Origin of the sequence: Pseudomonas mohnii (assembly GCF_900105115.1) — a bacterium.
Lineage (GTDB): Bacteria > Pseudomonadota > Gammaproteobacteria > Pseudomonadales > Pseudomonadaceae > Aquipseudomonas > Aquipseudomonas mohnii.
The window spans coordinates 5,858,874-5,973,147 of record NZ_FNRV01000001.1 but is presented as its reverse complement, the minus strand read 5'-3'; the positions used below and the strand labels follow the sequence as shown (position 1 = coordinate 5,973,147).

The following is a 114,274-nucleotide window of genomic DNA, read 5'->3' as shown; positions in this document are numbered from 1 at the left end:
GTTTCATTCCGCCTTACGGCACCGGCGGCGCGCTGTACCTGCGTCCGTTCGTGATCGGCGTTGGCGACAACATCGGCGTGCGTACCGCACCCGAGTTCATCTTCTCGATCTTCTGCATTCCGGTAGGCGCCTACTTCAAGGGTGGCCTGACCCCGCATAACTTCCTGATCTCCAGCTACGACCGCGCCGCCCCGCAAGGTACCGGCGCAGCCAAGGTCGGTGGCAACTACGCGGCCAGCCTGATGCCAGGCTCCCAGGCCAAGAAAGCGCACTTTGCCGACGCGATCTACCTGGACCCAATGACCCACAAAAAGATCGAGGAAGTCGGTTCGGCCAACTTCTTCGGGATCACCCACGACAACAAGTTCGTGACCCCGAACTCGCCATCCGTGCTGCCGGGCATCACCCGTCTGTCGCTGATCGAACTGGCGAAAACCCGCCTGGGCCTGGAAGTGGTCGAAGGCGACGTGTTCATCGACAAGCTGTCGGACTTCAAGGAAGCCGGTGCTTGCGGCACTGCCGCCGTGATCACGCCGATCGGCGGCATCAGCTACAACGACCACCTGCACGTGTTCCACAGTGAAACCGAAGTCGGCCCGATCACCCAGAAGCTCTACAAAGAGCTGACCGGCGTGCAAACCGGCGACGTCGAAGCGCCAGCAGGCTGGATCGTCAAGGTTTGACCTGACGCCTGATGCACAAAAGCCCCCCATCGGTCTGCCGATGGGGGGCTTTGTTTTAAGTGCGTTTTGCGTCTTTCGTAGGGTGACTTCTGTGGGAGCCAGCCTGCTGGCGATGGCTGTCAACGATAACGCGTGAAACCTGGTTAAACGTTGCGCAGTTCGACCGTCAGGTGTGACAGTTCATGGACCGGCGCCAGGCGTTCGCGGATGGTATCGGCGCTGATGTTCGCCGCCGCCACGACACTGACGATGGCCGCCCGTGCCTGCGGGCCGACCTGCCACACATGCAGATCGCTGATCCGCACATCGTCGGACGATTCGAGCAGCTCGCGAATTTCCTCTGCCACGTGTTCGTCCGTGGTGTCCAGCAGCACAGCGGCGCTATCGCGCATCAATCCCACGGCCCATTTTGCGATCACGATGGCGCCGACGATCCCCATCGCCGGGTCCAGCCAGACCCATCCCAGATAGCGCCCGGACAGCAATGCGGCAATCGCCAGGATCGAGGTCAGGGCGTCGGCCAGTACATGCAGGTAAGCCGAGCGCAGGTTGTTGTCGTGATGGTGATGATGGTCATGGCCGTGATCGTGGTGACCGTGATGGCTGTGATCGCCCGCCAGCAGGAAGGCGCTGAGAATGTTCACCGCCAGCCCTATCACGGCAATCACTGTTGCCTCGGTGAAGGCCACGGTCGTCGGCTGGAACAGGCGCAGGATGGATTCGCCAGCGATGCCGATCGATACCAGCCCCAGCACCATGGCCGAGGCAAACCCGGCCAGATCCCCCACCTTGCCGGTGCCGAAGCTGTAACGCGCATTGTTGGCGTTGCGGCGGGCAAAACCGTAAGCCGCCGCGGCGATGCCCAAGGCTCCGGCATGGGTTGCCATGTGAAAGCCATCGGCCAGCAACGCCATCGAACCGGTCATGTACCCAGCGGCAATTTCGCCGATCATCATCACAAACGTCAGTGCCACCACCCATAAGGTGCGGCGGGCGTTTTCGTCGTGGGAGGCGCCCAAAAACACATGGTCATGGGAAAAACGTGAGGCCTGCGGTGTCAGTGTCATGGTTCCAGACCTCTATTTCGAGTAACGGCGGATGGCTTGCAACAAGTCTTCCAGGCCTTCGGCGCGAGCTTCGTCGCTGAGCCCCGGGTGCGCGACATGCTCACGGGCATGAGCATCGATGAACTGTTCCAGCAACCCATTGACCGCCCCGCGGATGGCCGCGACCAAATGTAAGGTCTTGGCGCAATCGGCATCCGATTCCAGCGCGCGCTCCACTGCCTGAACCTGACCGGCAATACGTCGGACCCGTTTGAGCAAGTCGTCTTTGTGTTCGTGAATGTGTGACATACCTATACCCCCTACCCCTATATGGCGCGCATAGTCACCGATAGGCCGAGGGTTGGCAAGGCGTTGACTGGATTTATTCAGAGGGGGGCATTGGTGCTGTGACGAGCCGGCGGGTGCCACCGGCTGCATCGGTCAATCATCACGGGTCAGCACTTCCAGCAATTCAATCTCGAAAATCAGGTTCGAGTTCGGCGGGATCTTACCCATGGTGCGTTCGCCATAGGCCAGGTGCGCCGGCACCGAAAGTTTGCGCTTGCCGCCGACCTGCATGCCCATCAGGCCCTGATCCCAGCCCTTGATCACGCGACCGGTGCCGATCACGCACTGGAAAGGCTTGCCACGGCTGTAGGAGGAATCGAATTCCGTACCGTCTTCCAGCCAGCCGCGGTACTGGGTGGTGATCAGTGCGCCTTTGACGGCTGCTTTGCCGTCGCCCGGTTGGAGGTCAATCACCTGAAGCTCGTCATTCATTGAATTCACTCGTATGCTTTCTCGCCCGAAAAGGGCCTGACCGGCGCCGTTTTCCCAGATCTGCACTCGATTGGCAACCCTTCCTGCCGTCAGGCGCGGCGTCGAAAGCTGTTTGCCGAAGTGTCCTGAACTAAGATAACCCAACCTCCCCGGACGGTTCACATCGCCATGGTGGCCACCCCAGAATGATTTTGCTCTCGACCCACACTGCCCTTGGCTTGGTAATACTCGCGCTGATCACCGTGCTGCTCTGGCGCGAGCGCACGTTCCGCAAGCAACTGACCGAATGCCGCACACTGATCGACAACCTCTGCAAAGGACAAAACATCCACCAGAATGGCGACGCGGAGCGTTTCAAACGCAGCCAGTACTTTGCCCGCATCGGCACCTGGGACTGGGAGGTCGATACCGACAGGCTCTACTGGTCGGACGCGATCTACGGCATGTTCGGGTTCAAAATCGGCGAAGTGATCCCTTCGTACGCCTTGTTTTGCGCCTGCGTGCACCCGGATGACCGGTCCAGGGTCCGGGCCGGCGAGTTGCGTTGCCTGGAAACCGGTGAGAATCACGACGAGGAATATCGAGTGGTCTGGCCCGACGGCACCATTCGCTGGTTGCGCGAGACCGGCAACGTGGTGAAGAACGAGCACGACGAAACGATCAAGATGATGGGCGTGGTGCGCGACATCACCGAAGAAAAGGCTTCCGCCAGTTACCTGCGCCACCTGGCGCACTTTGACCCACTGACGGGATTGCCCAACCGGCTGGTGCTCGAAGAACGCCTGGCCGAAGCGCTGGAGCAGGCGCGCGTCAACGATACGCGGGTGGCGCTGGTGTTCGTCGACCTCAATGGCTTCAAGGCCATCAACGACCACTATGGACACGCCGCCGGCGACCGCGTACTGATGACCACCGCGACCCGCCTCCAGAAGATCCTGCGTGCGACCGACACCGTTGCCCGCATCGGCGGCGATGAATTCGTGATCATTCTTCAGGGATTGCCTCAGGGCCGCAGCCTGCAAGACGAAGCCCGCAGCATCTGTCAGAAAATCTTCGTCGAACTCTCCCCGCCCGTCACCATCGGCAACGACCAGCGCCACATCGGCACCAGCCTGGGCGTGGCCGTGTTCCCCGACCATGCGCCGAGCATGGACCGGCTGATCCACATTGCCGACCTGGCGATGTATGCGGCCAAGCGCAGCGGCAATAATCAGTACCGATTGGGCGATCAGGCGTTGAGCCACAGCCGGGTGGAATGAGTGCCTGGAAGCATTGATCCGTCCCGCGCATCAATGCATGCCAAAAACGCACTTATCATATCAATCACCCTGTTCCACTATCCGCCCCAATAAGAACCGTGCACCGCCTTCAGGCAATGCACGTCATAAAAGCGGTGGAGTACTTATCGATGACAGCCTCAATCCCGCGCGGACGCTTCCGCGCCAGTGCCATTTTCCGGGTCACCTCGGGCAACTTCCTCGAACAGTTCGATTTTTTCCTTTTCGGTTTCTATGCCACGCAGATCGCTGCCGTGTTTTTCCCGGCCAGCAGCGAGTTTGCTTCCTTGATGATGACCTTTGCCGTGTTCGGCGCGGGCTTTTTGATGCGTCCGCTGGGTGCGGTGCTGCTGGGTGCGTACATTGATGATGTGGGTCGGCGCAAAGGGCTGATCGTCACCTTGTCGATCATGGCCAGCGGCACGATCTTGATTGTGCTGGTGCCCGGCTATGAAACCATCGGTTTGTTCGCGCCCGCCCTCGTCCTGATCGGGCGGTTGCTGCAAGGGTTTTCGGCCGGCGCGGAACTGGGCGGTGTCTCGGTGTATCTCTCGGAAATCGCCACGCCCGGCAACAAGGGTTTTTTCACCAGTTGGCAGTCAGCCAGTCAGCAAGTGGCAATCGTGGTCGCCGCTGCGTTGGGCTACGGCTTGAACCAATGGATGGCGCCCACGATGGTCGCCGACTGGGGCTGGCGGATTCCGTTTTTTGTCGGCTGCATGATCGTGCCGTTCATATTCATTCTGCGCCGTAACCTGGAAGAAACCGAAGAGTTCGCCGCCCGTAAACATCGCCCGGGCATGGGCGAAGTCTTCCGTACGCTGGCACAGAACTGGGTGATCGTATTCGCCGGCATGATGATGGTCGCCTTGACCACCACCGCGTTCTACCTGATCACCGTGTACGCGCCGACCTTTGGCAAAACCGTTCTGCACCTGAGTACATCCGATGCGCTGCTGGTGACGTTACTGGTCGGCGTGTCGAACTTCTTCTGGCTGCCGATTGGCGGCGCGCTGTCCGACCGTATTGGCCGACGCCCGGTGCTGATCGCCATGGCCCTGTTGGCACTGGCCACCACCTATCCGGCGCTGACGTACCTGGTACAGGCGCCAAGTTTCCTCAACATGTTGCTGGTACTGCTGTGGTTGTCGTTCATTTATGGCTTGTACAACGGCGCAATGATTGCGGCGCTGACGGAAATCATGCCGGTGCACGTGCGGGTCGCGGGGTTCTCCCTGGCGTATAGCCTGGCCACCGCCGTGTTTGGCGGGTTCACCCCGGCGATCTCGACCCTGCTGATTCAGTACACCGGCGACAAGGCGGCGCCCGGCTACTGGATGAGTTTCGCCGCGCTCTGTGCGTTGTGTGCGACGTTGTATCTGTATCGCCGCGCCAGCGGTCGCCTGCAACCCGCCCTTTCCTGAGCCTTTTCGAGAACACACCCGATGAAGAAGCTATTCAACGTTGCGGCCCTGAGCCTGCTGCTCAGCCTGGGGCTGAGTACCGTGGCCCAGGCTGAAGAGATCCGCGTGATGACCTCCGGCGGTTTCACCGCTGCCTACAAGATCCTCGGCCCGAAATTCGCCGCGGCCACCGGCAACACCCTCCATACCGAGCTTGGCCCATCGATGGGCAAAGCCCCGGAAGCGATCCCCAATCGCCTGGCTCGCGGTGAACAGGCCGATGTCGTGATCATGGTCGGCTACGCGCTCGACGATCTGATCAAGCAAGGCAAGGTCGACCCGGCTTCACGGGTCGAACTGGCCGACTCGCGAATCGGCCTGGTGGTGCGCGAAGGGGCACCAAAGCCGGACATCAGTTCCATCGACGGTCTGAAAGAAACCTTGCTCGACGCCAAATCGGTGGCCTATTCCGACAGCGCCAGCGGCGTCTACATTGAACAGCAGCTGTTCAAGCGCCTGGGCATTGAAGACCAGCTCAAGCCCAAGTCGACCATGGTCGCGAAAATACCCGTGGCCTCGGTGGTCGCCACCGGGGACTATCAACTGGGCTTTCAGCAGGTGAGCGAATTGTTGCCGGTGCCTGGGGTGAGCTTTGTCGCGAAGATTCCGGAGTCGGTGCAATCGGTGACCCGTTTCGCTGCCGGCATTGCGCAGGGGGCGCAACACCCGGCCGAAGCCAAGGCACTGCTGGCCTATCTGGCATCAGCCCAGGCACAGCCGGATGTGAAAGCCACCGGACTGGATTCGGTCAGCCACTGACAGACGGCAGCTGGACTTTCATTTCCACCACCAGGCGTTCCAGTTCCAGTGCGGCCGGGGTCAGGGTTCGACCCCGGCGCTTGATCAAACCGACGCTGCGCATCACCTGTGGATCGGTCAGCGGCACCTGCGTCAGAATCGGGTGATCCGCTGCCGGCATTGCCATCAGCGGCACCGCCGCCACGCCGAGCCCCGCCTCCACCAGGCCGATCATGGTCGTCACATGCCGGGTTTCGCAGATGCTCGGCCGCTGCGGCACCACCCGGGTCAATGCCTGATCCAGTAAAAAACGGTTACCCGAGGTTTTATCCAGCGAGATGTAATCCTGCTGATAGAACTCATTCCACGTCACGCTGCTGCGTCCGGCCAATGGATGGTCGCGGCGACAAGCCACCACATAACTTTCCTGCACCAGTGGCTCGAAATCCACTTCGGCCTCCAGCGTGCCCATGAAGCTCAGGCCGAAATCCGCTTCGCCGTTGACGACCGCACTCAGCACTTCATGGGCGCTGGAATCCAGCACTTTGACTTTGATCCGCGGAAACTGCCGATGGTAATGAGCGACGACCCGCGGCATGAAGTAGTACGCCGCCGACGGCACGCACGCGACGGTGACATGGCCCAGGCGCGTCGAGGCGACTTCGCTGATACCCAGCAACGCGACGTCCAGATCGTCCAGCAGGCGCTCCACGCTCGGCATGAACCCGCGTCCGGCCTGGGTCAGGCTGACCTTGCGAGTGGTGCGTTCGAACAGCCTTACGCCCAGCGCATCCTCAAGTTTTTCAATGCGCCGACTGAGCGCGGGCTGGGAAATGCGCACCGTGTCGGCCGCCTTGCGAAAGCTGCCCTGCTCAACCACGGCACGAAAGGCTTGCAGGTCGTTGAGGTCGAAATTGATGGCCATGGTCCGCACTCGCAGAAGAATCAGATTGATTCACTTATTCTATGAATGTAACCAATTAATGCAAAATGTAACAACTGAGTTCCAACCCGTGGCTGACTCAGCCAGGCCCAGCCTTTATCCTTACCCCCCCACCGTACCGAGAATGGAGTTTTCTCATGCCCCATGAAGGCAATCTGCTGCAAGCCGCTGTCGTGTTTCTGCTCGCGGCGGTGCTCACCGTGCCGCTGGCCAAGCGGCTGCAACTGGGGGCGGTGCTGGGTTATCTGTTTGCCGGGGTGATCATCGGGCCTTCGGTGCTGGGGCTGATCGGCAATCCGCAGAGTGTCAGTCATATCTCGGAACTCGGCGTCGTGTTGCTGCTGTTCATCATCGGCCTGGAATTGTCGCCACGACGCTTGTGGGTGATGCGCAAGTCGGTGTTTGGCGTCGGGCTGGCGCAGGTCCTGTTGACCGGCTCGGTGATCGGTGTGGTGGCGCTGCTGGTGTTCGGTCAGCCGCTGAACAGCGCGATCGTACTGGGCCTGGGCCTGGCGCTGTCCTCCACGGCGTTTGGCTTGCAGAGCCTGGCCGAACGCAAGGAACTGACCAGCCCCCACGGACGCCTGGCGTTTGCCATTCTGCTGTTCCAGGACATCGCCGCGATCCCGCTGATCGCCATGGTGCCGTTGCTGGCCGGTGTCGATCACAACACCAGTGCCGCCGACGATGTGAATCACGGCTTGCGGGTGCTGGGCAGCATAGCCGTCGTCGTGATCGGCGGACGCTACCTGTTGCGTCCGGTGTTCCGGGTGGTGGCCAAAACCCGCTTGCCCGAGGTGTCCACGGCCACGGCGCTGCTGGTGGTCATCGGTACGGCATGGTTGATGGATCTGGTCGGTGTGTCGATGGCCCTTGGCGCCTTCCTTGCCGGCCTGCTGCTGGCGGACTCCGAGTACCGCCATGAACTGGAAGCGCAGATAGAACCGTTCAAGGGCCTGCTGCTGGGGCTGTTTTTCATCAGTGTCGGCATGGGCGCGAACCTGAGCCTGCTGCTGAGTGCGCCCGCCCTGGTGCTGGGCCTGACCCTGTTGCTCATCGCCTGCAAGCTGCCCTTGCTGTTTGTCGTCGGTCGACTGGCCGGAGGCCTGGACAAGGTCAACGCCGTTCGCCTCGGCATCGTCCTGGCGGCGGGCGGTGAGTTTGCCTTTGTGGTGTTCAAGATCGGTCGCGATCAGGGGCTGTTCGAACCGCATCTGTACGACTTGCTGGTGTTGACCATCACCCTGTCCATGGCGCTGACGCCGTTGTTGCTGCTGGTGTGCGACCGTCTGTTCAGGCCCAAGGTGCAACCGGTGGAGGTGCCTGAGCAATTTCGCGAGATCGACACTGAAGCGCCCCGGGTGGTGATCGCCGGCATGGGCCGCATGGGGCAGATCGTCGCGCGTATCCTGCGGGCCCAGAACATTAAGTTCGTCGCCCTCGATACCTCGGTGGAAACCATCGAGCTGTCCCGCAGCTTCGGCGGCGTGCCGGTGTTCTACGGCGACCCGATGCGCCCGGAAATCCTCAAGGCCGCGAAAGTCGGCGAAGCGGAGTTTTTCGTGATTGCCACCGACGACCCGGACACCAACATCAAGACCGCCGAGCTGGTGCGCAAGCTCTACCCGGAGATGAAAATCATCGCCCGCGCACGCAACCGTCAGCATGTTCATCGCTTGATGGACGTGGACGCCGTGGCGGTGCGCGAGACCTTTTATTCCAGCCTGGAAATGAGCCGTCAGACCTTGATCGGCCTGGGATTGACCCATGCCCAGGCGGATGCGCGGATCAAGCGCTTCAAACATCACGATGAGCAGGTGCTTGAAGCCCAGCATGCGGTGTACGACGATGCGGTGAAAGTCATGCAGACGGCGCAGGAAGCACGGGCGGAACTGGCGCGTCTGTTTGAGTCGGATCAGCTGGAAGAGCAAGCGGCGAGGGAATGATGCGTTGGCACGGGCCTCATCGCGAGCAAGCCCGCGATGAACATTCACGCGTTGTATCGGATGCATAACGACTGCAAAGGAATCCACAATGGCTGCTGACTCATCCTCCCCCGCCCTCAAGGAAATCTTCAACACCGAACGCCTCCAGCACATTGCCACCGAGATGACCGCGGTCCATCCCGGGTTCGACGCCAAGGCGTTCCTGAAACTGGCCAGAACCGGTCTGGCGGAGCTGTCGGTGATGCAACGCATGGCCCGCGTCAGCGAATGCCTGCACGCGGTGCTGTCGCTGGACTTCGAGGCCTCCCTGCCGGTGTTGCGCGCCCTCGCACCGCGCCTGAACAGTGGCTTTGTCAGCATGTGCCTGCCGCACTACGTCGCGACTTATGGCGCCGAGCGATTCGAACTGTCGATGGACGCGCTCAAGTACTTCACCGCCTTCGGCTCTTCGGAATTCGCCATCCGTCACTTCCTGCGTCGTGATCTGGAGCGTTCCCTCAAGCGGATGCATGAATGGTCGCTGGACGACAACGAACACGTCCGGCGCCTGGCCAGTGAGGGCTGCCGGCCACGGTTGCCGTGGTCGTTTCGCCTGGAGGCGATCCAGGCCGAGCCACGCCTGGCCGCCGCCATACTCGACAACCTCAAGGCCGACCCCAGCCTGTATGTCCGCAAGTCCGTGGCCAATCACCTCAACGACATCACCAAGGACCATCCCGCGTGGGTACTGGACCTGATCGAAAGCTGGTCACTGGATAACAAACACACGGCCTGGATCGCCAGGCACGCGCTGCGCAGCCTGATCAAACAGGGCGATCAAAGGGCACTGGCCATCATCGGCGCCAGCGGCAAGCCTGAAGTCGAGATCATCGACCTGCAGGTCAATCCGCCGTTGATTGACCTGGGGGAAATAATCACCCTGTCCTTTGCCGTCAAATCCACGGCAGAGGTCAGCCAGCGCCTGGTGATCGACTACGCCGTCGACTATGTCAAGGCCAACGGCAGCACGTCGGCGAAGGTGTTCAAGCTCAAGGCCCTGACATTGCCTGGCAACGCCACCGAATCCATCGCCCGCCGCCAGCACATCAAGGAACTGACGACCCGTCGCCACTATGCGGGCCGGCATGCGGTGCATGTGTTGATCAATGGCGAACGGGTGGCGAGTTCAGCCTTCGAGATCAGGGTTGACGCTGGTTGAGCGAATCCCGTGAGCGGCCTGGCAGCATGCGCGTCAGGGTGTTGTCCTGGACCCAATAGTGATGGAACAAGCCTGCCGCCGCATGCAGGCCGATCAGCCAGTAGCCGGCATTTCCGAGCAGCTCGTGCCAGTGCTTGAACTGTTTGGCCAGGTCGGGATCGACAGACACCAGTGCCGGCAGGGCAAATTCAAAATAGGGCATCGGTTTGTCGCCTGCTGACAGCATCAGCCAGGCCAGTAAAGGCGTGGCAATCATCAGCACATACAGCGCCAGATGCATCAGGTGCGAAACACCGGTCTGCCAGGTGGGCGGCGCCGGCGTGATGGGTGGGCGCGGGGTCAGCCGTCCGAGCAGACGGATCCAGACCAGGGCAAAAATACTCAAGCCGAACACACCGTGCAGCCCGAGAAAAAAACTCCTCCCCGTACTGCCACGGGGCAGCAACCCCTTGATTTCGATGCAGGCGTATACGCCGACAAACAGCGCCAGCATCAGCCAGTGCAGGGTGATAGACAGTTTTCCGTAACGTTGTGCCGTTGAATCGCGGGTCATGGTGGGCCTCGTGAGTGTCAGTCCAGGCTGGCGACTCATTCGCACAACCTGATCGAGCGCCACCCTGCCAGCGCAATCTTAAGCGAACCTGAAGACGACGTGATTTAACTTTTTTCTCACCTTCAGACTCCGTTAAGAAATGCTTCCGATACTCCTCCCAATCTTCCCCGGGAGGCGTCTTTCAATGCCCCATTCCTACTGGAACATCCCTTTGCCTCTGCAGTTCGGCCAAGCGGAAACACCGCAGATGAGCCTGGCCAGAGCGTTGCCGGATGACCCCCAGCGCAAATCGTTCGAAACCTATATCCAGCAACGTTTCCGCAAGGCCCACGGCGCCGACATCCGCCATTTCATGCCGGAGCTGTTCGGCATGAGCAATGACGCGGGTGAGCTCTGCGCAGTGGCCGGTGTGCGCCTGGCCAATGAAGGAGAGCTGTTTCTGGAGCGTTACCTGGACGAACCGATCGACCCGCTGATCAGCGCCGCGGCTGATCGCCCGGTGGAACGGGCCGGTATCGTCGAAGTGGGCAATCTGGCGGCCAGTGACACCGGCAGCGCACGAATGAGCATCATCGCCATCACCTACCTGCTGGCCATGGGTGGCCTGGAATGGGTGGCGTTTACCGGCAACATCGGCCTGGTCAACAGCTTCCACCGGCTCGGGCTGAAGCCAGTGACCCTGTGCGCCGCCGACCCGGCGCGACTGGGCGAGGACCGGCACAGTTGGGGCAGCTATTACGAGAGCAAGCCTTGGGTGCACGTCGGCAATATCCGCGCCGGATTCATTCATTTGCGCAATATCGGACTGTTCGGCCGCCTGGGCTTGCCGACATCCATGGAGGGGTTCAACCATGTCGCCTGAAATGCAACGATTCGACGGGATCCTGCGCCGTCACGCCGAAGAAAAAACCCTTGGCATCGCCTTGTGGGGCGATCAGTCGAAGCTGGACTACGCCACCCTCTACACCGAGGTGACGAGCCACCGACAGCGCCTGCGCGATGAGAACGTCAAGGTGGTCGCCTTGGCGCTGGACAATGGCGTCGAAGCGATGCTCTGGGACCTGGCCGCACTGTTTGAAGGCCTGACGTGCCTGACGTTGCCACCGTTCTTCAGCCCCGCCCAACGCAACCATTGTCTGGAGCAGAGCCAGGCCGAACTTGTGATCGCCGGGCCAGAGCTGGACAGCGACCTGCGAGCGAGCGGATATGAGCGCACCGGCGAGTTCTGGCGCCGCACCTTCAAGGGGCCCGACCGGATGCCCGAAGGCACCGCCAAGCTGACCTTCACGTCCGGCACCACCGGCACACCGAAAGGCGTCTGCCTGAGTGCCGAGAGCATTCTGCAGGTGGCCCGCGAACTGGAACTGGCCAGCCGGCCCAGCCAGCCGCAGCACCACCTGGCCCTGCTGCCGCTGGCCATCCTACTGGAAAATATCGGTTGTTATGCGGCGCTGTACGCGGGGGCGACCTTGAGCCTGCCCAGCCAGAAAACCCTGGGCATTCAGGGCGCCAGCGGCGTGGATGTACCGCGCTTGCTGGGGTGCCTGGCCGCCCGTGCACCGCAGAGTCTGATTCTGGTGCCGCAATTGCTGTTGATGCTGGTCAGCGCCGCCGAGCAGAAAGGCTTCGACCCACAACACCTGCGTTTTGCCGCGGTGGGTGGTGCGCGGGTCGCCACAGAGTTACTGCAGCGGGCGCAACGCGTGGGCATACCGGTCTACGAAGGCTACGGTCTGTCGGAGTGCGCGTCAGTGGTCTGCCTCAATCGGCCACAGGCATGCCGTCCCGGAAGCGTCGGCCGGCCCCTGCCCCATGTGCAGATTCGCCTGGCCGACGACGGTGAAGTGCTGATCAAGGGGTCGACGCTGCTCGGCTACCTGGGGGACGCGCCGCACACCGATCAATGGTGGTCCAGTGGCGATCTCGGCGAATTCGACGCCGAGGGCTTCCTTTACCTCAAGGGGCGCAAGAAGCATCAGTTCGTCACCAGCTTCGGTCGTAACGTGAACCCCGAGTGGGTCGAGGCCGAATTGACCCAACGTCGTCATATCGCCCAAGCGTTCGTCTACGGCGAAGCCATGCCCCACAACCATGCGTTGCTCTGGCCCCATCGCCCCGACTGCCCGGACGAGCAACTGGCCGCCGCCGTGGCCGAGGCCAACGCGGACTTGCCCGACTACGCCCAGGTCCATCACTGGACCCGCCTGGATCAACCCTTCACCCCGGCCAATGGCCTGCTGACCGCCAATGGCCGCCCCCGCCGCGACGCCATTGTCGAGCGGTACCGGGCACAACTGACCGAATCTGCGTTTTCAGAGGACACCGCATCATGAGTTTTTTTGACGCACTGCAAGAAGCCACCCACCAGGAACGCCATGAACTGTTCAACCTACCGGTCATTCGCGATGCCCTGGAGGGCAAGGTCAGCCTGGAAAGCTACCGGGCGTTCCTGACGCAAGCCTACTACCACGTTCGCCACACGGTGCCACTGATGATGGCCTGTGGCGCGCGCCTGCCCTCACGCCTGGAATGGCTGCGGCAAGCGGTGTGCGAGTACATCGAGGACGAATACGGCCACGAACAGTGGATCCTCAACGACATCGAAGTCTGCGGTGGCGACAAATCCGCCGTCCGCGACGGGCGCCCTTCGCTCCCCATCGAATTGATGGTGAGCTTTCTCTACGACCTGATTGCCCGGGGCAACCCGGTGGGTCTGTTCGGCATGGTCAACGTGCTGGAAGGCACCAGCATCGCCCTGGCCACCCACGCCGCCGGCAGTATTCGCGAGCGCCTGGACTTGCCGGAAAACGCCTTCAGCTACCTCAGTTCCCACGGTTCACTGGATATCGAGCACATGCAGACCTACCGTCGCTTGATGAACACGCTGGACGACCCGGACGATCAGGCCGCTGTCATTCACGCCTCCAAAGTGGTGTACAAGCTCTACGCCGACATGTTCCGCGGTTTGCCACGTGACGAGGAGAACACCCATGCGCCTGTCTGAAGCTCGTGTGGTATTGACCGGTGCCAGCGGCGGCATAGGCCTGGCCATCGCCACGGCCTTGTGCGACAGCGGCGCCCGGGTATTGGCCGTGGCCCGGCATCGACAACCGTTGGAACCGTTGCTCGAGCGTTACCCCAATAACCTGTGCTGGATCGCGGCTGACCTGACGTCGCTCGCGGACCGCAACGAAGTTCTGGCCGAGGCCGAAAGCATCGGGGGCATCAACCTGTTGATCAATGCCGCCGGGGTCAATCATTTCGCCATGCTCGAACAACTGGATGACAGCGAGATCAACGCGATGCTCGCGCTGAATATCGGAGCACCGATCTGCCTGACGAAAACCCTCTTGCCACTGCTCAAGCAGGCAACCAGCGCCATGGTGGTCAACGTCGGGTCAACCTACGGTTCCATCGGCTATCCCGGCTATGCCAGCTATTGCGCCACCAAGTTTGCGTTGCGCGGGTTTTCCGAAGCCCTGCGCCGGGAGCTGGCGGACACCCGGGTCAGTGTGCTCTACGTCGCCCCCCGTGCCACCCGCACCAGCATGAACAGCCCGGCGGCGCAGGCGCTCAACGATGCCCTGAAGTCCAACGTCGACGACCCGCAAACCGTGGCCGCCGCCGTGATTCACGCCATTGCCGGTGACCGTCGCGATCTGTACCTGGGCTGGCCGGAACGTTTTTTCGTGCGCCTCAACAGCTTGCTGCCCAATCTGGTGGACCGAGGCCTGCGCAAGCAATTACCACTGATCCGTAGCTTGAGTCAGAAGTCCGACAAGGAGAATCTCAAACCATGAACAAAATCGCCGCTTACCTGCTGCTGGGCGCCTTGAGCCAAAGTGCCTGGGCACTGGATGCCGCCGACGAGCAACGCCTGCTGGGTATTCAGCAAAACTGGGCACACATTCAGTACGAACTGCCCGAGGGCCAGCGAACCGCGGCTTTCGAAAAGCTTGCCGCCCAGGCCTCGACCTTCACCCAGGAGCGCCAGAGCGTCGCGGAAGCCTGGATCTGGTCCGGGATTGTCACCAGCAGTTGGGCCGGCGCCCAGGGCGGGCTTGGCGCGCTGAGCAAGGTCAAGGAGGCCAAAGTCGACCTGGAAAAAGCCCTGGCCCTGGACCCCAAGGCGCTGCAAGGCTCGGCCTACACCAGCCTTGCCGCGCTGTATGATCGCGTACCCGGCTGGCCGATCGGCTTCGGCGACGCGGACAAAGCCGAGCAGTTGCTCAAAACAGCGTTGCAACTGAACCCCAATGGCATCGACAGCCTGTACTTCTGGGGCGATCACCTTTACCGTCAAAAGCGTTACACCGAAGCCAAGGCAGCCTTGCAAAAAGCCCTGCAAGCGGCGCCCAGACCGGGCCGCGAAACCGCTGATGCCGGTCGTCGCAAGGAAATCGAGGCATTGCTGGTGGACGTGAATAAAAAACTCGGCTGACAGGAGTCCGTGTGCGCTTACTACTGGTTGAAGATGACGTGGCTCTGGGCGAAGGCATCCATCAGGCCCTGAGCCGTGAGGGCTACACGGTCGATTGGTTGCAGGACGGCAACAGCGCCTTGCATGCGTTGCTCAGTGAATCCTTCGATCTGGCGGTCCTCGACCTTGGCCTGCCGCGCATGGACGGCCTCGACGTGCTGCGACGGCTGCGGGACAGCGGCTCCAACCTGCCGGTGCTGATCCTCACCGCCCGCGATGCCACCGAGGACCGCATCGCCGGGCTGGATGCCGGGGCCGACGATTACCTGATCAAACCCTTCGACCTGGCCGAGCTCAAGGCCCGCCTTCGGGCCTTGTTGCGGCGTAGCGCCGGCCGCGCGCAGATGCTGATCGAACACGCCGGCATCAGCCTGAACCCCGGCACCCAGCAAGTCAGCTATAACGGCGAGCCGGTAGCCCTGACGCCCAAGGAATATCAACTGCTGCACGAACTGCTCTCGCCACCCGGCCGGGTGATCACCCGCGATCATCTGATGCAATTGCTGTACGGCTGGAACGAAGAAGCCGAAAGCAACACCCTGGAAGTGCACATCCATCACCTGCGCAAGAAATTCTCCACCGATCTGATCCGCACCATTCGTGGGGTCGGTTATTTGGTGGAGGAGCGTCGATGACTTCGATCCGGCGTCGCACCCTGACGCTGATCATTGGCCTGATGCTCACCGGTCTCGCCGTGATCAGCGTGCTCAACCTGCATGACAGCAACCATGAAATCGCCGAGGTCTATGACGCTCAACTGGCCCAGAACGCCCGGATGCTGCAGGGCGTAATGCGCATGCCGCTGGCCAGCAAGCAACACGCCGAGCTGTATCAGGCGTTCAACCAGGCCCTGAGCGAAGCGGAGCCAAAGGTCGATGGCCATCCCTATGAAACCAAAATCGCCTTCCAGGTCTGGAACCGCAAGGGCGAGGTGTTGGTGCACACCGCCAGCGCCCCCTCATTCACCGCCCCGCCCGCCACGCCGGGCTTCAGCGACGTGGTGGACCTGAACAACCGCCACTGGCGCGCCTTCCTGCTCGAAGACAAACAGAATGAGCTGCGGATCTGGGTCGGTGAGCGCGACGACGTACGCGCGGATCTGGTGGATCGCATCGTGCGTCACACCCTGTGGCCGAACATATTGGGGAGCCTGGTGCTCGCTGCGATGGTCTGGATGGCCATTGGCTGGGGCCTCAAGCCCTTGGCCGACATGGCAGAGACCCTGCGGGCACGCCACAGTGGCTCGCTCGAGCCTTTGCACCTGACGCCCCTGCCGAGCGAACTCGAACCGATGCAGGCGGCACTCAACCGCATGCTGGCGCAGATTCAGGAAGTGCTCGGCCGAGAGCGGCGCTTCATTGCCGATGCCGCCCATGAAATGCGCACGCCCCTGGCGGTGTTGCGGGTGCACGCGCAGAACCTGATGGAGGCCGGCACCGAAGAACAGCGGCGCGAATCCCTGGCGTTCCTGATCGCCGGCGTCGATCGTACCAGCCGCCTGGTCAACCAGCTGTTGACCATGGCCCGCCTTGAGCCAAAAAACCAGAAGCCGGCACTGCACGCTATCGACCTGACCGAAACCGTCCGTGACAGCCTGGTCCAGCTCACCCCCTGGTTGCTGAGCAGACACCTGGAGCTGGCCTTCGACGCCAGTGACCGCCCCTGCCAGGTCTTCGCCGACGCTGCCGCCATCGACATCGCGCTGAACAACCTGATCACCAATGCCGCGAACTTCTCCCCCGAGCATGGCGTCATTACCGTGCAGTTGAGTCAGGCCGATGGTTTCTACGCGCTGAGTGTTCTGGATCAGGGACCGGGTATCGACGAAGCGGATCGCGCACGTGTGTTCGAACGCTTCTACAGTCGTGGTAACGCCCAAGGCGCGGGACTGGGGCTGACAATCGTCAACACCATTGCCCATCGACTGGGTGGACGCATCACCCTGGTCAACCGACCTGAAGGCGGGTTGCAGGCAACCCTGACGATTCCGGATGCCCGGCCGATCAGTACTGCCTAGCGCCCCCTTGGGAGCCGTCCCTAAAGGGGGTTGGGGCCGAGCAACAAGCCCTGTTCCCGTTCACACAATTGCACCACGTAGTCCCACAACACGCGCAGCCGCACGGATTTGTGCAGCTCGCGGCGGGTGCTGATCCAGTAGCTGCGCTGGATGCTCTCCTCCGGCAGCAACGGCACCAGTCCGGGATCGGCGCTGGCCATGTAACACGGCAGCACCGCGATCCCCAGGCCCGCGCGCGCGGCCTGTTGCTGGGCGATGACGCTGGTGCTGTGGAACACCACCCGCGGGTTGCGGCAGAAGCTGTTGAGGAACATCAGTTCCTGGCTGAACAGCAAATCGTCGACGTAACCAATCCACGCATGCCGGCCCAGGTCTTCGCGGCTACGCAGCGCCGGCGAACGGTTGAGGTACTCCTGGCTGGCGTAAAGCGCCAGGCGATAGTCGGTGAGTTTGCGGGTCACCAGCATGTCGGCGGCCGGTCGTTCCAGGTGAATGCTGATTTCCGCCTCGCGGTTGAGGATGCTGACGAAACGGGGCACCGCCACCAGTTCCACCTCCAGCCCCGGATAGCGATCGAACAGGCCATTCATGCGGCTGGCCAGGAACATGATGCCCAGTCCTTCCGTGACCCCGACCCGGATCTTACCCAAGGGCGCCGTGGATTGGGTGATTTCCTCCTGGGCCAGCAGCGCGACGTTCTCCATGGCTTCGGCGTGCTTGAGCAGCGCCTCGCCGGCCGGTGTCAGCTCGTAACCCTGGGCATGCTGAACGAACAGCGCGGTGCCGAGGCTTTTTTCGATGGCCTCGATGTGCCGTGCCACGGTGGCGTGGGTCGTGTTCAAGCGTCGGGCTGCGGTCAACAAACGTCCGCTGCGCTGTAATTCGAGAAAAAACCGCAGGTCATTCCAGTCGAACATGAATCGTCCTTGTTTACAGGTGTTTAAAAACGCACAGCAGCTGCGTAAAAACTAACATTCTTTTGACGAAAGCTAACAACTAGGATGGATCAACAAGAACAACAACATGAGGTCAGGGATGCAGACTTCCCTTGATGAGTACGACTACATCGTGGTCGGTGCCGGGCCCGCCGGTTGTTTGCTGGCCAATCGGCTGTCGGCCAACCCGCAACACCGCGTACTGCTGCTCGAAGCCGGCGGCCGCGATAACTATGCGTGGATTCACATCCCGGTGGGTTACCTGTTCTGTATCGGCAACCCGCGCACCGACTGGTGCTTCAAGACCGAAGCCCAACCCGGCTTGCAGGGCCGCGCCCTGAGTTATCCACGCGGCAAAGTGCTCGGTGGCTGCTCCTCGATCAACGGCATGATCTACATGCGCGGCCAGGCGGGCGACTACGACAGCTGGGCTGCCGAGGGCAATCCGGGCTGGCGCTGGCAAGACGTCCTGCCGCTGTTCAAGAAAAGCGAAAGCCACTTTGCCGGCGACTCGGCGTTTCACAGTGGCGCCGGCGAGTGGCGGGTCGAACGCCAGCGCCTGTCGTGGCCGATTCTCGATGCCTTCCGCAGCGCCGCCGAGCAAAGCGGCATCGCCAGCATCGATGACTTCAACCAGGGCGACAACGAAGGCTGCGGCTACTTTCAGGTCAATCAAAAGGCCGGGGTCCGCTGGAATGCGGCCAAGGCGTTTCTCAAGCCCATCCGCCATCGCCCCAACCTGACCGTGCTGACCGGCGTCGAAGTCGACCGCGTGCTGTTGGACAATGGCCGCGCTGCAGCGGTCGTCGCTCGCTGGCAAGGCCAGGCCAGGACCTTCAAGGCTCGCAAGGAAATCGTCCTGAGCGCCGGTTCGGTCGGCTCGCCGAGCATCCTGCAGCGTTCCGGGATCGGCCCTCGCCCACTCCTGCAACGGCTGGGCATCGGCGTCGCGCACGAACTGGCCGGCGTCGGCGGCAACCTGCAGGATCACCTGCAATTGCGCCTGATCTACAAACTGCAAAATGCCCGCACCCTGAACCAGATCGCCGGCAGCCTGTGGGGCAAGATGGGCATGGGCCTGCGCTATCTGTATGACCGCAGCGGCCCGCTGTCGATGGCGCCCAGTCAGCTCGGCGCGTTCGCTCGTTCGGGGCCGGAGCAGACCTCGGCGAACCTGGAATATCACGTGCAACCGCTGTCGCTTGAGCGCTTCGGTGAACCGCTGCACGCCTTCCCCGCCTTCACCGCATCGGTCTGCGACCTGCGCCCGCAGAGTCGCGGCCGGGTGGAAATCCGCTCCGCCAACCCGCAGGACGCGCCGCTGATTCAACCCAACTACCTGAGCCATCCGGAAGATCTGCGCGTTGCCGCCGACGCCATCCGCCTGACCCGGCGCATCGTTGCCGCACCGGCCTTGAGGGCGTTCAAACCGGTGGAATATCTGCCCGGCGACCGCTTGCAAAGCGAAGAAGAGCTGCACGAAGCCGCCGCCCGGATCGGCACCACGATTTTCCACCCGGTCGGTACTTGCCGCATGGGCAATGACACGCACGCGGTGGTCGATGCCGAGCTGCGCGTGCACGGGATTCCAGGCCTGCGCATCGCCGACGCCTCGATCATGCCGCGCATCACCTCGGGCAATACCTGTTCGCCCACGCTGATGATCGCCGAGAAAGCGGCACAACTGATCCTCAACCCCAACACAAGGAGCATCACCGAGACAAAGGAACGGGTCACACACCCGTGAACCCACACGAACACTGTAGGAGCGAGCCTGCTCGCGATGGTCGTCAACGATAACGCTGACAACCTGACACCCATGTGCGCTCTCAAGTTCATCGTCGGAACGCCGCCCGGAGCAGGCTCGCTCCTACGGAAACGCGTACATCCGATACATCGAAGTAGCGGCGCCCGCCCACAAAGCCGGCGTCGACAGTGGAACAACAAAAACAATCACTGTGAGGGATACCGATATGTCAGAACACGTTCAGCCCCTGGAAAGCTTACGCAGCGCGCGTACCAGCCAGGACACCCAGAAAGTCATCTTCGCCTCCTCGCTCGGGACAGTCTTCGAGTGGTATGACTTTTTCCTCTATGGCGCCCTCGCGGCGGTAATCAGCAAGCAGTTCTTCGCCGGGGTCAACGACACCACGGCGTTCATCTTCGCCCTGATGGCCTTCGCCGCCGGCTTCATCGTGAGGCCGTTCGGCGCCCTGGTGTTCGGTCGGTTGGGGGACATGATCGGACGCAAGTACACCTTCCTCGCCACCATCGTCCTCATGGGCCTGGCGACCTTCTGCGTCGGGCTGCTACCGAACTACGCGAGCATCGGCATCGCCGCGCCGATCATCCTCGTGGTGCTGCGCATGCTTCAGGGCCTGGCCCTGGGCGGCGAGTACGGCGGCGCCGCGACCTACGTCGCAGAGCACGCGCCCATCGGCAAACGCGGCTTCCACACCAGCTGGATTCAGTCCACCGCCACCCTTGGCCTGCTGTTGTCGCTGCTGGTGGTGCTCGGTTGCCGTTACTTCACGGGCGATCAGTTCGAAGTCTGGGGCTGGCGCATCCCGTTCCTGTTCTCGATCATCCTGCTCGGCATCTCGACCTGGATTCGCCTGAGCCTGCACGAGTCGCCGGCCTTCGTGAAAATGAAAGAGGAAGGCAAGCTCTGCAAGTCGCCGATCCGCGACTCCTTCGGCAAATGGGAAAACCTCAAGGTCGTGCTCGTCGCCCTGTTCAGCATCAACGCCGGGCAAGCCGTGACCTTCTACGCCGCGCAGTTCTATGTGCTGTTCTTCCTCACCCAGTTCTTGAAAATGGACCCTGCCGTCGCCAACGGCCTGCTGATTGTCAGCGTGACCCTGGGTGCGCCGTTCTTCATCTTCTTCGGCTGGCTGTCGGACAAGGTCGGGCGCAAACCGGTGCTGATGATCGGCCTGCTGCTGGCCACCGCGCTGTACTTCCCGATCTTCAAGACCCTGGCCCACTACGCCAACCCCGCCATCGACCTGGCCAGCCGTCAGGCACCGATCACCGTGCTGGCCGACCCGGCCACCTGCACCTTTCAGTTCGACCCGGTGGGCAAGGCGAAATTCGACAGCCCGTGCGACAAGGTCAAAACCTTCCTGGTCAAACAGGGCTTGCCCTATACCAGCGCCGTGGCGCCGGCCGGCAGCACTGTGCAGGTCAGCGTTGGCGACGTGAAGATCGACGGGTTTGACGAAGCGGCATTGCGCGGCGCCGTTACCCTCGCCGGGTATCCGCAGCAAGCCGACCTGCAGCAGATCAACAAACCGATGATCGTCGCGCTGATCGTGGCGCTAATCATCATTTCCGCAATGTGCTACGGGCCGCTGGCGGCGCTGATGGTCGAACTGTTCCCGACGCGCATCCGCTACACCTCGATGTCCCTGCCCTACCACATCGGCAACGGCTGGTTCGGCGGCTTCCTGCCGACGGTGTCGTTCGCGTTGGTGGTGTACACCGGGGACATTTTCTACGGGCTCTGGTACCCGGTGGTGATCACCGGCGTCAGCCTGGTGGTGGGGTTGATCTGTTTGCGCGAGACCCGCAACGTCGACCTGCACAAAAATTAAGGGAAGACCTTAACTAACGGTAGGAGCGAGCCTGCTCGCGATGGTGTATCAGTTGTCATCGTGTTGACTGACATATCATCGCGAGCAGGCTCGCTCCTACCGGTATTGCGAACATCACTCGTCGAGCTCGACCACCTCGAATGTCACCTGGTCCGGATAGAACGCCACATACCCGCGAATCTGCTCCACCGACACCTTGGGATTTTCGTAACTCCATACCGCATTAGCCCCTTCATGCCCCGGCACCTGCAAACTGAAATAGCTGGCATCGCCCTTGTAAGGGCAATAGCTGGTGTGATCGGTGCGGGCGTAATACTGCTCGTCGATGTCCTCCCGCGGCACGTAATACACCGGCGGATAATTGGCCTCCAGCAACACCAGCGCGCGCGAGGACGCGGCCACCTGGATACCGTGGAACTTCACCAGCAGACAGCCGGGTTGCTCGGCGATGGTGATGACAGGACTGGGACCGGTGCTTTTCATGGCGTTCGTTCCTCATGACGATGATTGACCCTGTGGAAGCGTGGCTTGCCCGCGACGGGCTGCCCGGCAGCCCCATAACCTGAGACCACGATTTATCAGGTATAACCCAAATTCCGCACTCACGGCCGCCTTGCAGCCGAACGGATCAGGCAAACCATTGCAACGCACAAACTGTACATCCATACAGATAAAGATTGCCCCCGCGTCCATCTCCCGCCATTCTGTGCACCTCTCCGGGCACTGATCGACGATGGTGGTTATGCGGCTGTACCTCTGTGAAAAACCTTCCCAGGCCAAAGACATTGCGGCTGTGCTCGGTGCCAGGCGCCGTGGCGATGGCTGCTGGCTGGGAACGGACGTCACGGTGACCTGGTGCATCGGCCATCTGCTGGAAACCGCGCCGCCGGACGCCTACGACGCGCGCTACAAGCGTTGGGTGCTGGCGGACCTGCCGATCATTCCGGACAAATGGAAAATGACCGTCAAACCGCGCACGGCCAGTCAGTACAAGGCCGTCAAACGCCTGCTCGGCGAAGCCGACGAACTGATCATCGCCACCGACGCCGACCGTGAAGGCGAGATGATCGCCCGGGAACTGGTGGAGCATTGCCGTTATCGCGGGCCGATCCGCCGCTTATGGCTGTCGGCGCTGGACGACGCCTCGATCCGCAAGGCCCTCGCCACGCTCAAGCCGGGGGCGGAAACCTTCAGCCTTTACCATTCGGCGCTGGGGCGTTCCCGGGCCGACTGGCTGATCGGCATGAACATGAGCCGGCTGTTCACCCTGCTCGGCCGCCAGTCCGGCTATCAGGGCGTGTTGCCGGTCGGTCGGGTACAAACGCCGACCTTGCGCCTGGTGGTGGATCGCGACCGCAGCATCGCCAACTTCGTACCGGTCGCCTACTGGGCCATCGATGTCCAGCTGCTGCACGACGGCACCGCGTTCACCGCGCAATGGCGGGCCGCCTCCGAGGTTTGCGACGATCAGGATCGCTGCCTGAATCAGGCGCTGGCCCAACAAGCGGCAGCTGCGATGACAGGTGCAGCGAGCGCCCGGGTGATCAAGCTGCGCACCGAACGCATGCGCGAGGTGGCGCCGCTGCCGTTCGACCTGGGCACCTTGCAGGAAGTCTGTTCGAAGAAGCTCGGGCTTGGCGCCCAGGAAACCCTCGACATCGCCCAGGCGCTCTATGAAACCCATAAAGTCATCACCTACCCGCGCAGTGACTGCGGCTATTTGCCCCTCAGTCAGCACAGCGAAGCGCCGGGTATCCTGGCGGCGCTGCGTCAGGCCGACCCCGCGCTGAACGCCTTGCACGACCACCTTGAGCCCCAGCGGCGCTCACGGGCCTGGAACGATGCCAAGGTCAGCGCGCACCACGGCATCATCCCCACCGCTGCCGCGAAGAACCTCGAAAAACTGGCGGGCAAACAACGCGCGGTCTACACCCTGATCCGCGCACGCTACCTTGCACAATTCCTGCCCAATCACGAATACGACCGGACCCAGGCCGACTTCGACTGCGCCGGTGAAGCCTTGCGTGCCGTTGGCAAGCAGATCGTCGAGCCCGGCTGGAAACGTGCGTTGCCCGAAGCCCTTGCCCCGGCCAAGGGCCGTGAAGCACCGGCGCCGCAAACACTGCCCAACCTCAAGGAAGGCATTGATTGCGCAGTGGCCAACGTGCAGCTCAAGGACCTGTGGACGCAACCACCCAAACCGTTCACCGAAGGCGATCTGATCAAGGCGATGAAGAACGTGGCCAAACTGGTGGAAGATCCGCTGCTCAAGCAAAAACTCAAGGACACCACCGGCATCGGCACCGAAGCGACCCGCGCCTCGATCATCCAGGGCCTGCTCGACCGTGGGTACCTGGTCAAGAACGGCAAGGCGCTGGCCGCCACCCCCGCCGCTTTCAGCCTGATCGACGCAGTCCCGCGGGCGATTGCCGATCCGGGCACCACGGCCATCTGGGAACAGGCGCTGGACATGGTGCAAAGCGGCGAAATGAGCCTTGAAGAATTCGTCACCAAACAAGCCGCCTGGATGAGCAAGCAGGTCAGCCGTTGTGCCGGCCTGAGCCTGACCATCAGCGGCCCGGCCAGCCCCGCCGGACGTGGCGCGACACCGTGGAAAAACAAGCGCAAGCCGGCCAAGCATAAAGCAACGGCGGGCAGCAAGCGGACAGCAAAACCGGCGTGACAGCGCCGTTTTTCATGGGGTTTGACGAACACCGGGGCCCCGCCGTTGTAAGGGTGTTCACTTGAGCAAGCGGCGCACGCTCAGAGTGTCATGATCGGCCGCAGCAGTGCCTGCCCTTCGTAGAGCGCCGACAGATAACGCTCGCGCATGTCCTCGATGGTCATGCGCGACGCGTGCGTGGTGAGTGTGAGCGTCGCCTGCAACCGCCCTTCCCGATCGATCAGCGGCACGCTCAAAACCCGCATGCCCACTTCATATTCCTGATCCACCAGTACGTAACCCCGCTCCGCGGCCAAGGCTATTTCGCTGCGGATCTGCGCTTCGTCGGTCAGGGTGTAAGGCGTGATGGCCCGTGGCCGATTGCGCGCGAAATAGGCGGCAAGTGCCTCTTCGGCAAGGCTCGCCAGCCACAGCCGACCGCTGCAGGTGCAATACATCGGTACCCTCGAACCCGGGCGAATCGACATCGAAGTGATGTGGCTGTAGCGGCTGCGCACCACATGCACAATGTCATCGCCGTCACGCACGCCTACCGACACGTGCTCCTGAGTGGTTCGCGCCACCTGCTCGACGATGGGCCGCAGCATGCGCGGCAATACCGCTGAATCGACATAGGCCTGGCCGATGCGCAAGGTCTTGGCGGTCAGCCAGTAATAGCGGCCGTCGGTTTGCGCAAAGTCATCATGCACCAGCGTCAGCAGAAAACGCCGGGCGGCGCTCTGGGTCATGTCGGCCATGCGCGCCACTTCCGGCACGCTCAAGCGCGGATGCTCCTGGGAAAACAGCTGCAACAGCGCCAGGCCTTTTTGCAGGCCGACGATCAAATCCCGCGAATGGATGGTGGGTTGTTTCATCGATTCGGCCTCTTTATCACGCAAAAACTGCGATTATCGCACTCTCATTGCGATTATCAACGTATTCGTCCCAGGCTGTGATTGTTCGTCTTGTGGCCCGCTTGCAGTATCGGCCCCACAACACAGCCAATAAGCGGGTACATCTCATGATTCAGGGTTCGACTGAATTGGTCGCCATCGTCGGCTCACCGATCGCCCAGGTGAAATCGCCGGAAAACTTCAATCGCTGGTTCGCCGACCACCAGCAAAACGTTGCGATGCTGGCCATCGACCTCGCACCGACCGCCTTGCAGAACTTCATCCAGACCCTGCGCGGCTGGCAAAACATGCGCGGTTGCGTGGTGACCGTCCCTTACAAACAACTGTTGGCCAGCCGCCTGGACAGCCTCAGCGAACGTTCGGCGGCCCTGCGCTCGGTCAATGTCATCCGCCGCGAGGCCGACGGGCGGCTGGTGGGCGATATCGTCGACGGCGAAGGCTTTCTCAATGCCGCGCGCAAACACGCGTTCAATCCCAAGGACAAGCAGGCGCTGGTGATCGGCACGGGCGGCGTCGGCAGCGCGATTGCCTATTCGTTGTGCCAGGCCGGCGTCAGCCACCTGGTCATCAGCGACCTGAGCCAGGAGCGCGTCGAAGTGCTGGGCGAGCTTTTGCGCAGCGCCTTCCCGGAGATTGTGGTCAGCGCCAATCCGCTCACCCTGAAGCACTTTGATCTGGTGGTGAACGCTTCACCGGTTGGCATGGGCGCGGCTACCGATGACGGCCCGATGCCGTTGCCGAATGCGCTGATGGAAACCTTGAGCGCCACCGCCCTGGTGGCCGATGTCGTGACTTCGCCGCAGGTCACGCCCTTTCTCGCCTGCGCCCGACGCATGGGCTGCGCGATTCAGACCGGGCCGGAAATGGCCCTGGCGCAACTGGGCAACCTCGGTCATTTCATGGGCGTGACGCCGCTGGACATCTGAACCTCCAGCCACGTCCTCAACAGGCACTAGACAATGAACACGACGACTTCCCTGCCCTCTGACAACGCCGACCTGACCTATGACGTGATTGTCCTGGGCAGCGGCGCGGCCGGCTTCGCCGCCGCCGTGACGGCCAGCTGCCGAGGCCTCAAGGTCTTGCTGGTGGAAAAGACCGAGGCCTTTGGCGGTACGTCGGCGATTTCCGGTGGCGCGGTCTGGCTGCACGATACCGATCAGGCCCGGGCCGCCGGGCATCACCTGCCCGCCGAGCAGATGCGCCGTTACCTCAAGGAGGTCATCGGCGCCGGCTACAACCCGGAGCTGATCGACGCCTTTATCGAACAGGGTCGCGAAGCCCTGCACTACCTGGAAACCCACAGCGAACTGAGTTACAGCCTGCGGCCGCTGTCGCCCGACTATTACCCCAACCTGCCCGGCGGCACACAAACCGGCCGAGCGCTGGAAATCGACGAATACGATGGGCGTCGGCTGGGCGAGCATTTCAAGCACCTGAAACGGCCACCGGACGGCATGCTGCTGTTCGGCGGCATGATGGTCAATCGTGTCGATATCCAACACTTCCTCAGTTTCAAGCGCTCGGCAAAATCCCTCTGGCATTGCCTCAAACTGATGGGGCGCTACGCCGTCGACCGGCTCAGCCATCCACGCGGCACCCGCCTGACCGTGGGCAATGCCTTGATCGCGCGCCTGGCCAGCACCGCCTTCGCCAATGGCGTCGACCTCTGGCTGCAAGCGTCGGCGGAGTCGTTGATCGTTGAACAGGGAACGGTCAAAGGCGTGCGAATTGCCTGGCGCGACGCGACCCGTGTGGTGTGGGCGCGCGGCGGCGTCGTGTTGGCCACGGGTGGTTTTGCCGCTGGCGACCAAGCCGCCGGGCAGCGGCCGGCCACCGACTCGGAGCACTGGACCATGTCACCGCCGGCCAACGTCGGTGACGGACATCGCCTGGCCGAGTCGGTCAACGCGGCCATCGGCGACCACCTCTCGGCGAACTTCTTCTGGGCGCCGGTCTCGGTGCTGCACAAGGCCGATGGCAGCGTCGAACGCTTTCCGCACCTGGTCACCGACCGCGCCAAGCCGGGTGTGATTGCGGTCAACCGCGCCGGGCGCCGTTTCGTCAATGAGTCCGACTCCTACCACTGTTTCGTCGAGGGCATGTTCGCCAACGGCGGCGCCAATGCACCCTGCTGGCTGATCTGCGACAGCGACGCCATGAACAACTACGGCATGGGACTGGCCCGTCCACGGCCGGTCGACAACAGCGCACTGATTGACGCCGGTTACCTGCTGCGCGCCGACAGCCTTGCCGAACTGGCCCGGATCGCCGGCATTGATGCGCCCGCCCTGGTGCAGACCCTGGCGCAATACAACGCCGATGCCGAACAAGGCGTCGACCGCCAGTTCGGCAAGGGCAGCACGGCCTACAACCGGTACATGGGGGACCCGCTGCACCAGCCCAATCCGTGCCTCAAGCCGTTGCACAAGGCGCCGTTCTACGCCGTCCGTTTGTTGACCGGCGACCTTGGCTCGGCCCGCGGGCTGGTCACCAACGGCAAGGCCAGGGTGCTGGATCGCAGCGGCGCACCGATTCCCGGCTTGTACGCCGCCGGCAACGAAATGAATTCGATCATGGACGGCACCTACCCCGGTCCCGGCATCACCCTGGGCCCCGGCATCACCTTCGGTTACCTCGCCGCCAGCGACATCGCCGGCCGGCTCGATCAACACCCCACACAACCATCCCGCACTGGAGAACAGCATGTATTACGAACTGCGCACCTACACGATTAAACCGACCAGGCTCGGCGACTGGCTGTCCCTGTACAAAAGCGCCGCACTGGCCGTCCAGCAAGAGCACCTGGGCAACCTGATCGGTTTCTTCACCACTGAAATCGGCGAAGCCAATCAAGTGGTGCACATCTGGGGCTACACCAGCCTTGACGATCGCATGGCCCGCCGCAACGCCATGGCGGCCGATCCGCGCTGGCAAGAGTTCGCACGACAGAACAAGGAACTGGACGCCGTGGTGACCCTGGAATCACGACTGCTGCGCCCGACAGACTTCTCCCCCCTCAAGTAAACCCGGTCGCGCCGCTTCGATGTTCGAAGCGGCCCTCATCCTTTCTCGCGGTAATCCCCATGCACATCAGCAATCCCCTGCTTTGTGACGTTCTGGTCATTGGCTCCGGCGCCTCCGGCCTGGCGACGGCGGTGACCGCCGCTGAACTCGGTCTGGATGTCATCGTGGTGGAAAAAGAGCCGCAACTGGGCGGCACCAGCGCCTGGTCCGGCGGCTGGCTGTGGATCCCGCGCAATCCGCTGGCCATCGCCGACGGCATCGTCGAAGACCCTGAACAAGCACGCATTTATCTGCGTCGGGAACTGCACAACGAAGCGCTCGACGCGCGTGTAGAGATGTTCCTCGAACAAGGGCCGAAGATGGTCGAATTTTTTCAGCGCCATACCGAGGTGCAGTTTTTCTCCGGCAGCAAGATGCCGGACTTTCACGCCAGCGAAGGCCACGCCAAAGGGGGGCGCTCGGTCTGCGCACAACCCTTCGACGGTCGTCGACTCGGGCCCTGGATCAACAAGCTGCGACGCCCGCTCGACCTCATCAGCCTGTATGGAATGGGCATCGCCGGCGGCACCGACCTCAATCATTTCCTCAATGCCCGGCGCTCGCCGTCTTCGCTGCTTTACAGCGCCAGGCGGGTGTTGCGTCATACCCGCGACCTGCTGCGGCATGGTCGAGGCATGCACCTGGTCAATGGCAATGCCCTGGTCGCCCGCCTGCTCAAAAGCGCAGTGGACCGCCAGGTGCGCCTGTTCACTGAAACCCCCGTGCGCACGCTGCTACGCGAGGGCGACCGGGTAGTGGGCGCGCGTGTTGAATCCGCAGGGCAACGGATCGATGTTCGCGCCCGGCGAGGTGTGGTGCTGGCTTGTGGTGGCTTCCCCCACGATCAGCGGCGCATCGCGCAGTTGTTCAAACACGCGCCCAATGGCACCGAACATTTGAGCGCGGCGCCCAAGGGTAATACCGGTGACGGGCTGCGCCTGGGCGAAAGCGTGGGTGGATGCGTTGCAACCGGATTGCCCCATGCCGCTGCGTGGGCACCGGTATCCCGGGTGCCACGGGAGGACGGTGGTTTCAGTGGTTTTCCCCACCTGATGGAACGGGCCAAACCCGGTTTCATCGCCGTGCGTCAGGATGGTCGGCGCTTCGTCAACGAGGCCGACTCCTACCACGACTATATGTGCGCGTTGTTCAAAGCCTCAGGTGCGCAAGAAGCTCCGGTGTCCTGGCTGATCTGCGATCACCGCGCCCAGCGCCGCTATGGGCTGGGCTGGTCGAAACCCTTTCCGTTTCCGACAGCGCCCCATGTACGCGGCGGCTACCTGTTCAAAGCCCGGACCTTGAGTGAACTGGCACGCCAATGCGGTATCGACGCGCAACAACTCGAAGCCACCGTCAATGCCTTCAACCAGGGTGCGGAGCAAGGTCGAGACCCGCTGTTTCAGCGTGGAGAGTCGCTGTACAACAAAGCGCAGGGGGAAGCGCTGCACGAGCCGAACCCGTCCTTGGGCAGCCTGCGCGAAGGGCCTTTCTATGCCGTGAAACTGGTCCCCGGCAGCCTCGGCACCTTCGCCGGCCTGAACACCGACGCCTGCGCCCGCGCCCTCGATGAACACGGCACGCCGATCCCAGGGCTGTTTGCCGTGGGCAATGACATGAACAGCATCATGAACGGGTACTACCCAAGCGGCGGCATCACCCTGGGACCAGGCATGACGTTTGGGTACATCGCAGGAAAAACACTGGCCGGTCTGCCAGCGCAGGCATAAGGCACCTCCGGCTTGTCGAGGCGGATATCCGACGCGTCTACAAGCCGGGCACACTCCGAAACAAAGACAACATCATGCCCTTTCTGTCGCCCATTGCCCCTGAGAGATCACCCAAGGCTGTACCGCTTCAGACTGGCCGGGCAAACGCCCGGCAAACAAACCCAAGGGATGCTTTTCAGGCAACCATCAGAAAAACGCCTGAATACCGGTCTGCGCACGACCGAGGATCAGCGCATGCACATCGTGGGTGCCTTCGTAGGTATTGACCACCTCCAGATTGACCAGATGACGGGCCACGCCAAATTCGTCACTGATGCCGTTACCGCCCAACATATCCCGCGCCAGGCGCGCGATCTCCAGCGACTTGCCGCAGCTGTTGCGCTTCATGATCGAAGTGATTTCAACCGCGGCCGTGCCTTCGTCCTTCATCCGCCCCAGGCGCAGGCAACCTTGCAAGGCCAGGGTTATTTCGGTCTGCATGTCCGCCAGCTTCTTCTGGATCAACTGGTTGGCAGCCAACGGGCGGCCAAACTGGATGCGATCCAGCACGTACTGGCGCGCAGTGTGCCAACAATCTTCAGCCGCACCGAGCGCGCCCCAGGCGATCCCGTAGCGTGCCGAGTTCAGGCAGGTGAACGGGCCGCGCAGACCGCGCACTTCAGGGAAAGCGTTCTCTTCAGGGCAGAACACGTTATCCATGACGATTTCGCCGGTAATCGATGCACGCAGCCCGACCTTGCCATGGATCACCGGCGCGCTCAGGCCCTGCCAGCCTTTCTCCAGGACGAAGCCGCGAATCTGCCCTTCATCGTCTTTGGCCCAGACCACGAAGACATCGGCGATCGGGCTGTTGGTGATCCACATCTTGTTCCCGGTGAGGCGGTAGCCGCCTTCGACTTTTCTTGCCCGGGTAATCATCGAGCCCGGATCGGAGCCGTGGTTCGGTTCGGTCAGGCCGAAGCAACCGATGTAATGACCGCTGGCCAGCTTCGGCAGGTACTTCTGTTTGGTGGCTTCGTTACCGAACTCATTGATCGGCACCATGACCAGCGAGGACTGCACGCTCATCATTGAACGGTAGCCAGAGTCCACGCGCTCGACTTCCCGAGCGATCAGGCCATAGCACACAGCGTTCAGGCCGCTGCCGCCGTAGGCTTGCGGAAGAGTGGCACCGAGCAGGCCTGTTTCGCCCATCTCGCGAAAGATGGCCGGGTCGGTCTGCTCATGACGAAAAGCCTCCAGCACCCGTGGTGCCAGCTTATCGGCGGCGAACTGCCGGGCACTGTCGCGCACCATGCGCTCTTCTTCGGTGAGTTGCTGGTCCAGCAGCAGCGGGTCGATCCAGTTGAAACTTGCCTTGTTCGCCATGGGTGATTTCTCCGGGTTCTTGAGGGTGGTGTTTTGTCAGTCGAGGCGTTCGATCACGCACGCAATGCCCTGGCCCAGGCCAATGCACAGACTGACCAGGGCGTAGCGCCCGCTGCTGCGCTCCAGTTGTCGCACCGCGCTATAGGCCAGGCGTGCGCCGGAAGCACCGAGCGGATGACCAATGGCAATGGCACCGCCGTTGGGATTGAGGCGCGAATCATCGAAGGCGATGTCAAGTTGCCGGGCACAGCCGAGCACTTGCGCGGCAAACGCTTCATTGATTTCGATCAGGTCCATGTCGGCCAGGCTCAAACCTGCACGCTGCAAGGCCTTGGTGCAGGCCGGCACCGGGCCAAGGCCCATCAATCGTGGTTCGACCCCCGCCACGGCTCCGGCCAAAATGCGCGCACGAGGCCTCAGACCCGCCTTCTCACCCATGGCCCGCGAGCCAATCAGTAGCGCGGCCGCGCCATCATTGATGCCCGAGGCGTTGCCTGCGGTGACAACGCCGTCGTCAAACAGTGGTTGCAGGCCCGACAGCGCCTCGAAGTTGCTTTGTGGACGCGGATGCTCGTCACGGTCGACGATCTTCGGCGGCTGCTTGCGCCCTGACGGCACTTCGATCGGCAGGATTTCACCGGCCTGGAAACCCTCCCGCACCGCCGCGTCGAACAGCGCCTGGCTGCGTGCGGCATAGCGGTCGACTTGTTCGCGAGTAATGCCCAGTTCATGAGCGACGTTGTCCGCTGTCTGCGGCATCGAATCGGCACCGAACCCGGACTCTACCTTCGGGTTGGGAAAACGCGGGCCGAGGGTGCTGTCGTACACTTGAAAGTCACGGGACCAGGCGCTTGGCGCCTTGGCCACCACGAACGGCGCCCGGCTCATGCTCTCCACGCCGCCCGCAATAAACAGCTCGCCTTCGCCGCAGCGCACGGCGCGGGCAGCATCCAGTACAGCCGCCAGGCCAGAGCCGCAGAGACGATTGACGGTCAAACCGCCAACGGCCGTCGGCAAGCCGGACAGCAGCGCAACATGGCGCGCCAGGTTGCGCCCGTCCTCACCGGCCTGGCTGCTGCAGCCGGCGATCAAGTCTTCATAGTCGCGCACCTCAAACGGGTTACGCGCCACCAGCGCGCGCACGACAGAGGCCAGCAGGTCATCGGGACGCACACCGGCCAACGCGCCACCGTGGCGACCGAAGGGTGAACGCAGGCCATCGTAGATATAAGCCGTCATGCTGGGTCCTCGGGGGTGGTCAGGGGCAGGCCGAGCTGGACCCGGCGGCGCAGCCAGGGGCTGGCCCGATAGCGCGGCTCCTGATACAGCTCATGCAGTTGGTGCAGGATCTGCCAGATCTGCAACGCCCCGTATCGGTCACCAAAAGCCAACGGACCATGGGGGTAACCGAGGGCCAACTGCACCGCACGGTCCAGGGTGGCCGGCTCGGCGATGCGACGCTGGGCAATCTCGCAACCCAGGTTGACGATCCCGGCGAGCACACGCTGGGCGATAAAGCCTGGCGAGTCATTGATGACTTCCACCGGCACGCCATCGGCGCCCAGGGCCTGGCACGCCTGAGCCAGAACCAGCGCGTCGAGCGCCGGTTGACGCATCAGTACGCGACGCGCGTCGAAACCGACGAAGGTTTCCAGTGCCAGGCTGCGTCGCGACGGCAGTCGCTTGCGGGCGATCACGCTGCTGGCATCCTCCCCCAGCGGCGTCACCAGGCAGATGGCGCTCGCACTGGGTTGATCGCCCTGCTCCAGCACAACGCCGGCAACGGACAGCACCGCGGCTATCCGCTCGCGCATGACCGAGTCGTCGCAGTCCAGCCAGAATGGCTGGGTGATGGCCACCTGCGGCGGCGCCTGCGGCGCTTCCTCGACCACGCTACCGTCCTGATAGCGATAGAAGCCCTGGCCTGTCTTGCGCCCCAGCAGGCCGCTGGCCAGGCGAGGTGGCACCAGTGCCGACGGGGTGTAGCGCGGGTCCTGATAAAACTGCGCGTGTATCGACTCCATCACCGCATGGGAAATGTCGAGGCCAACCAGGTCAAACAGCTCGAACGGCCCCATGCGAAAGCCGAGGCTGTCCTTGAGGATGCGATCGATCTGCGCCGGGGTGGCGATCCCCTCGCCCAGGATACGCAAGGCCTCCGGACCGAAGGCCCGCCCGGCATGATTGACCAGGAAGCCCGGAGAGTCGGGGGTCGTCGCGGCAAAGTGACCGGCGTGCCCGGCCAACGCCGCCAGGCGCTGAACCACCTGCGGGTCGGTCAGTTCACCACGCACCACTTCGACGATTTTCATCAGTGGCACCGGGTTGAAAAAGTGAAACCCGGCCACTCGCTCGGGATGCCGGCAGGCACTGGCAATCAGGCTCACCGACAAGGATGAGGTGTTGGTCGCCAGCACCGCGTCGGCCCTGACCACTTGTTCCAGCGCACGGAACAACCCCTGCTTGGCCTCAAGGTTTTCAACGATCGCCTCGATCAATAAATCGCAATCGGCAAGGGCTTCAAGGTGAGTGGCCGCCCCCATGCAAGCCAGTGCGCCGGCCAGTGCTTCACGGCTCAACTTGCCCTTGGCGGCGGCACGCTCAAGCAACGCCCGATTGGCTTGCAGCGCCTCCTGCGTCGCTTCACTGCGACTGTCATACAGCAACACCGGAACACCAGCGGTGGCGAACAAGTGGGCGATCCCCCGGCCCATCGCGCCGCTGCCGATCACACCGATCTGTTTGAACGTATTCACAAGCACCTCCTCAAATCGCCCGTTCCAGTTCCGGCACGACGTCGAACAGATCCGCCACCAGGCCGTAGTCGGCGACCTGGAAGATCGGCGCCTCTTCGTCCTTGTTGATCGCCACGATGACCCTGGAGTCCTTCATGCCGGCCAGATGCTGGATGGCACCCGAGATGCCCACCGCGATGTACAACTGCGGCGCGACGATCTTGCCGGTCTGACCGACTTGCATGTCGTTGGGTACAAAACCGGCATCGACGGCGGCACGCGATGCACCCACGCCCGCGCCAAGCTTGTCGGCCAGCGCATAGAGGTGTTTGAAGTTGTCACCGTTCTGCATGCCACGGCCACCCGACACAACAATCTTCGCGGCGGTCAGCTCCGGGCGATCGGACTTGGCCAATTCTTCACTGACGAAGACCGACTGACCGCTGTCGGTGACCAAGGCGAGCGCTTCGATGACGGCGTTGCCCCCTTCGGCGGCAGCGGCATCGAATCCGGTGCCGCGCACGGTGATCACCTTCACGCGGGCAGAGGACTGCACCGTCGCGATGGCGTTGCCCGCATAGATCGGGCGCTTGAAGGTATCGGCGCTTTCGACCGCGATGATCTCGGAGATCTGGTCGACGTCCAGTGCGGCGGCGACGCGCGGCAGGATGTTTTTGCCATTGGACGTGGCGGCAGCCAGGATATGGCTGTAGCTGTCAGCCCCGGCTTCTTGAACAAGCGCGACGATCAACGGCGCGACGTTTTCCGGCAACCCGTGCGCGTAGGCAGCGTTGTCGGCCAGCAGCACTTTCGTCACGCCTGCCACCTTCGCCGCCGCCTCTGCCGCGGCGCCCGCGCCCTGACCGGCGACCAGCACATGAATATCGCCGCCGATCTGCTGCGCAGCCGTCACGGTGTTGAGGGTGGCAGCCGCCAGTGCTGCGTGGGTGTGTTCAGCGATAACCAGGATAGCCATTAGATTACCTTCGCCTCGTTCTTCAGTTTTTCGACCAGTTCGGCCACCGACTTGACCTTGATCCCGGCGCTACGCGCGGCCGGTGCCTGGACTTTCAAGGTGTGCACAGTGCTGGCACAGCTGACGCCCAGGGCGTTCGGCGTGAGCACCTCCAGCGGCTTCTTCTTGGCTTTCATGATGTTGGGTAACGACGCGTAGCGCGGCTCGTTCAACCGCAGGTCGGTGGTGACGATGGCTGGCAGCTTCAGGGAAACAGTCTGCGCGCCGCCGTCGATTTCGCGGGTCACCGCGACGCTGTCGCCGCTGATTTCGACTTTGGACGCGAACGTGCCCTGACCGTAACCGCTCAACGCAGCGAGCATCTGGCCTGTCTGGTTGTTGTCGCTGTCGATGGCCTGTTTGCCAAGGATCACCAGCTGAGGCTGTTCCTTGTCGACAACCGCTTTCAACAGTTTGGCAACGGCCAGGGACGTCAGATCTTCGGCGGATTCGACCAGGATGGCGCGGTCGGCACCCAGCGCCAGCGCGGTGCGCAGTTGCTCCTGTGCCGCACTGCCGCCGATGCTGACGACCACCACCTCGGTGGCAATCCCTTGTTCTTTGAGGCGCACCGCTTCTTCCACGGCGATTTCGCAGAAGGGGTTCATCGCCATCTTGACGTTGGCAAGGTCAACGCCGGAGTGGTCCGCCTTCACGCGAACCTTGACGTTGAAATCAACCACACGTTTTACCGCAACCAGTACTTTCATAGATAGTGTGTTCCCGTGTGAGTGCAGTGATCGGTCAGGCGCTGTGCAGCAGCTCGGCGTAGGCCTGCAAATGGTGATCGTCATCGCCCAATTGATGACCCAGCATCACCAGGCGCTTGGCGTGATGGGCCAGGCTGTACTCCCAGGTCATGCCGATACCACCGTGCAACTGGATCGCTTGCTCGGCGATCAGGCGCGCGGCGCGGACCACCACGAACTTCGCGGCGGCCAGTTGCCGGCTGCGTTCGTCGCCGTCGGCTTGATCAGCCACACAGGCGGCAAGGATGGCCATGGAGGTGGCCATTTCCAGCTCGCCGCACATGTCGGCCATGCGATGCTGCAGCACCTGGAATTTGCCGATTGGCGTGCCGAACTGCTTGCGCGTCTTCAGGTAGTCGAGGGTCAGGCGAAAAGCTTCCTGCATACCGCCGACGGCCTCGGCGCACTGCCCGGCAATGGCCCGACCCTGCTGATAACGCAACGCCGGCAAGGCTTCGCCGATGTCACCGAGCAAAGCACCCCGGGACACAAAGACATCGTCGAGAATCAGATCACTGGCTCGCGGGCCATCGATGCAGGGGTAATCGCGACGCTGCAACCCATGGACTTGCGCCTCGACCAGAAACAGGCTGATGCCCTGTTCGCAACGTGTATCACCGCTGGTTCGTGCCGACACCAGGATCAATCCCGCACTGGCCGCGCCCACCACACAGATCTTGCGCCCGGACAGGCACCAGCCACCCTCGACCGGGCGCGCCTGGGTCTGCACATCGTGCAGCTGGTAATGGCTTTGCAGTTCTTCCAGAGCCACCGCCAGTTGCAGTGAGCCTTCGGCCACCCGCGGCAGCAGGTCTGCCTTTTGGCTGGCATCACCGAGTTGTTGCAGCAGGCCGGCCGCGTGAATCTGCGACTGCAGGAAGGGCTCCAGGCACAGGTGGCGACCGAGCTCGGTCATGATCAGCAGGTTGTCCACGCCGCTGCCACCGAAGCCGCCATGTTCCTGGGCAATCGGCACCGAACACAGGCCCAGTTCTGCCATCTGGTTCCAGAACACCGGGCTCATGCCGGCTTCGCTGTGGTAATAGCCTTCGCGGGCTTCGAAGCTGTAGTGATCGCGGGCCAGTCGGGCCACGGTGTCTTGCAGCATTTGCTGCTCGGAGCTGAGTGTGAAGTCCATTGCGTGCCTCCTTAAAGCTCAAGAATCATCTTGGCGATGATGTTCTTTTGAATTTCATTGGAGCCGCCGTAGATAGACAGCTTGCGAAGGTTGAAATACTGGCTGGCGGGGGCGGCGCTGTAGTCGCTGTGCAGCGCAGTGCCGGTAAAGTCGTCGGTCAATTGCGCTTCGACGAAAGGCAACGCCTTGGCGCCCAGCGCCTTGCGCAACAGGTGACTGATGGCCTGGCGAATTTCCGAGCCTTTGATTTTCAGGATCGAGCTTTCGGCACCGGGCACACCGCCGGCCTGGGCAGCAGCGAGGATGCGCAAGGTGCTCATCTCGATGGCCAGCAGCTCAATCTCCACCTGGGCGACCTGCAAGCGAAACTGCGGGTCCTGCAGCAACGGCCGGCCGTTGCGCAACTCCTGCCGGGCGACCGCTTTGAGGTGCGCCAAGGCTGCCTTGGATTGGCCGATGCCAGCCTGCCCGGTGCGCTCGTGGGTCAGCAGGTATTTGGCGCAGGTCCAGCCCTGGTTCTCTTCGCCCACCAGGTTTTCCACTGGCACGCGGACGTTGTCGAAGAACACTTCGTTGACCTCATGCTCGCCCTCGAGCGTGATGATCGGGCGAACGCTGATGCCCGGCGTGGTCATGTCGATCAGCAGGAAAGAAATGCCCCGCTGCTGCCGGGCTTCGCTGTCCGTGCGCACCAGGCAGAAAATCATGTTGGCGTGCTGGCCGAGCGTGGTCCAGGTCTTCTGGCCATTGACCACATAGTGGTCGCCCTCGCGCACGGCGCGGGTCTTGAGGCTGGCCAGGTCCGAACCGGCACCCGGTTCCGAGTAGCCCTGGCACCACCAGTCTTCTCCGCTCAGGATGCGTGGCAGGTAATGCGCCTGCTGCGCCGGGTTGCCGAATTTCATGATCACCGGCGCAACCATATTGACGCCGAAGGAGATCAGGCGCGGCGCACCGAAGGCGGCGCACTCCTGCTCGAAAATGTGTTTTTGCACCACGCTCCAACCGGTGCCACCAAAGGTCACCGGCCAATTGGCCGCGTACCAGCCACGCCGGGCAAGGATGCGCTGCCAGCGTTGGTGGTCGTCCTTGCTCAGACGCTTGCCCAGGCGAACGCTATTGGCGATGTCCGCCGGCAGCGCGTCACGCAGGAAAGCACGCACCTCGGTGCGGAACTCAAGCTCGGCGGGTGTGTAGTGGATGTCCATGCAAAATCCTCGGTCGATGGTCAGGCCAACACCAGGCTGGCCGCAGGTTCAGCGTCGGCCGCTCTTGGCTGTCTGGCGCCGGGCAAAGAAATCTTCGATCAGCGCTGCGCGCTGGGGCGATGCCATGCATTCGAGAAACAGCGCGCGCTCGCGCTGCAACCCTTCGATCAATGGCATATGGATCGCCGCTTCGATCGCAGCGAGGCAGCGCGGTGCCGAGAACGAATCAGCCTGGGTGCGGCCGATTTCGCTGCGCCGGGCCGCGATCAATGCACTGGCCTCGGCAGACGTCGTTGGTATCGTCATCTGGCCGACGCGCCGCACGCCCACGCGCTCGGCCAACAGGTGCCGCGCATGCGCAAGGCCTGCAACCAGAGGCTCATCGTCGAACAGTGCGTCAACAAGACCGAGCTCCAGTGCCCGGGTTGCCTCGATCGGCTCGCCGCCGATGATCATGTCCAGCGCGCTTTGCACACCCACCAAGCGCGGCAGGCGTTGGCTGCCGCCGCCCCCGGGCAGCAAACCCAGACGGGTTTCCGGCAGGCCGAGCCGGGTGGCACGGTGAGCGATGCGGTAGTGACAGCCCAGCGCGACTTCCAGCCCGCCACCCAGCACGGAGCCGTGCAACACCGCCAGCGAGGGCTTGCTGCCGTTCTCGATGGCCAGGGTCAGTTCCTGCAGGATCGGCGCCTGGGCCGGTTGGCCGAACTCGCGAATATCGGCACCGGCAATAAAGGTCTTGCCTGCGCAATAGAGCATGATCAACTCGACCTGCCCGTCCCGCTCGGCCGCCATGAACGCTTGCAACAGCCCGACGCGCACGGCGTGACCGAGGGCATTGACCGGCGGGTTGTCGACCCGGATCAAGGCCACGCCTGCCTCTCGCGTCATTTGTACGACTGAAGTCATCGGACAGCTCCTCTTCTTATAGTTATGCGGCTTGCCAATCGATCGCGTTTCTCAGCGATGGGTCCATACCGGCTGGCGCTTCTGAGCGAAGGCCTGCATGCCCTCCTTCTGGTCCTGACTGGCGAAACTGGCGTGCATCAATCGCCGCTCGAACTGCACACCCTCGGCCAGGGTGGTTTCGAAGGCACGGTTGACCGCTTCTTTATTGAGTTTCACCGCGATCGCCGGGTGAGCGGCAATCTGTGCGGCCACGGCCAGGGCTTCATCCAGCAGGTCTGCCAGGGGCACCACGCGACTGATCAAGCCGCAGCGCTCGGCCTCATCGACTTCCATGAAGCGCCCGGTCAGGCACAGGTCCATGGCCTTGGCCTTGCCGATGGCGCGGGTCAGGCGCTGGGTGCCGCCGGCACCGGGCAACGTGCCGACCTTGACTTCGGGCTGGCCGAATCGAGCGTTGTCGGCGGCGATGACCATGTCGCACATCATCGCCAACTCGCAGCCCCCGCCCAGCGCCAGGCCGGCAACCGCGGCGATCACCGGCTTGCGGCAGCGGGTGACGGTCTCCCAGTTGGCCGTGACGAAATCCTCCAGGTACACATCGGCAAACCCCTTGAACTGCAATTCGCTGAGATCGGCACCGGCCGCGAAGGCTTTGTCGTTGCCGGTAATGACGACGGCCCGAATCCGCTCATCGGCCTCGAAGGCCAGCAGCGCCTGGCCCAGCTCGGTCATCAAGGCATCATTGAGGGCGTTATGGACAGCCGGGCGATTCAAACGGATCAGGCCGACGGCTGCACGCTGCTCGACAAGGATATTCAGGAAAGCCATGTCACCTACCTCTTGTTGTTCGGTATGGGTTTCGAATATATCCACAGAAAAAATTAAAGACAACATGTTGACACATTAATTTTGAAAGCCTTATCTTCAGCTCATCGAAAGGGCAATACCAGATCGTAAGAAAACAACAATTCCAACCCTTAAGAGTCGATACTTATAAATGAACACCTGGACAGCCACACCACCAGATCGTCATCCGGAAGCGTCCTCCACAAGCGCTATCAGTGACATGATCATTACAGATTACTGGGGTATACAGGTTGCACGAGGCCAAGGCTGTCGCGCCCTGTCGAGCTACCAGGCTGGCGAGAACAATCCTGTCTCGTTTACCTACGGCGAACTGGATGCCGTGGTCACCCGCATGGGTGCCGGCCTGGCCGCCCTGGGTGTGGAAAAAGGCAGTGTGGTGTCCTGCCAGTTGCCCAACGGCTGGCAGATGACAGCCTTGTTCCTGGCCTGTGCCCGTATCGGCGCGGTGTTCAACCCGCTGATGCCGATCTTTCGGGAACGCGAACTGCGCTTCATGCTCGGCCACGCCCGCAGTCATCTTCTGGTCGTGCCCAAACACTTCCGGGGTTTCGATTACGCCAGCATGGCCGAAGGCCTGCGCACCGACCTGCCGGAACTGCGCCATGTACTGGTGATAGGGGGTGACGGTCACAACAGCTTTGAACAGCAACTGCTCGAGCGGGAATGGGAAAAGCACTGCGATACCCAGGCGCTGTTCGCAGAACGACGCCCCCAGGCCGACGATATTCTCCAGCTGCTCTTCACTTCCGGCACCACGGGTGAACCCAAAGGGGTGCTGCACACCTCCAGGACCCTGCTGAGCAATATCATTCCTTATGCCGAGCGCCTGGGGCTTGGCCACGAAGACATTATCTTCATGGCCTCGCCCATGGCTCACCAGACCGGTTTTCTCTACGGTCTGATGATGCCCATCTACCTCGGCGCGGCAGCGGTACTGCAAGACGTCTGGGATGCGCGCACCGCCATAAGGATCGCCGCCGCCGAGCGCCCGACTTTCACGATGGCCTCAACACCGTTTCTCGCCGATTTGATCGAGCTCGCACCGGACAATGGTGACGCGCTCACGAGCCTGCGTTTTTTTGTCTCGGCCGGCGCGCCCATTCCGGAAAGCCTGGTGGAAAAGGCTGGCAACAGCATCAACGCGAAAATCATCTCGGCCTGGGGCATGACCGAAACCGGCGCTGCCACCATGACGCGTCCGCAGGACGATCCCGAGCGGGCCATCTACAGCGACGGCGTGGTGCTACCGCTCATGGATGTGCGGGTGGTCGATGATGCCGGGCTTGCGCTGCCCGCCGGCAGCGAAGGCCATCTTCAGGTCCGCGGCGCGAGCCTGTTCGTGGGCTACCTCAAGCGCCCCGATCTCTACGGCGTTGACGCCCAGGGCTGGTTCTCCACCGGAGACCTGGCCCGTATGGATGCCCAGGGCTACATCCGCATCACCGGACGAACAAAGGATGTCGTCATCCGCGGCGGCGAAAACATTCCGGTGGTTGAGGTGGAAAACCTGCTCTACAAGCACCCGGCCATTTCGGCGGCGGCCCTGGTGGGCTGCCCCGACGAGCGACTCGGTGAGCGTGTCTGCGCTTACGTCACGTTGCATGACGGCTACACGGAGCTGAGCCTCGATGACGCGGTGACCTTTCTGCTCGAACACAGTCTGTCGCGCAACTATTTGCCCGAGTACCTGGAGGTGCTGCCTGCCCTGCCCCGCACGCCCTCCGGGAAGATCCAGAAATTCAAGCTGCACGAGCGGGCCGCGAACATTCGCATCGACCCGGCCAAGCGTCGCTGATCAACACACTCGATACACGCAACTCAACTGACTTGGAGAATGCCCCATGAAAGGCCTTAGTGGAAAAACCGTGATCATCACTGGCGGGGGCGGCGGCATCGGCCGCGCGGTGTGCCAGCGCTTCGCCGCCGAAGGCAGCCGGGTGGCGGTGCTGGATCGCGACAGCGCTGCGGCGCAGGTCACCGTCGACCTGATCCGCGAAGCCGGTGGAAAAGCAGTCGCCTATGCCGCCGACATCGCCGACTACGACGCCATCACCCAGACCGTGGCGGCCATCGAAAAAGACTTGGGTGTGCCGACCGTACTGGTCAACAACGCCGGGTTCGACCGCTTCATGCCGTTTCTCAAGACCGAACCAAAGCTCTGGGAGCAGCTGATTTCGATCAACCTGACCGGTGCCCTGAACATGCACCACGTGGTGCTGCCGAAAATGCTCGAGGCCGGTGGCGGCAAAGTCATCAACATTGCCTCTGATGCCGCCCGCGTCGGCTCGTCGGGCGAGGCCGTCTATGCAGCCTGCAAGGCTGGCCTGGTGGGCTTGAGCAAAACCCTGGCGCGGGAGCTGGCGACCAAGAACATCAACGTCAACGTGGTCTGCCCCGGTCCGACCGACACCGCGCTGCTCAAAAGCGTGGCCGAAACCTCCAGCAACCCGGAAAAGCTCCTGGAAGCCTTCAAGAATGCCGTGCCGATGCGCCGACTCGGCCAACCGGAAGACTATCCGGGAATCATCGCCCTGCTCGCCAGCGACGATGCCAATTTCATCACCGGTCAAGTCATCAGCGTGTCCGGCGGCCTGACGATGGCTGGCTAAGCCAGACGATACTCATATGGGAGAGCATGCAATGAACTACGAAGACATCCTGTACCAAGAACTCAACGGTGTCGCGACCATCACCATCAACCGCCCCGAGCGCTACAACGCATTCCGCGGCCAGACCTGCATGGAGCTGATTGACGCGTTCAACCGCGCCGGCTGGAACAAGGAAATCGGCGTCATCGTCTTCACCGGCGCAGGCGACAAGGCCTTCTGCACCGGAGGCGACCAGGGCGCTCATGAAGGCCAGTACGACGGCCGCGGCCTGATCGGCCTGCCGGTCGAAGAGCTGCAGAACCTGATCCGCGAAGTACCCAAGCCAGTGATCGCACGGGTCAACGGCTTCGCCATCGGTGGCGGGCACGTGCTGCACGTGGTCTGCGACCTGAGCATCGCCTCCGAAAACGCGGTGTTCGGCCAGGTCGGCCCCAAGGTCGGCTCGGTCGACCCAGGCTACGGCACCGCCTACCTGTCGCGCCTGATCGGCGAAAAACGCGCCCGCGAAATCTGGTACCTGTGCCGCAAGTACAGCGCCCGCCAGGCGCTTGACTGGGGGCTGGTCAACGCCGTGGTGCCCCACGATCAGCTCGATGAAGAAGTACAGAAATGGTGCGAGGAAATTCTCGAGAAGAGCCCTACCGCGCTGTCCATCGCCAAGCGCTCGTTCAATGCCGACAGCGCCAACATCGGCGGCATCGGCGGCCTCGGCATGCAGGCCCTGAGCCTGTACTACGACACTGAGGAGTCCAGGGAAGGCGTCGCCGCTTTCAAGGAAAAGCGCAAGCCCGAGTTCCGTAAATTCTACAAATGATCCCTGCGCCGGCAGCCATGGCGCTGCCGGTTCAGCACCCGAATGGCCTGGAGAGCATCATGAATTTCGCATTCACAGAACAACAAAATGCCATCCGCGACAGCGTTGCACGATTCAGCGCTGACGTCCTCGCCCCCGGTTACCGCCAGCGGGATCGCGACGGCCGCATCGAGCGCGAAGTCATTGCCCAAATGGGCGAAATGGGCCTGCTTGGCGGCGAACTGCCTGAGGAGTTCGGCGGCAGCGGCCTGGACTGTGTCACCGCCGGCCTGATCATCGAAGAACTGGCCCGTGGCGACTTCAACGTCGCGTACATCCCACTGCTGACGTCGTTGAACGGCCAGATCATCGCCCGCTACGCCGACGCATCGCTGGCCCGGGAATGGCTGGGTGAAATGACGGCCGGGCGCAAGGTCGCCTGTATTGCCCTGACCGAACCCGGCGGCGGGTCCGACGCTGCCAGCTTGCGCCTGAAGGCCGAACTCAAAGGCGACGTCTATGTGCTCAACGGCGAGAAGACGTCTATATCCATGGCCGATCAGGCGGATGTCGCCGTGGTCTTCGCCCGCACCGGCACCGTGGAGCAACGCGCCAGCGGCATCAGCGCTTTTCTGGTGCCCATGAACCTGCCGGGCATCAGCACCACCCGTTTCGAGGATGCCGGCGAGCGTGCCATTGGCCGCGGGTCGATTTTCTTCGACAACGTTGAAGTGCCGGCCAGCCATCGCCTGGGCGATGAAAATAAGGGATTCAAACAGGTGATGCAGGGCTTCGACTACAGCCGCGCCCTGATCGGCCTGCAGTGCCTGGCATTGGCCCAGCAGTCGCTGGATGAAACCTGGCAATGGCTGACCGAACGCAAGGCCTTCGGCCAGGCGTTGTCTTCCTTTCAGGGTTTGACCCACCCACTGGCAGAATTGCAGACCTACGTGCATGCTGCGCGCCTGCAGTGCTATTACGCCTTGTGGCTCAAGGATAATAAGCTGCCGCACAATGCCGAGGCGGCCATGAACAAATGGTGGGGACCGAAACTGGCGTTCGATGTGGTCAAGCAGTGCCTGCTGGCCCATGGGCACACCGGTTACGGCGAGGACCTGCCGTTCGCCCAGCGCTTGCGCGATGTACTTGGCCTGCAAATCGGTGACGGCACCGCGCAGATCATGAAAAATATCATCGCGCGCGAATTTGTCCCCAACTGATGCCCTGCCTGCTCCGCCAGGCCGGGCGCTCATACAGCCGCGCTCGTCCTTACGGAGCCGACAAGGAACATTGATGAACAATAGCGATACCCGATCCGTACCCAATACGCTGTTTTTCCGGTTGTTCCAGACCGGTAACGTGCTGCAAAGGCAAGTCCAGAAAGAGATGGGCATCAGCACGGTGCAATGGGCCGTGCTCGGCGCACTGTCACGCGAACGTTATGAAGGGGGTATTTCGTTCTTTGAACTGACCGAATACCTGTTCGTCAGTCGCCAGAGCCTGGACGGTGTACTCAAGCGCATGGAGCGCGACAACCATGTGCTGCGCGTGCCCCACCCGGATGACGGACGTGCCCGCCTGGTGCAGTTGACCGATACCGGCAGGACATTCTGGGACTCTCTGCAGGAAAGGATCCAGACGTTTTACCAGCAGGCATTGAAAGGCTTCAGTTTCGACGACAGCGTCAGCCTGCTGCATTACCTCAACAAGCTACAGGGCGACATGGCCGCCATATCGCTCGGTAGCGAGCAGCAAGACGACGAGGCGCAATAGGCTGATCCCAACCTTCCTGCCCTCGCCCAAGCGTCATTGTTCATAAAACCCTGAACAGCCCTTTCCAGGGGCTGGCTGAACAACAAAAACAACTCACGGCAGGCAGGAACATCACATCATGCGTACAGCCAATCCCGTCACTGGGCATCTGGCCGGGCCGACTCGCGCCCGGTATTCCTTGAAAGCCACTTGTGTGTCTGCGTTATTGCTCGCGACACAGGCCCATGCAGACCTGGTCGCCGACAGCCACATGAGCCTGGAAACACGAAATTTCTACATGAATCGCGATTACCGGGATGCGGGTCTGTCCGACGGACCGCGCCATGATGGCAAGCCTCAGAGCAAGGCCGAAGACTGGGCACAAGGCTTCATTCTGCGCGGTAACTCCGGGTTCACCGAGGGTACGGTCGGCGTTGGCCTTGATGTCCTGGGGCTGGTCGGCGTCAAGCTCGACTCCGGCGGCGGCAGCAGTGGTACGGGTGTCCTGCAGCGCAATCAACGGACTGGCGAGCCCGTCGACGAGTACAGTTTCCTGGCGCCGACCGCCAAGCTCAAAGTCGCCAAGACCCTGGTCACCCTCGGCAACCACGAACCGGTCATGCCCGTGTTGTTCCGCAATGACACACGGCTGTTGCCACAAACCTATCAGGGTGGTCAGGTCGTCTCCACTGACATCCAGAACCTGAGCCTCACCGCCGGACAATTTCGCCAGGCCCATCAGCGCGACTCGTCAGACTATGAAGACATGCGCATGGCGGCCGATGGCTCTACCGGCGGCGTGCCCACAGACCGTTTCAACTACGCAGGCGCGACCTACGCCCTCCAGCCCAATCTCAGCGCCACGTTTTACCGCGCCGAACTGAAGGACAATTACAGCCAGAATGCCGCCAGCCTTTTATACAAGTCGGCGTTGACCGAAAGCGTCAACTTCAAGGCCGACCTACGCTACTTCGGCAGCGATAACGAAGGCCATACCAACGTCGACAACCGCTATTTGGGTGGCATGTTCACGGTGAGCAGCCGCGGCCATTCCCTGGGCCTTGGTTATCAAAACCAACGTGGCGACACCGGACTTCCCTATTTGTCGGTTGCCGATCCCTGGGCCTTGAATAACGGCACATACCAACCCTTTGTCCGGGCCAGGGAAGATTCCTGGCAATTGCGCTATGACTATGACTTTGCCCCCATGGGCCTGCCCGGACTGACATTGATGACCCGCTACATGCGAGGCAATGATTTCGAGATTCGAGGCGTTGCCGCCAAAGAGTGGGAGCGCAATACCGACATTGCCTACGTGATCCAGAGCGGGCCTTTACGAAACCTGAGCCTGCGCTGGCGCAATGTCACGTATCGCGGCAGCGCAACGACCGACGTGGATGAAAATCGCCTGATCGTCGCGTACACGTTCAAGTTCTGGTAGGCCGAGGTTTACGCCCATTGTCCCGGAACTGAATTCAGCCAGAAGTGGCATCGTCACAACCGTGGCGAGGGAGCCCGCTCCCTCGCCACGGTTCATTCGCCGTTCCAACTATCCTTGACTGACGGATATCAGGAGCCACCGGTGATGCGTACGATCAATCTGCACGCCGCACAGCGCGACGACCTGGAAACCCTTGAATGCCTGATGCAGTTCTATACCTATGACTTCAGCGAGTGGTTGCCGTTGAAACTGGCTGAACACGGTTTCTTCAACATCCTGCCCCTGACCGATTACTGGCGAAAACCCGCGACCCGGCCGTTTCTCATCAGGGTGGACGGGGAATTGGCCGGGTTCGTGACCGTGGACGATGAAACCCATCGGCCCGGTATCGAGCACAACATCGGTTACCTGTTCGTGACCCGGCGCTTTCGTGGCCAGGGTGTCGCGAAGTTTGTCGTTTCCACCCTCTTGAGCCGTTTCCCCGGTCAATGGCAGATTTTCCACATCGAGGCGAACCAAACGGCGCGACTGTTCTGGGCTGCGGTCATGCCCCATCTCACGGGTGGCGAGTACAGCCTGCATCACCCGTCGATTGGCGGTTATCCATGCACCCTTTACCGCTTTGAAAAATCGCCACCTTCACCAGCACCAGGCCCAATCCCGTAGAACCGCCAAAGGCTCCGATCCTGGCGATCCATCCGCCCCACAGCCCCCTAAACCCTTTGTGCTAATTCCAAACAGCTTTGTCAGACAATATGTAGTGACGAAAAATATTCACTACAAAACCGTTGACGCCTTCGATTTGCCCTTGCATGATGCAGACGTCTCCCCGATCGGGAGTACACGCAACACGCTTGAGCAAGCTCGTCTGACCGCCGAGCTGTTTTTTCCGGATACACCCTGCCCACAAGGCAGATTGAAGAAGCTGACCTGGCCCGAACGTCCAGTACAAGGACGAGAAGCGCTAGCGATCCATCCTCATGAAGCTTGTGCCCGACCCTGAAAACGTCGGCAGTGGCCTGAAGGTATTCGCTGCTTCTCTTCGTTGTGACGCTAACGCGTAGCAGTTATTCAACACGACTACATGCAACAGATGCGGGACCCCGTCGAATATGGCGGACGACTGCTGACGTCCTGGTTTCGGTGCCAGGGATCAACTAACCGATGGGCTACTTGTATTAGCGAATCAACTTTGAAAGATCACCAAATGGTCAAGGGGTTTTAAAATGAATCTGAACAATCAACCAACTATCGAAGAACTGGCTCGTATGTTCGCTGCGCAAAAAGACAGCCACGACAGCCATATTCTGTGGATCAGCAAGTCGGGCCAGGTTCATATCGACTGCCTGTCGCCACATGCCCATGAAACCGAGTTTGACCAGAACAACCAGAACCTGCTCGCCCGACTGAAGATGTACCGTCGCGGCCAGGGCTATGTCGGCAAGAAAGCGGCGGCCGACAAGGACTTCATCGGTAATGTTCTGCAAACGCTGAAACAGACCTGGGCATCGATGCAGAACCAGAACGAAGTTCGGGTGATTGACCGGTTCTACTGATCAGGAAGCGTCATCACTGACTTACCCATAAAAAAGGGCCTGCTCCCCACAAGGAGCAGGCCCTTTTTAATGCCTGATAGACCTGCTGACCGACGTTCACATTTGCCAGCGAACTTGACCGCAAAGGCCGCTGCGTCAGGCGCTTTTTTAACGTTTGACCGACAGATTCGTCTGGGTCATGCGGCTACGGATCGTGAACACGCCATCGCCCGAGAGAATCGCGCTACGGGCAAACAGGCGTCCGCTTTCCCAGTTCGACAGGCCCAGCTCGGGCTTGTTGAGCGCGTACTGGCCATCGACCCAACGGGTAATGCCATTGCCGACAAAGGGCGCATTGACCGCATTGTAGAAACGCTCCTGGGTCGCCGCGTCTTCGCTGAGCAGCGACACGGTGAACTGAGGGCTGTAGCGATTGAACAAGGCGATGGCGCTGTCCAGGTCGTCGACGATCTTCAGGCTCACTTCAGGGGTTTCTTCCCATTCCCACTCGCGGCCCAGCTGATCTTCCGGCAGCGGCTCGGCCAGTGCTTCGGTGCGATAGCCTTCAGCACGGTAGACCTCGACGGTCGCGCCTTGCCACTGCGCCGGCAGGAACGTTTCGCTGCCTTCGACGATGTGCAATTTGCAGCCCTGGCCCCGCGCCTTGCCGGCCTGTTGCAGTGCGTCCAGAAACAGTGGCACCAGTTCGGCGGCGCGGTCGCGGTGGATCAGGCAGACGTTGAGGGTATTGCAGACCTTGCGGTCGAGGGAGTTGCGCACCACCGCGGCGAAACGCGTGGCGTCGGCGTCTCTGTGGGCGATCAACCAGGCGCCACCGGTGCCGTGCAGGCTGACGGCAGTGCCGGCCTGTTGCGCGATGCTGCCCAACTGGCTGACGGCGCGACCCGAACCCCGGGCCACCGCCAGCGATAGACGGCGGTCGGCAAACATCGCCCAACCGGCGGCATGATTGACGCTCTCCACCAGCGACACCGCACCGGTCGGCAACCCTGCGTCGGCCAGCGCCGGATTCAACGCGTGAGTGACGATGGCCTGGGCGGTGCCCAAGGCATCACTGCCAATGCGCAGTACGGCAGTGTTACCGGTGCGCAGCACACCGGCGGCGTCGGCGAAGACGTTCGGCCGGCCTTCGAAGACGAACGCGACAATGCCCAGCGGCGAAACCACCTGCTCGACTTTCCAGCCGTCATGCTCGACGCAGCTGACCACTTGGCCGCGGGTGGCCGCGGCATCGCGCCAGGCGCGCAGGCCGGCAATCATGTCGCGGCGCATGCGCTCATCGGCCAGCAAACGGGTGGTCGAACGACCGCGAGCCTTGGCCCGTTCGATGTCAGCCAGGTTGGCCGCCTCGATCAAGGCCCAGCACTCCGGGTTTTCCAGACGTTGGGCAAACAGATCGAAGAAGGTGCTGATGGCTTGATCCGACACCAACGACATTGCGGTAAACGCCGCTTCGGCACGGGCAATCGCGACGGACGCCGCCTGCTGGTCAGCCACTGGAATCAGCAGCAGTTCACCGCTGACCTGCTCCACCAACAGGTGGTCACCGGGCTGGAAGCGTGCCGCCAGTTCGGGGCTGACCACAGTGACACGATTACCAGCGAAAGGGATCGGCGTGCCAGCGACTAGACGTTCGAGCGCGAGAGACATGAAGCAGTATCACCATGCAATGGGCGGGCGGAAAATGTATAGCAAAAGTCCCTGAGCGTCATCCGCCGTTGGCCAGCACCGATGATCGTAAAACCCTCTGCCCGGGCCCGGCCCGCCTACGCTTAAAGCGCGTACCCGCGTTTCCTGTTTTCGACGGAGGCCGTCATGAGCGATGAATTCACCAGCCATGGCGCAGCGCTTGACGACGAAGGAATGGAAAATGCCCTGGACCTGGCCAAAGTCAGCGCTGCGCAACTCTGGGCTGTGCTAGCAGTAGAAACCTCCGGCAACGGATTCTTTTCCGACCGGCGCCCGAAAATCCTTTACGAACGTCACGTCTTCAGCCGCTTGACCCATCAGACGTTTGACGCACAACACCCCGATATCAGCAGCAAATCCCCCGGCAGCTACGGCGCAACGGGCGCGCATCAATATGATCGGCTGAATCAGGCCATCAGCCTGAACCGCAACGCGGCCCTGCAAAGCGCTTCCTGGGGACTGGGCCAGACGATGGGCTTCAATTTCGCCGCAACGGGGTCGGCGGATGTCGAGGCGATGATCAAGCGCATGGTTGCATCCGAAAACGAACAACTGCTGTGCACCGTGAACCAACTGATCGAGGGGGGATCGGTCGCGGCGCTGCGGGCCAGGGACTGGGTGAACTTCGCCCGTCGTTACAACGGCCCCAACTACGCCATCAACAACTACGACTTGCGACTCAGCGCCGCGTATCAAAAGTTCTCTTATGGGGGCACGCCGGACCTGCGAATCCGTATGGCGCAAACCTACCTCACGTACCTGGGCTGGCACCCTGGCGCCATCGACGGCATCGTCGGCAAGCAGACCCGGGACGCAATGAACCTGTTCCAGGCCAAGGAAGGACTGGACTCGACCACGGTGCTCAATGACGAAACCCTGGAACATTTGCGCAACCGGGTCCTGGCGTTATCGGACTGACTCGATGCCCACGCAAACGGCCCCGCAGGTGCAGCGGGGCATGGGACCTCAGACCGCCGATTGCAGGCGCGAATGGAGCAAGCCCTTGACCGTGCGCATCACGGCGGCATTCGCCTGCTCCATCTGAGCCACCTGCTTCAAGGCTTCTTCCAGCTCGCCACGGGCATGGGCTTGCATCGCCGCCTGGCCGCTGCTGTGCACCAGACGATGCGGCACCTCCATGCGCCGGAAATCCGCGTTACGCTCGGCCTCGTTGCCTTCGCCGTAATACCACTGGCCGAACAGGCACTCGGTTTCATCTGGCAGGGTCAAGGGCGAACCGGGCTTGGGATTGAGCAGGCGGTCATACACCGTGACCTTGAGCGTCAGCTCCTGCAGGTTGGCCAGCTCGACGTTGGACAACAGGTGCGACTGGTCGATTTCCCGCTGCATCAGCTGCGCTTCGCTGTACATGCCGGCCATGGCTTCGGCGGTTTTATCGATCACCGCGCCGAAGGCACTGGAAATCTGGCTCTGTTGCGAAATCGCCTGTTTGGCCTGGCTGATTTCCTGCTGGATGGCCGAAGTTTCCTTAACGATTTCCCGGGTCGCTTCGGCGGTTTTCTCCGCCAGCAGGCGCACCTCCCCGGCCACCACCGCGAAGCCGCGCCCGGTGTCCCCGGCGCGCGCGGCTTCGATGGCTGCATTGAGCGCCAACAGGTTGGTTTTACGGGCAATGTCGCTGATCAAATCGACGATGCGATCAATCTCACTGGCCCGGCCGACCAAATGAGTGATCACGCCTTCCAGCGCATCCAGCCCGGCGGCCATGACCCGCGATTGTTCTTGCAGATGACCGACCTGCTCGCGATTGTCGATGGCGGCGCGGGCCACGGTTTGCGCCCGTTGGTGATTGAGCTTGAGGCGCTGGTTGAGCATCGAGAAGGATTCGCTGACCGGCGACAACGAGTTACCGCAGGTCAACAGGTGTTGCGCCAGGCCACGGAAGAAGTCGCGATCACGTCGATCGGCCTGGTGCGCGATCAGAAGCGCGTCGTCCGGGGATGCCACGACCGTCGGTTGCGGCACCGCCGCGGAGGGCTCAACGCTATGCCCGGCGGTTTTCCTGCGCCATGTGAAATTCATCGTCACTCCCCCTGCCCATGACGCAACGCGTCAAAAGCGCGGACGATACGAATGAACGGCACCGGGTAACAGATCCAATTTGACGAATTAACCGCACGCCACCACACCGCCAATGTCCTGTGGGAGCGAGCTTGCTCGCGATAGCGGTGGGTCAGCCACCCTCAATGCTGGATGCGCAACCGTCATCGCGGGCAAGCCCGCTCCCACAGGAGGGCGGTGATGACTCGGGATGGTTGCGTATCAAAGTGTGTACAGCCCTGCCCCAGACACACCCCGCACTTAAAACCCCACCCCAAAGACACACCGCAGATACACCCGGTTGATGAAATGCGCCTGTCGATTGGCCAAGCCGATCCTTGCGCCGAACGGGCGCACAGTCGCCCGACATCCCTGATCTGTAGGAGACCCCTGTCCATGAGCACTTTCATTTCATCCACCGTCAAAGGCCTGCACCTGAACCTTGACCGCGCCGGCACCTGGATCGCGCCTTTGACCCTGCGGATTTTTCTGGCCTGGGAGTTCTTCGAATCCGGACTGGAAAAATTCAATGGCGAAAACTGGTTCGCCGACATCCAGGACCGCTTCCTGTTTCCGTTCAACCACCTGCCGGCCACGTTGAACTGGGAACTGTCGATGTGGGTGGAATTGATCTGCGCCCTCGCCTTGCTGGTGGGCCTGGCCACACGCTTTTCGGCGATCAGCCTGATGGTGGTCACCATCGTCGCCACCGCCGCTGTTCACTGGCCGGCCGATTGGTCGACCTTGAGTGACCTGGCCCAGGGTTACTCGATCACCAACAAAGGCTATGGCAACTTCAAACTGCCGCTGATTTACCTCGCGGCGCTGGTACCACTGGTGCTGTCAGGCCCTGGCAAGTTCAGTCTCGATGCGCTGCTGGCCCGATGCTTCTGGCGCCGTAGCCCTGTCTGAATCAACACCTGTAGGAGCCAGCCTGCTGGCGATGGACTCAAGCACGCCGCGTTCATCCAGACCACACGCGTTATCGTTGACGTCCATCGCGAGCGAGCTCGCTCCTACAAGAGACCATGCCCAGGCATGGGTCACGCAATACCTGTAGGAGCCAGCCTGCTGGCGATGGTCTCCAGTACGCCGCGTTCATCCAGATCACACGCGTTATCGTTGACGTCCATCGCGAGCGAGCTCGCTCCTACAAGAGACCATGCCCAGGCATGGGTCACGCAATTCCTGTAGGAGCCAGCCTGCTGGCGATGGACTCAAGCACGCCGCGTTCATCCAGATCACACGCGTTATCGTTGACGTCCATCGCGAGCGAGCTCGCTCCTACAAGAGACCATGCCCAGGCAGGGGTCACGCAATACCTGTAGGAGCCAGCCTGCTGGCGATGGACTCAAGCACGCCGCGTTCATCCAGATCACACGCGTTATCGTTGACGTCCATCGCGAGCGAGCTCGCTCCTACAGAGGTCAGTCAGCGGCAAATCGGGCAAATAATCGTCCATTCAGGCCAAACCCCTTGGTTGTTTGGGTCTATACATAACTGTACGCAGTGGGCCGACAACAAGAGGCACAGGCCGTGGACAGCAAGGGTTCGGGCACGAATCTGGCCTTTTGGTTGCCAGGCAGTGCGGTCATCCTGAGTCTGGTGGTATCGATGTTCGCCCTCAACCGCGAACCCTTCCTGGAACCGCGCCCCATCGGTGCGCAATTCCAGGCGCAACTGCCTATCGAAGCACGGCTCTGGCAGGACCCTTTCGACGCGGTCGAGCGCTATCGCAAAAAGCTCGGCGACAGCAAAAACCCTGATGCCGAGAACGTGTGCAGCCCCGACCTTTCGCCACTGTCCGGCGCAAAACAGGCGCCCGATATCATGGTCGCGCTGGTCGAGGGCGGCCCCTACGCCGATGAGGTCGAGCGTCGCCGGCGCATTCGCTACGCCTTGCTCGCCGGCTTCAAGAATTCCCATCGAGTGCCGGATCAGGAGCAGTACATTCACTGCCTGAGACTGGCCGACAACCTGTCCCCCGATGCGCCACAGAAAAACGCCGTCGTCGACGCGCCCTACGAAGTGTTCGTCTCCAACCCCTTCGATCCGCCGACCGCGCTGGAAGGCGCCTCACCACCTGCGGACCGCACGATCGTGTTCTGGTTGAAACAGGACGCCCTCGGTGCGACGCCGTTGCAAAACCTGGAAACCCTGCGCCAGACCCTGAATCACAAAGTCACTGCGGCGTGCGCGCCAACTGGCTGCTCCGAACAGCCGGAGCGCGCCGTGCTGAAGGTCATCGGGCCGTCGACCTCGACGGTGCTGCGAGACATGTTCCAGGATCAGGACATCGGCAAGGCCACGCCGAATGTGGAAATCTACTCACCGTTGGCCACCGCCGATAACGAAACCCTGGATCGCGGCTACCAACGGCTGTCACCGCCGCTGGTCAATCGGCCACCCATGAAGTTGCTGCGCACCGTCAGCGACGACGGCACCATGACCCAATTGATGCTCGACGAGCTGAAGTTGCGCCGCGTCGACCCGGCCGCCGGCGTGCGTTGTAGCGACGGTACCCAGCGCCGGGTCGATTCACCCTGCACGCGCACGCTACGGCGCAGCGACAACCGCATCGCCTTGATTTCCGAGTGGGACAGTTTCTACAGCCGCGCGCTGATCGAGAGCTTCAAGCTGCAAGTGGCCCGCGACGCGCACCTGAATGACAGCGAAAAGAACCCGCGTGAAGCGGTCGACCAATGGATTTTGCGCTTCAGCTATTTACGCGGCCTGGATGGGCGCCTGCCGGAAGAGTCGGCGAGCACCGACAAAACCGCCAGCACCGATGCCGGCAAAAACACACCCGGCAGCCCCCCGATCGACCTCAGCCCGCTGGAAAAGGCCGACGGTAATGCTCAGCTCGACTACCTGCGACGCCTGGCCGACCACATCGCCCGCGAAGACGAGGCCTATCGACGCAATGGCGAAAGCGGCATCGGTGCCATCGGCATACTGGGCGTCGATGCCTACGACAAGCTGCTGGTGTTGCAGGCACTCAAGACCCGGATGCCCTACAAACTGTACTTTTCCACCGACCTCGATGCCCGCATGCTGCAACGGGGCCAGGCGCAGACCACCCGCAACCTGATCCTGGCGGCCCCTTACGGGCTCACCCTGACGCGCGCCCTGCAACAAGACGTGCCGCCGTTCCGCGACAGCCTGCAAAGTGCGGTGTTTGTCTCGGTGCTGGCGGCGCTGGCGCCGCAGTCGTTCGATGCCAAGCGCGCGAAGTTCGACTACTCCAAATCGGAGCTGCTATCGCCGGGCATTTATGAAATCGGCATCAGTGGTTTCATTCCTCTGGCGACCCGGCTTAGCGCCTCACGCCCGGCCAATTGCCAGGCGCCGACCCAATCGCAATCCGATCGCGGCATCCGCCCCCACGACCTGATGGCCCTGCGCTGCCTCCAGGACCCTTCGCCCCCTCCCTACCCCGAACCGTCCCCGTCGATCCGCGAGCGTTTCAAACAAACCCAATCCTTTTTCTGGGCCGGGCCGCTGACGTTCTCCTTGCTGATGATCGCCAGTTTCATCCTCTGGTGGCGGATCGAAGGTCCGCAGGACGATCACGACGCGCGGCTGGCCTGGGTGCGCGGCGTGCCGATCAGCCTGTTCATGGTCGCGGCGGTGTGCGCCTTCATCGCCACGCGCTTCTGGCACGCGGAGTTTCTCTGGTTCACCTTCGTGTTGATCCTGCTGGGCATCCTGTCATTGAACCTGACCCGGCGCTCCACCCGAAAACTGGCGCTGGCCGAGGATCCGATGGCCAGTCCTGTCCCGGCCTCCGACGACGCCTGGGTGTGGTACATCGTGGTTCCGCTGGTGATGTTCATCCTCGCGCTGATGCTGGCGTACCAGATGCGCAGCACCCTGACCGACAACGGCCTGGGCGAGCCGATGTTTCTGTTCGAAGGCATCAGTGCCTGGCCGACCGTGGCGTTGCGCTTGCTGGCGGTGCTGATATCCATCTCGGCATTGACCTGGGGCTGGCGCAAGTTGCGCATCAACCGCGCCGAGATCGAAACCACCTTTCACTTGCGCCTGCACATGCGCAAATACGAGATGACCTTGTGGGGCCAGGTTCGACGCTTGCTGCGCCGTGGCAAAGGCTGGAGCTTGCGGCGCTGGTGCAATGAACTGGGTCACTGGTTGCTGCTGATATTTTTCCCGTTGATGAGCGCCAGCGAGGACTGGTCAAAACCCTGTGCGTCGGCTCAGGTCAATTGCACCGACGGGCGCAAGATGATCTCCATTGCACGCTTCTGGGGCGAGCATTGCATCTGTGGTTCATTCGGTGCCCGCATGCTGCGGGCGGGCCTCGCCACCTGGCTTTACGTGGTCGTGACCAGCGTACTGTTTGTCGTCTGGCCCATGGAAGGCATGCCCGTTCGCGGTCAATCGATCTGGTGGATGGTGAGCTGGCTGATTCCCACCCTGACGTTCCAGGTTCTGGTGTTCTGGGTCATGGACGCCAATCTGCTGTTGACCCGATTTATCCGCCATCTCAGCGAGCATCATGCGATCTGGCCGGGTTCGTTGCAGGCTGAGCACAAGAAAATCTTCGGAACGCTCAAGCACCCCTGTATCGATGAGTGGGTGGATATGCAGCTGATCGCCAAGCGCACCTCGGCCGTCAACCGACTGATTTACGCGCCGACGGTGGTCATGTTGATCCTGGTGGCCTCACGCAGCAGCCTGTTCGACAACTGGCCGACACCGCCCGGCCTGGTCATTTCCTACCTGGTCACGGCGCTGTTGCTGCTCGGTTCCGCGCTGTCACTGCGACGCGCCGCAGAAAAGGCCCGCACCCGGGCCTTGCAGCGACTCGACGCCTACCTGCTGGAAACCCAGGAATCCTCGCCCTGCTACGGCAAGTTCAAGATGATCCGCGAGCGGGTGGCGACGCTCAATACCGGCTCCTTCTCACGCTATGCCGAAGACCCGCTGATCAAGGCCTTGCTGTTGTCGCTGACCGGGATTGGCGGCTCGGCGATTGTCGATGCGCTGAATTTTGCAAAGTTTTAAGGCGCAGCCCCCTGGATCAGAAGCCTTGCGATTGCTGTTGCACGTCAATCGCAAGGTTGATGCCCCTGATCATTTCGCGGCAAGCGGCGCCCATTCGAACCGATAGGACCTGGGGGACGGTCCTGGCTGGCATTGACCGTTATCGGCATCGGCGCCGACGATCGACCACTGTGCACGGGAGTTTTCGCCCAGTTCATGGGCGGCTTCGGGCTTGAAGCACCGGGTCAGGACTTCGTCCGGCACCAGGGCATAGGCCTGCGGGTGCTCGCGCAGCCATTGGGCGGCCCTTTCGACCGTGGAGTTGTCCATGCCGAAATGCACGATTGGCTGGCGGGCGAACAACCAGTGCCCCTCCTCCCAATTGACCAGCACCAGGTCCGCACCGTGGCTCATGGTCGCGGCCTGGGACATGATCGCCTGATCCGGGTTGACGCCATCGGCGAACGGTTCGATAAACCCGCGGGCGAACCACAACACGAACCAGCCTGCCACCAGGGCCGGAAATGCCCGGCGCAGGCGCGGACGCCGCTTGAACCAGCGCTGCAGCAGCCAGGGAATCAGCGGCGCGGCCGCCAGTACCAGTCCCGGTAGCGCCGGGTAGATGTACAACTTGCGCTTGCCGGCACTGATGCAAAAGAACAGCACCACCAGCGTGACCCAACCGAGCAGCACCAGCACCCGACCGTCACGCTTTTGCAGCTGACGGCGCCAGGCCGGCACCAGCCATGGCAAGGCCAGTACCAACGGCAGCCAGTATTGCGGAATGACGTTGGTGAAGAAGTACCAGAACGGTTCGCGGTGATGCCACGAGTTGGCGTAGCGCCCGGCCGTCTGGCGCAAGAGGATTTCCCGGGCATAAGCCACCTCGTCAGCGCCGCCGTTGAGCACGATGGACAAGGCCAGGGGTAACAGCCAGACCGCAATCGCCGCCAGCATTACCAGCAACCCGAGCCACCATTTGCGCGCCTGGCCCGGCATGGCCACCACGCCCGACCAATCCTTGCGTACCGCATAGGCATAAGGGATCAGCATCAGCGCCGGCAGAAAGCCCACGCCTTTGGTGATCACGCCGATGCCCATGGCCGCGCAACCCACATAGAACCAACGCCATGCCGGCCCCAGCAACAAATGACGGGCCAGGCCGTACAGCCCCAGCGTGGTGAACAGAATCAGAAAACTGTCGATCTGCCCGGTGCGCAGGATGCTGTAGGTCTGGTAGGTCGCCAGGTACAACAGCGCGGCGTTACGCCCGATGCGCTGGCTCCACAACCGGCGGCCCAGGTCATAGACCATCGCCGTGACGGTCACGGCGGAAAACAGCCCCGGAATATACAACGCGATGTTGGGCTTACCCGTGAGCCAGGTGAAGAACGCCACCGTCCACATGAAGATCGGCGGCTTGTCACCGTAGATTTCTGCGGCGCGGTGTGGAATCAGCCACGAACCGTTTTGCAGCATCTCCAGGGCCACGCCGAGGAAACGTTCTTCATCGACATTCTGCGCTTCACGCAGCCCCAGGCCGGCACCGACCAAAAGCAGGGCGAGCAGCATCAGGGCCAGGCATTCGACGCGGGGCGACAGGGTTCGACGCATGATTCATTCCTTGAGGTGTTTGCTTTTCGCAATCAATTGCAAGTTGCGCAGATACACGATGGAGCCAAAGGCCTGACCGGCAATGAACACCGGGTCCTGTCGGTAAATGGCGTACGCAAACAGCAATGTGCTGCCGACGATGCTCAAGTACCAGAAGCTCACCGGGATCACGCTGCGTTTTTTGTACTCACTGTACAGCCACTGCAGGACGAAGCGGCCGGTGAACGCAATTTGCCCGGCAAAGCCGATCACCAGCCACAGCACTTCGCGCGACAGGGTCATCCCTCGACCTCCTGGGCCTGGGTGTTGAGCCGAGTGCGCTTGATCAGCCACCAGACGCCGATCAGGTCGAGAATGCCGACAAGGGCGCGGTCGATATTGCCGTACTTGGACACACCGGCAGTGCGGTGCCGGTGGTTGACCGGATGGACGATCATTCGGCCATTGTGGCGCTGGATCAGTGCTGGAATGTACCGATGCATATGGTCGAAATACGGCAGGCGCAAAAACGCCGCGCGTTGAATCAGTTTCAAGCCACAGCCAGTGTCGGGCGTGGCGTCCTTGAGCAGGCGGCTGCGCAGGCCATTGGCGAAACGCGAAGCCCAGCGCTTGCTCGCGGTGTCGCGGCGGTTGGTGCGGTGACCGGCCACCAATTGCACCTCGCCCCTGCCTCGCCCGCCGCGCACCAGCGCCAGCATGCCCGGGATGTCCGCCGGGTCGTTCTGCCCGTCGCCATCGAGGGTCGCCAGCCACTGCCCCCGGGCCTCACGCGCCGCATGATAGAGCGAGGTGCTTTGGCCCAGCGAGCGATCATGGTGCAGGATGCGTAACTGGCTCAGACCATTGTTTTTGGCCTGCAGTAATTCGTGCAAGGTCGCGTCGGTACTGCCATCGTCGACCACGATGATTTCATAAGACTCGTCGGCCAGCGCCACGCGGACTTCCTCAAGCAAGGGCTTGAGATTGTTCGCTTCGTTCTTCGCGGGGATCAGTACCGATACAAAAATGTCCTGGCTCATGGTGTCTCCCTCGCCTTGTGGTTTTTCCGCTGTCAAAGGCGAACGTTTCAAATTTGATAAAACTGCCGATACCACGTCACAAACGCCCCTACGCCGGCTGCAACCGGGACTTGAGGGTGGAAGTCGACCCATTCGGTCAGCGCCGAGACATCGGCCCAGGTCTTGACCACATCGCCAGCCTGCAGCGGTAGATAGTTACGTTGCGCCGGCATCCCCAGCGCCGCTTCCAGGCAGTCGACGAACTCCAGCAGCGCCACTGGCTGGCCGCGACCGATATTGAACAACCGGTTGGCGCCCGCGCCGGGCTCATCCGCCAGCGGCGGGCGCGTGCGCAAACGGGCGATGCTTTCGACGATGTCGTCGATATACGTGAAATCCCGCGCCATCCGCCCCTGGTTATAGATGTCGATCGGCAAACCTTTGAGCATGGCCTCGGTAAACCTGAACAGCGCCATGTCGGGTCGGCCCCATGGCCCGTAAACCGTGAAGAAGCGCAGCCCGCTGGCCTTGAGGCCGTACAGGTGGCAATAACTCTCGGCCAGCAGCTCATTGGCGCGTTTGGTCGCGGCGTACAGCGAAACAGGGTGATCGACCGCGTCTTCGACACTGAACGGCATTTTGCTGTTGCTGCCGTACACCGAGCTGCTCGAGGCGTAGATCAGATGCTCAGGGCGATGGTGCCGGCAGGCTTCCAGCACATTGAGAAAGCCCACCAGGTTTGATTGGGCGTAAACGTCGGGATTGTCCAGGGAGTAGCGCACACCGGCCTGGGCGGCCAGATGCACCACTTCGCTAAACGGCTGATCGCGAAACAACGCCATCAACGCCGGCTTATCGACAATGTCCATTTTCTCGAAACGAAAGCCCGGCAAACACTCCAGTTCCTTGAGTCGTGCGCGCTTGAGCGTGACGTCGTAATAGTCATTGAGGTTGTCGATGCCAACCACTGCATGGCCGTCCAGACATAGACGCCGGGCGGTGTGAAATCCAATGAACCCGGCGACGCCGGTGACGAGAACCGTCACTGGCCAGTACGCCACGATGGCGCACCGACCGGTGCAGTGTTGCTGCTCAATACCCACGCCTGCTTCATGCTTCTGTTCCTGCCCATGACGTTTCTGATGCGTGACTCCGTCATGAAGCTTATAAAACAGAAATGTTTCAGTTTCGGTGGTTCAGAAAAACTTGATCGGATTATTTCGCATCCCCGTCACGGGGCTTATAAAACCGGAACAAGCCGATTTCAGCGGTCTTGACGTACTTGTCCGCCCAATCGGGCTTGACGGTGCGGTCGTGGAAATACAACGCGCCGCCCGTGTGGTCCGGCAATTGTTTGTTCAGCGCCTTGCGTGCGATTTCCTTGGCGATCGCGTAGGGAGCCTCCTCCTGAGCCGAGTCGGACTTGCCGTCACACCACCAGGAGAACTGGCAGCTCTTGGTTTCCGAGCCCTGTTTGACCACCGCGCACACCGTATCCGGGAAGCCTTCGTGACCCAGTCGGTTCATCACCACATTGGCGACGGCCTCCATGTCGGTGGAGTCCTTGCCCTTGGCTTCCCAGTAGATCGAACGGGCCAGACAGGTGATCGCGTCGTCCATGGGTGCTTTGCCCGCCGGATCGACTGCCTGGACTTCAGGTTGGGTAATGGCTTGAGACTTGGGTACCGGTGCCGGACTGCTGTTATCCGCAGCCTTTTGCTCCAGGACCTGGGCCTTGTCTTTGGCGACTTGTTGTTTTTGATCCTGATCGCTGGCGAAGGCCGGGCCGACCAGCAGCGTTATTGCGAGGCAGGTTGCAATCCAGTCGAGGCGCATGATGGGAAGAACTCAGTGGGCAATATCGATTCAGTGTAGTAGTGAACGGATTGCATGCCCCCCCACAACATTCTGGAAAATCCACTGCCTTTGATGGGGTAATTTCGCGCATCATGGGCGCAGTCAGCTCAAGGGGGATTTCCATGCGTTCACTATCATCCGCAATGCGCTTTACCGGGTTGTCACTGGGTCTGCTGTTCGCCTCCAGCGCGATGGCGGGCGAAGAGTCACAGCTGATCGAATCGATCAATGCCTACCGCAGCCAGTTGCAACGGTGCGCCGGTCAAGTGTCGTCGGAGCTGCCGCCGCTGTCGGCCGACCCGCGCCTGGCGCTGTCCGCCACCAGCATCGGCAATTTGCAGCAGGCCATGGTGACCGCCGGTTACCCCATGAAGAACGTGCAGGCGATCAGCTTGTCCGGGCCCCGTGATGCGGCCTCGGCGATGAAAGCGATACAGGAGAGTTTTTGCCAGATCGTGCTGGACCCGCAATTCGTCGATGTCGGTGTCAGCCATCAGGACCGTGACTGGCGAATCGTCGTCGCCCGTCCGTTGCTCAGCGCACGCTTGGGCGACTGGCAGACCGAAGGCCAGAAACTGCTGGCCGAACTCAACATCGCTCGCAGCAAAGCGCGCCAATGTGGCACGCAGCCCTTCGGCGCCACCGCGCCGCTGACCTGGAACGCCACGCTGGCGACCGCCGCCGAAGCGCACGCGCGCAACATGGCCAATAAAAACTTCTTCGACCACAAGGACCTGGATGGCCGCACACCGGGCGACCGGGCGGAACTGGCGGGCTACGACTTCCAGCAGATCGGCGAGACCATCGCCGCCGGGCAGGACACCGTGCGCAAGGTGGTCGATGGCTGGCTGGACAGCCCCAGTCATTGCGCCAACGTGATGAACCCGCTGTTCCGTGATCTGGGCGCGGCCTACGCGACCGATCCGAAGAGCGATGCGGGGATTTACTGGACGGTGATGTTCGGGGCGCAGTAAGGGCCTGACCTGAAACGACCTCTGTGGCGAAGGAACTTGTCGGACTGTTATGACCGACAAGCCCGCTCCCACAGCGATGCACACAGCGGACGTTGACCTGATTGAGGTCATCGATCGTTTGACGCAGAAAAGAACAGGAATGCGCGTTTAATATCGCCTTATCACTCATTGCACCCCCGCTACCGACGACATCCATTAGAATTTTTTATTCTTGTTCATCAATAACTTAAACAACCAGAAAGCCAATACCGGAAGAAAAAAAGCTCTTCATAGATGCCGTCGATCAACCGGTTACTCATAGTGATTGGACGTTCTCCAGAGTTGCACTTAGCCTCTCCTCAACAAATCCGCACATCACGTCATTCGTCACTGTAGCAGCGAGCTCCTACAGGTTTTGCGGACATTCATTCAATACGTGCGGCGCCACCTGAGGAAATCATGTCAGAGCGAGTCTTGGTCGATGGGTTCTCCCGGCGGGTGGACTACCTGCGCATGTCGGTCACCGATCGCTGCGATTTCCGTTGCGTATATTGCATGGCCGAGGACATGCAGTTCCTGCCCCGGCAGCGCGTGCTGACCCTGGAAGAGATCTATCAGGTGGCCCACAGTTTCGTCGCACTGGGCACCCGCAAGATCCGCCTGACCGGGGGCGAACCGCTGATCCGCCCGGGTGTGGTGCAACTGTGCCAGAAGATCGCCGCCCTGCCCGGCCTGCGCGAACTGTGCATGACCACCAACGGTTCGCAGTTGGCCAGACTGGCTGAGCCGTTGTTCGAGGCCGGGGTCAAGCGCCTCAATATCAGCCTCGATTGCCTCGACCCGCAACGCTTTCGCGAACTGACCCGCACCGGTGAACTGGCGCAGGTCATCAAAGGCATCGACGCCGCCAACAAGGCGGGATTTCGCAACACCAAGCTCAACTGCGTGGTGATGAAGGGCCGCAACGATCACGAGATCAATGACCTGGTGAGCTTTGCCATCGACCGTCACCTGGACATCTCCTTCATTGAAGAAATGCCCTTGGGCACCATCCTCGAACACAGCCGCGCCGAGTCGTTTTTCTCCAGTGCCCAGGTACGTGAAAAAATCGCCGAACGCTACACTTTGATTGATTCCGCCGAGTCGACCCAGGGCCCTTCGCGCTACTGGCGCCTGGCCGAAGCGCCGCACATTCGCCTGGGGTTCATTTCGCCCCACAGCCACAATTTTTGCGCCACCTGCAACCGGGTGCGGCTGACCGTGGAGGGTCGCCTGCTGCTGTGCCTGGGCAACGAGCACGCGGTCGACCTCAAGGCCGTCTTGCGCAGCCACCCCGGCCAGCCCGAACGCCTGGAACACGCCATCATCGAGGCGATGAAACTCAAACCTTATCGGCACCATTTCGAAGTGAACGACGATGTCCAGGTGGTTCGCTTCATGAACATGACAGGCGGCTGAAAGACCATGATCGTCAGACCCAAACCCAACCTGATCGGTGTCCTGACATCACTCAAGGGCTCGATCGCCAAGCGCATTGCCCTGCGCAGCCTGATGGTGACGCTGCTGGCCTCGGCCATCGTGCTGATCGAAACGCTGCACCCCAGCTACTTTTCCAAGGTCAGTGCGACACCCTTCACCCTGCTGGGTTTGTCGCTGTCGATCTTCATGAGCTTTCGCAACAACGCCTGTTATGACCGCTGGTATGAAGCGCGCAAGGCGTGGGGCGACATCATCGTGGAAGTCCGGTCGATGATTCGCGAAACCCGGGTCATCAAGGACGCCCGTGAACGACACACGATCCTCGGCAACCTCTGCGGCTTCGCCCATGCGCTTAACGCCCGGTTGCGCAAGGAGAACGAACTGGCCGCCAGCGGTGACTGGTTGCAGCCAATTCCCAAGGGCGGCACCCAGGACATCAGCGGGCAAATACTGATGCAGGTTGGCCAACAGTGCTCGGCACTCAGCGAGTCGGGCGCCATCAATGAATGGCGCTACACCATCATCTCCGGTCACCTGTCCAACCTGACCCGCGCCCAGGCGATCTGTGAACGGATCAAAAACACCCCGCTGCCGTTCCCGTACACCTTGCTGCTGCACCGGACCATCTATCTGTTCTGCATCCTGTTGCCGTTTGCGATGGCCGAACCCCTGGGCTGGCTGACACCCATTTTCACCGCGATCGTCAGCTACACCTTTTTCGGGCTGGACGCGATTGCCGATGAATTGGAAGACCCGTTCGGACGCGACGAAAACGATCTGCCCACCGACGCCATCGTGCGCAACATCGAACGCGACATCCTGGACGCACTGGGCGTGACGGAACTGCCGCCACAACTGGAGCCGGTGGACTTTGTCCTGAACTGAAAAGCAAGCTTGCAGGAGCGCGGCTTGCCCGCGATGGCGGTCGGGCAAAACCGACTGTTCAAAGCGCCGCTTCATGGCTACAGTCACCGGCTCAAAGCGCCCCAGCACAAGGAACATTCGCTTGAGCCTCACGCCCTCCCCAAACAGCGCCCCCGAACTGACCAAGCCTGCGCCGATCAGCTTGCGAGAAGCGTTCCGTTTCTGGCTCAAGCTCGGTTTCATCAGCTTCGGCGGGCCGGCCGGACAGATTTCGATCATGCACCAGGAACTGGTCGTGCGCCGCCGCTGGATCTCCGAGCGACGCTTCCTGCATGCCCTCAACTACTGCATGTTGCTGCCCGGTCCCGAGGCCCAGCAACTGGCGACCTACCTCGGCTGGCTGATGCACCGTACCTGGGGTGGCGTGATCGCCGGTGCGCTGTTTGTGCTGCCGTCGCTGTTCATCCTGATTGCGCTGTCCTGGGTGTACATCGCCTTCGGTGAAGTGCCGGTGGTGGCCGGGCTGTTTTACGGGATCAAGCCAGCGGTGACCGCGATTGTGCTGCAAGCCGCGCACCGGATCGGCTCCCGTGCGCTGAAGAACGGCTGGATGTGGGCGATCGCCGCAGCGTCATTCGCCGCGATCTTCCTCGGCAACGTGCCGTTTCCGCTGATCGTGCTGGGCGCGGCCGTCATCGGTTACTTCGGCGGGCGCCTGGCACCGGATAAATTCACGACGGGCGGCCACGGTGCGGCGAAAAAATCTTTCGGCCCGGCACTGATCGACGACGACACGCCGCCCCCCGAACATGCCCGTTTCAGTCGCTGGTACCTGTTGCGCCTGGCGCTGATCGGCGTGGTGTTGTGGACACTGCCGATGGCGACCCTCACTGCCCTGTTCGGCTGGGAAGGCACGCTCACGCAAATGAGCTGGTTCTTCACCAAAGCGGCACTGCTGACCTTCGGCGGTGCCTACGCGGTGCTGCCCTATGTGTATCAGGGCGCGGTCGGCCACTATGGCTGGCTGACGCCGACACAGATGATCGACGGCCTGGCGCTGGGCGAAACCACGCCGGGGCCGCTGATCATGATCGTGGCCTTCGTCGGTTTTATCGGTGCCTATGTCCATCAAGTGTTCGGCCCTGATCAGGCGTTTGTCGCCGGCGCCCTCGCGGCCACGCTGGTGACCTGGTTCACTTTCCTGCCTTCGTTCCTGTTCATCCTCGCCGGTGGGCCACTGGTGGAATCCACCCATAATGAACTGAAATTCACCGCGCCACTGACGGCCATCACTGCCGCAGTGGTCGGCGTGATTCTTAACCTGGCGTGCTTTTTTGGTTATCACGTGCTGTGGCCCAAGGGCTTCGCCGGTCAACTGGACTGGCCTTCACTGGCGATCGCCATCGCCGCCGCCATTGCCTTGCTTCGGTTCAAGCGCGGAGTCATCGAAGTGTTGTTCGGTTGTGGCCTGATCGGACTGGTCGTGCACCTGCTGCATTGAATCAAAGATTTACATGTGCCCCGTTCACCCCTAGTATCCAGCCATCCCCGGATGGCTGTTTACCTGCCACCGACGTTTTCCTTCTGGAAACATGAGTCATGCGCACTTCGCCGTCAGAGCCCCACTTGCTGGATGTCTCGATCCTGACCCCCTCGCTGCTGGTCGCGGACGGCATTGCCTGATGAAACGCATCGTCAACCTCCCCATGGCCCTGCGCCGCTCAAAACTGCGTCACTCCGCACGCCCGCCGGATAGCTCCCTGCTCGCCTGATCGCGTCTTCGACGCATCGAGCCCCCAGCCTTTTTTGCTATCGCTGCCAGCACGCAACGGATGTTTATCCGTGATCGTGCCGCGGCCTGAATCCGTGCGTCCGCGGGACGCCAACGTGAGTGACGAACCATGAAATTCGCAGCCCTTGAAGATGCCCAACGCTTTCTGGCGAACAACCCCGATATCGACATGATCGAGCTGTTCATTCTCGATGCCAACGGCGTGCCACGGGGCAAACTGTTGCACCGCGAAGAGCTGCTGGCGGTGTATGAAAGCGGTCGTCCGCTGCCCAGCACCATCCTCGGCCTGACCTTGCAGGGCGAAGACGTCGAGAACTCCGGGCTGGTGTGGGACGTCGGCGACATCGACTGCCGCGCCTACCCGCTCGAAGGCAGCCTGGTGCGCTTGCCGTGGCGGCAGATTCCGACGGCGGCGGTGCAGGTCAGCATGCACCCGCAAGAAGGCATGCCGGCGAGCATCGCCGACCCGCGCCACCTGCTGATCAAGGTCGTCGACGGCCTCAAAGCCGAGGGTTACCACCCGGTGATGGCCTGTGAGCTGGAGTTCTATCTGCTTGACAGCAAGCGCGATCACAACGGTCGCCCGCAACCGGCGCTGGACGCTGACGGGGGTCGCCCACGGCACACTCAGGTCTATGGCCTGCGTGAGCTGGAACAGATCGAACCGTTCCTCGCCGACCTCTATGCCGCGTGCAAACTGCACGAGATTCCGGCGCGCACGGCGATTTCCGAATACGCCCCGGGCCAGGTGGAAATCACCCTGGAACACGGCGATGCCTTGCAGGCGATGGACCAGGCCGTGCGTTACAAGCGCCTGGTGAAAGCCGTCGCCCACAAGCACGGCATGCAGGCGACGTTCATGGCCAAGCCGTTCGACGATCTGGCCGGCACCGGCATGCACATGCACGTCAGCATCGCCGACGCCGAAGGTCGCAACCTGTTCGCCTCCGAGGACCCGGCCGGCACCCCGCTGCTGCGCACCGCCATCGGCGGCATGCTCGCCTCGCTGCTGGATTCGTTGTTGCTGTTCTGCCCCAACGCCAACTCCTACCGGCGTTTCCAGGCCAACAGCTATGCGCCGCTGGCACCGACCTGGGGCGTCGATAACCGCACGGTGAGCCTGCGCGTGCCGGGTGGCCCGGCCAACAGCCGCCACATCGAACACCGCATCTGCGGCGCCGACGCCAACCCGTATCTGGCGGCGGCGGCGATTCTGGCCGGCATCCATCGCGGCATCCGTGAAAACCTCGATCCGGGCGAACCGGTGCAAGGCAACGGTTATGCGCAAGCCACGCAGTTGCTGCCCACCGACTGGCTGACGTCCCTGACGGCACTGGAAAATTCGGCGTGGGCGCGGGATGCACTGGGTCAGGAATTTCTTGGGGTTTATCTGGCGGTCAAGCGTGCCGAGTATCGGCAGTTCATGGGCGAAGTGGGAGAGCAGGACTGGCGCTGGTATTTGACTGAGGCGTGAGCCCAATCAGCCCCCCAACCCCCTGTGGGAGCGCGCTAACTGCTCTTCATTTTTGCCTGGACCCTGACATGACTAACCAACGCTGCAATTCCTACTACACCGCCACCCTCAACCAGGACACCGATTACCCGACCCTGCAAGGCCAACACCGGGTTGACGTGGTGATCATCGGCGGCGGCTTCACCGGCGTCGCCACCGCCGTCGAACTGGCTGAAAAAGGCCTGAAAGTCGCCATCGTCGAAAGCCACAAAATCGGCTGGGGCGCGACCGGACGCAACGGTGGCCAGGTCACCGGCAGCCTCTCGGGCGACGAGGCCATGCGCAAGCAAATGCGCCGTACCCTCGGCGAAGACGTCGACGACTTCATCTGGCACCTGCGCTGGCGCGGACACCAGATCATCCGGCAACGGGTGGAAAAATACGGCATCGCCTGCGACCTCAAGCACGGCCACCTGCACGCGGCCTACAAGCCAGGCCACATGGAGGGCTTGCGCAAGGATTACGACGAAGCCGTGCGCCGTGGCATGGGCGACGAGGTCAGCCTGCTCGACCGCAGCCAGGTGCGCGACCTGCTGCAAAGCGACCTTTACCACGGGGCAATCAAGAACACCCGCAACATGCACCTGCACCCGCTGAACCTGTGCATCGGCGAAGCCCGCGCGGCCGAGAGCCTGGGCGCGCTGATCTTCGAAAACAGCGAAGTGCTGGAGATCATTCACGGTGATGGCCCGCACAAGCGCCCTGGCGTACGCACCGCCCACGGTCGCATCGACGCCAACCAGGTGCTGCTGGCCGGCGACGTCTACCACAAACTGGAACCGGGCCAACTCAAGGGCAAGATCTTCCCGGCCATGGGCGGCATCGTCACCACCGCGCCGCTGGGCGACCTGGCCAGACAGATCAACCCCGAAGACCTGGCCGTCTACGACTGCCGCTTCGTGCTCGATTACTACCGCCTGACTGCGGACGGTCGTTTGCTGTTCGGTGGCGGCGCCAATTACAGCGGCAAGGATTCCCGCGACATCGCCGCCGAGTTGCGCCCCTGCATCGAGCAAACGTTCCCGGCACTCAAGGGCGTGGCCATCGATTACCAGTGGAGCTGCGCGATGGGCATCGTGATCAACCGCATCCCGCAATTGGGCAAGCTCTCGGACAACGTCTGGTACTGCCAGGGCTACTCCGGGCACGGCATCGCCACCACGCACATCATGGGCGAAATCATGGGCCGCGCGATCACAGGACAACTGGAGCACTTCGACACCTTCGCCGCCTGCCAGCACATCCGCGTCCCCATGGGCGACCTGCTCGGCAACCCGATGCTCGCCGCCGGCATGTGGTACTACCAAATGCTTGAACGCCTGCGCTGAGGTATCCACGGGATACACCCGAATCGGCGGTGGGAGCGAGCGTGCGTGCGATGAGGCCGTCGCACGCCGCCATAATCTGCACACCGCCCGGAACAGGCCAGCGCCCACAGTTTGGTCTTCAGTCATTCAACCCATCGCTGCTCAGGTCTCCACCTGAACCACCTCGATGCCCAGCTTGCGGTAATCATCGATGTTGCCCGTCGCCACATGACGCTCGGTGATCAGCGTATGCAGGCGCGAACAGGGCGCCACCACGAACGGTTCGACCGCGCCCAGTTTGTCCGCCGTGGTGACGGCGATCACCTGCGAGGCACTGTCGATCAGTGCCTGTTTCACCGGCACCTCATCGAAATGCAGCGAGCTGATGCCCACCTCGGGATGAATCGCGCAAACCCCGGTGAACAGCAGGTCGGCCTTGATTCCCTGCAGCAAGCGAAGGGTCTCGTGGCCACTGACGGACAGGGTCGCCAGGTTGAGTTGCCCGCCCGCGAGGATGACCTTGATGCCTTTGTATTCAGCCAGGGTGATGGCAGTCATCGGCGAAGTCGTGATGGCGGTGATGGAAATGTCCGAGGGCAGCGAACGCGCGATCTGCAGCGTGGTCGTGCCCGAATCGAACATCACGATCTGGCCGTCCTCCACCCTTTCAGCGGCGAGCTGCGCCAGTCGGGTTTTCACCTCGTCGGTTTCGCTGATGCGGGTGAAGTAATCCTTGCCGGTGTCCTTGGGTCGCGGCAGCGCCCCGCCGTGCACCCGCTGAACCAGGCCGGCGCTGTCCAGCTCGGCAAGATCGCGGCGGATGGTGTCTTCGGACACGGCGAAATGCTGGCTCAACCCGGAGGCCATGACCTTGCCGTCGCGCTCGAGGATCAGGAGGATTTTCTGCCGACGCAGATGAGGGAGTTCGGCCGCGGAATGTTGATCATGCATGTCTTTGCCTGTTTATGCGTTTAGATGCGTGTTTTTGCGAGATTAGTCAAACCGTGCCATAAACACAAACAGGACGAGGCCGGATATCAATTGTTTCGATCTTTCAAATCACGAAGGCGAATTTTTTATTTGCGCGTGACCTGTTCAAGATGAGCGCCATCACAAAAAGCACCGGATGGACATCTCATGAATCTCAATTTCGCCTTCGCCTGCATGATCGTGGTCTCGTTTGCCATCGCGCTGGGCCACGCCTGATTCAAAGTGCCCGGCATTGCTCGATCCTGCCTTGCTCAGTCCCAGCTAAGTTTCAGTCGGTAGCCTTTCTCCTGCGCACTTAACAGCGCTGCCCAGGAGAATCGCTCGACATGAACCCGACACCCGCCGGCTGGCTCAACAAGGTGCCCGAAGTGACGCTGTCATTTTGGGTCATCAAGATCATGTCCACCACGGTCGGTGAAACCGGCGCCGACTTTCTGGCCGTCAACGCAGGCCTCGGCGCGGGCTGGACCAGTATCGGCATGGCGGCGCTGCTGGCCATCGCGCTGACCGGCCAACTGCGCACCAAGGCCTACACCCCCTGGATCTATTGGCTCACCGTTGTGCTGGTGAGCATCGTCGGCACGCAGATCACCGACATCCTCACCGACATGCTGGACGTCAGCCTGTACACCAGCACGGCTGTCTTCTCCGTACTGCTGGCGGTCAATTTTCTGGTCTGGTACCGGACCGAACACAACCTCTCCATCCGCGAAATCGTCACCCCACGGCGCGAGTGGTTCTATTGGACGACCGTGCTCTGCACCTTTGCCCTGGGCACCGCTGCGGGCGACCTGGCCACAGAAGCGCTGGGCCTGGGCTTCACCCTCGGCGCGGTGATATTCGGCGTATTGATTGGCGCCACCCTCGTCGCCTGGCGCCTGGGCGGCAACGTCGTGCTGACCTTCTGGATCGCCTACATCCTGACCCGCCCCTTCGGCGCCTCCCTCGGCGACCTGCTGACGCAAGCCAAAACCTACGGTGGCCTGGGCATGGGCGCGAGCTGGACCAGCGCGCTGTTCCTGTGCGTCATCGTCATTCTGGTGGCCGTCGCGCAAATAAGCGTCGGCAGCCGCAAACACACCACTGCGTAATCCTTCAACAGCCATTCAGGGACACTTCATGCGCTACGTTCAAAACGCCATTCGCCACCTTGCCATTGTTGGCGCCATTGCCCTGCTCGGCGTCGCGACCGGCTGCTCGAAACCGGCGGACAAACCCAATGCCGGTGCCGCTTCGGGCGCGGTCAGCAACCAGGCCGTCGCGGGCTCCAGACTGGGCGACTTGTCAGCGTTCCGCAGCATTGCCGCCGACGTCGCCGGGCGGGTCGACAAAAATGACCTGCCTGCGGCGAAAGCCCGGATCAAGGACCTGGAAACCTCCTGGGATGAAGCCGAAGCCGGCATCAAGCCCCGTGCCGCCAGCGACTGGCATGTGGTGGACAAGGCCATCGACCGCGCACTGTCTGCGCTGCGCAAGAGCAGCCCGGTCCAGAGCGACTGCAAAATCGCCATGGATGACCTGCTCAAGGCCTTCGACGCCATGAAAGCCACCCCCTGACCGATGGCCGCTACCTCCGTGAGGCGACAGCGGACAAACCCGGACACAGGTGCTTCAATACAGGCGCGACGGCCATCACCGTCGCGTCTTTTCTTACCGGAGCCGAACATGCGGATACTGCTGGTCGAAGACGACCCGATGATCGGCGACGTGATCCAGAGCGCCCTCACGGATGCCAGTTACGCCGCCGACTGGGTCAAGAACGGCCTGCTGGCCCTGGCTGCGTTGCAGACCCAGCACTACGATCTGGTGTTGCTGGACCTCGGTCTGCCCGGCAAGGACGGGCTCGATGTACTCGACAGTATTCGTGGCCAGAACAACCCCGTGCCGCTGCTCATCATCACCGCCCGCGACAACCTCGATGATCGCTTGCGCGGGCTCGATGGCGGCGCCGACGATTACCTGCTCAAACCCTTCGAGATGGCCGAACTGCTGGCGCGCATGCGTGCGGTACTGCGCCGTCACGGTGGCAGCGCCCTGTCGCGACTCGACAACGGCGTCGTGGCCCTGGACCTGATTTCCAAGGAAGCCAGCACGGAAGAAAATCCCGGCGTTCTGCTCTCCAGTCGCGAGTTCGCCTTGCTCCAGGCGCTGTTGATCCGGCCGGGGGCCATCCTGTCGCGCAGCGAACTCGAAGACCGTCTGTATGGCTGGGGCAATGAAGTGGAAAGCAATGCGGTGGAGTTCCTGATTCATGCGCTGCGCCGCAAGCTGGGAAGCCATGTCATCAAAAATGTCAGGGGTATGGGATGGATGGTTTCAAAAAACGTTTAGGCGAGTCGGTCCAGCTCAGGCTGAGCGTGGCCCTGTCGCTGGCCATCCTGACGGTCGCCATCGTGGCCGGGGTCTTCGCCTACGTTTCGGCCTTCGATGAAGCCCACGACATGCAGGACGACACCTTGCGCCAGATGGCCAAGCTCTTCGACCGCCAGCACATGACACTCCAGTACCCGGAAAATGGCGCGGCGGATGACGACGAGGCGCGCATCATTCTTCAGTACCTGGCCGACGGCAGCAAAGCCTCGGGAGACGATGATGCCGGCACCCCGCTGCCCTTCCCCACGACCCTGCCCGACGGCCTGTCGACCGTGCCCATTGCCGGCGAAGCCTTTCGTGTCCTGGTCAAGACCACTGCCCAGGGCGAGCGCATCGCCGTCGCCCAGGAAACCGGCGCCCGCGACAAGGACGCCCGCGCCAGTGCCTGGCGCAGTGTCCTGCCGTTCCTGGTTCTGCTGCCCATTCTGTTGCTGGTGGTCAGCGACCTGGTGCGCAAACTGTTCCGCCCCATTGCCATGCTTTCGTCCGAAATCGACCGCCGCGACGAGCAGGAACTGCATCCGATCGACGAACACCACCTGCCCCTCGAAATCCGCCCCTTCGTGGTGGCGATCAATCGGTTGCTCAACCGTGTCGCGCAGTCCATGGAGAGCCAGCGCCGCTTCGTCGCCGACGCCGCCCACGAACTGCGCTCGCCGCTGACGGCCCTGTCCCTGCAGGCCGAGCGACTGGCCGCCGTCGACATGCCGGCGCCGGCGCGAGAGCGGCTGGTGCCCTTGCGACGGGGCATCGAGCGCGGCAGACAATTGATTGACCAGTTGCTGACACTGGCCAAGGCACAGTCCACTGCGACCTGCGGGGCATCAACGACCTCCGTGCATGAGGTCTATCGCCGCGTGCTGGAAGATCTATTGCCGCTGGCCGAACGCAAGCACCTCGACATTGGAGTCGAGATCGAACAAGACGCGCGGGTGTGCATCAACGAAATCGACCTGACGGCCGTGGTGAAAAACCTGGTGGACAACGCTATCCGCTACACGCCGGCGCACGGCCGCGTCGATCTGACGCTGAAGAGGGAGAGCGGCCAGGCCCTGTTGCAGATCAGGGACTCGGGGCCAGGTATTGTCGTGGAGGAACAGGAGCGGGTGTTCGATCCGTTCTATCGCAGCCTGGGCACCGATGAATCCGGCTCGGGGCTGGGGCTGTCGATCGTCAAGGCGATCATGGACCGTAACGGGGCGCGGGTGAAATTGGGTTTCACGGATGAACGGGCCAGAAGCGGCTTGTGTGTGTCGTTGTGGTTGCGCGTCAGCAACTGAGCATGCCTTGACGGCCGATCAACCGGCCGTCAGTTGCTGGCAACGTGATCCACGTTGCCCGTCATCACCAGCGCCTTGAGCGACGCATCGAACTGTTTCAGCGCATTCACCTGCAACTCGGTTTGCTCGTTGATTTGCGCGGCGATTTGCGGAGCGGCTTTGCCATGCACCCACACCGAGGGCATTTGCTTGGCGCGTGAACCTTCAGCCTGGCCGATGTATTGCAGGTTCGCATCGTAGAACTTGGCGACAAACCGCGCTTCGACCTGGTCGTTGCGCTTGGACACCAGGCGGCTGAAGGTGTCGAGCATCACCACCACATCGGGATGCGCCTGTACGGCGGCGTCGAGGTTGTCGTAGACAGTCACCGAGGCGAACTGTTTCTGCAGCGACGCCATCAACCCGTTGAGCGCACGCTGCGGATCGGAACTGTCGACGAACGCCTTGGCGATTTGCGGATTCATCTGCGGGTTCTTCGCGCCATTGACCGCCACGGCGTGGTAGCTCTCAAGGTATTGCTGGGTGTTGACGGTGTTTTCGCTGTAGAGCACCGCCACCGATTGCGCGTGCCGCAGGCCAGCAGCGCTATCAGCCATCGGCAAGAAGTGGCAGGACTCCTGATCAGCGCCGAAGGCTGGCGTCATGGCTGCGACACCACAGCTTAAAAAGGCGACAAGCGTCAGCAGGGTGGAAGTTCTCATCGCGTTTGCTCCTTCAGAAACCGCTTTGGTGTATCGCCAGTCTCCTCTTTTTCCGGCAAAACAAAACTTGCATTCCTTGATGATAACTATCGACTGAACGAATGGTGGTGGGCGGTGGGCGACTGAGGCTGACAATCGCGCCCCCCCTGCTACAGCGAAGCTCCGCGCCGCATTCAACCGGGTCGTGAAATACCGTGATGACGCAGTTTGCGATAGAGCGTATTGCGGCTGATTCCCAGGCGGGCGGCAACATGGGCGATATGCCAGTGTTCCGCCTCAATCAACGTTAGCAACGTCTGCCGTTCGGATACTCCCAGCGGATTGTCGGCCAGCGCGGCTGTCGCGGGTGCTGCCGGCAGCAACTCCGCCAAGTCGTCGAGAGTGACACGCCCCTCCGATGCCAACGCTACCAGTGTGCGCAGACACGTACGCAGCTGCCGGACATTGCCTGGCCAAGGCTGCGTCAACAAGCGCTCTCTGACACCCGCGTCCAGCCGAACTCTGGCCCCTGCTGCCTCCTCGCGCAGCAACAGGTCAAGCAAACGGCCTTTGTCTGAACGCTCACGCAACGGCGGGAGCTGCACAGCGAACCCGGCAATGCGATAAAACAGATCTTCGCGAAAACGCCCCTCGGCCACACAGACGTTCAAATCCTGGTGGCTGGCACTGATAAGGCGTACGTCGAGCGCACGTGCCGTCGCGCCGCCCAGCGGCACCACCTGACGCTCCTCCAGCACACGCAGCAAGCGAGTCTGTAACGCCAGTGGCATATCGGCGATCTCATCGAGAAACAGAATGCCGCCATGGGCCTGCTCCAACTTGCCGATCATCCCGTCCTTGCGTGCGCCGGTGAAGCTGCCGCCGCGATAGCCGAACAGCTCACTCTCGATCAGCGTTTCTGGAATGGCTGCGCAATTGATCGCCACAAACGGCTGGCTCGCCCTGGAGCTGGCGCGGTGCAGCGCCGCAGCAAAAGCTTCTTTGCCGGTACCGGTTTCGCCCTGCAAAAACACCGGAACGTCACGCTCCAAAACGCGCAATGCGCGAGTAAAGCCGCGTTGCAGGCGCGGGTCTTCCAGGCACACGTGCACATCGTTGATTTGGGGGATTGCAGGCGTGACCAAAGGCACTCGGCGCAAGGGTTCTCGCAACTGTCCGTAGAGCAGGCGCCCGTCGACCAGCCGCATTGGCCAACAGACACTCGGCTGAGCGCTGGCCTGACTCATCACTTGATCGATCGGTGTTTCCAGCAGCATCGTCAGAGACTGCCCAACCACCTGGTCACGACGCAGGCCCAGCAGACCCAGCGCTGCATGGTTGACTGAACAGATACGGGCACTCTCGTCGAAACTGAGCAGACCTTCACCCAGTAACCCGACGAAGCCTGCCTCAGGGTGGAAGCGCAGCAAATATCGTTGCGGATCATGCCCCAGGAAAAAACAGCTCTCGATCAACTTGGCTGACAGGTTGGTCAACGCCATGGCCTTGAAGTGTTGCTGAAGACTGTGTTCTTCCCCCACAGAGGAGAGGTTGAGCACGGCAAGCAACTCTCCGCTCGCATCAAATATCGGGCTGGCCGAACACGTCAAACCAACGTGCTTGCCACGAAAATGTTCATCACGACGGATGGTGACGTCCTGACGCTCGACCAGGCAGGTGCCGACACCGTTGGTACCCTCGCAATCCTCGCTCCATACCGAACCGAGCCACAGCCCGGCGCGCTGGAACTCGGCCCGTTCGGATTCGTTGAACACACTGTCAATCGCCACACCGCGAGCATCGGTGAGTAGCACCACGTGGCCGTCACGCCCGAGTTGTTGGTGCAAGTTGCTCATCTGCCAGTGCGCCACGCAGATGATGTGTTCCAGTGGCGCGCGGTGATCCTGCAAGCGTGGGTGCTCCACGACATTTGTCGCGCGGCGGCTGGCAGGATCGAGCTGATACTGATCCAGGCACCGGCGCCAGGATCGTGTGATGGCCAGGTCAGCAAGAGGGCCATGGGTGGCGTGAGCGCCCTGGACGGCTTGCAGCACTTGTTGTGCATGGGCGTTGATCAAGGCCGGCTTCATTATTCTTGTTCTCCGTTACGGTCAGGACACGGGTCTGTTCGCAGCTTATATGAAAAGACCGCAACGAGCGTTTTTTGTACCAAGTGACACTCTGTCACCCACCCTTTCCAGAATCGTGACAGATCTCCGGATCCAAGCCTGAGCAATATGGCTGCAGCGGCTCTGCAATGGTGCTTTCACGAAGGTGGCCCGAGCCTTGCTGTGGGCCAAGTTGTACAAAAACAACAAGATCGGGAGACACCCCCATGAACATCGCTGTCGAAACACCTCTGCAAACGCCGACTGCTCAGCTCGCGGCTTGGGTCGAACACCTCGGCGAGCGTCTCGCCCAACGTGATTTGGATGGTGCACTGGAACTGTTTGGCGAAGAGTGTCACTGGCGTGACCTGCTACTTTTCAGCTGGAATCTGGTGACCCTGGAAGGCAAGCCTGCCATCCGGGACATGCTCGAAACACGCCTCGACCAGACGCGTCCTGAGCGATGGAAGCTGGAAGGTGAGGCGACGCTGAGTAACGGTGTGCTCGAAGGCTGGATCAGCCTGGAAACCGATACGGCGCGAGGTAAAGGCTACGTGCGTCTAAAGGAGGGACTGTGCTGGACGCTGCTGACGGCCATGCGTGAACTCAAAGGCTTTGAAGAGCCCAGCGGCCGCCGTCGTCCAATGGGTGCCAATCATGGTCACACCCATGCCGACAAACGCAACTGGCTGGAACGCCGTCGTGATGAAGAAGCTTCGCTCGGCTTCAGCACCCAACCTTACTGCCTGATCGTGGGCGGCGGCCAGGGTGGGCTGGGGCTCGCTGCGCGGCTCAAGCGAATGGGCGTACCCACCCTCATCGTCGACAAGGCCGAACGTCCTGGCGATCAGTGGCGTGGCCGCTACAAGTCGCTGTGCCTGCACGACCCTGTCTGGTACGACCACATGCCTTACCTGCCCTTCCCCGATCACTGGCCAGTGTTTACCCCAAAAGACCAGATTGGCGACTGGCTGGAAATGTACACCAAAGTGATGGAGCTCAATTATTGGCCGCGTACGGAATGCCTGAGCGCCAGTTTTGACGAGCAAAGTGGCGCCTGGAAGGTTGAAGTGCAGCGCGATGGCGAGCGTGTGACGTTACAACCTACCCAGTTGATCCTCGCCACCGGCATGTCTGGCGTACCCAATGTTCCCCGTTATCCGGGTGCCGAGGTGTTCAATGGACAACAGCATCATTCCAGCCGCCATCCCGGCGGAGATGCCTGGAGCGGCAAGCGTGCGGTGGTCATCGGTGCGAACAATTCGGCTCACGATATCTGCGCCGACCTGGTGGAGAACGGTGCCGAGGTGACCATGGTGCAACGCTCCAGCACCCACATCGTGCGTTCCGACAGCTTAATGGATCTCGTCTTCGGCGGGCTCTACTCTGAAGACGCCCTGGAGACGGGGTTGACCACGGACAAGGCCGACATGCTGTTCGCCTCGATCCCCTACAAGGTCATGCCAGACTTTCATCGACCCATCTTTGACGCGATCAAGGAGCGTGACAAGGACTTCTACGAGCGCTTGACCAAGGCCGGCTTCATGCTCGATTTCGGTGACGACGAGTCTGGCCTTTTCATGAAGTACGTACGCCGTGGTTCTGGTTACTACATCGACGTCGGCGCCTCCGAACTGATCGCTAATGGCACGATCAAGCTCAAGAGCGCGCCAAGCCTGGGTGTAGAACGCATCGAGGCAGATGCCGTCGTACTCAACGATGGCAGCCGATTACCGGCCGATCTGATCGTCTACGCCACGGGCTATGGCTCAATGAACGGTTGGGCGGCGAAGCTGATTTCCCAGGAAGTCGCTGACAAGGTCGGCCGCTGCTGGGGCTTGGGTTCTGGAACCACGAATGATCCTGGCCCGTACGAGGGCGAACTGCGCAACATGTGGAAGCCAACACAGCAGCAAAACCTCTGGTTCCACGGTGGCAACCTGCACCAGTCACGGCATTATTCGCTGTATCTGGCACTGCAGTTAAAAGCGCGCTTCGAAGGCATCGACACATCCGTCTACGGCCTTGCCGAAAGCCACCACACTGGCTGAGTCAAATGGCGCCCAACCGTGGTTGGGCGCCTCTCCACAATGCCCCGGATGCAGCCTGAAGATACCCGCCCGGGCTCCCCGTTGCCCGGTTTCAGCGTCAGGAATAGTGTTGAGCTAATGCCGCAGAGCACGCCAATGCCCTGAATGTGACATCAGGGCAGGTGTCTTCGCCGGACGCTGACTTTCCGACAACAAGCCCAATCGGTGTTGCTCGGTATTGATGCGTATAAAGATTCAAGCGTTCTTTTTTTGCAGGCTTTTCAGACGCAGCGTCGCACGCTGCACGGCAGCCATCTTTTCCGGGCGCTTCATGCGCTTCCATTTTTTGATGTCCTCCTTGGTGCGACCGCAGCTCAGGCAAAGCTCGCTGTTCAGTTGGCAAACAGAAATACAGGGGTTTTCGATATCCTTGGCCATGCTTCAACTCTTCATAAAGCGTTTACGCGCCAAGCGCTGCTGCCAGTCACCCGCGTTCATCCGCCGACATTGCTCTTCACTGTCGAAGTGCAGGTGAGCCATCACTTGGCTGATTTGAATACCCGCTGCGAGTAGCGCCTGAGTGGTCAGCTCAAGCATACGTTTGTCCTGTCCACAGGCAAGCGCTTGATTCCTGCTGGCGAGGGTGTCGAAAACCCAAACAACTATCAGGCTGGATGGGAACAGCGCGTAATCCACCTCGTGGGTCAACCAGGAGAAACCCACAATCTCCGCTTTGGCCGTCTCGCAGGCCTCGGTAAGGGCGGTAATCAGGCGACGCTCAAGTTGTGCCTGTTCGCGCTTGCTCAAAAGCATATATCGATCCTTACTTTCATCTCGGCGGTGCTGCTTATGTTGCCGGGAGGAGTGTTTCCCGACCATTATCAACTGTTTGGCAACGTCAAATACCACGAGAAACCAGCCCAAGGATGCGTTGAGTTCAAACACGCGGAAGTCGCCCTGACGGGAAGACACGCGCCTTGATCGCCTTAGGGCCGACATTGCATAGGTTGCCCGCGAATGATGACGTACATGGTCTCATCAATCATCGAGTTCCTCACGGCAAATCCACATGTTGCCTACCTGGCGGTGTTTCTTCTGGCACTTTCCGAGTCAATCCCGATTATCGGCGCTGTCGTTCCCGGCACTGCCGTGATTCTCACGCTCAGTGCCTTGGTACCGAGCGGCGTATTACTGCTCTGGCCGTTGTTGGTCGCCGCTACGTCAGGTGCCATCGCGGGTGATGGTCTTTCGTTCTGGCTCGGGCATCGATACAACCGCGAAATTCTTGGTTTCTGGCCTCTGAGCCGCCACCCTGAACTGATTCAGAGAAGCGAGGCCTTCTTTGAGCGTCACGGCGCCAAGAGTGTGTTTTTCGCGCGCTTCGTACCGGGTGTCCGCGCCGTCATCCCCCTCCTCGCCGGCATGCTGGGGATGACGGCCAGTCGATTCTATGCCGTCAATATTGTCTCGGCGCTCGCTTGGGCTTCGTCGCATATCCTGTCCGGTGTACTCGTTGGCGCAACATTCAGCATTCTTGGAGCGGCTGCCAAGCCGCTGGCGATCCTGCTGGTCGTACTACTCGCTGTGGGCTGGGTACTCCTGTACATCGTGCGCTGGACGTTGCGTCGCGGCATCCCCGACGTCATCGACGCATGGGGCCGCCTGCAGTGCCGGGTCGGGGCTCACGACACCTGGTTGAGCCGCCGTCTCAGCCATTTACTCGATCCTTCGCGGCCCGAAGCACGAACTCTCGCAGTGTCAGCCGTGCTTCTCGTCGGTGCAGCCTGGCTCTTCTTTGGCATCCTTGAAGATGTCATCACCGGCGACCCGTTGCTGCTCGTCGACAGTGCGATATACCACGTGCTCCAGGATCTTCGAACAGTGCCAGGCGATGCGGTGATGATCGCCATTACAGAGCTCGGCGACACTACAGTCGTGGCTGCGGTAACGCTGGCTGTCTTGTCATGGCTCATCTGGAAACGCGCCTGGCGTACAGCGGCCTATTGGCTGATTGCGATTGCCGGCGCTTCAGCACTCAACTCGGTCATCAAAGTGGCGCTGCATCGAGTTCGCCCCGGCGAGCTTCTCTACTCCGGCTGGAGTGCATTGTCCTTCCCTAGCGGCCATAGCACGGTCAACGTCGTGCTCTACGGTTTCCTCGCCTTTCTCATCGCGCGTGATTTGCACCCGGCCTGGCGCCTCGTGGTCGCTCTCGGCGCAGCAATCCTGATATTTCTGATCGCCTCCTCGCGCCTCTACCTCGGTGCGCATTGGTTTTCCGACGTTATCGGGGGATTGGCATTCGGGTCGGCCTGGCTGGCGCTGCTCGGACTGTCCTACCTACGACGCCAGGTTGGACACGTTGGACCAAAGGGCCTACTCGCCGCCGGATGTTCAGCACTGATACTTGTGGGGGGACTCAATATCTATCGCAGCCATGCCGCCGATATCGACCGCTATGCTGTGAAAGCAACGACTCCAGGCATGACCGCCACCGATTGGTGGGCGTCGGGCTGGCAGCAAGTGCCGGTACGACGTATTGACCTCACGGGCGACACAAATGAGCCCATGTCGTTCCAGTGGGCCGGTGATCTGAACGACTTGCAAGATATCCTGCAAAAACAAGGTTGGAACGACTCGGCGGACTGGACACCAATGAACGCACTGAATTGGTTTAACTTCCAGACTGGCCCGGCAGCTCTCCCGGTCATTCCATTTTTCGCCGGCGGTCGCCTCCCTTGTCTCACCCTCGTTCGAGCGAATAGTGATGAAGCTTTGAGCCGTTCGCGTCTCGTACTTCGCGTATGGGTCGTCGAATTGGAGCTTACAAACGAACGGACTTCATCGCTGTGGATGGGCTCGGTTGTCGAGGAACGCATTTATCACCCCATGTCCCTCATTACCTTGACGTCTACACAGCCTGATGTGAATGCGCCACGAAGCACGCTGGCTGTTGCTTTTGGCGATGCACGACTTGTGCCTCGCCCTCCAGGTACGGCAGACGGGGGTTGGGATGGCAAAGTCCTGTTAGCTCGCCATACCAAAACCACCCGTGGCCCAAGCGCTCTGTGCAACCGGTGAGTTGCTCAATCCGATCGCCATTCTTCTGCACCCTGCCTGAACAATTATTGTTTCTGGAGTAACAGCAATCCTTTGCGCCGCCCCATAAAGTCGCTGATAGCACCCGAGAATATCTTGACGAGCATTGCGGTCGACTCGGCAATCCCCTCGATGACCCCGACGGTCAATGCACTCGCACCCAATGTCGTCACCAAAAATACAGGTAGCAAGCTGTGTACCAGCTCAGAAGACAGATCCATGAACAGGCTGACAAAGCCCAACGCCCAGATCGTCCCCGGAATGCGAAGACGCTCGGCTTTGGTGGTTGGACTTTCGCTACTCATATTCAAGCGTTTCCAAGGGGAAACTCCAAGTGAAAGCTCGTACCTGCTTCAGTGCTATCAACGGATACGCGACCGCCATGCAGTTGCATGATTGAGCGAACAATGGCCAATCCCAGCCCCCCGGAATCGTCGGGTTGATTGCGTGAGGGGTCACACCGGTAAAAGCGCTCAAACAATCGCGGCAGATGCTCTGCTGCAATCGGCTCGCCGTGGTTGTGCACCGTGATTTCGAGCGTGTCCTGCGAAACCTCGCTGCTGACCGTCACTGCAGAGGCGGGCGTTGCGTAGCGCAGCGCATTGGCCAGCAAGTTAGCCAATGCTCGACGGATCAAGCCTGGATCACCCCGCAACTGATCCTGAGTCTGGTTGATCAGTTGCACATCTCGCTCCTGCGCCACGCCTTCGAAATACTCACATAGCTGCTCGATCAGATCGTGCAGGTTGATTTGCTCGAATTTTACGCAAGCGTTTGGCTGCTCGGTGCGAGCGAGAAACAGCATGCTGTCGATCATTCGGGCCAGCCTTTCATACTCTTCCTGATTGGAAACCAGCAGGTTCTGATAGTCCTCGATAGAGCGACTGCGCCTCAGGGCTTGCTGGGTATGTCCCATCAGGTTGCCAAGCGGGGTTCGCATCTCATGGGCGAGATCTTCCGAGAAGCGTGAAAGCTGGGCGAATCCGTCCTCAAGGCGTGCAAGCATCTGGTTGAGGGCGCTACAGAGCAGCTTGAGCTCATTCAGTTCATTGAACTGATCCAGCCGCAGATGCAGATGCTGCACATCGATTCCGGCTGCGCGCTTGGCCAGCAGGCGCACAGGGTGCAAGCCTCGTTGACTGACCCACCAGCCGAGTGCAAAAGCCAGAAGCGCACCGACTGACATGGCCAGCCAGAGCTTGAGCCGGTAAGCCCCCAGCATCTGGTCGCGTTCCCCCAGCAACTTGCCAGCAATCAGGGTCAAACCGCGATCACCCTGTATGACATCCTGCCAGGCAAGTCGCACTGGCTCGGAGGAGTGATCGTCAACGAGGCGAGCGTGGGGTGCAGCGGGTAACTTCGGCAACGTCATTCGCACTGGATTGATTTCGATTAACACCTTGCCAGTGTCATCGACGATCCATAGCAGACTGTCGCGATTGCCCAACATGTTTTCGTAGAGCTTGGGCCGACCTCGCAGTTGCTCGATGCTGTCGCTATCGCTGATCAAGGCTTGCATTCGCTCCAGGCGCCCCAGCAGGGCCTGATCATCGCGCCAGGCAATCTCTCGCTGCAACGATTGATAAAGATAAAAACCAATGGAGCCCAGTAACAGCGTGCTGACCAGGGCGAACATGATCGCCAGGCGCAGGCTCAGGGTGCGCGGAAACAGTTTCAGGATTGCACCTCAAGCATGTAACCGATGCCGCGCACCGTGTGTATCAACTTCACCGCGTAAGGATCGTCAACCTTGGCCCGCAGTCGACGGATGGCAACATCAACCACATTGGTGTCACTGTCGAAGTTCATCTGCCAGATCTGTGAGGCAATCAGCGAACGCGATAACACCTCCCCTTCACGACTGAGCAGCAGATGCAGCAGGGCGAACTCCTTGTTGGTCAGGGTGAGGCGTTCTCCATTGCGCGTGACCTTGCGTCGCAACAAGTCCAGGCTCAGGTCGCCAGCCACAAAATGCTCAACCTCGCGAGGCGGGCCACGGCGTAGCAAAGTGCGTACGCGTGCCAACAGCTCGGCATAGGAAAAGGGTTTGACCAGATAATCATCGGCCCCCAACTCCAGCCCTTTGACCCGATCATCCACCGAATCACGTGCGGTGAGAAACAGTACCGGGGTCTGCCACTTACGCCGGATGATTTGCAGCAATTGCCAGCCATCCAACCCCGGCAGCATGACATCCAGAATGATCAGATCGAACTCACTCTCCTGTGCCAAATGCTGGCCATCCAGCCCGTCAAGGGCGATCTCTACCGCATAGCCCGATTCAGTCAGGGCTTTGCGCAGGTAATCCGCCATTTTCGTTTCATCTTCAACCACCAGGATACGCATTTTTTCCTCCAGGACTGGAGCACAGGCTAGCCCGCTTCGCTGATTTCTCACATTACATCTTGGTAATGCGCAGGCAATCATTCTGACGGGGTGCGCTGGTCATGATGTCTGGCAATGACTCAGACAGACTCAACCCAAGGAAACAGCATGCGTACAAGCCTATCGACTTCATTGCTCATCACACTCGCCATGAGCTCTGCATTCGCCGTTGCAGCCCCGGATCAAGTTGTGCAGCGCAAGGACGTGTCACTGGCAATGGCCAACGATTTGCTAAATGCCGCGCTGATGGCCTGTCACGCCGATGGCCGCACCGCCGTTGCCGCAGTGGTCGACCGTGGCGGCAATCTGGTTGCCGTGCAACGCGATGACAATGTCGGCCCGCACAACACGTTAGCCGCGCAACGCAAAGCCTATACCGCCCTGTCGACCAAGACTTCGACGCGGTTGCTGGCTGAACGCGCTCGCGCGAATCCGGATGCTGAAAACCTCAACACCCTTGATGAGTTGTTACTGCTCGGTGGAGGCGTGCCATTGAAATTTGAGGGTCAGGTCATCGGCGCCATCGGCGTGGCCGGTGCGGGCGGGGCTGCAAACGATGAAGGTTGTGCAGAGGTTGCTATTAACAAAGTTTTACCTGCCGTTAAAAACTAAGGACATCCCCATGACTGTATTGAAAAGCTTCTTCGCTGGCGCTGTATTGAGTGCCCTTTCAGCCCTTGCATCAGCAGCGGCAAATCCATTGAGCGTGCATGTACTCAACTTGCAGGATGGCCTGCCCTCCCCTGGCGTGAATGTCACGCTGGAAAAACAGGATGGAAAAAACTGGGACATGCTCAACAGCGCGGCAACCAACGAGCAAGGTCGTATCACCGGGCTGTATCCGGAAGGTCGGGGTCTGGAAAAAGGTACCTACCGTGTCACCTTCAAGACCGGTGAGTGGTTCAAAGCGCACAAAACGTCCAGCTTCTTTCCGGAGGTACCCGTCATTTTTGAAGTGGACGGTACCGTTCCTCACTACCACATCCCGTTGCTTCTCAGCCCTTATGGCTTCTCCACCTACCGAGGAAATTGATCGTCAAGCGATACCCAATGAATAGACAGCCGCCCCGACTCGAAGGGGCGGCACTCTCACAGAAAGAACAGCGTCCATCCTCAGCCTGCTCCCGGGCCCGCTTGATACAAACCTATACAAAATAACGTCCTACGCACAAGAATGCTCAGGCATCGAGTGCGCTGTCGATTATGCCCCAGCTGCGCAAACCAACCCTCAATTGCCAACGCTCGATCCCCCTACCCGATTAAGGCATGACCCGCGATCAACATCCATCCTTCGTGTTCAATCTCGAATTTTCTTGTACAATCACTACAGCAATGTATAACTTTTGCGTTAGCTTGATGAAAGTGCCAAGCAGTCCATATCCACTGAGGTACGTATGTTCAACTCGCAAATCAAAAAAAAGCTGGCCCTCAGCCAGCAGCGCTTGGCTGACTGCGAAGCCACCCTTGCCGCCTTAGGTGGCTCCATGGCGCTGATTGAGTTCCAGCCTGATGGCAAGGTCCTCGGCGCGAACAACAATTTCCTGAGAATAATGGGCTATCGCCTTGAGGAAATTCACTCCAGGCATCACCGCTTGTTCTGTACACCGCAATGCGCCAACAGCGTCGCTTATCAAGGTTTCTGGTCACGCCTGAGTAAGGGTGAGTTCATAAACGACCGCTTCCTGCGCCTGGACAAACAGGGGCGTGAGATCTGGCTGGAGGCCAGTTATAACCCTGTTCGCGACGCCTCTGGACAGGTGATCAAGGTCGTCAAGATTGCTTCTGATGTCACTGCCCGGGTGCAGAAGGAACAAGAGCAGGAGAGCCAAATCAAGGCGATTAACCGTTCCATGGCAACCATTGAGTTCAACCGGCTGGGAGAAGTCATCAGCGCCAACGAAAACTTCCTTGCCGTGATGGGTTACCGTCTCGATGAGATTGTTGGCAAGCACCATCGTCTGTTCTGTGAGCGTAGCGAAAGTGAATCCAATGAGTATCGCCAGTTCTGGGAGCGCCTGAATCAAGGCGAGTTTTTCTCCGGCAACTTCAAGCGCCTCGACAACCGGGGACGCACCGTCTGGTTACGTGCGACTTACAACCCCGTGTTCGACGCCAACGGCAGCCTGTATAAAGTCGTCAAGTTTGCGAGCGATATCACGGCTCAGGTTCTCCAGCAGGAAGCTGAGTCACGAGCAGCACGCATGGCCTATGAGACTTCATTGAAAACCGACGATACAGCACACGAAGGTGCCCGAGTGGTGCAGGAGACCGTGGATGTCATGCAAAGCCTGGCGGGCGAATTGAATCACGCAGCCGAAGGTATCAATGATGTCAGTCAACAGTCGGAAGTCATCAGCAGCATCGTGCAGACCATCCGTGGCATCGCCGAACAAACGAATCTTCTAGCGCTAAACGCCGCCATCGAAGCGGCTCGTGCCGGAGAGCAGGGTCGAGGTTTTGCGGTGGTCGCTGACGAAGTGCGCAATCTGGCTTCGCGCACAAGCCAGGCCACCCTCAAGATTGTCGAGGTGGTGCAGCACAATCGTGAATTGGCCAAGGGGGCGGTGGCCAGGATGGAGGCGAGTAAAGACAAGGCGGAACAAGGAGTCAAATTAGCCGGTGAGGCTGGTCAAGTGATACTGGATATTCAGGACAGTGCTCGCCAAGTCGTACAGGCAATCAGCAATTTCTCGTCGACTTTGGCACGATGAGTCAGCCTTGCGGCATGTACAAAACCCTGGCTCGGTCGACACACTAATCATTATTAAAATAAGGTCTCGAATGAACACGAAATCACCCATAGTCCCTCCTTGCAGTGCCTGTAGAGAAGGCGATGCACTGGATTTTGAGTTCAGTATGGCGTTCCAGCCAATCGTAGACCTGCGCGACAACAGTATTTTTGCCTACGAGGCCTTGGTACGTGGTTGCGATGGCAGTGGTGCCGCCGCCATTCTTGGAAAGGTGAACGAACAGAACCGTTATGCCTTTGACCAAGCATGTCGCGTCAAGGCTGTCGAGCTTGCTTCACGCCTGAAAATCCCCTGTTTTGTCAGCATCAACTTCTTGCCCAACGCGGTATATCAAGCAGCCACATGCATTCGTGCGACGCTTGAAGCTGCACGCAGATTTGGTTTTCCCACAGAAAGACTGATTTTCGAGATCACCGAAAACGAAGAACTGGTGGACAAGGAACATCTGAAAAGCATCATTCGAGAATATCGTCTTAAAGGCTTCAAGACAGCGATAGATGATTTCGGTGCCGGGTACTCAGGGCTCAATTTGCTGGCAGAGTTTCAACCCGACATCATCAAACTGGACATGGCCCTGGTACGTAGCATCTGCACTGACCCGGTGCGACAGGCAATCGTCCAAGGCATCCTCGGTGTATGCAAAGCGCTCAACATTGAAGTGATTGCAGAGGGCGTAGAGACCAATGCCGAACTACAGCAGTTACTGACCCTGGGCATTAACTTCTATCAAGGCTATCTTTTCGCAAAGCCCGAATACGAAACACTGCCAAACGTGGCTTGGCCAACCCCGACCATTGGCTGAAAGGTTTACTCACGTTGAGTCAATCCCGGCGCCCAGCCAAAAGCCAGACACTTAATCTGATTCAACGGATAAAGACCCGCGAGCAACCATTCCCTGCTCAAGAAAGGGAAACAGCAGGATCAAACCTGGCAGGAGCAGCAACTGATAGTGCAGGACCCTCGTAAGCGTCCGGCCAACTCACCTTTCAGACCCCAACGCCAACGGCGATGGTGTCCACCTAATTTTAGTGGACACCATTTCTAGCCTTTTAAGCGGGTCTTTCCATGCAGCCAAAACGCCGTTCCTATTCCAAATCCTTCAAGGCCCATGTTGTCCAAGAGTGCGCCCAGCCCGGCGCTTCGATTGCTAGCGTCGCGCAGCACCATGGCTTTAACGCGAACCTCGTTCATAAATGGATTCGAGTGCGCACGAACAAAGCCATGGCGCTGCAATCTACCTGAAGTATGTCCTTACGCGTCTGCCGACGCAGCGGGCGAGTGAGGTTGCTGAGCTGCTGCCGCATCAGTGGATACCCGTTTAGCTCTGGAGCACTGATATGAACACGGACTTAATCCCCTAGGTGCATATTCATCAAGGCGTCAATGTAGGGCGCCTTATGCGCGAGATACTCAGCAATGCCTCCCCGGTTGTCAGCTTCGAGCCGCAGCTTCAAATCCTGGTATTGCTTGCGGATAGTGCTGTCTTCTCTCAACAGGTCGCGGAAACGTAACATTCGTGCAATCTGTCCATGACCAGCAACGCACACGTGTATTTTATGAGTTCTCACCCCATCAACATCGCGACGATAAAAGTGGTGTCCGGCGGAAAGATCTGTTCCCCGCACATAGCCCAATGTGCGCATGAACTCGCTACGAGCCACCTCATTTATATGCTCCGACACCACAACCAAGATGTCGATTTCCGGTTTGGCGGAAAGCCCCGGAACGGCGGTGCTACCAATATGATGAGTTCCGATAAGCTCAGTACCGAAGCCCTCCTCTATGCGTCGGTTTTCGGCGGTAAAAAGTAGCGGCCACTGAGGGTTGTATGGAGAGATTTCACTGGTGAGGGCCATCAGCTGTCCTTGCGTCATAGTCGAAGGGGTAAAAGATTAACCTCGGTTCAACAATTTTGAAATTTCTCTGCGACAGCTGTGTCGGTAGACGGGTTTCGAAAGTCCCGACTGATTGTGATTTCGAGGGGGCGTCTTGGCCTGACGCTTACGGACCCTCGCCCTAAAACTGAAGTGCCCAAGGGCAATGAGCAACCTTAAGACGAAAAAAACCGCAGGACTGCGGGCTTTCTCTTGGATTCACGGAGTGCACCCGCATCAGCGGAGGCCGGAAACCGTCTCGATAGATCTTCACTTGATGTCCTCGACTTGCCATATGGAGACAAGGAAGCCCGGCAAGCTATCGATTTGCGTCAGGGAAAATAAATATTTTTCTGTGAACGCGCTCAGTCCCGGATTTCCGAGGGGGCCGATCCTGAAATCTTCCGCCTGTATTGCCTCAGAGATCAGCAGTTCGCCTGTGTTCAAGAGGTTTGGCCAAGTGCCTGCGCAGAGGCTTGAGCCCGGTGCCGATAAGCTCAGGAAATGCTCGCTGAAGATCGTTTATGCGGCTGATATCGAGAACGCAACCTGCCTGCTGTGTTGTCGACGCCTTTCAATTCTCCGCCGGGCCCCCAAGCCAGGGGGGGCAAAGGCTCTGCATCAGTTATTTATACTCAAATGCCAGCTTAATAATATTTTACCGATATCAGGGTGATCCCTAGTCTTGACCCCAAGAGATGGCAGGCCACACGCGGTTTGAATCCAACTTCAAAGGGTATTGAGATGACCACTGTAAAAATAAAAACAGATACGCTGATTGTGGGCGCCGGTCAGGCGGGTGTGGCCATGAGCGAGCACCTGAGCAAACTGGGCGTGCCGCATCTGGTGCTGGAGCGTAACCGTATCGCCGAACGCTGGCGCACCGGCCGCTGGGATTCGCTGGTGGCCAATGGCCCGGCCTGGCACGACCGCTTTCCCGGCCTGGCATTCGACGACCTGAGCCCTGACAGCTTTGCCCCAAAAGAGCGGGTGGCCGATTACTTCGAAGCCTACGCGAAAAAATTCAACGCCCCGATCCGCACCGGCGTCGATGTGTTGAAGGTCGAGCGCAATGTCGGTCGCCCCGGGTTCACCATCGAAACCTCCGAAGGCGTGATCGAAGCCGCCCGAGTGGTTGCCGCCACCGGTCCTTTCCAAAACCCGGTCATCCCGCCGATCGCGCCGAAAGATCAGCCATTGCTACAGATCCATTCGGCTGATTACCGCAACCCTGGGCAATTGCCTGAAGGCGCCGTTCTGGTCGTCGGCGCCGGCTCGTCGGGGGTGCAGATTGCCGACGAGTTGCAGCGTGCGGGCAAGCAGGTCTACCTCTCGGTAGGCGCCCACGATCGCCCTCCCCGCGCCTACCGCAACCGTGATTTCTGCTGGTGGCTGGGGGTGCTGGGCGAATGGGATCAAGCGGCGATGAAGCCCGGTCGGGAACACGTGACCATTGCCGTCAGTGGCGCCCATGGCGGGCGGACCGTGGACTTTCGCGGGCTTGCCCATCGCGGCATGACCCTGGTCGGCCTGACCCAGTCGTTCGATGGCAGTGTGGCGACTTTCCAGCCGAACCTGGCCGAGAACCTGGCCCGGGGCGATGAGAACTATCTGGCGCTGCTCGATGCCGCCGATGCGTACATCGAGCGCAACGGCCTGGACCTGCCGCAAGAACCGGAAGCGCGGATAACCTTCCCCGATCCCGAGTGCGTGACCCATCCGATCCTGCAGCTGGACCTGGCCAAGGCCGGCGTGACCTCGATCATCTGGGCCACCGGTTTTGCCACCGATTACAGCTGGCTGAAGGTCAACGCCTTCGACGCCAACGGCAAGCCGCAGCACCAGCGCGGCGTATCGAGCGAGCCCGGGGTGTATTTCCTCGGTCTGCCGTGGCAGTCGCGACGGGGTTCGTCGTTTATCTGGGGCGTCTGGCACGACGCCAAATACGTGGCTGACCAGATCGCCATCCAGCGCTCATACCTCGACTACCACGATGCGGCGCAACGGCAGGCCGAAGCGGCCCCGGTTGCCCTTGAAACCACGGTCAGTGCCTAAGCCTTTTTCTGTCAGGAGCGTCAAATGTCCACGCCAACCCATACCCGCATTCGCATGTTCAACACCAAACAAACCTACCCGAACCAGAGCCTGGACAACGACCTGTGCCAAGCGGTCCGGGCCGGCAACACCGTCTATGTGCGCGGCCAGGTCGGTACTGACTTCGAAGGCAACCTGGTGGGCCTGGGTGACCCGCGTGCGCAAGCCGAGCAAGCCATGCGCAACGTCAAACAGTTGCTGGAAGAGGCCGGCAGCGACCTGAGCCACATCGTGAAAACCACCACCTACCTGATCGACCCGCGTTACCGCGAACCGGTCTACCAGGAGGTGGGTAAGTGGCTCAAAGGCGTGTTCCCGATTTCCACCGGGCTGGTGGTGTCGGCCCTGGGGCAGCCACAGTGGCTGATGGAGATTGATGTGATTGCGGTGATTCCCGAATAGACCGAGTGGCTGCCATCGCTGGCAAGCCAGCTCCCACAGGGATCGTCGCATCCACACAATCATCTGTGGGAGCGGGCTTGCCCGCGATGAGGCCCGCCCAGACACCTCACCAAGGAGCACACCTATGACCTTTTCCATCGCCGCACGCTGCCCCGAAACCGGTCAATTCGGCATCGCGATCAGTTCCTCGAGCATCGCCGTCGGCGCCCGCTGCCCCTGGCTGTTGCCCGGTGTCGGCGCGGTGTCCACGCAAAACATCACCCTGCCGTCCCTCGGCCCGGAAGTCCTGGCCCTCATGGAGCAAGGCCTCGCGCCGGCCGAGGCGCTGGACAAGGTGCTGACCCGCAACGGTTACAGCCAGTATCGGCAGGTCACCGCCATCGACCACCTCGGCCGCACCGTGCACTTCAGTGGCGCGCAAACCCTGGGCAACCACAATGCCGTGTCAGGCGAACAATGCGTGGCGGCGGGCAACATGCTGGCCGATCGTTCGGTGATCGAGGCCATGGTCCAGGCGTTCGAGCACGGCGAAGGTCAACTCGCCGACCGCCTGCTCGCCGCGATGAAAGCGGCCATTGCCGCGGGCGGCGAAGCCGGGCCGGTGCATTCGGCGGCGATGGTCGTGGTGGGTGAACTGACCTGGCCGATCATCAACCTGCGGGTCGATTGGGCCGACGAAAACCCGATCGGTCAGTTGGAAAAGCTCTGGGACGCCTATCGCCCGCAGGTTCAGGACTACATCGACCGCGCCCTCGCTCCCGACAAATCCCCCGGCTACGGCGTCGCCGGAGACGACCGATGAACAGCAGCCGCGATTTGCTGAAAACCCTGGTGGCTTTCGACACCACCAGTCGCGAATCCAACCTGCAGCTGATCGAGTTTGTCCGCGATTACCTCGCGCGCTTCGATGTGCCTTGCGAACTGATCTACAACGAGCAGCGCAGCAAGGCCAATCTATTCGCGACCATTGGCCCGGCGGATCGTCCGGGCATCGTGCTGTCGGGGCATACCGACGTGGTGCCCGTGGACGGCCAGCCGTGGACCGTCGCGCCGTTCGAACTCAGCGAGCGCGACGGCAAACTCTACGGTCGCGGCACGGCGGACATGAAAGGCTACATCGCCTGCGTGCTGGCCCTGGTTCCGGCGCTGGTAACGGCCAACCTGCGGCGGCCGGTGCACATCGCCCTGTCATACGATGAAGAAGTCGGCTGCCTCGGCGTGCGGTCCTTGCTCAAAGCCCTGGAACAGCGCCCCATCAAACCGATGCTCTGCATCATTGGCGAGCCCACCGAACTCAAACCGGTGCTTGGCCACAAGGGCAAACTGGCGATGCGTTGTGACATTCACGGCCAGGCCTGCCATTCCGCCTATGCGCCGCTGGGGGTCAATGCCATCGAATACGCCGCCGAACTGATCGGTGAACTGGGACGCATCGGCCACCGGCTCAAAGCCCCCGAGCATCACGACGCGCGCTTCGACCCACCGTTCAGTACCGTTCAAACCGGCGTCATTGCCGGCGGCAAGGCCTTGAACATCGTCCCTGCCGATTGCCGCTTCGATTTTGAAATCCGCGCCCTGCCCTCACACGATCCGAGCGAGGTGGCGCAGGAATTGAAGACCTACGCCGAGCACCACGTATTGCCGCGCATGCGCGCCGTGAGCGAACAGAGCGAGATTCGCTTCAGCGAGTTATCGGCGTATCCCGGCCTGGCGACCGAAGCCCACAGCGAAGCCGCCGAGCTGATCGCCGGGTTTTCCGGTTCCCGAGTGTTCGGCACCGTAGCCTTCGGCACCGAGGGCGGGCTATTTGACGCCGCAGGAATACCCACCGTGGTCTGCGGGCCGGGCAGCATGGATCAGGGGCATAAACCGGACGAATTCGTCAGCCTGGAGCAATTGAACGGCTGCGATGAAATGCTGCAAAGGATGCTGCTGTCGATCAGTTGAATCACAAGCATCACAAAACCCCGTGGGAGCGGGCTTGCCCGCGATGAGGACCTGACATTCAACCTCCATGTCGACTGTCCAGTCCATTGCGAGCAAGCGCTGCGACTCTGCTACATTAGCCCCGCCCTATCAAAACAAGGAATGTTCACCCATGAAATTCGGCTACCTGATCGTCTACGTCGCCAACGTCCCCGCCTCATTGCAATTCTTCGAAACCGCGTTCGGCCTCACCACGCGATTCCTCCACGAATCCAACACCTACGGCGAACTCGAAACCGGTGAAACCGCCCTGGCTTTCGCCGCCGACGAACTGGCCGCCATGAACTTCAACGGCGGCCACATCAGCGCCCACACCAGCGTGAAACCGCTGGGCATGGAAGTCGGCCTCGTCACCGACGACGTCCCCGCCGCCCACGCCAAAGCCCTGAATGCAGGGGCCAGCGAGGTGGCCGCCCCGCTGATCAAACCCTGGGGCCAGACCGTCTCCTACGTGCGCTGCCCGGACGGAACGCTGGTGGAACTTTGCACCGCAATAAAATGAACCCCTCGCCCGCTCGCTCGCCTAACGAATTGACTATCAGGAGGTGAGCCATGCAAATCGAAACAATCTGGATCGTACTCGCCGCCGTTCTGCTGCTGATCGAGCTGTGGGCGATCAACCGGGTGCGAAAAGCCGAGGGCAAATCCAGCAACAGACTGGTGTGGATGGTGGTAATTGTGTTTGTGCCGCTGTTCGGGCTGATTGCGTGGGCAGTGGCCGGCCCCAAGCATGTGGCGCAAAACCCGCATTCATCGCAGGCCTGAAAGGTCGCTGGATGCACCGAGATCACTCTCTGGAAACTGCACGGCTTGAACGACAAAGCCCCGGTGATTCGTAACGCTGTTCAGTTAAGAGATAGAGCGAGCCAGCAGTAACCTGTGGCGAGGGAGCTTGTCGGAACGCCGCCCGGAGCAAGCTCTCTCGCCACACATACTGTGTTCGTACATAACCAAACAGCTTTGCCGATCAATCGGAGCTTTGTCTTTTCCCACAACCGAATCCACATGGAAGCCGTCGAAGACGACGGCCCCAGTCGGACGCACCTTTGATTTTGGACTTCCGAAAACCCTGTAGGAAATTACCTCTTGTGGCGAAGGGGCTTGCCCTCGTTGGGCAGCGAAGCGGCCCCAAACCCTGCCCCCGATTTCCCAAGACCCTGCGCACTGTCCGAAATGCCGCGAAAGCCCGTAAACATTGGCTATCAGCCTTGCCAAAACGCCCGCCAACGCGTCCTACAGCCCGGTTGCGAGCATGAAAATGGGCGCCTATATTCGCCTCGCCGCTGACACAAATAGTGATGGGTTTCGCAGCCCCCTGGATTGACACCAAAGAACCGTCAGGCATGATTCGGCCGCTTTTGGTTGCATTAGTTTTATGGCGGTTGTGCGTGGGAGACCTTCGGGTCTGCCGGGTTTTTGGTGGAGGTCCCCGGTCTGCGAACCCGCGCACAGCTGCCACCCATTTGTTTCGCAGCAGAAAGGTGGCAATTCTTCTTTTATCAGGATTTTCACCATGTCGAATCAACACCCACCCCGTCGCTTCACCCCCATGTCCCAATTCGCCACCCACTACCCCGTCCTGCTCATCGACAGCGACGCCCCGCTGCGCGAACTGCACAACTGCGTCAGCGAACGCCTCAACGCCGTCCTCCAATACCTGCACCTCATGGCCTGCACCAGCCTCCCCGACTCCGCCGAAAACGACATCAACACCATCACCAACATCGCCCGGATCATGATCCAGGATGTGAGCGATGTGTTTCGGGTGATTGAGCAGCGAGGGTTTGAGGTGCCGAAGGGGTAGTGACGACTTTTAGCTGCAAAACAACCCGCAGGTTCTGCGGGTTGATGGCCTGGGTCATTTCACAACCAACAGAGCCCTGACCGTTCAGGGGTTTGTTGTTTATGCCGGGGTGGTTGGGGCTAAAAACCGATCAACCATGGCGCCCCCTGTCCTCCCACCAATGAGTAATAGCGGCACACTGGATATTCGTAAAATGTCACTCAATAAAATCAAAACAAACAAAAAGGTCTAGTGAACTGTCATTAATGACAGTAGCAGCCAACAAGCATCCCCACATAGCATCTGTCATGAATCAAAACCAACTAAGTAAACCCTAACAAAAGCAAGAAACAAGTCAGGTGATCATCGTGAACGAATCAGAATTGCTTAACAATGAAGTAGAAGCTGACGTCGAAGAACATCTAAAAAAAACCGGCTCATACATTCGCCCCAAATCCCACACCGTTTCAGACTATTGGGAAGGTGCGCCAACAGGTTTAATTACTGCGACAGGGGGGATAGGAGCTGGAAAAAACCAATTCATAGCGGATGTAGAATTCAGATATCGAAAAGATGGGCAAACATGGCACATCATGATTGATAGATACAGAATGGTCGCCATGGGGTATCCACCCAAGTATCGGGCCAATATAAATATTGAATTCACGAGCGCTGGGCACTCTTCTGGAAAGCTTGTATCCCCGGATGCCATGTGGCAGGACAACGCGTGGCACAGCTACGAACGCATCATGAAGGTTTCGAGTGATTTAACTTCAGGTTTCCGGATGGGAATTGAAGTTGACTTTGATGGTCCAGACGGCGGGGGGTGGTTCTGGACTTACAAAAATTTCGCCTGATCAGGCGTTGAAGAGTCGAGTGTTGCGAGACGCTTAAATACCTGGCGCAAATCCCTGTTTTCGAAACCCGTGTTTGAAACTTTGACTCAACAGTTTGCCCGACCAGCCGCAACCAAAAAATCCGACGCCTGAACGGGCATCGGATTTTTTATTAACCACCGTGAATGTAACGCCTGTCAGTAACCCATATCAGAAGTTCGCCGGCGTATTCGCACTGATAATCTCTGCCTCATCCGCCCCGATATTGCGGAACCGATGGGGCAAGGTCGTCGGGAAGTAATAGCCATCCCCGGCATTCAATACGCTGATCTGCCCATCCACCGTCAATTCAACCGTGCCACGCGTGACGAGCCCGCACTCCTCGCCTTCGGCGTGGACGATCGGTTCTTCCCCGGAGCTGGCGCCCGGCGCGTATTGCTCGCGCAGCAAGCGCATCTGCCGGCTCGGTACGGAGGCGCCGATCAGCAGCAGGCGCAGGCCGTTGCGGCCCAGGTCTGGCTGTTCGTTGGCGCGGAACACGTATTGATGCTCGCGCGGGGGTTGATCGAAGGTGAAGAAGTCCGCCAGGGACATGGGAATGCCTTCGAGCAGCTTTTTCAGGGAGCTGACGGAAGGACTGACGCGATTCTGTTCGATCAGGGAAATGGTGGCATTGGTGACGCCGCTACGCCGGGCCAGCTCGCGCTGGGACAGTTTGTAGCTTTCGCGTACTAATTTGAGTCGAGAACCCGTATCCATGACAGCCTTATGCAAGAACGACTTAAGGGTAATGGGGGTGGAAAACAGGCGCGGATCCTGCCGTTTTCCCTGTCCCTGAACCGTGAAAGGCGGCTATTAAATCACGTTTGTTGGTGTTGCTCAGCAGGTTCGATAAACGGTGGTCGAAAATGGCCTCGGCCTTGATGCAATACAACTGAGGAAGCGAGCCTGCTCCCACAGGTCATTGCGGTGTTTCTGCATTTTAAAAAGCCGGCGACACCTTTTAGGGCGACCGCCGGCGAGGTAAAGCTTAGATACCGAAACGGTCGCGCAGCGAGTAGTACGCGGCGCCCATGGCGGTGAGCGGGGCCTGGAAGGTGCGGCCGCCGAACATCGGCATGTGTGGCAGCGAGGCGAACGCGTTGAAGCGTTCGGCGTCGCCACGGATCATTTCCGAGATCAGTTTGCCGGCCAGGTGCGAACAGGTGACGCCGTGGCCACTGTAGCCCTGCATGTAGTAGGCGTTTTTCTCGATACGGCCGAATTGCGGCATGCGCGACATGGTCAGCAGGAAGTTGCCGGTCCAGCGGTAGTCGATCTTCACGTCCTTCAATTGCGGGAAGGTCTTGAGGATTTTCGGGCGGATCAGTTGCTCGATGTCGTCCGGTTCGCGCGCGCCGTAGACCACGCCACCGCCGTAGAGCAAGCGGTTGTCGGCGGTCAGGCGGTAGTAGTCGAGCAGGTAGTTGCAGTCTTCGACGCAGTAGTTGTTTTTGATCAGGCTGCGCGCCTGTTGCTCCGTCAACGGCTCGGTCACGACGATCTGCGAACCGCACGGCATGCTCTTGCTGGTCACGCGGTTATCCAGGCCTTGCGGCAGGTAGGCGTTACCGGCGATCAGCAGGTACTTGGCACGGACCACGCCCTTGGCGGTGCGCACGGTGATCGGTTCGCCGTAGGTGATTTCCACCGCTGCCGATTGCTCGAAGATCTTGCCGCCCAGGCCAATGATCGCCGAGGCCTCACCGAGGGCCAGGTTCAGCGGGTGAATATGGCCGCCCTGCATGTCCAGCAGGCCGCCGACGTAAGCGTCGGAACCCACTTCGCGCTTGATGTCGGCCGCGTCGAGCATTTTCAGGTTCTTGTTGCCGTAGCGCTCCCAGCTTTTTTTCTGCTCGGCCAGGCCTTTGAGTTGCTTCTTGTTCATCGCGGCGAAGATGCCGCCCGGGCGGTAGTCGCACTGGATATCGTAGTGCTGTATGCGCTGACGGATGATGTCGGCGCCTTCGAAAATCATGCTGCCCAGGACTTCGGCCGTCTTGTCGCCATAGCGCTCTTCGATGACATCGACGTCGCGGCTGTAGGAGTTGACCAGTTGACCGCCGTTGCGACCGCTGGCGCCGAAGCCGACCTTGGCGGCTTCCAGCACGGTGACGCTGTAACCCGCTTCGGCGAGGAACAGTGCCGAGGACAGGCCAGTGTAGCCGGCGCCGATCACGCAGACGTCGCATTCCACCAGTTCTTCGAGCACCGGGAAATCGCCGGTGAAGTTGCGGGTGGCGGCGTAGTAACTGTTTACATGTGTTTGTTTCATAGGTTTCTCCGAGGGTCGCCGGCAACGTGCAAGCGACCGCCGCTTAAAAGGGCTTAGAGCTTGATCCAGGTCGCTTTGAGTTCGGTGTACTTGTCGAACGCATGCAGCGATTTGTCCCGACCGTTACCCGACTGCTTGAACCCGCCGAACGGCGCGGTCATGTCGCCGCCGTCGTACTGGTTGACCCAGACGCTACCGGCGCGCAGGCCACGGGCGAAGGTGTGGGCCTTGCTCAGGTTGCTGGTCCAGACCCCGGCCGCCAGGCCGAAGATGCTGTCGTTGGCAATCGCCAGGGCTTCTTCGGCGGTGTCGAAGGTGATGAGCGACAGCACCGGGCCGAAGATCTCTTCACGGGCGATGGTCATGGCGTTGGTCACGCCGTCGAAGATCGCCGGTTCCACGTACAGGCCACCGGTCTCTTCGAGGGTGCGGCTACCGCCGGCGATCAGTTGAGCGCCCTGCTCCTTGCCGATGCCGATGTAGCGCAGCACGTTATCCAGCTGACGCTGATCGACCACGGCGCCGACGGTGGTCGAAGGATCGAGCGCATGACCCGGTTTCCAGGCTTGCAGGGCTTCGACCAGCAGCGGGATGAACTGATCGCGGATCGAACGCTCCACCAACAGGCGCGAGCCGGCGGTGCAGACTTCGCCCTGGTTGAAGGCGATGCCGCTGGCTGCCGCCTGGGCGGCTGCGCGCAGGTCCGGTGCGTCGGCAAAGACCACGTTCGGGCTCTTGCCGCCGGCTTCCAGCCAGACGCGTTTCATGTTGCTCTGCCCGGCGTAGATCATCAGTTGCTTGGCGATCGCCGTGGAACCGGTGAAGGCCAGCACGTCGACGTCCATGTGCAGCGCCAGCGCCTTGCCGACGGTGTGGCCGAAGCCCGGCAGGACGTTGAACACGCCTTTGGGGATGCCCGCCTCCAGCGCCAGCTGCGCGATGCGGATCGCCGTCAATGGCGACTTTTCCGAAGGCTTGAGGATGAACGAGTTGCCCGCCGCCAGGGCCGGGGCGAACTTCCAGCTGGCCATGATCAACGGGAAGTTCCACGGCACGATGGCCGCGACCACACCCGCCGGTTCACGGGTGACCAGGCCGAGTTGATCGTGGGGCGTAGCGGCGACTTCGTCGTAGATCTTGTCGATGGCTTCGGCGGTCCAGCGGATCGCGTTGGCGGTCGCCGGAATGTCGATGCTCATGGAGTCGCTGATCGGTTTGCCCATGTCGAGGGTTTCGAGCAGCGCCAGTTCTTCCTGGTTGGCCAGGATCAGATCGGCGAAACGGATCAGGATGCGCTTGCGCTCGACCGGGGCCAGTCTGGACCAGACGCCGGACTCGAAGGTACGGCGGGCAACGGCGACGGCTGCGTTGGCATCGGCTTCGTCGGTGCTGGCGACGTTCGCCAGAAAACGACCGTCGACCGGGCTGATGCATTCGAACGTGGCACCAGTGGCGGCCGCGCAGTACTGACCGTCGATGAAGGCACGGCTTTCGATGGTTAGGGACTGGAAGCGTTGCTCCCAGTCGCTGCGAGTAATTGTCATTGTTGTGACTCGACGCAGGGGAATAGGTGGTCTCGGGCTGAATGCCAGCCAATCAAGGCATTGAAATGCAGTCCCCTGTGGGAGCGAGCCTGCTCGCGATAGGGGTGGATCAGTCAGCATTAGTATCGTCTGACACTCCGCTATCGCGAGCAGGCTCGCTCCCACAGGTGTTGCATTGGGTTCTGCCCGTCAGACGGTATGCAGGTACCAGTTGTACTCAAGATCGGAGATGGAGTTCTCGAACTCGGCCAGCTCGCTTTCCTTGCACGCCACGAACACGTCGATGTACATCGGGTCGATGTATTTGGCCATGACTTCGCTGTCGTCCAGCTCGCGCAGTGCGTCGCGCAGGTTGTTCGGCAGGCTCTGTTCGTTCTGCTCGTAGCTGTTGCCTTCCACCGGGGCGCCCGGCTCGATCTGATTGGTCAGACCGTGGTGCACGCCCGCCAGGACCGAGGCCATCAGCAGGTACGGGTTGGCATCGGCACCGGCCACGCGGTGTTCGATGCGCACGGCGTCCGCCGAACCGGTCGGTACGCGCACCGCCACGGTACGGTTGTCGATGCCCCAGCTCGGCGAGTTCGGCACGTAGAACTGTGCACCGAAGCGACGGTAGGAGTTGACGTTCGGGCAGAGGAACGCCATCTGCGCCGGCAGGGTCTCGAGCACACCGCCGATCGCGTGACGCAGTGCGGCGTTCTGCTCGGGATCCTCGCTGGCAAAGATGTTCTTGCCTTCTTTGTCGAGAATCGAGATGTGGACGTGCAGACCGTTGCCCGCCTGGCCCGGATAAGGCTTGGCCATGAAGGTGGTGTCCATCTCGTGGTCGTAGGCGATGTTCTTCACCAGACGCTTGAGCAGGACCGCGTAGTCGCACGCCTTGATCGGGTCGGACACGTGGTGCAGGTTCACTTCGAACTGCGCCGGGGCACTTTCCTTGACGATGGCGTCGGCCGGGATGCCCTGCTCTTTCGCGCCTTCGAGGATGTCTTGCAGGCAGTCGACGTATTCGTCGAGGTCGTCGATCAGGTACACCTGGGTCGACATCGGACGCTTGCCGGATACCGGCGAACGTGGCGACTGCGGACGACCGTTCACGTTGTCCTGGTCGATCAGGTAGAACTCCAGTTCGAACGCGGCGCAGATGGTCAGGCCGAGGTCGTCGAACTTGCGCACTACATTGGCCAACACTTCACGCGGGTCAGCGAAGAACGGTTCGCCTTCCAGCTCGTGCATGGTCATCAACAGTTGCGCGGTCGGGCGCTTCTGCCATGGCTCGATGCTCAGGGTGCCGGGGATCGGGTAGCAGATTCGGTCAGAGTCGCCGATGTCCAGGCCCAGGCCGGTGCTTTCCACCGTCGAGCCGTTGATGTCCAGCGCGAACAGCGACGCCGGCAGGTTGATGCCTTTCTCGTAAACCTTATGAAGACTGGTGCGTTCGATGCGCTTGCCGCGCACCACACCGTTCATATCCGCAATCAGAAGGTCGACGTACAAAACCTCAGGATATTTCTTAAGGAATGCGTTTGCTTCGTTGAGTTGAACGGTACGCAGAGGGACCGACATGATGCACCTATTTTTTACTGTTAATTATTATGTTCACCGCCCTTTCACGAGCCCAGTCAATCCGAAAGGCAAAGTGAAGTCAATAGCGAACACTCAGCCTTTCAGCGTTTATTTTAGGGCCTCTCAGCGGCACGGGAGTGCCATATCATCGCTCAAACGCAGGTAAATCCTGATCTTCAGACGTACGGCGTTTAGAATTTTTTACATGAGAGTTGTTAATTAAAATCAACAAGGCTAAGCTCCGGAAAAGCTCGTTCAAGTGTGAAACTTCGAGGTGATAAAAATGGCATTCAAGCCATTGATCGGCGTTACTGCATGCGTCAAACAGATTGGCCTGCACCCCTACCATGTCAGCGGCGACAAGTACTTGCGTGCTGTCAGCGTTGCGGCACTGGGGCTGCCCGTCGTCATTCCTTCCCTGGCTGAACTGACCGAAATCGATGATCTGCTGCCGCAGCTCGACGGTCTGTTGTTGACCGGCTCGCCTTCGAACGTGGAACCCTTCCACTATCAAGGCCCGGACAGCGCTCCCGGCACGGAACACGATCCCCAGCGGGATCGCACCACCCTTCCCCTGATTCGCGCGGCCATTGCGGCTGGCGTCCCGGTGCTCGGCATCTGCCGTGGCTTTCAGGAGATGAACGTGGCGTTCGGTGGCAGCCTGCATCAGAAGGTCCATGAGTTGCCCGGCTTCCTCGATCATCGCGAAGCCAACCACCCTGACCTGGCGGTGCAATACGCACCGGCGCACACAGTCGACGTGCAACCGGGCGGCGTGTTCCAGGCACTGGACCTGCCCACGCAATTCCAGGTCAATTCGATTCACAGCCAGGGCATCGACCGACTCGCCCCAGGCCTGCGCGCCGAAGCGCTCGCGCCGGACGGCTTGATCGAAGCGATCTCGGTCGAGCACAGCAAGGCCTTCGCCCTCGGCGTGCAATGGCACCCGGAATGGCAGGTCCTGTCGAATCCGCCTTACTTGAGAATTTTCAAGGCGTTTGGCGAAGCGTGCCGGCAACGGGCGGCGCTGCGTCATGGGCGCTGACTGACGAACTCAAACACGATTCAACGATTTCACTGCCCCCGTGAGTCAGGCGGGCGCGCTTGTGCGCGTCGGTCCCTCACGACAACAACACACTGCAATAACAACAAGCACCACCAGGCAGCCAGGACGGCGGCGCCGAATAAACCCGAGCGGTATGGGTGAGTTCGATCAGCAAATGCAATTCCATGTGGGAGCGAGCTTGCTCGCGATAGCGATAGGTCAGGCGACATTGATGTCGACTGTCCTGACCTCATCGCGAGCAAGCTCGCTCCCACAGGGTCCGCGTTCTGAGCGAAGTCCCCGATACGGGTTTGCAATCAACTATTAAGTCAGGCCGCGTTGGCCCGACGACTGAAACCTGTTGGGAGTTTCAAATGGCAAACGCCTCCAGCATCTACAGGAAGGCTCTTGAAGGTCACCAGGCACCGAAAAAGGTGTTGGTGAAAGTCGACCGCGTCACCAAGAAATTCGACGAAACCACCGCTGTGGACGATGTGTCCCTGGAAATCCATCAGGGCGAAATCTTTGCCCTGCTCGGTGGCTCCGGCTCCGGTAAATCGACGCTGCTGCGCATGCTCGCCGGCTTCGAACGGCCGACCGAAGGCCGGATCCTGCTCGACGGTGTCGACATCACCGACATGCCGCCCTACGAGCGGCCGATCAACATGATGTTTCAGTCCTACGCGTTGTTCCCACACATGACCGTGGCGCAGAACATCGCCTTCGGCCTTAAGCAGGACCGTTTGCCAGCCGCGGAAATCGACGCCCGCGTGGAAGAAATGCTGCGCCTGGTGCACATGACCCAATACGCCAAGCGCAAACCCCATCAATTGTCCGGCGGACAGCGTCAGCGCGTGGCCCTGGCCCGCTCCCTGGCCAAGCGGCCGAAGCTGCTGTTGCTCGACGAACCGATGGGCGCACTGGATAAAAAGCTGCGTTCGCAGATGCAACTGGAGCTGGTGGAAATCATCGAGCGCGTGGGCGTGACCTGCGTGATGGTGACCCACGACCAGGAAGAGGCCATGACCATGGCCCAGCGCATCGCCATCATGCACCTGGGCTGGATCGCCCAGATCGGCAGCCCGGTGGACATCTATGAAGCACCGGTCAGCCGCATGGTCTGCGAGTTCATCGGCAACGTGAACGCCTTCGAAGGCACCGTCGTCGAAGACCTGGAAGGTTACGCGATCATTCACAGCCCGGACCTGGAACAGAAGATCTACGTGGGTCACGGCGTCAGCACTTCGGTGCAAGACAAGTCGATCACCTACGCCATCCGCCCGGAAAAACTGCTGGTCAGCACCACCAAGCCAGAGGCCCGCTACAACTGGTCCAGCGGCAAGGTGCATGACATCGCCTACCTCGGCGGCCATTCGGTGTTCTACGTGGAGCTGCCTGGCGGCAAGATTGTGCAGTCGTTCATGGCCAACGCCGAACGCCGTGGCGCACGTCCGACCTGGGACGATCAGGTCTACGTGTGGTGGGAAGACGACAGCGGCGTGGTACTGCGCGCATGAGAACCTTCAATCAGCAATTCCTGCGCCTGGTGCCCAGCGGACGAAAACTCGTCATCGGGATTCCTTTCCTGTGGCTGTGCCTGTTCTTCCTGTTGCCGTTCTTCCTGGTCATGAAGATCAGCTTCTCGGAAGCGGCCCTGGCCATTCCGCCCTACTCGGAGATCTACACCTACGCCGAGCAGAAATTCCAGCTGTTGCTCAATATCGGCAACTACACCTTGCTGGGCGAAGATGAGCTGTACCTCTCCGCCTACCTGGGTTCGTTGAAGGTCGCGCTGTTCAGCACACTGATGTGCCTGGTGATCGGTTTTCCGATGGCCTACGCCATTACCAAGGCGAGCAAGGAAGCGCAAAACGTCCTGATGCTGCTGATCATGATGCCGACCTGGACCGCGATCCTGATCCGCGTCTACGCCTGGATGGGCATCCTCAGCAACAACGGTCTGCTCAACGCGTTCCTGATGTGGACCGGGCTGACGTCGCACCCGATCGAGATCCTCAACACCAATACTGCCGTCTATATAGGCGTGGTGTATGCGTATCTGCCGTTCATGATCCTGCCGCTGTACGCCAACCTGGTCAAACACGACCAGAGCTTGCTGGAAGCGGCGTCGGACCTGGGTTCGAGCACCTTCAACAGCTTCTGGAAAATCACCGTGCCGCTGGCCAAGAACGGCATCATCGCCGGTTGCATGCTGGTGTTCATTCCAGTGGTCGGCGAGTTCGTGATCCCGGAACTGCTCGGCGGTCCTGAGACCCTGATGATCGGCCGCGTGCTGTGGCAAGAGTTCTTCAATAACCGCGACTGGCCGGTGGCATCCGCCCTGGCGGTGGTGATGCTGTTGATCCTGATTGTGCCGATCCTGCTGTTCAACCGCAGTCAGGCCAAAGAAATGGAGGCACGGGGATGAAGCGTTTCGGCTTTTCAAAAATGATGCTGGTGCTCGGCCTGTCGTTTATCTACCTGCCGATGCTGATTCTGGTGATCTACTCGTTCAACGCCTCGAAACTGGTGACGGTATGGGGTGGCTGGTCGTTCAAGTGGTACGCCGGCCTGCTCGACAACACCCAGTTGATGGGTTCGGTGGTGCGTTCGCTTGAGATCGCCTGCTACACCGCGCTGGCGGCCGTGGCCCTGGGCACACTGGCGGCGTTCGTCATGACCCGCGTCACCCGCTTCAAGGGTCGCACGCTGTTCGGCGGCCTGGTCACCGCACCGCTGGTGATGCCGGAAGTGATCACCGGTCTGTCGCTGTTGCTGCTGTTCGTGGCCATGGCGCAATTGATCGGTTGGCCGATGGAACGCGGCATCGTGACCATCTGGATCGCCCACACCACCTTTTGTGCCGCCTACGTGGCAGTGGTAGTCTCCGCGCGCCTTCGCGAGCTGGACCTGTCCATCGAAGAAGCGGCCATGGACCTGGGTGCGAAGCCGTTCAAGGTGTTCTTCCTGATCACCATTCCGATGATCGCGCCATCCCTGGCGGCCGGCGGCATGATGTCGTTCGCCCTGTCGCTGGATGACCTGGTACTGGCAAGCTTCGTCTCCGGCCCGGGTTCCACGACCCTGCCGATGGAAGTGTTCTCGGCGGTGCGTCTGGGCGTGAAGCCCGAGATCAACGCCGTGGCCAGCCTGATCCTGTTGGCGGTCTCGATCGTGACCTTCATGGTCTGGTACTTCAGCCGCCGTGCCGAAGCCACCCGCAAGCGGGCGATCCAGGAAGCGATGGACCAGACTGCCAGCGAATCGTGGCAGGCGCCTGAGAAGAAAATGCTGGAGGCGACGACCTAGTGCCGCCGACCTGTAGGAGCGAGCTTGCTCGCGATGGACCCAAGGACGCCGCGTTAATTCAGGCAGCCCACGTCATCGTTGACGTCCATCGCGAGCAAGCTCGCTCCTACAGGGCACACAAGCGCCACTGCATTTTTGCTTTGTGTATTTGAATAAGAAAAGAAATGGAGTTGTACCGATGAAAATGTTTGGCAGGACTCTGCTGACACTGTCCTTATTGGGCGCGATGACCACCGGCGCCCAGGCCAATGACAAGGTACTGCGCGTCTACAACTGGTCGGATTACATTGCCCCGGACACCGTCAAGAAGTTCGAAGACGAGACCGGCATCCAGGTGACCTACGATGTGTTCGACAGTAACGAAACCCTTGAGGCACGTCTGCTGGCGGGTAAATCCGGTTACGACATCGTCGTGCCGTCCAACAGTTTCCTGGCCAAACAGATCAAGGCCGGGGTCTATCAGGAACTGGATAAATCCAAACTGTCGAACTGGAAAAACCTCAATCCGGTCCTGCTGAAGAACGCCTCCGCCAGTGACCCTGGCAACAGCCACGCGTTCCCGTACATGTGGGGCTCGATCGGTATCGGTTTCAATCCGGCCAAGGTCAAGGAAGTGCTCGGCGCCAATGCCCCGACCAATTCCTGGGACCTGCTGTTCAAACCGGAGAACGCCGCAAAGCTCAAAGCCTGCGGCATCAGTTTCCTCGATTCACCGACCGAGATGCTCCCGGCTGCCCTGCACTACCTGGGCTACCCGGTGAACGATCAGGACAAGCAACACATCGCCGAAGCCGAAGCGCTGTTCATGAAGATTCGCCCGTCGGTGGCGTATTTCCATTCGTCGAAATACATCTCGGACCTGGCCAACGGCAACATCTGCGTGGCGGTCGGCTACTCCGGCGACGTGCTGCAAGCCAAGGCCCGCGCCCTGGAAGCCGGCGACAAGGTGAAGATCGACTACAGCATCCCCAAAGAAGGGGCCGGCAGTTTCTACGACATGGTCGCCATCCCGCGTGATGCCGCCAACGTCGAGAACGCCTACCTGTTCATGAATTTCCTGATGCGCCCGGACATCATCGCCGAGATCACCAATAACGTCGGCTACAGCAACGCCAACGCGGCCGCTACGCCATTGGTGGATGAAGCGATTCGCAACGATCCGGGTTCGTATCCGTCCCAGGAAGTGATGGCGACCCTGTATGCCATTCCCGACATGCCGATCGGTGTGCAGCGGGTGATGACCCGGGGCTGGACCAAGGTGAAGCTGGGTAACTGATTCAGTGCACCTGATGCCGCTATCGCGAGCAAGCTCGCTCCCACAAGTTGGGGGTGCAGGTTGAAATCTGATTTTCCGATTGACGTTCATGCAGCGCCTTACCACCGCTGCATCACTCACCTGGCTCCTCGGTTAAGGTGAATTTCGGCGCCCTCGGGCGCCTTTTTTTGTAGCAGTGCCTACGCCGCCCCCAGCGGCCAATCCGCCAGCGCCCGGTAGCGGCCCTTATGGGATTCGAACAGGGTGAAGCGGTCGGCGCGCAGGAAAAACTCAGGTGACGAGGTGGACTCCGGCACCGGCGCCCGATAGTCGCGGGCCAGGGTCAGGTGCGGACGAAATTCCCGTGGCGCATCCTCCAGTCCAAACGGCAACAAGGCCTGTTCCAGGTCATACACCAGGCGCAACAGCGCCGGCGGTGCCTGTTCCGGCGCCAATACCAACACCCCTGCCCTGCGCCAGACATCCAGCCGATCCAGCGCCACGGTCAAACGCGCGTCGGGTGTGCGTACGGACGCGACCGCCGTGCAAATGTCCGCAATCTGCCCCACCGCCACCGCACCCAGAAACTTCAGGGTCAGATGAAAGTTCTCCACCGGCACCGGCCGCCCGCTGCGCAGTTGCAGCGCGCCACGCCACTGGGCGATGGCCTTGCGTTGCGCGGGGGCGCAATCCAGGGCAAAAAACAGCCGTTTGAACGGTTCGCGGGATTCGTCATTCATGCAGGACACCTCGGCGGCAGACCGCATGAGTGTACAACCTGTGACGTAGCGACAAGCGCCCTCGCCACGGGTCTATAGTTGAGGCGAGCGATTCAATCGGAGGGGTCATGCGACAGATCATCAGCAAGGAACCATGGTGGGCCGAGCCGCCCAGGCCCGGCCAGGATGAGTTCGAACTGGAATGGGGCTGGCTGGTGCACTACAGCGAAGGCGAGCCGCGTTTCGAATTCATCAGGGTGCGGCCGACCGATGACGAGATCCGCCATCGCAAAAGCTGCAGGATCACCCCGACGGCGGAGTGACCCCGGGGCCTGCCTCAGGCCTGGACGAACAGTTCGAAACCGCCGAATACCATGCGTTGGCCATCGAACGGCATCGGATTGACGTCCGGCTTCATGCGCGAGTCCTGCATCATTTTCTCCATCCCGGCATTGCGGGTGGCCTTGTCCGGCCAGATGATCCAGCCAAACACCACGGTCTCGTCTTCCTTGAGTTTTACCGCCATCGGGAACGACGTGACCTTGCCCTCCGGCACGTCATCGCCCCAGCACTCGGCCAGGCTCAACGCGCCGTTTTCCTTGAAGATCGCCGCGGCGATTTCAGCGTGTTTCTTGAATTTTTCACGATTAGCGGTGGGCACCGCCGCGATAAAACCATCGACATAAGACATGGGGCTTCTCCTTGGGTCATGGGTTGATCTGCTGGTTAGTCGATTCAGTCGGGCTCCAATCGACAGACCCCACGCCTGAACCGACCGGCGGTTCAGCACTCTGTGCCAGGTTGCCTTCTATTTGCGCCGCCATGTACAAGGTCCCGGCCATGACACCGGTGGTCGGGTTCTGCACCAGCTTCACCCAGGCTTTGTCGAAGGTGTTGCCCAGGCTGCTGCGGATCAACGCTTCGCTGTCCGGCCGGTCGGCGGCCTGAATCAATGCACGAACCCCCGCCACCCCCACGGTGATCAACCCCCCGGCGAGTTTGCCGGCCGCCGCGGCCACCGCACTGGCCGCCCCGCGCGGGGCCATTTCGGCTTCCATCCGCTGGCTCGCGCGCCTGGCCACGGGGGCCATGGCGGTGTCGGTCGAACCAACGCCTTTATCGCCGCCAGCCTTGTGGATCTTGTCGACCAACGCGGCGTAGGCCGGCAAGCTGTTCAATTGTTCGGTGTGAACGATCTGATAAAGCGAGGCGTCCCGGGCCGGTGGCGGCCCAAGGGCGATGGCCGGTATTTTCTGGATACGGCCATTGAGTTGGGCCATCGGCACGCCATGGCGTTGGGAGATTTTCTGCAGTTCTTCCTTGAGAATGTCCACGTAGAAAGCCGCCGCCAGGCTGAGAATCGCATCCGGGTCGATCTCCACCGCCACCGGCGCCAGGACCTTTTCCTGATACTGCTCCAGCAGATAAGCCGCCAGGCGCTTTTCCGAGGCGTCCTGCTCGCCCTTGGCGCTGATGGTGTACCAGCTGACCTTCATTGACAGCCATTCCTGGGTCCAGTAACTGCTGAACCAGGGAATGAAGTTCTGCTCGGTCAACTCATAGACCCGCGTGCGCCAGTAATCCATGGCACCGTGGGCGTAGATTTTTGTCTGCTCGGTCGCCGATTGCGACGCCTGAATGATCTCCCGATCCACTTGTTGCCAGGTGCTGGGAGAAATAATGATGGGCGGTGCCACCGGCGCACGCGGTGGCGTGGCGCACCCCGCCAGTAGCATCAGTATGACGACGATCAACCAGCGCAGGTTCAAGATCGCAGTTCCTAAAGTCGGCTCCGAGCGGGATGTTCGGTGTTCAAGAGCTCCTGAACTGAGTATAGGTGGCGGCCATTGTCCGCTCGGCGCGGACCTTGCGCCCAATGCCGGTTTCGCCGCTTGTCCGCGATAAAACCCTCAACGACACGGTCAAAAACCGACCATCACTTATGTCGATATTCACCATCGCCAGGAATTTCTTCCGCCCCGTCACCGTCAGCGTAGGATCGGTTCCAACCCAACACGAAACCCTGTAGCGGAGGGTCGAACCATGCTTATCCATCTCCTGACCTGTCTGGCCCTGACGGCCTTCACGTTGAGTGCATTCGGCTGGTTCGTCCTCTCCGAGGAGCGCACGTCATGATCAACGAAGTCACCCTGTCCGTGAGCTTCCCGGTGTTTGGCAACAACTATTACTCGCAACCTTTCGAGTCTCGTAAAGTGTTGACCCTGGTATTCGACAAAAAATTCGAAGCCCTGCTGATTCCGGCCGCCGCCAATCACTTCAACAACGAAGTGGTCGGGCTCAATGATCAGTTCCGGTTCTTGAACGATGTGCTGGCCGAGCATCTGCAGGCGACCGAAACCGCCGCCACTGCACGCCGTCATCAGTACGTCTGAGAGGCCGCCCCAGGCCAAGTGCCCGTCAGGTCGGCGATGCTGGATCGGCCGTCATCCTTTAGCGACTTTCCTGGGCGGTGGCCGTTGCCCGGCCAATGGCGAACAGATCGCCCGCTTGCTCGATGAGTTCACGGCTGTCGGCGAACATCTGCTGCCAGTCAGTGGGAAACCGCACATTCAACGGCAGTTGATCGATTCGCCACTTCGCCGGCAGCGGGTGATCGAATCGGGCAGCGACTTGCAAACCCATTTCGCTGGCCGTAAACGGTCCGCGTAACACTGTCGGCGTGCGCCCGGCGCTGTCCACTGCCTGGACAACATGAGCCTCCAGCCAGTCACCGTTGGGCATGCGCACGCGCAATGCCTGGCCAATGGCGGCGTAGCTGATATTTTGCGGCTCCAGGTAAATCCACAGCAGCGGGTCTTCCTGTCGTTCGATGCGCATCAGCAAGGTCCCGGCACCGACGTTTTCACCGGGGTTGATCATCACTTCCGCCACGCGTCCGCTCTGCGGGGCCTTGATCGGCAACGCGGCCAGGCGCGTCTTCAGCCACTGCTGCTCGGCGTTTTGTTGAATGACGTCTCGCTCAACGCTCAACGGCGCCTGATTGGCCAGTTGCTCACGGCGCTCGAACGCCAACAGATCGGCCCTGAAACCATCGAGTTCGGATTTGGCCGTCAACACTTCCCCCGGCGAAACGGCGCCACGCGACACCAGATCTTCCAGCACCTTCACGCGCGCCTGTGCCCGGCCTATGCGGGTATTGAGCAGCTGACGCTCACTGCCGCCCAATTTGGTATTGCGTACCGGTGTGGTGTTGGTCGGCAGGGCCGCCAGTTGCGATAACCGGGCCCGCCATTCGGGGTTGTCGAGATTGACCAGCGGCTGATCGACGCCAATCTGGTCACCGGCCTTGACCAACAGTTGCTCGACCCGACCGCTATCCCTCGCACGCACTTCGATGATCGGCAAGCGCAACTGAGCCGGCGCATCGATCATCAGCATGCCGTAGGCCAGCTTGCCACCCAGCCAGATCAACGGGCTGGCGACCAGAAACAGGATCAAATACCAGCGCACGCGAAACGCCGTGCGCTTGCCCGGTGCATAGAGCACGTTCAAACCCTGCTCGTGGGTCGGGCTCAGTTCTTTACGACTATCAAAACGAATCTTCATGGGGGTTCACCGTTTTGGAAAGTCTCGCCAGGCTTGCCAGTCAATGCCGGCAATCCCGAGAGGTTGCAGTTGTTCACGCCAGGCGCTGCTCTGGTGCTGCAACTGTTCGGTCGAAACACCGGCCCAGGACTCCGTGGCATCCAGTTGCGGCTCCGTGCTTTGTGCCAGGCGAAATTGCAGGTCGGGCCAGCGCCTGGCGATTTGCTCTGCCATTCGCGCGCTGTTGTTGGGGTTACGGGTGTAAATCATCAGGCTGACCTGCCGCACTCCCGCACCGGGAAGCGCACAGGGCACGCAGGTTTGTCCAGGTTTAGGGTCAGCGAACCAGCGATGGTGACTGGAAATCTCGACCGGCCATGGGCTCACCGAAGAAGCTACGCGCAAGGTTTCGAGCCAGTCTTTGAGGCGCTGATCCGGAACGGGCATGCCCAGTTGCTCGACTTCCAGGTCCAGGTGCAGGCTGCTGAAGGCAAGCCCCTTGAGTTTCGCCAGCAGATCGGTGAGCTGATGGCGTTCCGGCGGTTCGATCCAGCTCGGGTCGCCCAGTAGCAGGCTGACCTGTACCCCCTTGCCCGCCGCGTCCCGCAGCAACTGTTCCAGGCGCTGGCGGGTCGTGCCCAGGTCTTTGATCTGCGCGGCCTTGAGGCCCAGGTAAATCTTGTCCATCCCGGCGTTGCGCAGTGCGTCCAGTTCAGCCGGCCGCTGGCCGGGATCGAGCAACGCTTCGCTGTCCCAGACATAACTGGCCTGTGACCATTTCTCCGCTTGCGCCGCCTGCGCGGTCAACGACAGGACCACCAGCAGGGGCAAGCACAGGGCCTGAAGGATCGAACGCATGTCAAAACCTCGTGGCTCGTTTCAGCACCCACCAGGGCGCCATCGAGCTTTCTTCATGCCCGCGGCGGAACATTTCGTTGAGCATGGCGACCACGCTCCAGCAGCGCAGGAGCAACATGAACAGCGGGAAGAACGGCACCAGCAGGCCGAGGGTCATGTCCTGTCGAGGGCGGTCGGAGATCATCAACAACATGGCGCCGAACATCAGCAGGGTGATCGTCAGGTACAACAGATAGATCAGCGAAAACAGAAACAACAGGGTCATGCCCGGCAGGATGAAGATGGCCAGCAAGGTGTAGGTGAAGATGATGAACGGCAGCACCAACTGGAAAAAGAAGCCCGTCAACAGGATCATCAGAAAAGTTTTCCAGCCCAATAGTTTCGGGCTGATGTTGCGGTTGTGCTTCCTGATGTACAGAAAGAACAGGTCGCCATCCCAGCGCAGGCGCTGCATCAGGAACTGGCTGAGTGTCGCCGGCGCGTCGGTGTGGCCAATCGCTTCAGGCTCGAAGGGGATTCTCAGGTCATGGCGTTTGAAGTAGCTCTTGATACGCAGCGTCAGGTCCAGGTCTTCGGCGGTATGGGTGTTCCAGCCGCCGATTTTCACCAGGAAGCTGCGGCGGAAGGCGCCAAAGGCCCCGGACACGTTGTTGACCAGGTTCCATTCCGCCAGACCGATCTTCGACATGTGGATCGACAGCAGGTATTCCAGCGACTGCATCGCCGTGACCCAGGAACCCCAGACATTGCGCACCCGCAGGCTACCGGCCACCGCGGGCACCATGGGGTCTTCGAAATGCCGCACGATGGCGCTGACCATGTTGTTGTCGAAGGATGTGTCGCCATCGAGCGCCATCACGATTTCGCCACTGGCCAGCGACAGGCCGGCGTTCAAGGACGACACCCGCCCGCCCCGCTGCCATTTGGCGATCGGGCGCAAATGGCGCCTGGGGTACAACTGCGGGTCGACGTTGAAACTGCGCACGGCGGCCAGCGTCGCCTGGTTCACGGTGGCGCCGTCGACCACGGGAATCATCTCGATGTGACCGCCGTAGGTCTGCTCGCACAGGCTCAAGAGCGTGGTCTGCACGTCCATTCCTTCGCTGTAGCAGGTGATGACGCACGAGACCCTGGGCTGATAAAGGCTGATCTTCGGCACGCGGGAACGCCGGCGGGCGAACCAGCGCAGCACGCCCAGCATCACCAGGATCATCATCGGCAATTCAAAAATCAGAAACGATGGAAAGAGCATGTAGAACAACCGGCTCAGACCATCCGCCCCGGCAAGCCCACCCAATGCGTTGTAGAGTTGTTCCATCAAGGGGTTCATGGGTGTAACACCAACTCACCGGCCAAACGGGCCAGCAGCAGTTCACCGTTTTCCTGATCGAGCAGATCATCGGGCGCCGTGATGCTGACGACACGCAGGGAAAGGTCGCTGACCTCCGGCGCGGAAAACAGCTCGGCGATCCGGCTCAAGCGTTGTTTGACGCACTCCAGGCCTTTGCCATCGGTATGGGGAAGCATGATCCAGAAGAACTCTTCGGTACTTCGCGAGCAGCGGTCCGTTTCCCGTACGGTTTCCTTCAAGCGATCGGCCACGCTGTCGATGAAGGCATGACCGCGCTGTTCCCCCAGGTGCGACAACGTGCCGGCCAGGTTGACGAAGCGCAGACCGATCACCGAAAAGGTCGGCGACGGGTAGCGGCGTACGACCTGGATCTGCCAGCTCAGCAGATCATAGAAATCCTTGCCGCCCAGCAGGTTGAGTCGACCGAAGTTCTGCACCGAACGATCACTGAACTCCTGGCGGCAGCGGAACCGTCCGGCCTCGCTCAGGCGGAAATCCCTGACCTCGCGGACTCGCAGTTTATCCGGCGTATGGGACAAGCCGCAGTCCAGGCAACGCGCCTGCACTTCGGCATCGACAAAGAACGCCTGGCATGACCGGCAACGATAGTTCTCCATCGGCCGGTCGTAGTCCGTACCGATGTGACGCAGCCGGCTCAAACAGTTGGGGCACAGCAGCACACCGTCTTTGAGAAAGGATTCCTGTGGCCCTACATGCCCACAGGTGAAGCAGTGCAACGAGGGCTGCCGGGAAATGTCCAGGGCCTGACACTCGGCGCATACGTCGATGTAATTGAGCC

The 114,274-nt window shown here is 60.8% G+C and carries 106 protein-coding genes and 3 pseudogenes (2 of these 109 only partly in view); 64 read left to right on the top strand and 45 right to left on the bottom strand.

Annotation, left to right across the window (positions count from 1 at the left end; genetic code table 11):
* Positions 1–683, top strand: partial view of a branched-chain amino acid aminotransferase gene (locus tag BLV61_RS27925; protein WP_047528166.1) — the 3' portion only. Its footprint begins 337 nt before the window's first position; the window shows 683 of its 1,020 coding nt (coding positions 338–1,020); its start codon lies off the left edge, out of view; its stop codon occupies positions 681–683.
* 143 nt (positions 684–826) lie between these two features.
* Here BLV61_RS27925 and dmeF read toward each other — a convergent pair whose 3' ends face one another.
* The 3 genes from dmeF to BLV61_RS27910 all read right to left on the bottom strand — a co-directional run bounded on the left by dmeF (position 827) and on the right by BLV61_RS27910 (position 2,509).
* Positions 827–1,750 carry a CDF family Co(II)/Ni(II) efflux transporter DmeF gene (gene dmeF / locus BLV61_RS27920; protein ID WP_047528164.1) on the bottom strand — a complete coding sequence of 308 codons (924 nt, stop codon included), beginning with the start codon at positions 1,748–1,750 and terminating at the stop codon, positions 827–829.
* A gap of 12 nt (positions 1,751–1,762) precedes the next feature.
* A complete protein-coding gene (locus BLV61_RS27915) occupies positions 1,763–2,038 on the bottom strand; it encodes a metal/formaldehyde-sensitive transcriptional repressor (RefSeq protein ID WP_047528162.1) in 276 nt (91 codons plus the stop codon).
* 132 nt (positions 2,039–2,170) lie between these two features.
* Positions 2,171–2,509, bottom strand: a complete 339-nt coding sequence (locus BLV61_RS27910) for an FKBP-type peptidyl-prolyl cis-trans isomerase (RefSeq protein WP_047528160.1) — start codon at positions 2,507–2,509, stop codon at positions 2,171–2,173.
* A gap of 185 nt (positions 2,510–2,694) precedes the next feature.
* Here BLV61_RS27910 and BLV61_RS27905 point away from each other — a divergent pair, with 185 nt between their 5' ends.
* The 3 genes from BLV61_RS27905 to BLV61_RS27895 all read left to right on the top strand — a co-directional run bounded on the left by BLV61_RS27905 (position 2,695) and on the right by BLV61_RS27895 (position 6,008).
* Positions 2,695–3,768 (top strand): sensor domain-containing diguanylate cyclase, encoded by a 1,074-nt coding sequence (locus BLV61_RS27905; protein ID WP_047528157.1) that lies wholly within the window; start codon positions 2,695–2,697, stop codon positions 3,766–3,768.
* 149 nt (positions 3,769–3,917) lie between these two features.
* A complete protein-coding gene (gene tcuC / locus BLV61_RS27900) occupies positions 3,918–5,210 on the top strand; it encodes an MFS transporter (RefSeq protein ID WP_090468812.1) in 1,293 nt (430 codons plus the stop codon).
* 21 nt (positions 5,211–5,231) lie between these two features.
* Positions 5,232–6,008: a substrate-binding domain-containing protein gene (locus BLV61_RS27895; RefSeq protein ID WP_090468810.1), complete on the top strand. Its 777-nt coding sequence runs from the start codon at positions 5,232–5,234 to the stop codon at positions 6,006–6,008.
* On the opposite strand, the gene BLV61_RS27890 is transcribed toward BLV61_RS27895, so the two are convergent.
* Positions 5,998–6,912 carry a LysR family transcriptional regulator gene (locus tag BLV61_RS27890; RefSeq protein WP_047528152.1) on the bottom strand — a complete coding sequence of 305 codons (915 nt, stop codon included), beginning with the start codon at positions 6,910–6,912 and terminating at the stop codon, positions 5,998–6,000. The two genes, BLV61_RS27895 and BLV61_RS27890, sit on opposite strands and share 11 nt — an antisense overlap.
* Positions 6,913–7,067: 155 nt before the next feature.
* Here BLV61_RS27890 and BLV61_RS27885 point away from each other — a divergent pair, with 155 nt between their 5' ends.
* On the top strand, positions 7,068–8,876 hold the full coding sequence (locus BLV61_RS27885; protein ID WP_090468808.1) for a monovalent cation:proton antiporter-2 (CPA2) family protein: 1,809 nt from the start codon (positions 7,068–7,070) through the stop codon (positions 8,874–8,876).
* A gap of 88 nt (positions 8,877–8,964) precedes the next feature.
* On the top strand, positions 8,965–10,074 hold the full coding sequence (locus tag BLV61_RS27880) for a DNA alkylation repair protein (RefSeq protein ID WP_090468805.1): 1,110 nt from the start codon (positions 8,965–8,967) through the stop codon (positions 10,072–10,074).
* Here the strand turns inward: BLV61_RS27880 and BLV61_RS27875 are convergent.
* A complete protein-coding gene (locus BLV61_RS27875) occupies positions 10,055–10,627 on the bottom strand; it encodes a cytochrome b (RefSeq protein ID WP_047528146.1) in 573 nt (190 codons plus the stop codon). The two genes, BLV61_RS27880 and BLV61_RS27875, sit on opposite strands and share 20 nt — an antisense overlap.
* 184 nt (positions 10,628–10,811) lie before the next feature.
* Here BLV61_RS27875 and BLV61_RS27870 point away from each other — a divergent pair, with 184 nt between their 5' ends.
* From BLV61_RS27870 to BLV61_RS27840, 7 genes are read left to right on the top strand one after another with little or no spacing between them, the layout of a single operon-like run.
* Positions 10,812–11,489, top strand: a complete 678-nt coding sequence (locus BLV61_RS27870; RefSeq protein WP_047528145.1) for a thermostable hemolysin — start codon at positions 10,812–10,814, stop codon at positions 11,487–11,489.
* Entirely contained in the window at positions 11,479–12,960 is a 1,482-nt protein-coding gene (locus tag BLV61_RS27865) for an AMP-binding protein (RefSeq protein WP_090468803.1), read from the top strand. Before BLV61_RS27870 ends, BLV61_RS27865 begins: the two co-directional genes overlap by 11 nt.
* Positions 12,957–13,631 carry an iron-containing redox enzyme family protein gene (locus tag BLV61_RS27860; RefSeq protein ID WP_090468801.1) on the top strand — a complete coding sequence of 225 codons (675 nt, stop codon included), beginning with the start codon at positions 12,957–12,959 and terminating at the stop codon, positions 13,629–13,631. Before BLV61_RS27865 ends, BLV61_RS27860 begins: the two co-directional genes overlap by 4 nt.
* Complete coding sequence (locus BLV61_RS27855) at positions 13,618–14,427, top strand: SDR family oxidoreductase (protein WP_090468799.1); 810 nt, start codon at positions 13,618–13,620, stop codon at positions 14,425–14,427. Before BLV61_RS27860 ends, BLV61_RS27855 begins: the two co-directional genes overlap by 14 nt.
* Entirely contained in the window at positions 14,424–15,068 is a 645-nt protein-coding gene (locus BLV61_RS27850) for a tetratricopeptide repeat protein (protein ID WP_047528138.1), read from the top strand. The genes BLV61_RS27855 and BLV61_RS27850 overlap by 4 nt, the downstream gene beginning before the upstream one ends.
* A gap of 11 nt (positions 15,069–15,079) precedes the next feature.
* Positions 15,080–15,742, top strand: coding sequence for a response regulator (locus tag BLV61_RS27845; protein WP_047528136.1), 663 nt, complete (start codon positions 15,080–15,082; stop codon positions 15,740–15,742).
* On the top strand, positions 15,739–17,124 hold the full coding sequence (locus BLV61_RS27840; RefSeq protein WP_090468797.1) for an ATP-binding protein: 1,386 nt from the start codon (positions 15,739–15,741) through the stop codon (positions 17,122–17,124). Before BLV61_RS27845 ends, BLV61_RS27840 begins: the two co-directional genes overlap by 4 nt.
* Before the next feature lie 20 nt (positions 17,125–17,144).
* On the opposite strand, the gene BLV61_RS27835 is transcribed toward BLV61_RS27840, so the two are convergent.
* The gene (locus tag BLV61_RS27835) at positions 17,145–18,041 is read right to left on the bottom strand and encodes a LysR family transcriptional regulator (RefSeq protein ID WP_090468795.1); all 897 of its coding nucleotides are present in this window, start codon (positions 18,039–18,041) and stop codon (positions 17,145–17,147) included.
* A 118-nt stretch (positions 18,042–18,159) separates the two neighbouring features.
* On the opposite strand from BLV61_RS27835, the gene BLV61_RS27830 reads away from it, so the two are divergent.
* Positions 18,160–19,806 (top strand): GMC family oxidoreductase, encoded by a 1,647-nt coding sequence (locus BLV61_RS27830; RefSeq protein ID WP_090468793.1) that lies wholly within the window; start codon positions 18,160–18,162, stop codon positions 19,804–19,806.
* A gap of 226 nt (positions 19,807–20,032) precedes the next feature.
* On the top strand, positions 20,033–21,655 hold the full coding sequence (locus tag BLV61_RS27825; RefSeq protein ID WP_090468791.1) for an MFS transporter: 1,623 nt from the start codon (positions 20,033–20,035) through the stop codon (positions 21,653–21,655).
* A gap of 114 nt (positions 21,656–21,769) precedes the next feature.
* Here BLV61_RS27825 and BLV61_RS27820 read toward each other — a convergent pair whose 3' ends face one another.
* On the bottom strand, positions 21,770–22,138 hold the full coding sequence (locus BLV61_RS27820; RefSeq protein WP_090468789.1) for a DUF427 domain-containing protein: 369 nt from the start codon (positions 22,136–22,138) through the stop codon (positions 21,770–21,772).
* Positions 22,139–22,397: 259 nt separating this feature from the next.
* Between BLV61_RS27820 and BLV61_RS27815 the strand changes: the two genes are divergently transcribed.
* The gene (locus tag BLV61_RS27815) at positions 22,398–24,338 is read left to right on the top strand and encodes a DNA topoisomerase III (RefSeq protein WP_090470006.1); all 1,941 of its coding nucleotides are present in this window, start codon (positions 22,398–22,400) and stop codon (positions 24,336–24,338) included.
* 80 nt (positions 24,339–24,418) lie between these two features.
* Here the strand turns inward: BLV61_RS27815 and BLV61_RS27810 are convergent, their stop codons facing one another.
* Complete coding sequence (locus BLV61_RS27810; RefSeq protein ID WP_090468787.1) at positions 24,419–25,192, bottom strand: IclR family transcriptional regulator domain-containing protein; 774 nt, start codon at positions 25,190–25,192, stop codon at positions 24,419–24,421.
* A gap of 146 nt (positions 25,193–25,338) precedes the next feature.
* On the opposite strand from BLV61_RS27810, the gene BLV61_RS27805 reads away from it, so the two are divergent.
* The 4 genes from BLV61_RS27805 to BLV61_RS27790 are packed head-to-tail and all read left to right on the top strand — an operon-like array spanning position 25,339 to position 30,024.
* Positions 25,339–26,157, top strand: a complete 819-nt coding sequence (locus BLV61_RS27805; protein ID WP_047528125.1) for a shikimate dehydrogenase family protein — start codon at positions 25,339–25,341, stop codon at positions 26,155–26,157.
* 33 nt (positions 26,158–26,190) lie between these two features.
* Entirely contained in the window at positions 26,191–27,969 is a 1,779-nt protein-coding gene (locus BLV61_RS27800; protein WP_090468785.1) for an FAD-dependent oxidoreductase, read from the top strand.
* Positions 27,938–28,258, top strand: a complete 321-nt coding sequence (locus BLV61_RS27795; protein ID WP_090468783.1) for an NIPSNAP family protein — start codon at positions 27,938–27,940, stop codon at positions 28,256–28,258. The genes BLV61_RS27800 and BLV61_RS27795 overlap by 32 nt, the downstream gene beginning before the upstream one ends.
* A gap of 59 nt (positions 28,259–28,317) precedes the next feature.
* Positions 28,318–30,024 (top strand): FAD-dependent oxidoreductase, encoded by a 1,707-nt coding sequence (locus BLV61_RS27790; RefSeq protein WP_090468781.1) that lies wholly within the window; start codon positions 28,318–28,320, stop codon positions 30,022–30,024.
* A 186-nt stretch (positions 30,025–30,210) separates the two neighbouring features.
* Here the strand turns inward: BLV61_RS27790 and BLV61_RS27785 are convergent, their stop codons facing one another.
* Genes BLV61_RS27785 through BLV61_RS27745 form a run of 9 tightly spaced genes read right to left on the bottom strand, consistent with a single transcriptional unit; the run spans position 30,211 to position 39,974 of the window.
* Positions 30,211–31,392 carry an acyl-CoA dehydrogenase gene (locus BLV61_RS27785; RefSeq protein ID WP_090468779.1) on the bottom strand — a complete coding sequence of 394 codons (1,182 nt, stop codon included), beginning with the start codon at positions 31,390–31,392 and terminating at the stop codon, positions 30,211–30,213.
* Between the two features lie 36 nt (positions 31,393–31,428).
* Entirely contained in the window at positions 31,429–32,631 is a 1,203-nt protein-coding gene (locus BLV61_RS27780) for a 3-oxoadipyl-CoA thiolase (protein ID WP_090468777.1), read from the bottom strand.
* On the bottom strand, positions 32,628–34,148 hold the full coding sequence (locus tag BLV61_RS27775; RefSeq protein ID WP_090468775.1) for a 3-hydroxyacyl-CoA dehydrogenase: 1,521 nt from the start codon (positions 34,146–34,148) through the stop codon (positions 32,628–32,630). The genes BLV61_RS27780 and BLV61_RS27775 overlap by 4 nt, the downstream gene beginning before the upstream one ends.
* 10 nt (positions 34,149–34,158) lie before the next feature.
* Positions 34,159–35,103 carry an electron transfer flavoprotein subunit alpha/FixB family protein gene (locus tag BLV61_RS27770; RefSeq protein WP_090468773.1) on the bottom strand — a complete coding sequence of 315 codons (945 nt, stop codon included), beginning with the start codon at positions 35,101–35,103 and terminating at the stop codon, positions 34,159–34,161.
* A complete protein-coding gene (locus BLV61_RS27765; protein ID WP_090468770.1) occupies positions 35,103–35,852 on the bottom strand; it encodes an electron transfer flavoprotein subunit beta/FixA family protein in 750 nt (249 codons plus the stop codon). The genes BLV61_RS27770 and BLV61_RS27765 overlap by 1 nt, the downstream gene beginning before the upstream one ends.
* A gap of 34 nt (positions 35,853–35,886) precedes the next feature.
* Positions 35,887–37,029 carry an acyl-CoA dehydrogenase family protein gene (locus tag BLV61_RS27760; RefSeq protein WP_047528112.1) on the bottom strand — a complete coding sequence of 381 codons (1,143 nt, stop codon included), beginning with the start codon at positions 37,027–37,029 and terminating at the stop codon, positions 35,887–35,889.
* 11 nt (positions 37,030–37,040) lie between these two features.
* On the bottom strand, positions 37,041–38,237 hold the full coding sequence (locus BLV61_RS27755) for an acyl-CoA dehydrogenase family protein (protein WP_047528111.1): 1,197 nt from the start codon (positions 38,235–38,237) through the stop codon (positions 37,041–37,043).
* A 48-nt stretch (positions 38,238–38,285) separates the two neighbouring features.
* Positions 38,286–39,146: an enoyl-CoA hydratase/isomerase family protein gene (locus BLV61_RS27750; protein WP_090468768.1), complete on the bottom strand. Its 861-nt coding sequence runs from the start codon at positions 39,144–39,146 to the stop codon at positions 38,286–38,288.
* Positions 39,147–39,197: 51 nt separating this feature from the next.
* Positions 39,198–39,974: an enoyl-CoA hydratase gene (locus BLV61_RS27745; protein ID WP_047528107.1), complete on the bottom strand. Its 777-nt coding sequence runs from the start codon at positions 39,972–39,974 to the stop codon at positions 39,198–39,200.
* 238 nt (positions 39,975–40,212) lie between these two features.
* On the opposite strand from BLV61_RS27745, the gene BLV61_RS27740 reads away from it, so the two are divergent.
* The 8 genes from BLV61_RS27740 to BLV61_RS27705 all read left to right on the top strand — a co-directional run bounded on the left by BLV61_RS27740 (position 40,213) and on the right by BLV61_RS27705 (position 48,164).
* Positions 40,213–41,808: an AMP-binding protein gene (locus tag BLV61_RS27740; RefSeq protein ID WP_244159930.1), complete on the top strand. Its 1,596-nt coding sequence runs from the start codon at positions 40,213–40,215 to the stop codon at positions 41,806–41,808.
* A gap of 46 nt (positions 41,809–41,854) precedes the next feature.
* Positions 41,855–42,622 (top strand): SDR family NAD(P)-dependent oxidoreductase, encoded by a 768-nt coding sequence (locus BLV61_RS27735; protein ID WP_047528102.1) that lies wholly within the window; start codon positions 41,855–41,857, stop codon positions 42,620–42,622.
* A gap of 31 nt (positions 42,623–42,653) precedes the next feature.
* A complete protein-coding gene (gene badI / locus BLV61_RS27730; RefSeq protein WP_047528100.1) occupies positions 42,654–43,436 on the top strand; it encodes a 2-ketocyclohexanecarboxyl-CoA hydrolase in 783 nt (260 codons plus the stop codon).
* Between the two features lie 59 nt (positions 43,437–43,495).
* Positions 43,496–44,635 (top strand): cyclohexanecarboxyl-CoA dehydrogenase, encoded by a 1,140-nt coding sequence (gene aliB / locus BLV61_RS27725; protein ID WP_090470003.1) that lies wholly within the window; start codon positions 43,496–43,498, stop codon positions 44,633–44,635.
* Between the two features lie 73 nt (positions 44,636–44,708).
* A complete protein-coding gene (locus tag BLV61_RS27720) occupies positions 44,709–45,188 on the top strand; it encodes a MarR family winged helix-turn-helix transcriptional regulator (RefSeq protein ID WP_090468763.1) in 480 nt (159 codons plus the stop codon).
* 118 nt (positions 45,189–45,306) lie between these two features.
* Positions 45,307–46,608, top strand: a complete 1,302-nt coding sequence (locus tag BLV61_RS27715; protein ID WP_090468761.1) for an OprD family porin — start codon at positions 45,307–45,309, stop codon at positions 46,606–46,608.
* A 144-nt stretch (positions 46,609–46,752) separates the two neighbouring features.
* Positions 46,753–47,274, top strand: a complete 522-nt coding sequence (locus BLV61_RS27710) for a GNAT family N-acetyltransferase (RefSeq protein ID WP_090468759.1) — start codon at positions 46,753–46,755, stop codon at positions 47,272–47,274.
* Positions 47,275–47,834: 560 nt separating this feature from the next.
* Positions 47,835–48,164 (top strand): hypothetical protein, encoded by a 330-nt coding sequence (locus BLV61_RS27705; protein WP_047528094.1) that lies wholly within the window; start codon positions 47,835–47,837, stop codon positions 48,162–48,164.
* Positions 48,165–48,311: 147 nt separating this feature from the next.
* On the opposite strand, the gene BLV61_RS27700 is transcribed toward BLV61_RS27705, so the two are convergent.
* Entirely contained in the window at positions 48,312–49,814 is a 1,503-nt protein-coding gene (locus BLV61_RS27700; RefSeq protein ID WP_090468757.1) for an aldehyde dehydrogenase family protein, read from the bottom strand.
* Positions 49,815–49,979: 165 nt separating this feature from the next.
* On the opposite strand from BLV61_RS27700, the gene BLV61_RS27695 reads away from it, so the two are divergent.
* A complete protein-coding gene (locus tag BLV61_RS27695; protein WP_090468755.1) occupies positions 49,980–50,771 on the top strand; it encodes an N-acetylmuramidase domain-containing protein in 792 nt (263 codons plus the stop codon).
* 48 nt (positions 50,772–50,819) lie between these two features.
* Here BLV61_RS27695 and BLV61_RS32240 read toward each other — a convergent pair whose 3' ends face one another.
* Positions 50,820–51,203 (bottom strand): CZB domain-containing protein, encoded by a 384-nt coding sequence (locus BLV61_RS32240; RefSeq protein WP_244159994.1) that lies wholly within the window; start codon positions 51,201–51,203, stop codon positions 50,820–50,822.
* 39 nt (positions 51,204–51,242) lie between these two features.
* Positions 51,243–51,689: pseudogene (locus tag BLV61_RS32235) on the bottom strand (methyl-accepting chemotaxis protein); the annotation flags it as partial.
* 621 nt (positions 51,690–52,310) lie between these two features.
* On the opposite strand from BLV61_RS32235, the gene BLV61_RS27685 reads away from it, so the two are divergent.
* Together BLV61_RS27685 and BLV61_RS27680 are read left to right on the top strand one after the other, a co-directional pair.
* A complete protein-coding gene (locus tag BLV61_RS27685; protein WP_090468751.1) occupies positions 52,311–52,826 on the top strand; it encodes an HvfX family Cu-binding RiPP maturation protein in 516 nt (171 codons plus the stop codon).
* Between the two features lie 624 nt (positions 52,827–53,450).
* Complete coding sequence (locus BLV61_RS27680; RefSeq protein ID WP_090468749.1) at positions 53,451–56,942, top strand: hypothetical protein; 3,492 nt, start codon at positions 53,451–53,453, stop codon at positions 56,940–56,942.
* A gap of 69 nt (positions 56,943–57,011) precedes the next feature.
* Here the strand turns inward: BLV61_RS27680 and BLV61_RS27675 are convergent, their stop codons facing one another.
* The 5 genes from BLV61_RS27675 to BLV61_RS27655 form a co-directional block, all read right to left on the bottom strand.
* A complete protein-coding gene (locus tag BLV61_RS27675) occupies positions 57,012–58,535 on the bottom strand; it encodes an ArnT family glycosyltransferase (RefSeq protein ID WP_090468748.1) in 1,524 nt (507 codons plus the stop codon).
* A gap of 3 nt (positions 58,536–58,538) precedes the next feature.
* Entirely contained in the window at positions 58,539–58,817 is a 279-nt protein-coding gene (locus BLV61_RS27670; protein WP_047528080.1) for a lipid-A-disaccharide synthase N-terminal domain-containing protein, read from the bottom strand.
* Positions 58,814–59,554, bottom strand: a complete 741-nt coding sequence (locus tag BLV61_RS27665) for a glycosyltransferase family 2 protein (RefSeq protein ID WP_090468746.1) — start codon at positions 59,552–59,554, stop codon at positions 58,814–58,816. The genes BLV61_RS27670 and BLV61_RS27665 overlap by 4 nt, the downstream gene beginning before the upstream one ends.
* Positions 59,555–59,601: 47 nt before the next feature.
* Positions 59,602–60,579 (bottom strand): NAD-dependent epimerase/dehydratase family protein, encoded by a 978-nt coding sequence (locus BLV61_RS27660; RefSeq protein WP_090470001.1) that lies wholly within the window; start codon positions 60,577–60,579, stop codon positions 59,602–59,604.
* A gap of 169 nt (positions 60,580–60,748) precedes the next feature.
* Positions 60,749–61,369 (bottom strand): cell wall hydrolase, encoded by a 621-nt coding sequence (locus tag BLV61_RS27655; RefSeq protein WP_090468744.1) that lies wholly within the window; start codon positions 61,367–61,369, stop codon positions 60,749–60,751.
* Positions 61,370–61,512: 143 nt separating this feature from the next.
* Here BLV61_RS27655 and BLV61_RS27650 point away from each other — a divergent pair, with 143 nt between their 5' ends.
* The 6 genes from BLV61_RS27650 to BLV61_RS27625 all read left to right on the top strand — a co-directional run bounded on the left by BLV61_RS27650 (position 61,513) and on the right by BLV61_RS27625 (position 69,319).
* Entirely contained in the window at positions 61,513–62,364 is an 852-nt protein-coding gene (locus BLV61_RS27650) for a CAP domain-containing protein (RefSeq protein WP_090468741.1), read from the top strand.
* A 438-nt stretch (positions 62,365–62,802) separates the two neighbouring features.
* On the top strand, positions 62,803–63,801 hold the full coding sequence (moaA, locus tag BLV61_RS27645; RefSeq protein ID WP_090468738.1) for a GTP 3',8-cyclase MoaA: 999 nt from the start codon (positions 62,803–62,805) through the stop codon (positions 63,799–63,801).
* 6 nt (positions 63,802–63,807) lie between these two features.
* The gene (locus tag BLV61_RS27640; RefSeq protein ID WP_047528072.1) at positions 63,808–64,707 is read left to right on the top strand and encodes a bestrophin family protein; all 900 of its coding nucleotides are present in this window, start codon (positions 63,808–63,810) and stop codon (positions 64,705–64,707) included.
* A gap of 121 nt (positions 64,708–64,828) precedes the next feature.
* Positions 64,829–66,187, top strand: coding sequence for a chromate efflux transporter (chrA, locus tag BLV61_RS27635; protein ID WP_090468734.1), 1,359 nt, complete (start codon positions 64,829–64,831; stop codon positions 66,185–66,187).
* A 400-nt stretch (positions 66,188–66,587) separates the two neighbouring features.
* Positions 66,588–67,952, top strand: coding sequence for a glutamine synthetase family protein (locus tag BLV61_RS27630; RefSeq protein WP_090468731.1), 1,365 nt, complete (start codon positions 66,588–66,590; stop codon positions 67,950–67,952).
* A gap of 68 nt (positions 67,953–68,020) precedes the next feature.
* Entirely contained in the window at positions 68,021–69,319 is a 1,299-nt protein-coding gene (locus BLV61_RS27625) for an NAD(P)/FAD-dependent oxidoreductase (protein ID WP_090468728.1), read from the top strand.
* A 141-nt stretch (positions 69,320–69,460) separates the two neighbouring features.
* On the opposite strand, the gene BLV61_RS27620 is transcribed toward BLV61_RS27625, so the two are convergent.
* Positions 69,461–70,249, bottom strand: a complete 789-nt coding sequence (locus BLV61_RS27620) for a DeoR/GlpR family DNA-binding transcription regulator (protein WP_090468726.1) — start codon at positions 70,247–70,249, stop codon at positions 69,461–69,463.
* Positions 70,250–70,614: 365 nt separating this feature from the next.
* On the opposite strand from BLV61_RS27620, the gene BLV61_RS27615 reads away from it, so the two are divergent.
* The 4 genes from BLV61_RS27615 to BLV61_RS27600 all read left to right on the top strand — a co-directional run bounded on the left by BLV61_RS27615 (position 70,615) and on the right by BLV61_RS27600 (position 73,941).
* Complete coding sequence (locus tag BLV61_RS27615) at positions 70,615–71,379, top strand: COG4705 family protein (RefSeq protein ID WP_090468724.1); 765 nt, start codon at positions 70,615–70,617, stop codon at positions 71,377–71,379.
* Positions 71,380–71,407: 28 nt separating this feature from the next.
* Positions 71,408–71,845: a hypothetical protein gene (locus tag BLV61_RS27610; RefSeq protein WP_090468722.1), complete on the top strand. Its 438-nt coding sequence runs from the start codon at positions 71,408–71,410 to the stop codon at positions 71,843–71,845.
* A gap of 108 nt (positions 71,846–71,953) precedes the next feature.
* Complete coding sequence (locus tag BLV61_RS27605) at positions 71,954–72,619, top strand: response regulator (protein ID WP_047528059.1); 666 nt, start codon at positions 71,954–71,956, stop codon at positions 72,617–72,619.
* Positions 72,595–73,941, top strand: coding sequence for an ATP-binding protein (locus BLV61_RS27600; protein ID WP_090468719.1), 1,347 nt, complete (start codon positions 72,595–72,597; stop codon positions 73,939–73,941). The genes BLV61_RS27605 and BLV61_RS27600 overlap by 25 nt, the downstream gene beginning before the upstream one ends.
* Positions 73,942–73,970: 29 nt before the next feature.
* Here the strand turns inward: BLV61_RS27600 and BLV61_RS27595 are convergent, their stop codons facing one another.
* Complete coding sequence (locus tag BLV61_RS27595) at positions 73,971–74,642, bottom strand: ATPase (RefSeq protein WP_090468717.1); 672 nt, start codon at positions 74,640–74,642, stop codon at positions 73,971–73,973.
* A 173-nt stretch (positions 74,643–74,815) separates the two neighbouring features.
* Positions 74,816–76,711 carry a sigma-54-dependent Fis family transcriptional regulator gene (locus BLV61_RS27590; RefSeq protein WP_090468714.1) on the bottom strand — a complete coding sequence of 632 codons (1,896 nt, stop codon included), beginning with the start codon at positions 76,709–76,711 and terminating at the stop codon, positions 74,816–74,818.
* A 245-nt stretch (positions 76,712–76,956) separates the two neighbouring features.
* On the opposite strand from BLV61_RS27590, the gene BLV61_RS27585 reads away from it, so the two are divergent.
* Positions 76,957–78,780: an NAD(P)/FAD-dependent oxidoreductase gene (locus BLV61_RS27585; RefSeq protein WP_090468711.1), complete on the top strand. Its 1,824-nt coding sequence runs from the start codon at positions 76,957–76,959 to the stop codon at positions 78,778–78,780.
* A gap of 234 nt (positions 78,781–79,014) precedes the next feature.
* On the opposite strand, the gene BLV61_RS27580 is transcribed toward BLV61_RS27585, so the two are convergent.
* Both BLV61_RS27580 and BLV61_RS27575 read right to left on the bottom strand, forming a co-directional pair.
* Positions 79,015–79,197, bottom strand: a complete 183-nt coding sequence (locus BLV61_RS27580) for a DUF1289 domain-containing protein (protein WP_047528048.1) — start codon at positions 79,195–79,197, stop codon at positions 79,015–79,017.
* A 3-nt stretch (positions 79,198–79,200) separates the two neighbouring features.
* On the bottom strand, positions 79,201–79,572 hold the full coding sequence (locus tag BLV61_RS27575) for a hypothetical protein (protein WP_047538475.1): 372 nt from the start codon (positions 79,570–79,572) through the stop codon (positions 79,201–79,203).
* 216 nt (positions 79,573–79,788) lie between these two features.
* Between BLV61_RS27575 and BLV61_RS27570 the strand changes: the two genes are divergently transcribed.
* Positions 79,789–81,840: a bifunctional DedA family/phosphatase PAP2 family protein gene (locus tag BLV61_RS27570; protein ID WP_244159927.1), complete on the top strand. Its 2,052-nt coding sequence runs from the start codon at positions 79,789–79,791 to the stop codon at positions 81,838–81,840.
* A gap of 56 nt (positions 81,841–81,896) precedes the next feature.
* Here BLV61_RS27570 and BLV61_RS27565 read toward each other — a convergent pair.
* From BLV61_RS27565 to BLV61_RS27555, 3 genes and pseudogenes are all read right to left on the bottom strand, one after another.
* Positions 81,897–82,163, bottom strand: a pseudogene (locus tag BLV61_RS27565) (MFS transporter); the annotation flags it as partial.
* Positions 82,164–82,165: 2 nt separating this feature from the next.
* Complete coding sequence (locus BLV61_RS27560) at positions 82,166–83,536, bottom strand: heavy metal sensor histidine kinase (protein WP_047528044.1); 1,371 nt, start codon at positions 83,534–83,536, stop codon at positions 82,166–82,168.
* Positions 83,533–84,204 carry a heavy metal response regulator transcription factor gene (locus tag BLV61_RS27555; RefSeq protein ID WP_090468709.1) on the bottom strand — a complete coding sequence of 224 codons (672 nt, stop codon included), beginning with the start codon at positions 84,202–84,204 and terminating at the stop codon, positions 83,533–83,535. The genes BLV61_RS27560 and BLV61_RS27555 overlap by 4 nt, the downstream gene beginning before the upstream one ends.
* Positions 84,205–84,351: 147 nt before the next feature.
* Here BLV61_RS27555 and BLV61_RS27550 point away from each other — a divergent pair, with 147 nt between their 5' ends.
* The 6 genes and pseudogenes from BLV61_RS27550 (at position 84,352) to BLV61_RS32220 (ending at position 88,235) form a co-directional block, all read left to right on the top strand.
* Positions 84,352–84,855, top strand: a complete 504-nt coding sequence (locus BLV61_RS27550; RefSeq protein WP_090468707.1) for a GlcG/HbpS family heme-binding protein — start codon at positions 84,352–84,354, stop codon at positions 84,853–84,855.
* A 10-nt stretch (positions 84,856–84,865) separates the two neighbouring features.
* On the top strand, positions 84,866–85,276 hold the full coding sequence (gene uraH, locus BLV61_RS27545) for a hydroxyisourate hydrolase (protein WP_047528039.1): 411 nt from the start codon (positions 84,866–84,868) through the stop codon (positions 85,274–85,276).
* 361 nt (positions 85,277–85,637) lie between these two features.
* A pseudogene (locus BLV61_RS32230) lies at positions 85,638–86,411 on the top strand (PAS domain-containing protein); the annotation flags it as partial.
* Positions 86,412–86,444: 33 nt separating this feature from the next.
* Positions 86,445–86,954, top strand: a complete 510-nt coding sequence (locus tag BLV61_RS32225; protein ID WP_269082068.1) for a methyl-accepting chemotaxis protein — start codon at positions 86,445–86,447, stop codon at positions 86,952–86,954.
* 70 nt (positions 86,955–87,024) lie between these two features.
* Positions 87,025–87,795 carry an EAL domain-containing protein gene (locus tag BLV61_RS27535; RefSeq protein ID WP_047528036.1) on the top strand — a complete coding sequence of 257 codons (771 nt, stop codon included), beginning with the start codon at positions 87,025–87,027 and terminating at the stop codon, positions 87,793–87,795.
* Positions 87,796–88,058: 263 nt separating this feature from the next.
* Positions 88,059–88,235, top strand: a complete 177-nt coding sequence (locus BLV61_RS32220) for a transposase (RefSeq protein ID WP_090468701.1) — start codon at positions 88,059–88,061, stop codon at positions 88,233–88,235.
* 107 nt (positions 88,236–88,342) lie between these two features.
* Here the strand turns inward: BLV61_RS32220 and BLV61_RS27525 are convergent, their stop codons facing one another.
* Positions 88,343–88,849 carry a GrpB family protein gene (locus tag BLV61_RS27525; RefSeq protein ID WP_090468699.1) on the bottom strand — a complete coding sequence of 169 codons (507 nt, stop codon included), beginning with the start codon at positions 88,847–88,849 and terminating at the stop codon, positions 88,343–88,345.
* 762 nt (positions 88,850–89,611) lie between these two features.
* On the opposite strand from BLV61_RS27525, the gene BLV61_RS27520 reads away from it, so the two are divergent.
* The 8 genes from BLV61_RS27520 to BLV61_RS27485 all read left to right on the top strand — a co-directional run bounded on the left by BLV61_RS27520 (position 89,612) and on the right by BLV61_RS27485 (position 95,989).
* The gene (locus BLV61_RS27520) at positions 89,612–90,922 is read left to right on the top strand and encodes a flavin-containing monooxygenase (protein ID WP_047528034.1); all 1,311 of its coding nucleotides are present in this window, start codon (positions 89,612–89,614) and stop codon (positions 90,920–90,922) included.
* A gap of 24 nt (positions 90,923–90,946) precedes the next feature.
* Positions 90,947–91,363, top strand: a complete 417-nt coding sequence (locus BLV61_RS27515; protein ID WP_047528033.1) for a RidA family protein — start codon at positions 90,947–90,949, stop codon at positions 91,361–91,363.
* A gap of 124 nt (positions 91,364–91,487) precedes the next feature.
* Positions 91,488–92,165, top strand: a complete 678-nt coding sequence (locus BLV61_RS27510) for a DUF1028 domain-containing protein (RefSeq protein ID WP_090468697.1) — start codon at positions 91,488–91,490, stop codon at positions 92,163–92,165.
* Positions 92,162–93,310, top strand: coding sequence for an acetylornithine deacetylase (gene argE, locus BLV61_RS27505; RefSeq protein WP_090468695.1), 1,149 nt, complete (start codon positions 92,162–92,164; stop codon positions 93,308–93,310). Before BLV61_RS27510 ends, argE begins: the two co-directional genes overlap by 4 nt.
* 151 nt (positions 93,311–93,461) lie before the next feature.
* Positions 93,462–93,851: a VOC family protein gene (locus tag BLV61_RS27500; RefSeq protein WP_047528027.1), complete on the top strand. Its 390-nt coding sequence runs from the start codon at positions 93,462–93,464 to the stop codon at positions 93,849–93,851.
* A gap of 50 nt (positions 93,852–93,901) precedes the next feature.
* On the top strand, positions 93,902–94,114 hold the full coding sequence (locus BLV61_RS27495; protein WP_047528025.1) for a PLD nuclease N-terminal domain-containing protein: 213 nt from the start codon (positions 93,902–93,904) through the stop codon (positions 94,112–94,114).
* 748 nt (positions 94,115–94,862) lie between these two features.
* Complete coding sequence (locus BLV61_RS27490) at positions 94,863–95,153, top strand: hypothetical protein (RefSeq protein WP_047528023.1); 291 nt, start codon at positions 94,863–94,865, stop codon at positions 95,151–95,153.
* A gap of 347 nt (positions 95,154–95,500) precedes the next feature.
* Entirely contained in the window at positions 95,501–95,989 is a 489-nt protein-coding gene (locus BLV61_RS27485; protein ID WP_139213653.1) for a hypothetical protein, read from the top strand.
* Positions 95,990–96,178: 189 nt separating this feature from the next.
* Here BLV61_RS27485 and BLV61_RS27480 read toward each other — a convergent pair whose 3' ends face one another.
* From BLV61_RS27480 to BLV61_RS27465, 4 genes are all read right to left on the bottom strand, one after another.
* Positions 96,179–96,727 carry a cupin domain-containing protein gene (locus tag BLV61_RS27480; RefSeq protein WP_047528020.1) on the bottom strand — a complete coding sequence of 183 codons (549 nt, stop codon included), beginning with the start codon at positions 96,725–96,727 and terminating at the stop codon, positions 96,179–96,181.
* A gap of 271 nt (positions 96,728–96,998) precedes the next feature.
* Positions 96,999–98,282 (bottom strand): NAD(P)/FAD-dependent oxidoreductase, encoded by a 1,284-nt coding sequence (locus BLV61_RS27475; protein WP_047528019.1) that lies wholly within the window; start codon positions 98,280–98,282, stop codon positions 96,999–97,001.
* A 53-nt stretch (positions 98,283–98,335) separates the two neighbouring features.
* Positions 98,336–99,826, bottom strand: coding sequence for an aldehyde dehydrogenase (locus tag BLV61_RS27470; RefSeq protein WP_090468693.1), 1,491 nt, complete (start codon positions 99,824–99,826; stop codon positions 98,336–98,338).
* Positions 99,827–100,015: 189 nt separating this feature from the next.
* Entirely contained in the window at positions 100,016–101,392 is a 1,377-nt protein-coding gene (locus BLV61_RS27465; protein WP_090468691.1) for a glutamine synthetase family protein, read from the bottom strand.
* A gap of 283 nt (positions 101,393–101,675) precedes the next feature.
* On the opposite strand from BLV61_RS27465, the gene BLV61_RS27460 reads away from it, so the two are divergent.
* The 5 genes from BLV61_RS27460 (at position 101,676) to BLV61_RS27440 (ending at position 107,022) form a co-directional block, all read left to right on the top strand.
* The gene (locus BLV61_RS27460; protein WP_090468689.1) at positions 101,676–102,437 is read left to right on the top strand and encodes a gamma-glutamyl-gamma-aminobutyrate hydrolase family protein; all 762 of its coding nucleotides are present in this window, start codon (positions 101,676–101,678) and stop codon (positions 102,435–102,437) included.
* 374 nt (positions 102,438–102,811) lie between these two features.
* Positions 102,812–103,954, top strand: coding sequence for a polyamine ABC transporter ATP-binding protein (potA, locus tag BLV61_RS27455; protein WP_047528012.1), 1,143 nt, complete (start codon positions 102,812–102,814; stop codon positions 103,952–103,954).
* A 29-nt stretch (positions 103,955–103,983) separates the two neighbouring features.
* Entirely contained in the window at positions 103,984–104,865 is an 882-nt protein-coding gene (locus BLV61_RS27450) for an ABC transporter permease subunit (protein WP_167361848.1), read from the top strand.
* Positions 104,862–105,746: an ABC transporter permease subunit gene (locus BLV61_RS27445; protein ID WP_090468687.1), complete on the top strand. Its 885-nt coding sequence runs from the start codon at positions 104,862–104,864 to the stop codon at positions 105,744–105,746. Before BLV61_RS27450 ends, BLV61_RS27445 begins: the two co-directional genes overlap by 4 nt.
* Before the next feature lie 178 nt (positions 105,747–105,924).
* A complete protein-coding gene (locus tag BLV61_RS27440; RefSeq protein ID WP_047528007.1) occupies positions 105,925–107,022 on the top strand; it encodes a polyamine ABC transporter substrate-binding protein in 1,098 nt (365 codons plus the stop codon).
* A 179-nt stretch (positions 107,023–107,201) separates the two neighbouring features.
* On the opposite strand, the gene thpR is transcribed toward BLV61_RS27440, so the two are convergent.
* On the bottom strand, positions 107,202–107,741 hold the full coding sequence (thpR, locus tag BLV61_RS27435; protein ID WP_090468685.1) for an RNA 2',3'-cyclic phosphodiesterase: 540 nt from the start codon (positions 107,739–107,741) through the stop codon (positions 107,202–107,204).
* Between the two features lie 107 nt (positions 107,742–107,848).
* Between thpR and BLV61_RS27430 the strand changes: the two genes are divergently transcribed.
* The gene (locus BLV61_RS27430; protein ID WP_047528004.1) at positions 107,849–108,043 is read left to right on the top strand and encodes a hypothetical protein; all 195 of its coding nucleotides are present in this window, start codon (positions 107,849–107,851) and stop codon (positions 108,041–108,043) included.
* A 14-nt stretch (positions 108,044–108,057) separates the two neighbouring features.
* Here BLV61_RS27430 and BLV61_RS27425 read toward each other — a convergent pair whose 3' ends face one another.
* The gene (locus BLV61_RS27425) at positions 108,058–108,411 is read right to left on the bottom strand and encodes a DUF1428 domain-containing protein (RefSeq protein ID WP_090468682.1); all 354 of its coding nucleotides are present in this window, start codon (positions 108,409–108,411) and stop codon (positions 108,058–108,060) included.
* A 16-nt stretch (positions 108,412–108,427) separates the two neighbouring features.
* Positions 108,428–109,489, bottom strand: coding sequence for a hypothetical protein (locus tag BLV61_RS27420; protein ID WP_090468680.1), 1,062 nt, complete (start codon positions 109,487–109,489; stop codon positions 108,428–108,430).
* 363 nt (positions 109,490–109,852) lie between these two features.
* On the opposite strand from BLV61_RS27420, the gene BLV61_RS27415 reads away from it, so the two are divergent.
* On the top strand, positions 109,853–110,113 hold the full coding sequence (locus BLV61_RS27415) for a hypothetical protein (RefSeq protein ID WP_047527997.1): 261 nt from the start codon (positions 109,853–109,855) through the stop codon (positions 110,111–110,113).
* A 58-nt stretch (positions 110,114–110,171) separates the two neighbouring features.
* Here the strand turns inward: BLV61_RS27415 and BLV61_RS27410 are convergent, their stop codons facing one another.
* The 4 genes in view from BLV61_RS27410 to BLV61_RS27395 are tightly spaced (at most 6 nt apart) and all read right to left on the bottom strand, a layout consistent with a single transcriptional unit that may run on beyond the window.
* Entirely contained in the window at positions 110,172–111,287 is a 1,116-nt protein-coding gene (locus BLV61_RS27410) for an HlyD family secretion protein (RefSeq protein ID WP_047527995.1), read from the bottom strand.
* 6 nt (positions 111,288–111,293) lie between these two features.
* The gene (locus BLV61_RS27405) at positions 111,294–112,124 is read right to left on the bottom strand and encodes a hypothetical protein (protein WP_090468678.1); all 831 of its coding nucleotides are present in this window, start codon (positions 112,122–112,124) and stop codon (positions 111,294–111,296) included.
* A 1-nt stretch (position 112,125) separates the two neighbouring features.
* On the bottom strand, positions 112,126–113,454 hold the full coding sequence (locus tag BLV61_RS27400; protein WP_090468676.1) for a glycosyltransferase family 2 protein: 1,329 nt from the start codon (positions 113,452–113,454) through the stop codon (positions 112,126–112,128).
* Positions 113,451–114,274 carry the 3' portion of a TackOD1 domain-containing metal-binding protein gene (locus tag BLV61_RS27395; protein ID WP_047527991.1) on the bottom strand. 574 nt of this gene lie beyond the right edge of the window, so only the last 824 of its 1,398 coding nucleotides appear in the window; its start codon lies beyond the right edge, outside the window; its stop codon occupies positions 113,451–113,453. The genes BLV61_RS27400 and BLV61_RS27395 overlap by 4 nt, the downstream gene beginning before the upstream one ends.

Bases quoted from the DNA above. Each gene is read 5' to 3' on its own strand.
- dmeF (WP_047528164.1), bottom strand. From the start codon at position 1,750: ATGACACTGACACCGCAGGCCTCACGTTTTTCCCATGACCATGTGTTT.
- BLV61_RS27915 (WP_047528162.1), bottom strand. From the start codon at position 2,038: ATGTCACACATTCACGAACACAAAGACGACTTGCTCAAACGGGTCCGA.
- BLV61_RS27910 (WP_047528160.1), bottom strand. From the start codon at position 2,509: ATGAATGACGAGCTTCAGGTGATTGACCTCCAACCGGGCGACGGCAAA.
- BLV61_RS27905 (WP_047528157.1), top strand. From the start codon at position 2,695: ATGATTTTGCTCTCGACCCACACTGCCCTTGGCTTGGTAATACTCGCG.
- tcuC (WP_090468812.1), top strand. From the start codon at position 3,918: ATGACAGCCTCAATCCCGCGCGGACGCTTCCGCGCCAGTGCCATTTTC.
- BLV61_RS27895 (WP_090468810.1), top strand. From the start codon at position 5,232: ATGAAGAAGCTATTCAACGTTGCGGCCCTGAGCCTGCTGCTCAGCCTG.
- BLV61_RS27890 (WP_047528152.1), bottom strand. From the start codon at position 6,912: ATGGCCATCAATTTCGACCTCAACGACCTGCAAGCCTTTCGTGCCGTG.
- BLV61_RS27885 (WP_090468808.1), top strand. From the start codon at position 7,068: ATGCCCCATGAAGGCAATCTGCTGCAAGCCGCTGTCGTGTTTCTGCTC.
- BLV61_RS27880 (WP_090468805.1), top strand. From the start codon at position 8,965: ATGGCTGCTGACTCATCCTCCCCCGCCCTCAAGGAAATCTTCAACACC.
- BLV61_RS27875 (WP_047528146.1), bottom strand. From the start codon at position 10,627: ATGACCCGCGATTCAACGGCACAACGTTACGGAAAACTGTCTATCACC.
- BLV61_RS27870 (WP_047528145.1), top strand. From the start codon at position 10,812: ATGCCCCATTCCTACTGGAACATCCCTTTGCCTCTGCAGTTCGGCCAA.
- BLV61_RS27865 (WP_090468803.1), top strand. From the start codon at position 11,479: ATGTCGCCTGAAATGCAACGATTCGACGGGATCCTGCGCCGTCACGCC.
- BLV61_RS27860 (WP_090468801.1), top strand. From the start codon at position 12,957: ATGAGTTTTTTTGACGCACTGCAAGAAGCCACCCACCAGGAACGCCAT.
- BLV61_RS27855 (WP_090468799.1), top strand. From the start codon at position 13,618: ATGCGCCTGTCTGAAGCTCGTGTGGTATTGACCGGTGCCAGCGGCGGC.
- BLV61_RS27850 (WP_047528138.1), top strand. From the start codon at position 14,424: ATGAACAAAATCGCCGCTTACCTGCTGCTGGGCGCCTTGAGCCAAAGT.
- BLV61_RS27840 (WP_090468797.1), top strand. From the start codon at position 15,739: ATGACTTCGATCCGGCGTCGCACCCTGACGCTGATCATTGGCCTGATG.
- BLV61_RS27835 (WP_090468795.1), bottom strand. From the start codon at position 18,041: ATGTTCGACTGGAATGACCTGCGGTTTTTTCTCGAATTACAGCGCAGC.
- BLV61_RS27830 (WP_090468793.1), top strand. From the start codon at position 18,160: ATGCAGACTTCCCTTGATGAGTACGACTACATCGTGGTCGGTGCCGGG.
- BLV61_RS27825 (WP_090468791.1), top strand. From the start codon at position 20,033: ATGTCAGAACACGTTCAGCCCCTGGAAAGCTTACGCAGCGCGCGTACC.
- BLV61_RS27820 (WP_090468789.1), bottom strand. From the start codon at position 22,138: ATGAAAAGCACCGGTCCCAGTCCTGTCATCACCATCGCCGAGCAACCC.
- BLV61_RS27815 (WP_090470006.1), top strand. From the start codon at position 22,398: ATGCGGCTGTACCTCTGTGAAAAACCTTCCCAGGCCAAAGACATTGCG.
- BLV61_RS27810 (WP_090468787.1), bottom strand. From the start codon at position 25,192: ATGAAACAACCCACCATCCATTCGCGGGATTTGATCGTCGGCCTGCAA.
- BLV61_RS27805 (WP_047528125.1), top strand. From the start codon at position 25,339: ATGATTCAGGGTTCGACTGAATTGGTCGCCATCGTCGGCTCACCGATC.
- BLV61_RS27800 (WP_090468785.1), top strand. From the start codon at position 26,191: ATGAACACGACGACTTCCCTGCCCTCTGACAACGCCGACCTGACCTAT.
- BLV61_RS27795 (WP_090468783.1), top strand. From the start codon at position 27,938: ATGTATTACGAACTGCGCACCTACACGATTAAACCGACCAGGCTCGGC.
- BLV61_RS27790 (WP_090468781.1), top strand. From the start codon at position 28,318: ATGCACATCAGCAATCCCCTGCTTTGTGACGTTCTGGTCATTGGCTCC.
- BLV61_RS27785 (WP_090468779.1), bottom strand. From the start codon at position 31,392: ATGGCGAACAAGGCAAGTTTCAACTGGATCGACCCGCTGCTGCTGGAC.
- BLV61_RS27780 (WP_090468777.1), bottom strand. From the start codon at position 32,631: ATGACGGCTTATATCTACGATGGCCTGCGTTCACCCTTCGGTCGCCAC.
- BLV61_RS27770 (WP_090468773.1), bottom strand. From the start codon at position 35,103: ATGGCTATCCTGGTTATCGCTGAACACACCCACGCAGCACTGGCGGCT.
- BLV61_RS27765 (WP_090468770.1), bottom strand. From the start codon at position 35,852: ATGAAAGTACTGGTTGCGGTAAAACGTGTGGTTGATTTCAACGTCAAG.
- BLV61_RS27760 (WP_047528112.1), bottom strand. From the start codon at position 37,029: ATGGACTTCACACTCAGCTCCGAGCAGCAAATGCTGCAAGACACCGTG.
- BLV61_RS27755 (WP_047528111.1), bottom strand. From the start codon at position 38,237: ATGGACATCCACTACACACCCGCCGAGCTTGAGTTCCGCACCGAGGTG.
- BLV61_RS27750 (WP_090468768.1), bottom strand. From the start codon at position 39,146: ATGACTTCAGTCGTACAAATGACGCGAGAGGCAGGCGTGGCCTTGATC.
- BLV61_RS27745 (WP_047528107.1), bottom strand. From the start codon at position 39,974: ATGGCTTTCCTGAATATCCTTGTCGAGCAGCGTGCAGCCGTCGGCCTG.
- BLV61_RS27740 (WP_244159930.1), top strand. From the start codon at position 40,213: ATGATCATTACAGATTACTGGGGTATACAGGTTGCACGAGGCCAAGGC.
- BLV61_RS27735 (WP_047528102.1), top strand. From the start codon at position 41,855: ATGAAAGGCCTTAGTGGAAAAACCGTGATCATCACTGGCGGGGGCGGC.
- badI (WP_047528100.1), top strand. From the start codon at position 42,654: ATGAACTACGAAGACATCCTGTACCAAGAACTCAACGGTGTCGCGACC.
- aliB (WP_090470003.1), top strand. From the start codon at position 43,496: ATGAATTTCGCATTCACAGAACAACAAAATGCCATCCGCGACAGCGTT.
- BLV61_RS27720 (WP_090468763.1), top strand. From the start codon at position 44,709: ATGAACAATAGCGATACCCGATCCGTACCCAATACGCTGTTTTTCCGG.
- BLV61_RS27715 (WP_090468761.1), top strand. From the start codon at position 45,307: ATGCGTACAGCCAATCCCGTCACTGGGCATCTGGCCGGGCCGACTCGC.
- BLV61_RS27710 (WP_090468759.1), top strand. From the start codon at position 46,753: ATGCGTACGATCAATCTGCACGCCGCACAGCGCGACGACCTGGAAACC.
- BLV61_RS27705 (WP_047528094.1), top strand. From the start codon at position 47,835: ATGAATCTGAACAATCAACCAACTATCGAAGAACTGGCTCGTATGTTC.
- BLV61_RS27700 (WP_090468757.1), bottom strand. From the start codon at position 49,814: ATGTCTCTCGCGCTCGAACGTCTAGTCGCTGGCACGCCGATCCCTTTC.
- BLV61_RS27695 (WP_090468755.1), top strand. From the start codon at position 49,980: ATGAGCGATGAATTCACCAGCCATGGCGCAGCGCTTGACGACGAAGGA.
- BLV61_RS32240 (WP_244159994.1), bottom strand. From the start codon at position 51,203: ATGCAGCGGGAAATCGACCAGTCGCACCTGTTGTCCAACGTCGAGCTG.
- BLV61_RS27685 (WP_090468751.1), top strand. From the start codon at position 52,311: ATGAGCACTTTCATTTCATCCACCGTCAAAGGCCTGCACCTGAACCTT.
- BLV61_RS27675 (WP_090468748.1), bottom strand. From the start codon at position 58,535: ATGCGTCGAACCCTGTCGCCCCGCGTCGAATGCCTGGCCCTGATGCTG.
- BLV61_RS27670 (WP_047528080.1), bottom strand. From the start codon at position 58,817: ATGACCCTGTCGCGCGAAGTGCTGTGGCTGGTGATCGGCTTTGCCGGG.
- BLV61_RS27665 (WP_090468746.1), bottom strand. From the start codon at position 59,554: ATGAGCCAGGACATTTTTGTATCGGTACTGATCCCCGCGAAGAACGAA.
- BLV61_RS27655 (WP_090468744.1), bottom strand. From the start codon at position 61,369: ATGCGCCTCGACTGGATTGCAACCTGCCTCGCAATAACGCTGCTGGTC.
- BLV61_RS27650 (WP_090468741.1), top strand. From the start codon at position 61,513: ATGCGTTCACTATCATCCGCAATGCGCTTTACCGGGTTGTCACTGGGT.
- moaA (WP_090468738.1), top strand. From the start codon at position 62,803: ATGTCAGAGCGAGTCTTGGTCGATGGGTTCTCCCGGCGGGTGGACTAC.
- BLV61_RS27640 (WP_047528072.1), top strand. From the start codon at position 63,808: ATGATCGTCAGACCCAAACCCAACCTGATCGGTGTCCTGACATCACTC.
- BLV61_RS27630 (WP_090468731.1), top strand. From the start codon at position 66,588: ATGAAATTCGCAGCCCTTGAAGATGCCCAACGCTTTCTGGCGAACAAC.
- BLV61_RS27625 (WP_090468728.1), top strand. From the start codon at position 68,021: ATGACTAACCAACGCTGCAATTCCTACTACACCGCCACCCTCAACCAG.
- BLV61_RS27620 (WP_090468726.1), bottom strand. From the start codon at position 70,249: ATGCATGATCAACATTCCGCGGCCGAACTCCCTCATCTGCGTCGGCAG.
- BLV61_RS27615 (WP_090468724.1), top strand. From the start codon at position 70,615: ATGAACCCGACACCCGCCGGCTGGCTCAACAAGGTGCCCGAAGTGACG.
- BLV61_RS27610 (WP_090468722.1), top strand. From the start codon at position 71,408: ATGCGCTACGTTCAAAACGCCATTCGCCACCTTGCCATTGTTGGCGCC.
- BLV61_RS27605 (WP_047528059.1), top strand. From the start codon at position 71,954: ATGCGGATACTGCTGGTCGAAGACGACCCGATGATCGGCGACGTGATC.
- BLV61_RS27600 (WP_090468719.1), top strand. From the start codon at position 72,595: ATGGATGGTTTCAAAAAACGTTTAGGCGAGTCGGTCCAGCTCAGGCTG.
- BLV61_RS27595 (WP_090468717.1), bottom strand. From the start codon at position 74,642: ATGAGAACTTCCACCCTGCTGACGCTTGTCGCCTTTTTAAGCTGTGGT.
- BLV61_RS27590 (WP_090468714.1), bottom strand. From the start codon at position 76,711: ATGAAGCCGGCCTTGATCAACGCCCATGCACAACAAGTGCTGCAAGCC.
- BLV61_RS27585 (WP_090468711.1), top strand. From the start codon at position 76,957: ATGAACATCGCTGTCGAAACACCTCTGCAAACGCCGACTGCTCAGCTC.
- BLV61_RS27580 (WP_047528048.1), bottom strand. From the start codon at position 79,197: ATGGCCAAGGATATCGAAAACCCCTGTATTTCTGTTTGCCAACTGAAC.
- BLV61_RS27575 (WP_047538475.1), bottom strand. From the start codon at position 79,572: ATGCTTTTGAGCAAGCGCGAACAGGCACAACTTGAGCGTCGCCTGATT.
- BLV61_RS27570 (WP_244159927.1), top strand. From the start codon at position 79,789: ATGGTCTCATCAATCATCGAGTTCCTCACGGCAAATCCACATGTTGCC.
- BLV61_RS27555 (WP_090468709.1), bottom strand. From the start codon at position 84,204: ATGCGTATCCTGGTGGTTGAAGATGAAACGAAAATGGCGGATTACCTG.
- BLV61_RS27550 (WP_090468707.1), top strand. From the start codon at position 84,352: ATGCGTACAAGCCTATCGACTTCATTGCTCATCACACTCGCCATGAGC.
- uraH (WP_047528039.1), top strand. From the start codon at position 84,866: ATGACTGTATTGAAAAGCTTCTTCGCTGGCGCTGTATTGAGTGCCCTT.
- BLV61_RS32225 (WP_269082068.1), top strand. From the start codon at position 86,445: ATGGCCTATGAGACTTCATTGAAAACCGACGATACAGCACACGAAGGT.
- BLV61_RS27535 (WP_047528036.1), top strand. From the start codon at position 87,025: ATGAACACGAAATCACCCATAGTCCCTCCTTGCAGTGCCTGTAGAGAA.
- BLV61_RS32220 (WP_090468701.1), top strand. From the start codon at position 88,059: ATGCAGCCAAAACGCCGTTCCTATTCCAAATCCTTCAAGGCCCATGTT.
- BLV61_RS27525 (WP_090468699.1), bottom strand. From the start codon at position 88,849: ATGGCCCTCACCAGTGAAATCTCTCCATACAACCCTCAGTGGCCGCTA.
- BLV61_RS27520 (WP_047528034.1), top strand. From the start codon at position 89,612: ATGACCACTGTAAAAATAAAAACAGATACGCTGATTGTGGGCGCCGGT.
- BLV61_RS27515 (WP_047528033.1), top strand. From the start codon at position 90,947: ATGTCCACGCCAACCCATACCCGCATTCGCATGTTCAACACCAAACAA.
- BLV61_RS27510 (WP_090468697.1), top strand. From the start codon at position 91,488: ATGACCTTTTCCATCGCCGCACGCTGCCCCGAAACCGGTCAATTCGGC.
- argE (WP_090468695.1), top strand. From the start codon at position 92,162: ATGAACAGCAGCCGCGATTTGCTGAAAACCCTGGTGGCTTTCGACACC.
- BLV61_RS27500 (WP_047528027.1), top strand. From the start codon at position 93,462: ATGAAATTCGGCTACCTGATCGTCTACGTCGCCAACGTCCCCGCCTCA.
- BLV61_RS27495 (WP_047528025.1), top strand. From the start codon at position 93,902: ATGCAAATCGAAACAATCTGGATCGTACTCGCCGCCGTTCTGCTGCTG.
- BLV61_RS27490 (WP_047528023.1), top strand. From the start codon at position 94,863: ATGTCGAATCAACACCCACCCCGTCGCTTCACCCCCATGTCCCAATTC.
- BLV61_RS27480 (WP_047528020.1), bottom strand. From the start codon at position 96,727: ATGGATACGGGTTCTCGACTCAAATTAGTACGCGAAAGCTACAAACTG.
- BLV61_RS27475 (WP_047528019.1), bottom strand. From the start codon at position 98,282: ATGAAACAAACACATGTAAACAGTTACTACGCCGCCACCCGCAACTTC.
- BLV61_RS27470 (WP_090468693.1), bottom strand. From the start codon at position 99,826: ATGACAATTACTCGCAGCGACTGGGAGCAACGCTTCCAGTCCCTAACC.
- BLV61_RS27465 (WP_090468691.1), bottom strand. From the start codon at position 101,392: ATGTCGGTCCCTCTGCGTACCGTTCAACTCAACGAAGCAAACGCATTC.
- BLV61_RS27460 (WP_090468689.1), top strand. From the start codon at position 101,676: ATGGCATTCAAGCCATTGATCGGCGTTACTGCATGCGTCAAACAGATT.
- potA (WP_047528012.1), top strand. From the start codon at position 102,812: ATGGCAAACGCCTCCAGCATCTACAGGAAGGCTCTTGAAGGTCACCAG.
- BLV61_RS27445 (WP_090468687.1), top strand. From the start codon at position 104,862: ATGAAGCGTTTCGGCTTTTCAAAAATGATGCTGGTGCTCGGCCTGTCG.
- BLV61_RS27440 (WP_047528007.1), top strand. From the start codon at position 105,925: ATGAAAATGTTTGGCAGGACTCTGCTGACACTGTCCTTATTGGGCGCG.
- thpR (WP_090468685.1), bottom strand. From the start codon at position 107,741: ATGAATGACGAATCCCGCGAACCGTTCAAACGGCTGTTTTTTGCCCTG.
- BLV61_RS27430 (WP_047528004.1), top strand. From the start codon at position 107,849: ATGCGACAGATCATCAGCAAGGAACCATGGTGGGCCGAGCCGCCCAGG.
- BLV61_RS27425 (WP_090468682.1), bottom strand. From the start codon at position 108,411: ATGTCTTATGTCGATGGTTTTATCGCGGCGGTGCCCACCGCTAATCGT.
- BLV61_RS27415 (WP_047527997.1), top strand. From the start codon at position 109,853: ATGATCAACGAAGTCACCCTGTCCGTGAGCTTCCCGGTGTTTGGCAAC.
- BLV61_RS27410 (WP_047527995.1), bottom strand. From the start codon at position 111,287: ATGAAGATTCGTTTTGATAGTCGTAAAGAACTGAGCCCGACCCACGAG.
- BLV61_RS27405 (WP_090468678.1), bottom strand. From the start codon at position 112,124: ATGCGTTCGATCCTTCAGGCCCTGTGCTTGCCCCTGCTGGTGGTCCTG.
- BLV61_RS27400 (WP_090468676.1), bottom strand. From the start codon at position 113,454: ATGAACCCCTTGATGGAACAACTCTACAACGCATTGGGTGGGCTTGCC.